The 115,343-nt window shown below is 59.7% G+C and carries 95 protein-coding genes, 3 pseudogenes and 1 other annotated feature (1 of these 99 only partly in view); of the genes and pseudogenes, 65 read left to right on the forward strand and 33 right to left on the reverse strand.

All coding sequences use genetic code 11. The features are described 5' to 3' along the window. Positions 1–59 carry the 3' portion of a carboxymuconolactone decarboxylase family protein gene (locus tag GNZ13_RS08755; protein WP_172162354.1) on the forward strand. 703 nt of this gene lie to the left of the window's left edge, so the window shows 59 of its 762 coding nt (coding positions 704–762); its start codon lies off the left edge, out of view; it ends in the stop codon at positions 57–59. Between the two features lie 98 nt (positions 60–157). Beyond that, positions 158–1,162, forward strand: coding sequence for a pyridoxamine 5'-phosphate oxidase family protein (locus tag GNZ13_RS08760; RefSeq protein WP_172162356.1), 1,005 nt, complete (start codon positions 158–160; stop codon positions 1,160–1,162). An 82-nt stretch (positions 1,163–1,244) separates the two neighbouring features. Here the strand turns inward: GNZ13_RS08760 and GNZ13_RS08765 are convergent, their stop codons facing one another. The 3 genes from GNZ13_RS08765 to GNZ13_RS53785 are packed head-to-tail and all read right to left on the reverse strand — an operon-like array spanning position 1,245 to position 3,281. Next, on the reverse strand, positions 1,245–1,703 hold the full coding sequence (locus GNZ13_RS08765; RefSeq protein WP_172162358.1) for an ExbD/TolR family protein: 459 nt from the start codon (positions 1,701–1,703) through the stop codon (positions 1,245–1,247). Next, positions 1,700–2,434, reverse strand: coding sequence for a MotA/TolQ/ExbB proton channel family protein (locus GNZ13_RS08770; RefSeq protein WP_172162360.1), 735 nt, complete (start codon positions 2,432–2,434; stop codon positions 1,700–1,702). Before GNZ13_RS08770 ends, GNZ13_RS08765 begins: the two co-directional genes overlap by 4 nt. Before the next feature lie 10 nt (positions 2,435–2,444). Next, a complete protein-coding gene (locus GNZ13_RS53785) occupies positions 2,445–3,281 on the reverse strand; it encodes an energy transducer TonB (RefSeq protein WP_328807201.1) in 837 nt (278 codons plus the stop codon). A 585-nt stretch (positions 3,282–3,866) separates the two neighbouring features. Between GNZ13_RS53785 and adh the strand changes: the two genes are divergently transcribed. Continuing rightward, positions 3,867–5,387: an aldehyde dehydrogenase gene (gene adh / locus GNZ13_RS08780; protein WP_172162362.1), complete on the forward strand. Its 1,521-nt coding sequence runs from the start codon at positions 3,867–3,869 to the stop codon at positions 5,385–5,387. A 106-nt stretch (positions 5,388–5,493) separates the two neighbouring features. After that, positions 5,494–5,886 carry a DUF779 domain-containing protein gene (locus GNZ13_RS08785; protein ID WP_172162364.1) on the forward strand — a complete coding sequence of 131 codons (393 nt, stop codon included), beginning with the start codon at positions 5,494–5,496 and terminating at the stop codon, positions 5,884–5,886. 338 nt (positions 5,887–6,224) lie between these two features. Here GNZ13_RS08785 and GNZ13_RS08790 read toward each other — a convergent pair whose 3' ends face one another. Then, on the reverse strand, positions 6,225–6,608 hold the full coding sequence (locus GNZ13_RS08790) for a nuclear transport factor 2 family protein (protein WP_172162366.1): 384 nt from the start codon (positions 6,606–6,608) through the stop codon (positions 6,225–6,227). Positions 6,609–7,946: 1,338 nt separating this feature from the next. Between GNZ13_RS08790 and GNZ13_RS08795 the strand changes: the two genes are divergently transcribed. The 5 genes from GNZ13_RS08795 (at position 7,947) to GNZ13_RS08815 (ending at position 13,924) form a co-directional block, all read left to right on the forward strand. Further along, positions 7,947–9,614 carry a GMC family oxidoreductase gene (locus GNZ13_RS08795; protein ID WP_172162368.1) on the forward strand — a complete coding sequence of 556 codons (1,668 nt, stop codon included), beginning with the start codon at positions 7,947–7,949 and terminating at the stop codon, positions 9,612–9,614. 112 nt (positions 9,615–9,726) lie between these two features. Then, complete coding sequence (locus GNZ13_RS08800; protein WP_172162370.1) at positions 9,727–11,382, forward strand: MFS transporter; 1,656 nt, start codon at positions 9,727–9,729, stop codon at positions 11,380–11,382. Positions 11,383–11,586: 204 nt separating this feature from the next. After that, on the forward strand, positions 11,587–12,297 hold the full coding sequence (locus GNZ13_RS08805) for an SDR family NAD(P)-dependent oxidoreductase (RefSeq protein WP_172162372.1): 711 nt from the start codon (positions 11,587–11,589) through the stop codon (positions 12,295–12,297). Between the two features lie 60 nt (positions 12,298–12,357). After that, entirely contained in the window at positions 12,358–12,597 is a 240-nt protein-coding gene (locus GNZ13_RS08810; protein ID WP_172162374.1) for a tautomerase family protein, read from the forward strand. Between the two features lie 181 nt (positions 12,598–12,778). Further along, positions 12,779–13,924, forward strand: coding sequence for an HPP family protein (locus tag GNZ13_RS08815; protein ID WP_172162376.1), 1,146 nt, complete (start codon positions 12,779–12,781; stop codon positions 13,922–13,924). Positions 13,925–13,948: 24 nt separating this feature from the next. Here GNZ13_RS08815 and GNZ13_RS08820 read toward each other — a convergent pair whose 3' ends face one another. After that, positions 13,949–15,763, reverse strand: a complete 1,815-nt coding sequence (locus tag GNZ13_RS08820; protein ID WP_172162378.1) for a sigma-54-dependent Fis family transcriptional regulator — start codon at positions 15,761–15,763, stop codon at positions 13,949–13,951. Between the two features lie 706 nt (positions 15,764–16,469). On the opposite strand from GNZ13_RS08820, the gene GNZ13_RS08825 reads away from it, so the two are divergent. The 10 genes and pseudogenes from GNZ13_RS08825 to GNZ13_RS54175 all read left to right on the forward strand — a co-directional run bounded on the left by GNZ13_RS08825 (position 16,470) and on the right by GNZ13_RS54175 (position 27,261). Then, the gene (locus tag GNZ13_RS08825; protein ID WP_172162380.1) at positions 16,470–17,369 is read left to right on the forward strand and encodes a transporter; all 900 of its coding nucleotides are present in this window, start codon (positions 16,470–16,472) and stop codon (positions 17,367–17,369) included. A gap of 125 nt (positions 17,370–17,494) precedes the next feature. Next, positions 17,495–19,651, forward strand: coding sequence for a PQQ-dependent dehydrogenase, methanol/ethanol family (locus GNZ13_RS08830; protein ID WP_172162675.1), 2,157 nt, complete (start codon positions 17,495–17,497; stop codon positions 19,649–19,651). A 483-nt stretch (positions 19,652–20,134) separates the two neighbouring features. Further along, entirely contained in the window at positions 20,135–21,112 is a 978-nt protein-coding gene (locus GNZ13_RS08835; RefSeq protein WP_172162382.1) for a LysR family transcriptional regulator, read from the forward strand. 425 nt (positions 21,113–21,537) lie between these two features. Continuing rightward, entirely contained in the window at positions 21,538–22,146 is a 609-nt protein-coding gene (gene wrbA / locus GNZ13_RS08840) for an NAD(P)H:quinone oxidoreductase (protein WP_172162384.1), read from the forward strand. Between the two features lie 178 nt (positions 22,147–22,324). After that, positions 22,325–22,810, forward strand: coding sequence for a DUF3331 domain-containing protein (locus tag GNZ13_RS08845; RefSeq protein WP_236001902.1), 486 nt, complete (start codon positions 22,325–22,327; stop codon positions 22,808–22,810). Further along, positions 22,749–23,042, forward strand: coding sequence for a DUF1330 domain-containing protein (locus GNZ13_RS08850; protein WP_172162388.1), 294 nt, complete (start codon positions 22,749–22,751; stop codon positions 23,040–23,042). The genes GNZ13_RS08845 and GNZ13_RS08850 overlap by 62 nt, the downstream gene beginning before the upstream one ends. Positions 23,043–23,238: 196 nt before the next feature. Continuing rightward, positions 23,239–23,355: a sequence feature (AL1L pseudoknot), on the forward strand. 332 nt (positions 23,356–23,687) lie between these two features. Further along, on the forward strand, positions 23,688–25,397 hold the full coding sequence (locus GNZ13_RS08855) for an FAD-dependent oxidoreductase (protein WP_172162390.1): 1,710 nt from the start codon (positions 23,688–23,690) through the stop codon (positions 25,395–25,397). Between the two features lie 193 nt (positions 25,398–25,590). Next, positions 25,591–25,800 (forward strand): annotated as a pseudogene (locus tag GNZ13_RS08860) (MlrC C-terminal domain-containing protein); the annotation flags it as partial. A 41-nt stretch (positions 25,801–25,841) separates the two neighbouring features. Continuing rightward, positions 25,842–26,855: a D-cysteine desulfhydrase family protein gene (locus tag GNZ13_RS08865; RefSeq protein ID WP_172162392.1), complete on the forward strand. Its 1,014-nt coding sequence runs from the start codon at positions 25,842–25,844 to the stop codon at positions 26,853–26,855. A 199-nt stretch (positions 26,856–27,054) separates the two neighbouring features. Next, positions 27,055–27,261 (forward strand): TOTE conflict system archaeo-eukaryotic primase domain-containing protein, encoded by a 207-nt coding sequence (locus GNZ13_RS54175; RefSeq protein ID WP_407945616.1) that lies wholly within the window; start codon positions 27,055–27,057, stop codon positions 27,259–27,261. On the opposite strand, the gene GNZ13_RS08870 is transcribed toward GNZ13_RS54175, so the two are convergent. Together GNZ13_RS08870 and GNZ13_RS08875 are read right to left on the reverse strand one after the other, a co-directional pair. Beyond that, the gene (locus GNZ13_RS08870) at positions 27,167–28,615 is read right to left on the reverse strand and encodes an MFS transporter (protein ID WP_328807202.1); all 1,449 of its coding nucleotides are present in this window, start codon (positions 28,613–28,615) and stop codon (positions 27,167–27,169) included. The genes GNZ13_RS54175 and GNZ13_RS08870 overlap by 95 nt on opposite strands. 300 nt (positions 28,616–28,915) lie before the next feature. Further along, a complete protein-coding gene (locus GNZ13_RS08875; protein WP_328807203.1) occupies positions 28,916–30,031 on the reverse strand; it encodes an enolase C-terminal domain-like protein in 1,116 nt (371 codons plus the stop codon). A gap of 181 nt (positions 30,032–30,212) precedes the next feature. Here GNZ13_RS08875 and GNZ13_RS08880 point away from each other — a divergent pair, with 181 nt between their 5' ends. From GNZ13_RS08880 to GNZ13_RS08915, 8 genes are all read left to right on the forward strand, one after another. Beyond that, positions 30,213–30,893, forward strand: a complete 681-nt coding sequence (locus GNZ13_RS08880) for a FadR/GntR family transcriptional regulator (protein WP_172162394.1) — start codon at positions 30,213–30,215, stop codon at positions 30,891–30,893. A 137-nt stretch (positions 30,894–31,030) separates the two neighbouring features. Continuing rightward, entirely contained in the window at positions 31,031–31,957 is a 927-nt protein-coding gene (locus tag GNZ13_RS08885; protein ID WP_216674765.1) for a ketopantoate reductase family protein, read from the forward strand. Between the two features lie 111 nt (positions 31,958–32,068). Next, positions 32,069–33,172 (forward strand): mandelate racemase/muconate lactonizing enzyme family protein, encoded by a 1,104-nt coding sequence (locus GNZ13_RS08890; RefSeq protein WP_172162396.1) that lies wholly within the window; start codon positions 32,069–32,071, stop codon positions 33,170–33,172. Positions 33,173–33,691: 519 nt separating this feature from the next. Further along, positions 33,692–34,669 (forward strand): LLM class oxidoreductase, encoded by a 978-nt coding sequence (locus GNZ13_RS08895; RefSeq protein WP_172162398.1) that lies wholly within the window; start codon positions 33,692–33,694, stop codon positions 34,667–34,669. Positions 34,670–34,746: 77 nt separating this feature from the next. Further along, a complete protein-coding gene (locus GNZ13_RS08900) occupies positions 34,747–35,631 on the forward strand; it encodes a LysR substrate-binding domain-containing protein (RefSeq protein ID WP_172162400.1) in 885 nt (294 codons plus the stop codon). Positions 35,632–35,838: 207 nt separating this feature from the next. Next, positions 35,839–37,092 carry an MFS transporter gene (locus GNZ13_RS08905; RefSeq protein ID WP_172162690.1) on the forward strand — a complete coding sequence of 418 codons (1,254 nt, stop codon included), beginning with the start codon at positions 35,839–35,841 and terminating at the stop codon, positions 37,090–37,092. Between the two features lie 426 nt (positions 37,093–37,518). Beyond that, the gene (locus tag GNZ13_RS08910; protein ID WP_172162402.1) at positions 37,519–37,920 is read left to right on the forward strand and encodes a VOC family protein; all 402 of its coding nucleotides are present in this window, start codon (positions 37,519–37,521) and stop codon (positions 37,918–37,920) included. A 158-nt stretch (positions 37,921–38,078) separates the two neighbouring features. Continuing rightward, the gene (locus GNZ13_RS08915) at positions 38,079–38,921 is read left to right on the forward strand and encodes an oxidoreductase (RefSeq protein WP_172162404.1); all 843 of its coding nucleotides are present in this window, start codon (positions 38,079–38,081) and stop codon (positions 38,919–38,921) included. A 20-nt stretch (positions 38,922–38,941) separates the two neighbouring features. On the opposite strand, the gene GNZ13_RS08920 is transcribed toward GNZ13_RS08915, so the two are convergent. Continuing rightward, a complete protein-coding gene (locus tag GNZ13_RS08920; RefSeq protein WP_172162693.1) occupies positions 38,942–39,883 on the reverse strand; it encodes a LysR family transcriptional regulator in 942 nt (313 codons plus the stop codon). Between the two features lie 106 nt (positions 39,884–39,989). Here GNZ13_RS08920 and GNZ13_RS08925 point away from each other — a divergent pair, with 106 nt between their 5' ends. From GNZ13_RS08925 to GNZ13_RS08975, 11 genes are all read left to right on the forward strand, one after another. Further along, positions 39,990–41,501: a CoA-acylating methylmalonate-semialdehyde dehydrogenase gene (locus tag GNZ13_RS08925; RefSeq protein ID WP_172162696.1), complete on the forward strand. Its 1,512-nt coding sequence runs from the start codon at positions 39,990–39,992 to the stop codon at positions 41,499–41,501. Positions 41,502–41,676: 175 nt separating this feature from the next. Then, complete coding sequence (locus GNZ13_RS08930) at positions 41,677–42,309, forward strand: DsbA family protein (RefSeq protein ID WP_172162406.1); 633 nt, start codon at positions 41,677–41,679, stop codon at positions 42,307–42,309. Between the two features lie 186 nt (positions 42,310–42,495). After that, a complete protein-coding gene (locus tag GNZ13_RS08935; protein ID WP_172162408.1) occupies positions 42,496–43,413 on the forward strand; it encodes a LysR family transcriptional regulator in 918 nt (305 codons plus the stop codon). A gap of 170 nt (positions 43,414–43,583) precedes the next feature. Continuing rightward, positions 43,584–44,600 carry an NAD(P)H-dependent flavin oxidoreductase gene (locus GNZ13_RS08940; protein WP_216674766.1) on the forward strand — a complete coding sequence of 339 codons (1,017 nt, stop codon included), beginning with the start codon at positions 43,584–43,586 and terminating at the stop codon, positions 44,598–44,600. Positions 44,601–44,679: 79 nt separating this feature from the next. Continuing rightward, the gene (locus tag GNZ13_RS08945) at positions 44,680–45,339 is read left to right on the forward strand and encodes an MOSC domain-containing protein (protein ID WP_172162410.1); all 660 of its coding nucleotides are present in this window, start codon (positions 44,680–44,682) and stop codon (positions 45,337–45,339) included. A gap of 647 nt (positions 45,340–45,986) precedes the next feature. Continuing rightward, positions 45,987–47,396, forward strand: a complete 1,410-nt coding sequence (locus tag GNZ13_RS08950) for an MmgE/PrpD family protein (protein WP_172162412.1) — start codon at positions 45,987–45,989, stop codon at positions 47,394–47,396. Positions 47,397–47,422: 26 nt separating this feature from the next. Beyond that, the gene (locus GNZ13_RS08955) at positions 47,423–47,653 is read left to right on the forward strand and encodes a tautomerase family protein (RefSeq protein WP_172162414.1); all 231 of its coding nucleotides are present in this window, start codon (positions 47,423–47,425) and stop codon (positions 47,651–47,653) included. An 18-nt stretch (positions 47,654–47,671) separates the two neighbouring features. Then, positions 47,672–47,875 (forward strand): tautomerase family protein, encoded by a 204-nt coding sequence (locus tag GNZ13_RS08960; RefSeq protein WP_172162416.1) that lies wholly within the window; start codon positions 47,672–47,674, stop codon positions 47,873–47,875. A 188-nt stretch (positions 47,876–48,063) separates the two neighbouring features. Next, positions 48,064–48,354, forward strand: a complete 291-nt coding sequence (locus tag GNZ13_RS08965; RefSeq protein WP_172162418.1) for a DUF485 domain-containing protein — start codon at positions 48,064–48,066, stop codon at positions 48,352–48,354. Between the two features lie 24 nt (positions 48,355–48,378). After that, on the forward strand, positions 48,379–50,025 hold the full coding sequence (gene actP / locus GNZ13_RS08970) for a cation/acetate symporter ActP (protein WP_172162420.1): 1,647 nt from the start codon (positions 48,379–48,381) through the stop codon (positions 50,023–50,025). A 631-nt stretch (positions 50,026–50,656) separates the two neighbouring features. Continuing rightward, positions 50,657–51,544, forward strand: coding sequence for a LysR substrate-binding domain-containing protein (locus GNZ13_RS08975; RefSeq protein WP_172162702.1), 888 nt, complete (start codon positions 50,657–50,659; stop codon positions 51,542–51,544). 384 nt (positions 51,545–51,928) lie between these two features. Here the strand turns inward: GNZ13_RS08975 and GNZ13_RS08980 are convergent, their stop codons facing one another. The 5 genes and pseudogenes from GNZ13_RS08980 to GNZ13_RS09000 form a co-directional block, all read right to left on the reverse strand. After that, positions 51,929–52,810, reverse strand: coding sequence for an alpha/beta fold hydrolase (locus tag GNZ13_RS08980; protein ID WP_172162422.1), 882 nt, complete (start codon positions 52,808–52,810; stop codon positions 51,929–51,931). A 787-nt stretch (positions 52,811–53,597) separates the two neighbouring features. Then, positions 53,598–53,919: pseudogene (locus GNZ13_RS54180) on the reverse strand (transposase domain-containing protein); the annotation flags it as partial. A 147-nt stretch (positions 53,920–54,066) separates the two neighbouring features. Further along, positions 54,067–55,092 (reverse strand): IS30 family transposase, encoded by a 1,026-nt coding sequence (locus GNZ13_RS08990; RefSeq protein ID WP_172162424.1) that lies wholly within the window; start codon positions 55,090–55,092, stop codon positions 54,067–54,069. A 105-nt stretch (positions 55,093–55,197) separates the two neighbouring features. Next, positions 55,198–55,989, reverse strand: a complete 792-nt coding sequence (locus GNZ13_RS08995) for a hypothetical protein (protein WP_172162426.1) — start codon at positions 55,987–55,989, stop codon at positions 55,198–55,200. An 18-nt stretch (positions 55,990–56,007) separates the two neighbouring features. Beyond that, on the reverse strand, positions 56,008–57,240 hold the full coding sequence (locus GNZ13_RS09000; protein WP_172162428.1) for a tyrosine-type recombinase/integrase: 1,233 nt from the start codon (positions 57,238–57,240) through the stop codon (positions 56,008–56,010). Between the two features lie 127 nt (positions 57,241–57,367). Between GNZ13_RS09000 and GNZ13_RS09005 the strand changes: the two genes are divergently transcribed. The 10 genes from GNZ13_RS09005 (at position 57,368) to GNZ13_RS09050 (ending at position 65,282) form a co-directional block, all read left to right on the forward strand. Beyond that, positions 57,368–57,892, forward strand: coding sequence for a type II toxin-antitoxin system RelE/ParE family toxin (locus GNZ13_RS09005; protein ID WP_236001889.1), 525 nt, complete (start codon positions 57,368–57,370; stop codon positions 57,890–57,892). Further along, the gene (locus GNZ13_RS09010) at positions 57,889–58,200 is read left to right on the forward strand and encodes a helix-turn-helix domain-containing protein (protein ID WP_172162431.1); all 312 of its coding nucleotides are present in this window, start codon (positions 57,889–57,891) and stop codon (positions 58,198–58,200) included. Before GNZ13_RS09005 ends, GNZ13_RS09010 begins: the two co-directional genes overlap by 4 nt. 593 nt (positions 58,201–58,793) lie before the next feature. Continuing rightward, positions 58,794–59,552, forward strand: a complete 759-nt coding sequence (locus tag GNZ13_RS09015; protein ID WP_172162434.1) for a hypothetical protein — start codon at positions 58,794–58,796, stop codon at positions 59,550–59,552. Positions 59,553–59,594: 42 nt separating this feature from the next. Beyond that, positions 59,595–60,764 carry a transporter substrate-binding and LysM peptidoglycan-binding domain-containing protein gene (locus GNZ13_RS09020; protein ID WP_172162437.1) on the forward strand — a complete coding sequence of 390 codons (1,170 nt, stop codon included), beginning with the start codon at positions 59,595–59,597 and terminating at the stop codon, positions 60,762–60,764. 240 nt (positions 60,765–61,004) lie between these two features. Further along, the gene (gene map, locus GNZ13_RS09025) at positions 61,005–61,790 is read left to right on the forward strand and encodes a type I methionyl aminopeptidase (protein WP_172162440.1); all 786 of its coding nucleotides are present in this window, start codon (positions 61,005–61,007) and stop codon (positions 61,788–61,790) included. A 185-nt stretch (positions 61,791–61,975) separates the two neighbouring features. Continuing rightward, positions 61,976–62,509, forward strand: a complete 534-nt coding sequence (locus GNZ13_RS09030; protein ID WP_172162443.1) for a GNAT family N-acetyltransferase — start codon at positions 61,976–61,978, stop codon at positions 62,507–62,509. Positions 62,510–62,717: 208 nt separating this feature from the next. Then, on the forward strand, positions 62,718–63,569 hold the full coding sequence (minC, locus tag GNZ13_RS09035) for a septum site-determining protein MinC (RefSeq protein ID WP_172162446.1): 852 nt from the start codon (positions 62,718–62,720) through the stop codon (positions 63,567–63,569). Positions 63,570–63,673: 104 nt separating this feature from the next. Beyond that, positions 63,674–64,489, forward strand: a complete 816-nt coding sequence (gene minD, locus GNZ13_RS09040) for a septum site-determining protein MinD (protein ID WP_063495093.1) — start codon at positions 63,674–63,676, stop codon at positions 64,487–64,489. 14 nt (positions 64,490–64,503) lie between these two features. Beyond that, positions 64,504–64,767, forward strand: coding sequence for a cell division topological specificity factor MinE (minE, locus tag GNZ13_RS09045; protein ID WP_028196771.1), 264 nt, complete (start codon positions 64,504–64,506; stop codon positions 64,765–64,767). Between the two features lie 203 nt (positions 64,768–64,970). Continuing rightward, on the forward strand, positions 64,971–65,282 hold the full coding sequence (locus GNZ13_RS09050) for a YXWGXW repeat-containing protein (RefSeq protein ID WP_172162449.1): 312 nt from the start codon (positions 64,971–64,973) through the stop codon (positions 65,280–65,282). A 73-nt stretch (positions 65,283–65,355) separates the two neighbouring features. Here GNZ13_RS09050 and GNZ13_RS09055 read toward each other — a convergent pair whose 3' ends face one another. Then, positions 65,356–66,771 carry a chloride channel protein gene (locus GNZ13_RS09055; RefSeq protein WP_172162452.1) on the reverse strand — a complete coding sequence of 472 codons (1,416 nt, stop codon included), beginning with the start codon at positions 66,769–66,771 and terminating at the stop codon, positions 65,356–65,358. 213 nt (positions 66,772–66,984) lie between these two features. On the opposite strand from GNZ13_RS09055, the gene waaC reads away from it, so the two are divergent. After that, positions 66,985–67,989, forward strand: coding sequence for a lipopolysaccharide heptosyltransferase I (gene waaC, locus GNZ13_RS09060; RefSeq protein ID WP_172162455.1), 1,005 nt, complete (start codon positions 66,985–66,987; stop codon positions 67,987–67,989). Between the two features lie 564 nt (positions 67,990–68,553). Then, positions 68,554–68,688, forward strand: coding sequence for a hypothetical protein (locus GNZ13_RS53440; protein WP_256390474.1), 135 nt, complete (start codon positions 68,554–68,556; stop codon positions 68,686–68,688). Positions 68,689–68,842: 154 nt separating this feature from the next. On the opposite strand, the gene GNZ13_RS09065 is transcribed toward GNZ13_RS53440, so the two are convergent. The 3 genes from GNZ13_RS09065 to GNZ13_RS09075 all read right to left on the reverse strand — a co-directional run bounded on the left by GNZ13_RS09065 (position 68,843) and on the right by GNZ13_RS09075 (position 71,449). Continuing rightward, the gene (locus tag GNZ13_RS09065; protein WP_172162458.1) at positions 68,843–69,022 is read right to left on the reverse strand and encodes a hypothetical protein; all 180 of its coding nucleotides are present in this window, start codon (positions 69,020–69,022) and stop codon (positions 68,843–68,845) included. Between the two features lie 204 nt (positions 69,023–69,226). Continuing rightward, a complete protein-coding gene (locus GNZ13_RS09070) occupies positions 69,227–70,534 on the reverse strand; it encodes an MFS transporter (RefSeq protein ID WP_172162461.1) in 1,308 nt (435 codons plus the stop codon). Between the two features lie 363 nt (positions 70,535–70,897). Continuing rightward, on the reverse strand, positions 70,898–71,449 hold the full coding sequence (locus GNZ13_RS09075) for a cell envelope integrity protein TolA (RefSeq protein ID WP_172162464.1): 552 nt from the start codon (positions 71,447–71,449) through the stop codon (positions 70,898–70,900). 392 nt (positions 71,450–71,841) lie between these two features. On the opposite strand from GNZ13_RS09075, the gene GNZ13_RS09080 reads away from it, so the two are divergent. Together GNZ13_RS09080 and GNZ13_RS09085 are read left to right on the forward strand one after the other, a co-directional pair. Then, positions 71,842–77,784, forward strand: a complete 5,943-nt coding sequence (locus GNZ13_RS09080; RefSeq protein ID WP_172162467.1) for a non-ribosomal peptide synthetase — start codon at positions 71,842–71,844, stop codon at positions 77,782–77,784. Further along, complete coding sequence (locus GNZ13_RS09085; protein ID WP_328807204.1) at positions 77,673–78,959, forward strand: thioester reductase domain-containing protein; 1,287 nt, start codon at positions 77,673–77,675, stop codon at positions 78,957–78,959. The genes GNZ13_RS09080 and GNZ13_RS09085 overlap by 112 nt, the downstream gene beginning before the upstream one ends. 365 nt (positions 78,960–79,324) lie before the next feature. Here GNZ13_RS09085 and argH read toward each other — a convergent pair whose 3' ends face one another. After that, entirely contained in the window at positions 79,325–80,731 is a 1,407-nt protein-coding gene (gene argH / locus GNZ13_RS09090; protein WP_172162473.1) for an argininosuccinate lyase, read from the reverse strand. 146 nt (positions 80,732–80,877) lie between these two features. Then, entirely contained in the window at positions 80,878–81,690 is an 813-nt protein-coding gene (locus GNZ13_RS09095; RefSeq protein WP_172162476.1) for a helix-turn-helix transcriptional regulator, read from the reverse strand. Positions 81,691–81,876: 186 nt separating this feature from the next. Between GNZ13_RS09095 and GNZ13_RS09100 the strand changes: the two genes are divergently transcribed. Next, complete coding sequence (locus GNZ13_RS09100) at positions 81,877–82,629, forward strand: class I SAM-dependent methyltransferase (protein ID WP_172162479.1); 753 nt, start codon at positions 81,877–81,879, stop codon at positions 82,627–82,629. A 46-nt stretch (positions 82,630–82,675) separates the two neighbouring features. Here the strand turns inward: GNZ13_RS09100 and ppc are convergent, their stop codons facing one another. Beyond that, on the reverse strand, positions 82,676–85,900 hold the full coding sequence (gene ppc, locus GNZ13_RS09105; protein ID WP_172162482.1) for a phosphoenolpyruvate carboxylase: 3,225 nt from the start codon (positions 85,898–85,900) through the stop codon (positions 82,676–82,678). A 430-nt stretch (positions 85,901–86,330) separates the two neighbouring features. Here ppc and hemC point away from each other — a divergent pair, with 430 nt between their 5' ends. From hemC to GNZ13_RS09130, 5 genes are all read left to right on the forward strand, one after another. After that, on the forward strand, positions 86,331–87,347 hold the full coding sequence (gene hemC, locus GNZ13_RS09110) for a hydroxymethylbilane synthase (protein WP_172162485.1): 1,017 nt from the start codon (positions 86,331–86,333) through the stop codon (positions 87,345–87,347). Continuing rightward, a complete protein-coding gene (gene hemDX, locus GNZ13_RS09115; protein ID WP_172162490.1) occupies positions 87,347–89,365 on the forward strand; it encodes a fused uroporphyrinogen-III synthase HemD/membrane protein HemX in 2,019 nt (672 codons plus the stop codon). The genes hemC and hemDX overlap by 1 nt, the downstream gene beginning before the upstream one ends. Positions 89,366–89,367: 2 nt before the next feature. Next, positions 89,368–90,558: a heme biosynthesis protein HemY gene (locus GNZ13_RS09120; RefSeq protein WP_172162493.1), complete on the forward strand. Its 1,191-nt coding sequence runs from the start codon at positions 89,368–89,370 to the stop codon at positions 90,556–90,558. A 151-nt stretch (positions 90,559–90,709) separates the two neighbouring features. Then, a complete protein-coding gene (locus GNZ13_RS09125; RefSeq protein ID WP_172162496.1) occupies positions 90,710–91,627 on the forward strand; it encodes an IS1/IS1595 family N-terminal zinc-binding domain-containing protein in 918 nt (305 codons plus the stop codon). A 44-nt stretch (positions 91,628–91,671) separates the two neighbouring features. Next, positions 91,672–92,304, forward strand: a complete 633-nt coding sequence (locus GNZ13_RS09130; protein WP_172162499.1) for a hypothetical protein — start codon at positions 91,672–91,674, stop codon at positions 92,302–92,304. 486 nt (positions 92,305–92,790) lie between these two features. On the opposite strand, the gene GNZ13_RS09135 is transcribed toward GNZ13_RS09130, so the two are convergent. The 3 genes from GNZ13_RS09135 to GNZ13_RS09145 form a co-directional block, all read right to left on the reverse strand. After that, positions 92,791–94,110: an MFS transporter gene (locus tag GNZ13_RS09135; RefSeq protein ID WP_172162502.1), complete on the reverse strand. Its 1,320-nt coding sequence runs from the start codon at positions 94,108–94,110 to the stop codon at positions 92,791–92,793. A gap of 84 nt (positions 94,111–94,194) precedes the next feature. Next, positions 94,195–94,953, reverse strand: a complete 759-nt coding sequence (locus GNZ13_RS09140; protein WP_172162505.1) for an SDR family oxidoreductase — start codon at positions 94,951–94,953, stop codon at positions 94,195–94,197. A 78-nt stretch (positions 94,954–95,031) separates the two neighbouring features. Beyond that, positions 95,032–96,471 (reverse strand): aldehyde dehydrogenase family protein, encoded by a 1,440-nt coding sequence (locus GNZ13_RS09145; RefSeq protein ID WP_172162508.1) that lies wholly within the window; start codon positions 96,469–96,471, stop codon positions 95,032–95,034. Between the two features lie 273 nt (positions 96,472–96,744). Here GNZ13_RS09145 and ppa point away from each other — a divergent pair, with 273 nt between their 5' ends. Continuing rightward, positions 96,745–97,272: an inorganic diphosphatase gene (gene ppa / locus GNZ13_RS09150; RefSeq protein ID WP_172162511.1), complete on the forward strand. Its 528-nt coding sequence runs from the start codon at positions 96,745–96,747 to the stop codon at positions 97,270–97,272. Positions 97,273–97,569: 297 nt separating this feature from the next. Then, the gene (locus GNZ13_RS09155; RefSeq protein WP_172162514.1) at positions 97,570–99,675 is read left to right on the forward strand and encodes an FUSC family protein; all 2,106 of its coding nucleotides are present in this window, start codon (positions 97,570–97,572) and stop codon (positions 99,673–99,675) included. On the opposite strand, the gene GNZ13_RS09160 is transcribed toward GNZ13_RS09155, so the two are convergent. Together GNZ13_RS09160 and GNZ13_RS09165 are read right to left on the reverse strand one after the other, a co-directional pair. Continuing rightward, positions 99,672–99,986 carry a GIY-YIG nuclease family protein gene (locus tag GNZ13_RS09160; RefSeq protein ID WP_172162516.1) on the reverse strand — a complete coding sequence of 105 codons (315 nt, stop codon included), beginning with the start codon at positions 99,984–99,986 and terminating at the stop codon, positions 99,672–99,674. The two genes, GNZ13_RS09155 and GNZ13_RS09160, sit on opposite strands and share 4 nt — an antisense overlap. 9 nt (positions 99,987–99,995) lie before the next feature. Then, positions 99,996–101,165: a GNAT family N-acetyltransferase gene (locus GNZ13_RS09165; RefSeq protein WP_172162518.1), complete on the reverse strand. Its 1,170-nt coding sequence runs from the start codon at positions 101,163–101,165 to the stop codon at positions 99,996–99,998. A gap of 132 nt (positions 101,166–101,297) precedes the next feature. Here GNZ13_RS09165 and GNZ13_RS09170 point away from each other — a divergent pair, with 132 nt between their 5' ends. After that, positions 101,298–102,986, forward strand: a complete 1,689-nt coding sequence (locus GNZ13_RS09170; RefSeq protein WP_172162520.1) for an NAD+ synthase — start codon at positions 101,298–101,300, stop codon at positions 102,984–102,986. A gap of 160 nt (positions 102,987–103,146) precedes the next feature. After that, on the forward strand, positions 103,147–103,485 hold the full coding sequence (gene glnK / locus GNZ13_RS09175; RefSeq protein ID WP_006048444.1) for a P-II family nitrogen regulator: 339 nt from the start codon (positions 103,147–103,149) through the stop codon (positions 103,483–103,485). Positions 103,486–103,724: 239 nt separating this feature from the next. Here glnK and GNZ13_RS09180 read toward each other — a convergent pair whose 3' ends face one another. From GNZ13_RS09180 to GNZ13_RS09200, 5 genes and pseudogenes are all read right to left on the reverse strand, one after another. After that, entirely contained in the window at positions 103,725–104,876 is a 1,152-nt protein-coding gene (locus tag GNZ13_RS09180; RefSeq protein ID WP_172162522.1) for a porin, read from the reverse strand. Between the two features lie 603 nt (positions 104,877–105,479). After that, the gene (locus GNZ13_RS09185) at positions 105,480–106,259 is read right to left on the reverse strand and encodes an ABC transporter ATP-binding protein (RefSeq protein WP_172162524.1); all 780 of its coding nucleotides are present in this window, start codon (positions 106,257–106,259) and stop codon (positions 105,480–105,482) included. Positions 106,260–106,308: 49 nt separating this feature from the next. Next, complete coding sequence (locus GNZ13_RS09190) at positions 106,309–107,022, reverse strand: ABC transporter permease (protein ID WP_172162526.1); 714 nt, start codon at positions 107,020–107,022, stop codon at positions 106,309–106,311. Next, positions 107,019–107,708, reverse strand: a complete 690-nt coding sequence (locus GNZ13_RS09195; protein WP_172162528.1) for an ABC transporter permease — start codon at positions 107,706–107,708, stop codon at positions 107,019–107,021. Before GNZ13_RS09195 ends, GNZ13_RS09190 begins: the two co-directional genes overlap by 4 nt. A gap of 266 nt (positions 107,709–107,974) precedes the next feature. Further along, a pseudogene (locus GNZ13_RS09200) lies at positions 107,975–108,750 on the reverse strand (ABC transporter substrate-binding protein). 582 nt (positions 108,751–109,332) lie between these two features. Between GNZ13_RS09200 and GNZ13_RS09205 the strand changes: the two are divergent. Then, entirely contained in the window at positions 109,333–110,043 is a 711-nt protein-coding gene (locus GNZ13_RS09205; protein ID WP_172162531.1) for a pirin family protein, read from the forward strand. A 241-nt stretch (positions 110,044–110,284) separates the two neighbouring features. Here the strand turns inward: GNZ13_RS09205 and GNZ13_RS09210 are convergent, their stop codons facing one another. After that, complete coding sequence (locus tag GNZ13_RS09210) at positions 110,285–110,812, reverse strand: periplasmic heavy metal sensor (RefSeq protein ID WP_172162533.1); 528 nt, start codon at positions 110,810–110,812, stop codon at positions 110,285–110,287. Between the two features lie 220 nt (positions 110,813–111,032). Here GNZ13_RS09210 and GNZ13_RS09215 point away from each other — a divergent pair, with 220 nt between their 5' ends. Then, a complete protein-coding gene (locus GNZ13_RS09215) occupies positions 111,033–111,758 on the forward strand; it encodes a response regulator (RefSeq protein WP_012432166.1) in 726 nt (241 codons plus the stop codon). Continuing rightward, a complete protein-coding gene (locus tag GNZ13_RS09220; protein ID WP_172162535.1) occupies positions 111,742–113,058 on the forward strand; it encodes an ATP-binding protein in 1,317 nt (438 codons plus the stop codon). The genes GNZ13_RS09215 and GNZ13_RS09220 overlap by 17 nt, the downstream gene beginning before the upstream one ends. 75 nt (positions 113,059–113,133) lie before the next feature. On the opposite strand, the gene GNZ13_RS09225 is transcribed toward GNZ13_RS09220, so the two are convergent. Continuing rightward, entirely contained in the window at positions 113,134–113,400 is a 267-nt protein-coding gene (locus GNZ13_RS09225; RefSeq protein ID WP_172162537.1) for a double-stranded DNA-specific endonuclease, read from the reverse strand. A gap of 156 nt (positions 113,401–113,556) precedes the next feature. Then, positions 113,557–115,248 (reverse strand): sensor domain-containing diguanylate cyclase, encoded by a 1,692-nt coding sequence (locus GNZ13_RS09230; protein WP_172162539.1) that lies wholly within the window; start codon positions 115,246–115,248, stop codon positions 113,557–113,559. Between the last annotated feature and the right edge of the window lie 95 nt (positions 115,249–115,343).

Genomic DNA, 115,343 nt, shown 5'->3' on the forward strand with positions numbered 1-115,343 from the left:
GTGCACTGATTGGTACTCCGATGCTGGAAGACGCAATCGCGGCTGCGCAGGGTGCGTAAATGATGCAGAGCGCGGGAAACGGAGCAACATAAGCCAGTTTTTCCGATCTCCGTCGCGACAGTTGCGGGAAACCTTTTCAGATATCTAGCATAACGATATGAGCGATACGCACATAGATAGGGTTGTAACGCCTGATTCGCCATGGCACGCCGGTGAACTGATGATTCAGGAAGCCGCTGGCGTCGCACAGAAGATGGATGTCGTGGGTCGCAAGGTCATTCGTGATTACCTTGTTGAGCAACACCGTGCGTTCTATCCACTATTACCCTCTATCGTCGTTGGTTCGGTCGATCCGGAAGGCAATGCCTGGGCGACGTTACTCTGTGGTCATCCGGGCTTTCTGCAGTCGCCGGACCAGTACACGTTGCGAGTGAAGTCGTCTCCGAACCCGATCGATCCCGCTATCCTGGGGCTGCGGAACGGCGACGCTGCCGGTCTGCTGGGCATCGCGCTCGACACAAGGCGGCGAAACCGCGTCAACGGCCTAATTAGTCGAATTGACGGGACGACGTTTGATGTGACCGTTGAGCGTAGCTTCGGGAATTGCCCTCGATACATACATCTTCGTGATTTCCAGTTCACGCGGGATCCGACGATTGTGATTGACGAGTCCCCGGCCGTATCCGACAGGCTCGATGCAGGCGCAAAAGAGATGATTCGCCGCGCAGCCACATTTTTCGTCGCCTCCTATATGGATGACGAACATGGCCATCGTGGGGTTGACGTGTCACATCGCGGCGGAAAGCCTGGTTTTGTACGCGTCGATGATGATGGGGTGCTGATCATTCCGGATTTTGCAGGCAATCTTCATTTCGCGACACTCGGGAATATTCTTCTCAACCCGAGGTGCGGACTGGTCTTCTGCAATTTCGAAACCGGTGACCTGCTGCAGCTGTCAGGAGACGCAGAATTGATTGTGGGTTCGTCGGGGAGCCCCGCAATCCAGGGGGCAGAGCGCTTGTGGTGTTTCAGGACAAGGAAGGCTATGTTCCGGCCTGGGGCACTGCCGCTCTGTTTCATCGCCAGAGACGATGGCACATCCCCTACGGTCCTGTCGACGGGAACATGGGAGGAAACTGCTTCCCAGCCGAGGGCGCTGTAACTTTCCACCGAACGTCAACTCTCAAGATAAGTAAAGAGAATCGTGGCTGGCGCCTCTATCTTCCCATCGTCAATACCGGACCTCAACGCTTCACACTGTCCGTTGTTTGAGCAGGGTCCGCGTCGTTGGAGTCGGCGGTGACGACCGCGACATGTCTGATTCCCGAGTGCCCAATCGCGGCGAGAACACGCGCTACGTTGCCGAACGGCTCCTTTTGATCGGAGCGCAGCGTGACGACGAGGCCGGCATCCCGCGCAGCCCGCTGCGCGAGCAGCGTATCGAGTGCCTCGAGCGTCGTCGCATGGCCGTCGACATCGATCCCGCCGTGCGCGTCGACGCTGACCGTCACGGTATTGTCGCGCGGCGCCGGTGAACTGGCCGTTACTCTGGGCAGGTCGATCCTGATTGCATGAGTCAGCAGTGGCGCCATGACGAGAAAGATTACGAATAGCACGAGCATCACATCGACAAGCGGAGTCACGTTAATTTCGGCGAGCGGCGCATAGCCCTGCCTGTCAGCGGAAGTAGACGTGGACGTCATGCTCGTGCCTCCTGGGTGCGCGCGAGCGGTAGAACTTCGCCGCCGACGGAGTGATCGGTCTGCCCGATCGCGAAGCCGGCGCATTCGGCAAGATTGACGAAATCGGCGGCATATTCCTCCAGGTCGGCGAGGCTTACATTGAGCCGCCTTAACAGCAGGTTGTAGGCGAGCACCGCAGGAATGGCGACGGCGATACCGACGCCGGTTGCGACAAGCGCTTGTCCAACGGGAACAGCTACGGACCCGATGCTTCCGTGATCGGAGCCGGTCATCGTATGCAACGCATGGATAATGCCGAACACCGTGCCAAACAGCCCGACGAATGGCGCCACGTTGGCGATCGACGCGAGCAGCGTCAGTCCGCTTTCGAGCGCGCGGCGTTCACGCCGGATCTGCCGGGTAAGGGCGCTTTCCAGCAACCTATGCGGGTCCCTGGCGGGCGAGCGTGACAGACCTCCCACTTCGGTCGCCTCGACGCTTGATAATGCGCTGAAACCAGCGTGCGCGACGCGTGCCTTCGGTCCCGTCGCCAGCGGCTGTTGTGCCGCAATCGCAGTGAGCAGGCCGCGGCCCGCAGCTTGCGGGAAGCTGCCCGTGAAGTGTCGGTCTTGTGCGGCGAGCTGCCAGTTCGCGTACGCCTTATACAGGATCAGCATCCAGGTGAGCGCCGAGAGAGCAGCGAGCAGACAGAGAGCACTGTTGACGATGTAGCGGATGATGAAATCGGACATGGTCGGGGCCTCACGTTCCGAGTTTGAAATCGATGGGTATGCGAACCCAGCCGTCCACCGGTTGCTGCCCGCGTCTTGCCGACACGAAGCGCCAGGCGGAGACCGCTTCGACCGCAGCTACGTCGAGCGAGTCGTGTCCGCTCGTCGCCGCGACGGTGACCTCGTCCGGCTGGCCGCTTGCAAGCACATGGACCTTCAACAAGACACGGCCCTCCCAGCCGCGTTGCCGTGCGATGACGGGATAGGGTGGCGCGGGATTGTGCAGATACGCTGCACCGAAATCTGGCGGGGAGACGGGCTGCCCTTCAGCTTCCGTGGCGGGCGGCAATGTAGGTAGAGGCTTCGATTCGGCAACTGCGGCACCGCGATCGCCGGACGACCGAACCGATCCGAGTGAACCCTGAGGCTCGGGCGCTCGTGAATGCTTCGTATCTTCACGCGTGCTCTGTGGCGATATCGCAGGCATGCGCGCTGGGGGGGCGGGCCTTGAATGCGCGTCGCGAGCCTCATGCAGTTGCGGCATGAGAGGCCGCTCGAGCGCGCGCAGCGCGGGGGCGGTCGGCTGAGAATGGCCAGGAGTTGCCGGCTCCGGCATGCGCGAAGTGGAAGCGCTTGTCGGCATGCTCACATCGAATTCCACGTTGAGCAGCTGGGAGCGAGCGGTGGGCATGTTCTCGTCGAGTACGTGCCGCAGTCCGACCGCGATTAGTCCGTGCACGCCCAGCACGGCGAGCACAATCATATAGAGCGGTGCCCTGCCGACGCCTTCGCCGAATGGGTTGGCTGCCGCGTGGGCGCCGGACGACGGCCGCTCCGCTGGCACGCCGCCGACAACCTCGTGACGCACGATTGATCGATGAGATGTTCGAAGCTCGCTCAGTAATGGATTGAACACTGGGACTCCACGAAAGCGTTCAAACGACAGCCTGACATGCAACATGCATGCCGAAGCGACAGACTCACGTATCGTCGCGCCGACCTCGATTCCGGTCAGGCGGAAATGGGGATTGCGTCTATTACGTGCTCACACTGCAATTGTTATCCCGACAAACCCAATGCGCAGAATTCGCGTAGGTCGCGGGGACAACTTTGGCGACGGCCGCTGGCGCTACGTGATTGCCCCCGATGATGATCACATGTCTGAATCGCGGATAGTCACGCGAGAACACTGTAGCACCCTGGTACAGCATGCACGCTCATGTGTCGCCAAACAATACAGATCCTTCAGTCGCCGCGCATCGGGTTGCGCGCATCGATGCATTGCAGCGTAAGTGCCCGTAGCGCCGCGCCGCTTCCCTTAGACGGGCGCCGTTGCAGTGGCATGGTTCTCGCTAGACCTGTATTCAGCGCAAAGCGCCCAGTGGATCGAGAGCGTCAGTGCTCTCGCACGTTTCTTCTCATTCCGGATGCCAGCTACTGGAGGTAGTTCACTATGAACCATGCAGAGATGCAGTTTCTCGATGTAGAGTTTCCGTTTAAAAAGCAGTACGCGAATTTCATCGGCGGCGAGTGGGTCAAGCCGGTCGGCGGCGAGTACTTCGACAACATTTCGCCGATCACCGGCGAGCCATTCACGTCGGTTCCGCGTTCGCGTGAAGCGGATATCGAACTCGCACTCGACGCCGCACACCGCGCAAAAGCGGCTTGGGCGAGGACGTCGCCGACCGATCGCGCAAATATCCTGAGCCGCATCGCGGATCGGATCGAAGCAAACCTGCGCAAGCTCGCAGTGGCTGAGACGATCGATAAAGGTAAGCCGCTGCGTGAGTCGCTGTCCGGCGACATCCCGCTCGCAATCGACCACTTCCGCTATTTTTCCGGCTGCATCCGTGCGCAGGAAGGCTCGGTCTCCGAAATCGACAGCGACACCGTGGCGTATCACTTTCACGAGCCTCTCGGCGTGGTCGGGCAGATCATTCCGTGGAACTTTCCGCTCCTGTTGGCCGCCTGGAAGATTGCTCCGGCGCTGGCCGCTGGCAACTGCATTGTCCTCAAACCCGCCGAGCAGACCCCAGCGTCGATACTCGTGTTGGTGGAACTGATCCAGGACCTGCTGCCCCCAGGCGTGCTAAACGTCGTGAACGGCTTTGGGCTCGAGGCGGGCAAACCGCTTGCTACCAGCAACCGCATCGCCAAGATCTCTTTCACTGGCGAGACCTCCACTGGCCGTCTGATCATGCAGTACGCCAGCCAGAACATCATCCCCGTCACGCTCGAGCTCGGCGGCAAGTGCCCGAACATTTTTTTCGCCGACGTGATGGACCAGGATGACTCGTACTTCGACAAGGCGATCGAAGGCTTCACGATGTTCGTGCTGAACCAGGGCGAGGTGTGTACCGCCCCGTCGCGCGTGTTGATCGACGAGAAGATCTACGACCGCTTCATGGAGCGCGCGCTCAAGCGTGTCGCCGCGATCCAGCAGGGCCACCCGCTCGATCCACAGACGATGATCGGTGCGCAGGCGTCGCGGGAACAAATGGAAAAGATCCTTTCGTATATCGATATCGGCAAGCAGGAAGGCGCGCAATGTCTGATTGGCGGCGAGCGCGGCGTGCTCGGCGGCGAGCTTAGCAACGGCTATTACGTGAAGCCGACCGTGTTCCGCGGTCACAACAAGATGCGCGTGTTCCAGGAAGAGATCTTCGGGCCGGTTGTTTCCGTGACGACTTTCAAGGACGAAGACGAAGCACTCGAGATCGCCAACGACACGGTGTACGGCCTCGGCGCTGGGGTCTGGACGCGCGACGGCACACGGGCTTACCGCTTCGGCCGCGCAATCCAGGCCGGCCGCGTGTGGACAAACTGCTACCACGCCTATCCGGCGCATGCGGCCTTCGGCGGATACAAGCAGTCGGGCATTGGGCGTGAAACCCATAAGATGATGCTCGACCACTATCAGCAGACGAAGAATCTGCTCGTCAGCTACGGCGAGAAGCCACTCGGCTTCTTCTGAATAAGGCCGTAGTCGCATGGTCTGCGGGCAGTTGCATGCTGTTTGGCACTGCCCGCATTCGTATTTGCACGTCGCCCCCGGCTACGTGCATTGACGGAGAGACACGATGACCCCTGAAGATGTACCGCGCGTAGTCGCTACGCCGGCTGCCGTCGAGTTAGTCGAGCGGCTCATTGCTGAACATGGTGCAGTAGTCCTTCATCAATCGGGCGGCTGCTGCGACGGCAGCGCACCGATGTGTTTTCCGGCAGTCGAGTTCATGGTCGGCTCGTCAGACGTGAAGCTGGGAACGATCGCGAGCGCGCCGTTCTATATGGGCGAAGCGCAGTTCGAATACTGGCAGCATACACAGTTGATTATTGACGCGGTGCCCGGAAAAGGCGGGATGTTCTCGCTAGAGCAGCCAACCGGTCTGCGGTTTCTGACGCGCTCACGCCTTTTCGACGATGCGGAAAACGCCTGGCTCGCTGCGCGTCCGGTGGAAAGGGCAGACGACTAATACGGCTGTGTCGGCAAAGGTTCGCTTCGTCGCCTGTAGCCTGGGCGTCTTTCGAAGCGATCCATCGCCGAGCGGTGGGAGATTGCTCTCCTACGCGCAGGGGCACGACTAACAGCCTCGTCGCGGCACCTCGATCATGCCTTGCGTCACACAAAAAAAAGCGCACGTTCGAGAGCGTGCGCCGCGACAAGAGAAGGGCAGGGGGTAGGAGGAGACTCCCTTCATGCCGCAAAAAGAACAAACGCAAGCACCCGACGTGCTGTCTGCATCCTGCCGATGCCATGCATCATGCAGTCCATCAGCGTGAACAACATAGCGCATCACGCTCTCGAATACAGTTATGCGGGGGCTGTCGATATGTCGTGCCACAGCTTGGCCACAATCATGAAGGAACCGTCGACATACGCCCAGTTCAAGTGATCGATGAAAACCTTGTCGTGGATGCGAAGGCGAACCTTGGTGACCGAAGTATCGGCTGACAGAAAATCTGCGGAGATCAAGGCGTCGTCACGCGGTTGGCCCTTGCTCATTGGCGACACACGTTCAGCGATGACACGGCGGTAATCGGCAATCGGGACGACAGTTAGTTTTCCATCGTCTGTGTCAAACAAGCTGCAACTCGAGTGGAAGACTTGATCAAATTTTTCCAGATCGCACTCGTGCAGCGCTTGAAAATATAGATTGACCGCTTCGACAAGCACGGGCATTTTCTCGATAGACATACCGGCTTCCCTCATGATTTCAGTTACTAAAAGTCCAAAACAAATCGCGATGCATCAGGGTTGCCTTGACGAAGTTGCTCTGGTGGCCAAGTCAACGGTGGCATCTTGCACCTCGGTGTCAGGCCTTTATCTGATCGATCTCCTCAGGCCGGAATTGGCGCTGCATACGAATTTCCTCAATATGTTCACGAGGCGTGTTCCATCGAACCTCTCTTGAAGCTCAGTGGAAGGAGTCAATCTGCGTGGAACCTTTGAATTTCCGATCGCCTGACGGCGCTGGTGAAAATCGATAGTTTTGGAGATCTGACGCCGCCAGATCGGATGCGCTATTGGCCAACGAGGACCGCATTTCAGACGGGAGGCATGGCGGCATCCTTGAAGCGCAAGCGAGCCAGGTCGAATTGCCGATTGCGGTTGCCAATGCGGTGCATCGGCATTCTCAATTTGTTGGGTAAAACGCTGCTGAACGCGTGGTACATAAGTATAGCTAAGTTAATCGGTAAGGCGATCCAGAATCAGCCTGCACGTCAAGCCTTTCCATGCTTCAAAGGCCTGGGTGCGTGGCGCCCGCTTTCGCCTGGCGTCAGTGTGGTACTCGCAGTTATACGAAATCGCAGAAGTGACGGCGGTGAGCCGCGCGTGGACTGTTCGATTCTTGTCCGCCCTTGTTGCAGCACGACCGATAACTCGCCAACAGTGTGACAGTACCGCTTGGAACGCCCGTATTTCGCGAGTAAGCATATGCGACGCGTGCGTCGTAAGCAATTCGTCGCCGGAATATCAGTTTTTCCATGTGGGAACAAAAGAGCCGAAATCGGACGGGTGCGCTTGATGCATCGTGCAATCAAGGCGTTATAAGAATTCCTTATTTCACGCTTAATGATTTCTCATTGGATGCTTGTACAGTCTTCAGACTACGCTCTCTCTCAACGTCGGCCGGCAGACCATTGCACATCAGTCGGTCCCGCACTTCGCAGTAGCGCGAGATCAAAGAGGGATCTGGAGCGCATCAGTCCGTCGGCTTGGAGCAGATAATCTGTGGCGTTTGGGCAGTGTTGGCTACCGGCAGGACGGCGATCGAGGAGATGCAGTTGGACCGCCACAACAACCGCAACAATCAAGTTCCGATCAGTAAAGGCGAAGGCAAATGTGAAGGCAATTACGCGGCCTTTCGTTATCTTGTCCGTAACTTTCTGCAAAGCGGAAAAATAATTTGGATGATATGAGCGCGTACGGTAAAAAAGATGCGCTCTTCTACGCGAAGAAAAAGTTGGTTATGAAGCACGGATTTCCTCTGGTGTCGACAATGGGCACCGATTTATCTAGGCCTGTAGAAATATGAATATGTCGCTATTCGACTACATCGTAATTGGCGCCGGCTCTGCTGGCAGCCTGCTCGCAAATCGTCTCAGTGCTGACAAGACAAAAACTGTGCTCCTGGTTGAGGCCGGCGGCCCCGACGACTACGTCTGGATTCACATACCGGTCGGCTATCTGTACTGCATCGACAATCCCCGTACCGACTGGCGATTTCGTACCGAACCAGATAGGGGACTCAATGGCCGGAAACTCATTTATCCGCGGGGCAAGACACTGGGAGGATGCTCCAGTATCAACGGAATGATTTACATGCGAGGTCAAGCGCGTGACTATGACACCTGGGCAACGTTGGTCGACAATCCGGAGTGGACGTGGGAAAACGCGCTCAAGGATTTCATGGCTCATGAAAGCTATTACAAACTTGATCCCGAGGTTCAAGCATCTCTTAATGGACGCGCCAGCGAGATCGCTAAAGTTCACGCAAGCGGAGGGGAATGGCGCGTAGAGAAGCAGAGGTTGCGGTGGGAGATCCTCGACGCATTCGCCCAGGCAGCGCAGCAGGCTGGTATTCAGGCCATTGACGACTTTAATACGGGTGACAATCACGGTGTCGGCTACTTCGATGTGACTCAGAAGGCTGGGTGGCGTTGGAACACTCCGAAAGCGTTCCTTCGACCCATCAAGGACGTACGCACCAACCTGACGATCTGGACGCATTCGCTGGTCAAGAAACTAATCATAGATCGCAATCCTGATGGTTCTCTGCGTTGTACGGGTGCCGAGATTGTGCGAGATGGGGAGTTGGTTACTGTCAAAGCCGCGCGGGAGGTAATTCTGAGCGCGGGTTCAATCGGTTCGCCGACGATCCTGCAACATTCGGGCATTGGTCCCGCCCGCCATCTGAAGAAGTTCGGTATCGACATCGTGCAGGATACGCCCGGCGTCGGTGCGAATTTGCAAGATCATTTGCAGGTACGGGCTGTTTGGAAGATCCAGCACGCCAAGACGCTGAACGTTCTCGCTTCCGGCATGGTTGGTAAAGCCAGAATCGCTCTGGAATATGCCCTGCACCGTTCTGGACCAATGAGCATGGCCCCTTCACAACTGGGTGCTTTTGCCAAAAGCGATCCATCTCAGAAGTACGCGAACTTGGAATATCACGTTCAACCACTCAGTCTGGAAGCGTTCGGTCAGCCACTCCACACGTTCCCGGCTTTCACTGCAAGTGTCTGTAATGTCAATCCGACTAGCCGAGGTACAGTTCTCATCAAAAGTGCGAACTTTGAAGACGCACCGGCAATATCGCCAAATTATCTCAGCACGGCTGAAGACCAGAAAGTGGCTGTCGATTCGCTCCGCTTGACGAGACGCATTGCGCAACAGCCAGCGCTCGCCAAATATCTGCCTGAAGAGTACAAACCTGGTCGCCAATATGAGTCGGATGCGGATCTGACCAAGCTTGCGGGTGATATCGGAACCACAATTTTCCATCCAGTTGGGACAGTCAGGATGGGACGTCTCGCCGATCCCATGGTCGTGCTCGATAGTCATCTTCGCGTCCGCGGTATCGCCGGGCTCCGGGTTGTTGACGCGAGCGTGATGCCCAGAATCACAAGCGGAAATACCAGTGCCCCGACGATGATGATCGCAGAAAAAGCCGCGCATTGGATTCGTGCGGGAATTTAGCCTCGGTTTCGTTTCAAAGCTGAGTAGCAGTTCTTCCGCCTTGTCGTAAATCATTCCACGGAACGCCTCTGCGGGGCGTGTCGCGTGGATATATCAGCATTGGAGACAGTATATGGATTTGGTTGGCACGCAAACGTCGCACGCGCCGATGACGCAGGAAGAAAAGCGGGTGATCTTCGCCTCCTCGCTCGGTACCGTTTTTGAATGGTACGACTTCTATCTGGCCGGCTCGCTGGCGATTTTCATCAGCAAGAGTTTCTTCTCTGGTGTCAACCCGACAGCAAGTTTCATTGTCACGCTGCTCGGCTTCGCTGCGGGCTTCGCGATAAGGCCGTTCGGCGCGATCGTGTTTGGGCGGCTTGGAGATATGGTCGGGCGCAAGTATACGTTCCTCGCAACGATTGTGATCATGGGTCTATCGACCTTTGTGGTTGGCCTGCTGCCCGGCTATGCGTCGATTGGCATTGCGTCACCTATCATCTTCGTCGGGATGCGGATGCTGCAGGGTCTTGCAATCGGCGGCGAGTACGGCGGCGCGGCAACCTATGTCGCGGAACATGCACCGGCCGGCCGGCGCGGCTTCTACACCGCGTGGATCCAGACCACCGCCACGCTCGGCCTGTTTCTGTCGCTGCTGGTGACCGTCGGCGTGCGCACATTGATGGGGGAAGATGCGTTCGGCGTCTGGGGCTGGCGTGTGCCATTCATCGGGTCGATCATCCTGCTCGGCGTGTCGGTGTGGATCCGACTCCAACTGCATGAGTCGCCGGTGTTTGCGCGTATGAAGGCTGAAGGCAAAACCTCAAAGGCGCCGCTGACCGAAGCGTTCGGTCAATGGAAGAACCTGAGGCTTGTACTTCTTGCGCTAGCCGCGTCTGCCGGCGAGGCTGTGGTCTGGTATACGGGGCAGTTCTACGCGCTGTTCTTCCTTACACAGACGCTGAAGGTGGAGGGTACGATTGCAAACATCCTGGTTGCGATTGCGCTGGTGATCGGCACGCCGTTCTTCCTGCTCTTCGGCTCGCTGTCTGACCGGATCGGCCGCAAACCGATCATCATGGCCGGCTTCCTGATCGCTGCGTTCAGTTACTTCCCGCTCTACAAAGCATTAGCGCACTACGCGAACCCGGCCCTCGAAGCCGCCACACAAAAGTCGCCGATCGTAGTGAACGCGAATCCGAACGAGTGCTCGTTCCAGTTCAACCCGGTTGGCACCTCGAAGTTCACCAGTTCTTGCGATATCGCGAAAAGCGCGCTGTCAAAGGCTGGCCTGAACTACACGAACGTGGCGACGCCGGCAGGCGCGCTGGCGCAGATCAAGGTTGGCGACACAGTGATCGACGCGTATGACGGCAAGGCTTCCGACGCAAAGGCCAAGGCGAAGGCGTTCGAGACCACGCTCGGTACGGCGTTAAAGGAGGCTGGCTATCCAGCCAAGGCTGATACGTCGCAACTGAATTGGCCGATGACCGTGGCGGTACTGGCGGTGCTGGTGATCCTTGTGACGATGGTGTACGGGCCAATTGCGGCGATGCTGGTGGAAATGTTTCCTTCGCGGGTGCGCTACACGTCGATGTCGCTGCCGTTTCACATCGGCAACGGGTGGTTCGGCGGCTTTCTACCGGCGACGGCGTTCGCGATCGTTGCGGCGAAGGGCAATATCTATTCTGGGCTGTGGTACCCCGTCGTGATCGCGCTGGCGGCGTTCGTAATCGGCATGCTGTTCATGAAAGAGACCAAGGATGCGGATATCTACGCAGAAAATTGAGGATGTTTGCCGGAGGGTAGATTTTCGCTCGATGCGGTCCCGACGTGCGTGCGATCTGGGTGTGCTGACTTGTTCTCGCCGGGAAAGAGTGTTTGTCCATGGCGGGTATTCAAACTCGACGGCGACGAGCCTAGGATTCGCCATATATCAGTGTCGCTGGTCCGAACGGTAAGAGAGCCGAATCCACTTATTTCGAGGTTTTCCATGAGTACGTCGCAAAAGGTCGTAGTCGTTACTGGCGCATCGCAAGGCATTGGCGCGGAGACCGTCAAAGCATTCCGCAAGCTTGACTACCGCATCGTGGCAACGGCACGCAGCATCAAGCCGTCCGAAGATCCCAACATCGTCACGGTGGCGGGTGACATCGCTGACCCGGCGACGGCGCGTCGCGTAATTTCCGAGGGCGTGGCACGCTTCGGCCGCATCGACACGCTGATCAACAACGCAGGTGTTTTCATCGCAAAGCCGTTTACTGGTTATACGTCTGAAGACTACGCCGCGGTGACGGGCGTGAATCTGAACGGTTTCTTCTACATTACGCAGTTGGCGATCGCTGAAATGGAGAAGAACAAGAGCGGCCATGTGGTCTGCATCACCACCAGCCTGATCGATCACGCTAATAGCAAGGTACCGTCTGTTCTGGCATCGCTGACGAAGGGCGGTCTGAACGCGGCCACGAAGTCGCTTGCCATCGAATACGCGAAATCCGGCATCCGTGCGAACGCGGTTGCCCCTGGCATCATCAAGTCGCCGATGCATGCCGTTGAAAAGCACGAGGCGCTCGGCGCGTTCCATCCGATGGGCCACATGGGCGAGATGAGCGATATCGTCAACGCGATCCTGTATCTGGATGCGGCGCCGTTCGTGACGGGCGAGATCCTTCACGTCGACGGCGGTCAGAGTGCTGGTCACTAAACCTACCCGGGCGCCGTTGGCCGGCGCTCCATTGCGTCAATCACTGTAAAGCGGAACGACATGCCTATTGTTACGATTCAGATCACCCGCGAGGGCAACAAACCCGGCACTACCTCGGTCACGGCAGAAGAAAAGGCACAGTTGATCGAAGGCGTCAGTCACTTGCTGCTCGACGTGCTAAATAAACCCCTCGACGCGACGTTTGTTGTTATCGAGGAGGTGGACACGGAGAACTGGGGCTGGGGTGGACTGCCGTTAGACGCGTATCGCAGGCAGCGGAGGGCACTCAAGCCGGGCTGAGCGCTCTAGCGTGCCTTGTACATGAGATCGAGTGGACGTCGTTCAAGGCACCATGAAGACGGTTGAGTCTACGTGGGCAAGGCTCGTCGTCTGTCTTTCACGATACGTACGCACAGAAGGTGCGGGGCACGAATTGCAACCTGTGCAATCCACTGCTTTCCAGTAGGCCCGGGAATATCCGATGATCGACTGGCTTAACGGCTTCATTCCGTCACCCATCTCGGTAAGCTGGTCCGAACGCATTCGTTCGTGCATAGGAGCATTGATCGGCATTACGATCACCGGGATAGCTATGCGCAGTTTCAACCAGAGCAGCGTATTGGTTCCATTCCTGGTTGCGCCTATGGGTGCGTCGGCAGTCTTGCTCTTCGCAGTGCCGGCAAGTCCGATCGCTCAGCCGTGGTCGTTCGTTGGCGGGAATTTGATTTCCGCCACGATTGGTGTGACCTGTTCGCAATTTATTTCTGACCCGGTGCTCGCGGCAGCTGCCGCAATCGCGTTTGCGCTATGCGCGATGTTCGCGCTTAGATGCGTGCATCCTCCTTCTGGCGCAGTCGCACTCACGGCCGTGTTGGGAGGACCCGGCATTCACTCTCTCGGATACGGCTTCGTGTTCGCGCCAATCGCAGTGCAATCTTTGATCATGCTAGTGTGCGCGATTACCTATCACGCGCTCACTGGTCACCGTTATCCTCATACTAAGCACGATAGCAACGCCATAAATAACCCCGGCGGGTCGCGCCAGGAGATCTCCCGCGTTGAGCTGGAGTCCGCCTTACGTCGACGCGGAGAGCTCCTCGATATAGGCACCGATGATCTTGCCTCGCTGCTGCAGGAAATACAGATGCTGGCGTACGCTCGTAGCTTCAGCGGGCTGACATGTGGCGACGTCATGTCGCGTCCGGCCATCTGCATATCAACAAAGACCTCACTGAAAGCAGCTCGTGACATTTTGCTTAGACATCGCATTAAAGCTCTTCCGGTAACCGACGAATCGGACCGCGTTATTGGCATTGTCACGTGGACGGATGTTCGCGGATGTGAAGAAGCCGCCAGCATAGCCGAGGCCTGCGATGTGTGTCCCGAGCGCTGGACTGTCCGTAGCCAGGAGACGTTAGTCGATAGTTTGATGACAGCAATGCCGGAAACTGTCGAAGCCAAAACATTACTGATAACGGTTGTGCCGATGTTCGCGAAGCACGGACATCACCACATACCCGTTGTTAACTCCCATGGCCGGCTCGTCGGAATGTTGACCCAAGCCGATGTTGTTTCTGGCCTCTATCAGCACAGTCAGGCGTTCGCTGGCATTCAACGCACGGTATGACACGCGGAGATGTCTCACGCATGCTCACATCTTGTTCAACTTGCGATGCAGTGTCGCTCTGCCAATGCCCAAGCTGCGCGCAGTGGCCGCAATATTGCCATGGTGAAGTTCGAGCGCCTGGCGAATCGCATCGGTTTCCATTGCCGCCAATGTGCCAGGTGCGCATGACGACAACGGCGTGTTCAGGCGGGCCGTCTCGACCTGCTCGACCAGTTCCAATGGCAGGTGTTCGGCGCGGATTTCACCATCGGAGTCGCCGAGCGCGGCCGCCGCGCGAAGCACGCTACGCAACTCCCGCACATTGCCGGGCCACCGATAATTGAGTAACGTGTCCAACGCGTCGTCGTCAAGCCGATAAGGCGCGTGCTCTGCGAAGACATTGAGGGCCTCGCGCGCGAGCAGCCAGTCGATCAGTTGACGAAGGTCCGAGCGCTCGCGCAGCGGAGGCAGTGTGATGCTGACACCGCTCAAGCGATAGAACAAGTCTTCACGGAATTTGCCCTCTGCGACGAGTTCGGGCAACGAGCGATGTGTCGCGCATATGAGCGAGATATTCACGGCTATCTCGCGGCTGCTCCCGAGCCGCGTCACTTTGCGTTCCTGCAACACGCGTAGCAGTCGGCCCTGAACGTCGAACGGCATGTCGCCGATCTCATCGAGAAAGAGCGTGCCATTGTGGGCTTCCTCGAACTTGCCCGGTGCTCCCCCGCGCCTTCCCCCTGTGAAAGCGCCGTGCTCGTAGCCAAACAGTTCCGATTCGATCAGGCTGGCTGGCAGCGCAAAGCAATTGATGGCGACAAGGGAGCCGCCGTGCCGCGGTCCGCCTGTATGCAGCCGCTGAGCGAACACCTCCTTGCCGGTGCCAGTTTCGCCGTAAACGATAACGGGGATGTCGCGGTCAAATGCACGTCGCGCCTTGTCAAACGAAGCCTGCAGTCGCGAATCGGCCATCAGATAGGATTCGTCGCCTGGCTGTGCGAGCGCGGAAGCCGTAGAGCCGTGCGTGGCCGCTCGGGATGCAGCGCGTGCAACGCCTGCCGCGCTTCCCACGCCTGCACCACGATGGGCTGGTTCGGTGGCGTGCTGAAGCTCTTTCCCTTGATGCTCGGAGGCACTGGCGTAGAGACGCACGCCACTATGACGGTGCACCAGCGCTGGGGTGGAGAGACGACTTGCGACAATCAGTTGCGGCAGCGGCAAGTCGAACAACGACGAGAACTCGAGCCGCTTCAACGAGCCGTCGCCGAGGCAGAGTGTCGCGCGCGCACTCTGATTCGCGCCAATCACGTAGCCGTCGTACGATACCGCAAGCAATGCGGCGTACGGCGTGCGGAGCATATCCGGACGATAATGAAAGCGCACGACGGTAACGTTATTCAGACTATCGAGCATTTGATTCTCGATGGCCCTCGCGGCGGTTGCAAGTAGCTGAAGAGGATCTATTTGCGATGGAGTGTACAAGTAGCTGATATCGAGTGCCCCCGCCGGCGCACCGAAAGGGTCCACCAGCGGCACAGCTGCACAAGTAAATTCCGCCGCTTCGTCCAGAAAATGCTCGTGACCTCGAATCAGCATCGGCCGTCGCTCCACGAGCGCGGAGCCCGGACCATTGGTACCAATCGTCCTTTCGCTCACATCCGTGCCGGGGCGCAGCACGGATACAAGCTCTCGCGTCGTGGCGTGTTCGCCGCCAACGGAACGCACGACGACGCCCTCCGCATTGACCAATGCCACCAACCAGTTGCCACCACTAAACGCATGGTGTAATCGCTCCATCTCAGATCGTGAATGGCCGACCAGTTGCGCATTTGCTTCCTCGATGCCAAGGGGGGCGGACAAGCGTGCTGCATCCCGCAAGAGTCGGCTTGAGGCCTGAAGCCCATAACCCCGCGAGCGTTCCCACGACCGCAGCAGCAGCGTGGAAACTTTCTGGTCGCTGACGGAACCGGTTTCGAAAAACTCTTGGCGAGCACGCAGTATCCGATCTTCTGGGGCAATGTGTGGCCGCATGATGTACGCCTCCTTCTGGTGTCTCCATATGAGTCAGGTTGTGTACCACTGACTCACTCTGCGGCACCCCTGACAATTCGTTTCAGGTACCTCTATATCGCTATATATAACCCGCTTCGACGAGTTTTGCTTTTGTTGCGTTTCCCGCTGGATTCTATAGCAGGCGCAACGCGCGGCATAACACTGGCGGGCGTAACGTATGGCACGACAATGCATGTCGTTGGCATTGTTTTTGCGTCTAGTGCCGGACTGGCTCGCGAGACGAGCGAGGCCACCTAAGCGTGATCCGATCGCAGGCGCAACGACCGTGGAAGGCTCAGCCTATTGTTGAGCGTCGCGACAAACCCGAGCGCTTTGGTGGTCTTCTGTGCAATAAGACCGGGCCGTTCGCGCAGACGCTTGCATAAGAGCACGGCAGGCCGCCTGCGCAAACGTATCGGGGTGTAGATCATCGAGTACTTCGTTCGCTATTTGATTCGGTTCGAATTGCCAGTGGAAGAGAAGGCGATTAGTGAAAAACAAACATCGAGACGACATGAAATTGGAGAAAACGCTTCGCCCTTTTGGGACTCGCCAGGCAGCAGGCATCCTTTGCGCGGCTCTTGGCGTGACATCGCTGCCCGCCGCGGCAGTCGATGTCGATGCCGGAGACTACACGGCATTACCCGCCGGAACAAACCTCGGCGTGCTGTACTACCAGCATGCCGAGGACAACAAAGTGTTTGCAAACGGCAATCAGGTCGCTGGCGGCAACCTGAAATCGGACACCAGTATTCTGCGGGGCGTCCACTATATGGATATTGGCGGCTTCATCGTCGATCCGCAGTTTCTGTTGCCGTTCGGAAACGTTCGCGGGAGCGATAACCTTCAGGCGCTCGGTAGTTCCGGCGGTACGGCGGATCTGATCCTGGCTGCGACCGTATGGCTCGTTAATAATCCCGACAAGAAAACATATTTCGGTGTCACACCGTACCTTTTCGTGCCGACGGGGAGCTATGACAGAAACCGTGCCTTGAATCTGGGAGAACACCGCTGGAAGGAAACGATGCAAGCGGGCTTCATCACACCGCTAGTTGGCAATCTGATACTCGATCTGATTGCGGATGTCACCATCTTCGGCGACAACAAGGATTACGGGCCCGGCGGTGCGACGCTCAAGCAGGACCCGCTAGTCGAAGGGCAGGTGTGGCTTCGCTATAACGCAACACAGTCGCTCGATGTACGCGTAGGTTTCGCGGAATCGTACGGCGGCAGGACCACGGTCAACGGCGTCTCGCAACAGAACCGGACCAATACGAACAAGTTCTCGGCTGGCTTTGCATGGTTCCCTGCGCCAACATGGCAGGTTCTCGGCATTTATGGGCAGGACATTTCGGTACAGAACGGACCTAAGGAGGAAAACCACTTCAAAGTGCGGCTGCTGAAAGTGTTCTAAGCGCCAGCGGCACGCGCGCTGGCGGATCAGCTGGCGCACACCTGAACCCGAACAAGCCGACCACCGCGATGGCGACGCGGGCGGCGGCAATGGAGACATACTTGAAACCCATTCATCGTTTCGTCATGAGACACGTGAGCGCGTCTGGACAGGAAGCGCGGTCCCTATTCTTTCGCATCTGCCGTACCGCGCGTCGAGTCGCTGTGCTTGGCGGTGCACTTACGCTGGCAGGTGTCTTCTCTCAGTACGTTGCCGCAGCGGACGCGACGTCCGCCGTTGCGGCGAACGTCGACGAAGCCTCAGTCCGTGCTAATGAAGCGGCCACCCAAGAATGGCCGGTGCATGGTCTTGATTTCGCAGGCACTCGCTTTAGCAAGCTCGACCAGATCAACGCATCGAACGTGAAGAATCTCGGGCTTGCCTGGTCGTATGATCTGAACTCGAGTCGGGGTATTGAAGCGACGCCGCTAGTGGTCGGTGGCGTGATGTATGTAACGGCGTCATGGAGCATCGTCCATGCAATAGATGTGGGCAGCGGCAAAAACCTGTGGACCTACGATCCGAAGGTGCCAGGCCGCTACGGCTCTCACGGCTGCTGCGACGTGGTAAATCGCGGCGTCGCGCTGTATGAGGGCAAGGTATTCGTCGGCTCATTCGACGGCCGGTTGATCGCGCTCGACGCGAAGACGGGCGCGAAGGTCTGGGAACAGGACACGGTCAAGGGCCTACCGGGTTCATACACGATCACCGGAGCTCCGATCGTGGTCAAGGGCAAGGTGATCATCGGAAACGGTGGAGGAGAATTCGACACGCGCGGGTATGTCTCCGCTTACGATGCCGAGTCGGGCAAACAGCTATGGCGTTGGTTCGTTGTACCGGGCGATCCATCGAAACCGTTTGAAGACGCCTCGATGAAGCTGGCGGCGAAGACATGGGATGCGAGCGCCAAGTACTGGAAACACGGCGGCGGAGGCAACGCATGGAACGCGCTCACATACGACCCCGATCTGAACTTGCTCTATATCGGCACCGGCAACGGTACGCCATGGGCCGCCAGGCTGCGCAGTCCGAAGCTGGGCCGGAATCTGTTCCTCGACTCGATCGTGGCGCTTAATCCCGACACGGGTAAATACGTCTGGCACTACCAGGAAGAAGACGCAGAGGGTGCGGACCACGACTCGACTGCAAACTTAATTCTCGCGGACCTGATGATTGATGGCAAGCCGCGAAAAGTGATCATGCAGGCGCCGAAGAACGGTTACTTCTTCGTGATTGATCGCGTGACAGGCAAGTTCATTTCGGCGAATAACTTCGTCGACGTAAACTGGGCGTCGGGATATGACGCTAGCGGGCGTGCGATCAAGACAAAGGTTGGGCAAGGTGGGACGGATCAGGTTGAGCTTACCCCAAGCCCCTTCGGTGCGCATAACTGGCAGGCAATGTCGTATAACCCTCAAACAGGCCTCGTCTACATTCCCGCGCAAAACGTACCGGCAACCATTGCCGACGATCCCGTCTGGTTACAAGGTTCGGAGAAGACCAACGAGCCACAAACGGGTACCGGCTGGAATCTGGGTATGACGATCAACGCGGTCCCACCGAAAGCCAAACCGTTCGGCCGCCTGGTGGCCTGGGACCCGGTTCGCCAGAAAGCGGCATGGACGCAGGAATACGCTGCCCCATGGAACGGAGGCACGCTCACAATGGCGGGTGGCCTCGTATTTCAGGGGACGGCTGACGGACGACTCGTGGCCTATAACGCGAAAACGGGCGGCAAGTTGTGGGAAACGTCGGTCGGCACCGGCGCGATTGCACCGCCTGTCACATACTTTCTCAACGGCAAGCAATATGTGTCGATTGCGGTCGGCTGGGGAGGGGTATATGGCCTGATGCAACGGCACACGAACAGGCAGGCGCCGGGCCGCGTGCTCACGTTTGCACTCGACGGTAAGGCCTCAATGCCGGAGACTGCGGCATATCCTGCGGCGGAACTGCTAACCGGCGTGAAGTACGATCCTGCAAACGTCAACGCAGGTCAAAAGCTCTACGTGAACAACTGCGTGTTCTGTCATGGCGTGCCTGGGGTCGACAAGGGTGGAGCGATTCCCAATCTGGGTTATGTAGGTTCGGGCCTGATCGAGAATCTCGACAAGATCGTGTTCAACGGTCCATTCGTCGATAGAGGCATGCCTGACTTCACCGGCAAGCTCAGCAAGGAGGATGTGGTCAAGATTCAGGCGTTTATCCAGGGAACGGCTGACTCGGTCCGCAAAAGTCAGTAGTTCCGAGCGGCACAACGCGGCCGGCCGCAGCGCCGGCCGCGCATAGTCCACGCTGCGCACGTGCGCTTGTTTTAGACATCCGTCAGGCGCTGATCGATTCTACGACCTGGCAACACAAGCAATGCCTTGTGTATGGCAATCGCGGTTCATCTACTCTCCTTACCGCGACCAAACCAGCCTGCGCTAGTCCGGAACGCGGGGCGTCTTGGGATCAAAGCCAACATGCCACCTCAACACGGTGGCATGTTGGCTATCTATTTTCACGATACCCCTATCGCCACAAACCGCCTATGCGTTCTGGAAACATTGCTAAGCTGTTCTCCTACGTGATACGTCAACAATCCGAACGTACGAACGCCGTTATTTGGTCCGTCGGATTTTCGATGGGTACATCCGCGATGATGGCAGCCGCTGGATTTTTACATCCGCGACAGTTCCAGTCACGGGGGTGTTCGCTTTGTGAATCTATCAGCGAGGTAGGAGATGGACCAGCTATACATGTTGCGGACGTTCGTTGCAGTCGCACAGCATCGAAGCTTTAGCAAGGCTGCCGCGTCATTGGGCGTGACCACCGGTTCGATCTCCAAAGCCATCGCCAAGCTCGAAGAGAGTATTCAGACGCGGGTCCTGTATAGAACAACCCGATCCGTTTCAGTGACAGATGCAGCGCAACCGTACTATCTGAGTTGCTGCCGTCTCCTCGAAGAACTTGACGAAGCGAATCGTCGCATTACGCAAGAGCGAGAAATCGACAGCGGACGGTTGCGACTCGTTGTGCACCCGATGCTGGTGAGCAAAACCTTTTCCCGACTTGTGTCGAACTATCACGCTATCGCCCCCAACGTGAACCTCATGGTTTCCGTTCAGGAAGAAGCGGTGAATCTGTATGACGGCCATTTCGATATGGCGATTCTTCCGCCTCATCTTGTAGAGCAGTCTGCGGTAATTCGTCGTACGTTGTCCAGGTCACCGCACATCTTCGTTGCCGCACCTGGTTATCTTGAGCAATGCGGTACACCTGAAGCCGCTTCGGAGTTGGCTAACCATTTCCTTCTGCTGGATCCCGCGTCGAGGCAGAAGGGCACGAATTTCATCGATCTGCTTGAAGACGGGAAAAGAGTGAGTGTGCTTCCAATGTCGTCCATGGACGGTAACGAAGTGCTGCTTCGGGCGGCAGTGCTTACGGGGACCGGCATCGCGACCTTACCCGAAGCTATGGTTCGCGAAGACATTGCCATGGGACATCTCACGCACATCTTGCCCCAGTGCTCCACGTCAGAAAGTGGCGTCGAGATATGTCTTTTCTACTCGCACCGCGAACTTCTTCCTGTGAGGCTCAGGAATTTCGTCGATTTCTGCACCGAGTTTTTCCGCTCGGTTCCCCGAAATATCCCGAATGAGATGGGGACGATTTCACAACCCATGGACCACAACGTAGATCACATGCTAACAACGGTCTGAAAGCTGGACGAGAGAGCATCGGTTGGTCACAAGAACTTTACGGAGCGTCGGACCAATGTGGTCGATGCCATGCGTTAAAGCGGGCAGCACGCTACAAACATCCAGAAAATTGGTTGTGCTGATTTTATCTACCGTTTTTATTGACCACGTGTAAAAAGTGTTGTTCGTGAGGCGACCTTTATTCAGCGACGTCTCAAACCTTATAGTTCGTACGGGAGGCGGTGCCGGTCACGGCGTCACTAATTTCCCGTGGTGATGAGCCGAGGCGTGGGTCGGGCGTTTCGAATAAAAACTTCATTTCATTTTGCGTCCGTTGGAGCAGGTCATGCTTTTCTGGACGAAGGCTATCTACGATGTTTCAATTTCTATCACGGTGGTTTGGCAAGACTGCTGCCATCCACGAATCCCCTGCTACGGAGAAAAGAATGACGAAGGTTCTCGTGCTGTACTACTCGACTTACGGCCACACTGAAGCGCTCGCCAAAGCTGTTGCCGACGGCGCTGCGTCGACCGGTGCGAAGGTTAGTCTGAAACGTGTTCCTGAGCTACTGAGCGCTGAAGTTGCGAAGGAGGCTGGAGCAAAGCTCGACCAGTCCGCGGATATCGCTACTCCCGACGAGCTTGCCGACTACGATGCCATCATCATCGGAACACCGACTCGCTTTGGTCGCGTGTCTGCACAGATGGCCAATTTTCTGGACCAGACGGGCGGTCTGTGGGCACAGGGGAAGCTGATCGGCAAGGTAGGCGGTGCATTCGTATCGACCGCTAGTCAACACGGCGGTGCCGAAACCACTCTCTTTTCGGTGCTGACGTCGCTGATGCACCATGGACTGATCACCGTAGGTCTGCCATATGCGTACGCAGGTCTGGTCAAGATGGACGAAGTCACTGGTGGGTCTCCTTACGGGGCCTCGACGGTGGCCGCGGCTGACGGGTCACGTCAACCGAGCGAGAACGAGCTTGAAGGCGGACGTTTCCAGGGGCGCCATATTGCTGAGATTGCAGCAGCGCTTACGCGCGGGCGTTCCTGATTGGGCGCACCGGTAGCCAGGTGTGGTTTTGGTGCCGGAGCGTTGTGGTGTTTTCTAGTTGACATGAGTTGCGGTGAGATTGGGCGGCGCGGTTCGTGAGAGCCCGCGCCCCACTTTCGATAGTGAGCTCAAGATGAAACGCGTATTTCAGCTGGATCCGTGGTCGCAGACTCTTGCGATGCTAAGCAGTTGCTCGGGACTAAAGCCGAGCGATTGCGACGACGAATATTTTGATCAGATTCGTCGCCGCACGTCCGTGCTGTCGGGGGCAAGCAGGGGCAAGGTCAAACGGCCAGCGAGAAATGCGGGAGACACATGTGCAACTATTCGAATTCTTGAACGCCTGTCACCCTCGACGGTAACTTTGTCGTGGCACGATCCCACATCGCTCAACTATGCCGAACAGGTGTGGTGGATGGGCGGCGCCCAGAAAAACGGGCGTTGTGCGGTCAGCGGGGAACGCATACTTAGAGGGCAGTCTGTTTACCGCCCACGGCGATTGGGTAAGGACGCGCCGTTAAACGGGAGCGAGATGATTTTGAGTTCTGTGATCGTCAGTGCATGCGCCAGTTCGGCGGATATTCCTCACGAAGGAGATGAAGATGGCAAAAGGGTATTGGGTTGTGTCATATCGCAAGGTGCTGAAGCCGGACCAGCTTGCTGAGTATTCGAAGCTCGCCGCGCTGGCGATCGCCGATGGCGGTGGACGTCTTCTGGTTCGTGATACCGCGAAGCTGGCACATGGCGCAGGTATTGCTGAACGCACCGTCGTTACCGAATTCGATAGCATCGAACAGGCAATCGCGACGTTTGAAGGCGATGCCTACCAAGCTACGCTAAAGGTACTTGGCGACGCTGTTGAGCGGGATTTTCGGATTGTTGAAGGTTCAGAATAGAAATTTCTCTCAAACGGTGCGACGACAACCGATAGCATTGTCGCACCGACATCAACGTCCAGATTCCAGCCGGGTAATAAGCGGATCTCATCATTTCGCAACACTCATTTCAAGTGTTCATCCCGTCGCGCCTCGCCGAGTCAGCGGCTGTCGATCGTGAACTGTGCCAGATCAATGAGATCCTGCGCGAGGCTTCGGCGTATTTGGCACGGACCGAACTCGACCGCCGACCGAAGTGATGATCACATTCGTCGATGATCGCTGGCGGATCTATGCGGTCGAGTCGATTTTCGGGGTACTGCGCGATTGCGCGTCGAGGTACTATCTGCATGTGGCTAGGCGGGGCGATCCAGGACGACATGTGCCCGCCCATCGTCGCGAGAACGTCACGTACGCTCCCAAGGAACTTGCGCACCTGCGTTCGGGTGTCGTTGAGCATCGTACCCGTCAACGCCAAGCGGGTGTATCGGGAATGCGTGTTGACGACCTGCTGCGCGAAACGTTGGTGGGCGGGGCAGAAGTCGCTTCCGATCATTGCGCATCCTGCTTTCAAGTGTGACCGTGACCATGAGCTCTGATTCGAACGATGGCAAAAATGGCCCGCCGCCTCATCGCAAGCCATCAGCTGATGGCAAGGATACTCCCATGACATTGAAAGGCGGTGTATCACCGGGAGGTCGTGTCGCGCCCGAAGACTACAAAACCGTCGAGGCGGCGCAGCGCACCCAGATTGAGCGTCGTCGGTATCAGATGTATCCCCGTTTGACCGAAACGCGGGTAGCCAAGGCGGCTCGCTTCGGGACGATGGAACACTGGAAAGCAGGCGACGTCATGTTTCGCGCCGGAGAGCAGAGCGAAGGCATGAGGGTCTTGACTCGTGGAACCGTACATTTGATCGTACGAAACGGGCTTGGGCAGTCTCACCTTTTTCAGGAGGTCGGTGGGGGGCACTTTCTCGGAGAGACGGCAACCCTGAGTGGCAAACCATACCTCGTTGATGCGATTGCCATGACTGACGTCGACGCGTTCCTCATCGCACCTGAGCGACTCCGGTCGCTTATGATTGCGGAAGCTCAGCTTGGCTCAGAGATCATGCGCGCGTTCATTCTTCGACGCGTCGGATTGATTCAGGATGGTAGTGGTCCGATTCTGATCGGATCTTCGGCCGACCCGAGACTCATCGTCCTTGCAGATATGCTACGGCGCACTAATCATCCGCATCGGATCCTTGATCCGACCACGGACGACGAGGCTCGTGATTTCCTTTCAAAAACACAGTGCGTAGAAGGGCAGATGCCGCTAGCCGTGCTGGTTGATGGCTCTATCCTGCACAATCCCGATGAAACACTCCTCGCGTCGAAGCTTGGTCTACTCTGCGGCTTCGATGAATCCGACACGTACGACGTCGTCATTGTCGGCGCTGGTCCATCCGGACTTGCTGCTGCCGTGTACGCCGCGTCAGAAGGGCTGTCAGTGCTGGTTTTCGATTCAAAGGGGTTCGGCGGACAGGCCGGCGCAAGCGCCAGGATCGAAAATTATTTCGGATTTCCAACCGGCATCTCCGGTCACGTTCTCGTTAGTCGCGCATTTGAGCAGGCAGTTAAATTCGGTGCGGAAATAGTCATACCTACTGAAGTTGCAAAACTACACTGCACCGAATCGCCCTTGAAGGTCGAACTCCGGGATGGTCGGTGTGCCCGCGCGAAGACGGTCGTTATAGCATCTGGCGCTGCCTATCGTCGCCCTCAGATCAGGGGCCTCGATGAGCCTGAGATTCGTGGCGTCTACTATTGGGCGTCGTCGATCGAGGGTCGTCTGTGTCAAGGCTCGGAAATCGTGCTTGTGGGAGGGGGAAATTCTGCCGGACAGGCAATCGTCTTCCTGGCGAGCTATGCAGCGCACGTACATGTACTGATTCGACGCGCGAGCTTGCGCGAAACAATGTCGAGATATCTGATCGATCGCGTGAGCTCGTTCGCCAACGTTACAATTCATAGCAATTCTGTCATCGAGTCTCTCGAGTCTGACGAAGACAGCCTGACGGAGGTTCATTTCTGTTCGGCTGGGAGTCGCACACGAATCCCGACTCGCCATCTTTTCCTTTTTACCGGCGCTGACCCTGCCACTGGCTGGTTGCGTGGATGTGGAGTCGAGGTTGATGATAAAGGTTTCGTTATAACCGGCCGAGCTGGTTCGACGGAGTCGGCGGCTGCCCACTTTGGCTTCCAGACGAGTGTTCCAGGCGTTTTCGCAATCGGCGACGTGCGCTCGGGGTCGATTAAACGCGTCGCGTCCGCCGTCGGGGAGGGTGCTGCCGTAGTGTCCGAAATACATGCGCTATTGACGGCCGAATAGCAATCGCAACCAATAGGTCAAAAATCTATTGCAGACGTTTTGGATCAACTTTCGCCGCGCGATCAGAATCGATTGATCGTCATATTTTCATGCCGATGCGCCTGGCAGCCGTTTTTGCGTGTGTTTCGCCTCCGTGCAGAAGAGCTGCGTGATTGAAATACAGTCATGTCGGACAGGATGCGTCTGAGGATCTCTCGAGGCGACGTTCGAGGTTGAACACCTTTCGGACGGCAAATGTATCTTTGACGGTCCGATGATGCGCGGAATGCACGTTGATGTCGGTCCAATTGCTTACCTCCGGATCGATGACGTGAGGGTCGCGGTGAGTTCCGTTAGGGCACCGATGAACTGCCGCAACCTTTTCAGAATGGCTGGCATCCAGCCTGAGAAAATGAGGATTTTGGAGATCCAGACGAACGATTAGCCAACTTGTGGGGCGATTAAATGACATTACGAGTATCGGACCTTTCCCGGTTTTCCAAAGCGCAATTGCGCGACGGACCTTCACCGATTCTGGCGCTGCCCAGGTTGAGCCGGCACTTGGGCGGTGCCGAAATCTACGTCAAACGGGAAGACGTCGATGGCCTGGGGGGCGGGGGCAACAAGCTGCGCAAACTCGAGTTTCTGATCGGTGAGGCGCAGGCCGCTGGCGCCGACACGATCATCACGGTCGGCGGCCGACAATCAAATCATGCCCGGTTGACGGCAGCAGCGGCTGCGCGCTTTGGAATGAAATGTGAACTGGTGCTCTCAAGGTTGGTTCCGATCGAAGACGGCGATTACGTCGAAAATGGCAATGTGATGCTAAACCGCCTCTTTGGCGCGCTCATTCATGACATTCCAGGGAACGTTAGCGCACTGCAGGTTGCGGAAGAGCGCGCCGCAATATTGCGCAGCGAGGGACGAAAAGTCTATGTGTGTCCTCTGGGTGGATCGAGCCCGGTCGGCTGTTTGGGCTATGTTTCCTGTGCACTTGAGATTCTCGAGCAGTCCAGGGAATTCGGCATTGCCTTCGACCATATTGTTGTTGCAAATGGCAGCGGCGGCATGCAGGCGGGGCTTGTAGCCGGTGCAATCGCTGCTGGTGTGTCGCCAACGAAAGTGGTGGGCTATACGGTTCTTGCGCCGCTCGAAAAAGCCTATGCCACCACCTACGAAAAAGTGCAGCAGACGCTTGACCTGATCGATTCCGGTCTCACGGTTTCCGGCGACGATGTAGTTCTCCACGGTGACCAGCTCGGGAGCGGCTACGGGCTACCTACCAGTTCAATGCGCCGGGCAGTTACGCTTCTGGCCAGCCAGGAAGGTCTTCTACTGGACCCGGTATATAGCGGCAAAGCGTTCGCGGGTCTGATCCAGAACGTTGAGAATGGAAAGTTCGGTGCGGGACAAAAAGTTCTGTTTCTCATGAGTGGCGGCACCCCTTCGTTGTTTGCCTATCGCACTACGTTTCAGTGACTGTGGATCTATCGGTCCCTGGTCATACAGATCGATGTCAGTGGAGCGAAGCTTACGCCGTACCAGGCGCCGATCGGTTGAAACGTCATCGGGATTGAAGCGATCGTCACGGAAGCACGTCCCGCAAAGAAGCGTGCACAGAAAGCGCCGACACGCACGATTGAACTGGTGCTCTTCGGTAACCTGAATCGCCTTGCCCTTGCAGAAGCAACCGCGCGAACGGGGTTGCAGCATGTTTGTCGACGACGATTTTCAATCCTATGCCGACCAGTGGGCGTGCCTGGCATCGATCCAGGCCCCGGCCGCTCCACTTATCGACCGGTCGGAATTTCCGGCGCCACCTCTGACCGCGTGGCGCGCTTCGTCTGTTTATTTCCCTTTGCAGCCCATGCGGTGTTGCGCGTGATTAGAACCAGTATGCAGATTGCGATGGCGCCGAAGCCAGCAACGAGTTGCATTCCACCTGCAAAGGAGCCGGTCGCATCCTTGATTGCGCCGATGGCGTATGAGTCGACGAATCCCGACACGCTACCTACCGAATTTACAACCGCAATACCCGCTGCCACCGCACTGAGGGGAAAGAGGGCCGCCGGTAATGTCCAGAAAATCGGCAGTGCGGAAAACACCCCGAAGGCGGCAACACAGAGCAGCACCAGGCGAAGCACGGGCAAATCCGTGACCGTGGAGCCAGCCAGTCCTGCTACGGCCAGTACCAACGGCATGACCAGGTGAAAGCGACGCTCGCCCAATCGGTCCGATCTGCGCCCCCACCAGGTCATGCCGATGCCGGCTACAAAAAACGGAATCGCGGCCACGAACCCTGTTTGGACGATCGATAAGCCGAACTGGTGGACGATCTGCGGTAAAAAGAAGCTCAACTCGTAGTTGAGGCCGACCACACCGAAATAGACAACGCCTAAGGCCAGCACCAGTGGGTTTCGCATGGTACTCAACACGCCAACATGACCCGAGGAAACGCCTGCGGTATCGGTAACCAGACTGCGACTCAACGCATCGCGCTCCGCATCGGTCAACCACGTGGCTTGCTCAGGACGATCACAAAGTATGCGGAGGACGAAAGGCGTGAGCGCAAGGGCCGGTAGTGTCTCGATGAGAAACATCCATTGCCACCCGTGCAAGCCCCCAAGACCGTCCAGTTGCATCAGCAGTCCGGACAACGGGGCACCGATCACACTGGCGACTGGCATTGCCACCAGGAAGCCGGCAATCATGCGGCCGCGCGCTTCGGCCGGCACCCAAAGAGACAGATAATAAAAGACCCCAGGAGCGAAACCTGCCTCGGCGGCGCCCAGAATCAAACGCGCCAGATAGAGAGATTTCTCTCCTTGCACGAATATCATGGCGCCTGACGCAAGGCCCCATCCTAGCATGAGCAAGGCGAACCAACGCCGCGCGCCGACACGTTCCAGCATGACGTTGGCGGGTACTTCGAGAATCACGTATGTCACGAAGAAAATACCCGCGCCAATCCCAAAGGCCGTTGATGACAGACCAAGGTCCCGGCTCATCGTGAGTGCAGCGAAACCTACATTGACACGATCGAGCCATGCTATGACGAAGCACGCAAAAAGCAATGGAATGTAGCGGCGATTGATCTTTCGCAACGCCGACGCTAAGGGGTTCTCGTCATGCATAGTTATCTCCGGTAATTCATTTTCAATTTCGATGCCGCGCTGGTTGTTTTTCCGGCACGGCATGTCAGGATGCGCAAGTACAGTCAGATCGATGTAGCGAGGCACCGCCCGCGCCACCTCATCGGCGAATCGAGCGGATTGAGGCGTCCATGATCAAATTAGTGATTCAATTTGTTTTTTTAAGGATTACAGACTAATTGTCTGAAAAAAACAGAAAAAATCATTGAATCACGAGCGTCACTCAAGAATCCGCTCAACTACAGCGCGCGCTGCCACAGCTAGCCGTACATTCCGGGGCCGGAATTCTCCGGCCCGGCCGGGCAATTATCAAGCTGCGCTAAAAGACAACGTGTTTCAGGGTTGGGAAAAACCCGACTGCAGGCAGCCGGGAGACCAGCGCATCCTTCAGTCCGCGCGACAGCGCTCGATGCCTTCCTTCGACCACTGAAGTCCCAGACCGGGCTTGTTCGGCGGCGTGAGGTATCCGTTCGAAATCTGCAACGGCTCTTCGAGGATCGAATCGGCCCAGCTCGTGTATTCGAGCCAGTGGACGGTGGGTGTTGCGGCAAGCAAATGCACGCTGATTTCGGGGAATAGATGCGAAGACACAGGCACACCGCGCGCGGCTGCAATGGCGGCGCCACGTAGCCATCCGCTCACTCCACCGATGCGCGCCACGTCCAGCATGAGGTAGTCGGCGGCCTTCGCCGCCACGGCGTCGTATACGGCCTCAGGGCCATCGAGGTTTTCGCCGAGCTGGATCGGGGTAGTCAATTCGCTCGCGATCGCCGCGTAGCCTTGCAGATCGTTGTGGCGAATCTGCTCTTCCAGCCAATAGATGTTCATATCCCGCAGGTCGAGCCCGCGCCGGATCGCGTCGGGTACCGTCAGCGCCTGGTTATAGTCCACCATCAGTTCGACGGACTCGCCAATCGCCGCGCGCACGGCCTTCGTTACATCAAGATCGGTAGCAGGATTGGGGTGGCCAAGCCGCAGCTTCACCGCATCGAAGCCTGGTTCGAGCAACTTGACGGCCTCGTCCGCGGCCTCCTTCGCCGACATCATTCCCAGCCCGTCGCTGTTATAGGCACGAATTGGTTCGAGGCTTCCGCCCAAAAACGTGGCGAGCGGCATGTTGGCCGCCACCGCCAGGGCATCCCACGACGCAATGTCGATAGCGGCGAGCGCCATCCGCACTACGCCCGTCACGCCAAGCAGAGCGTAGCGCCGTCCAAGCAGTTCGCCAAGCCCGGCGGGCGCCACCGGCATGCCGTCGATCAGCCCCGCGGCTTCCTTCATGACTTCCGCGATGGCCCTGGCTCCGCTTTCCCGGTAACAGAAGAGATAGCTACGGCCCACCACCCCTTCCTTGGTCTCAAGGTCCACTAACAACAACGGTGCGGCTGTCATTCTGGCGGCACTGGTGCCCAACGGAAAGCGCATGGGCACCATCACATAGCGGGTGCGGATGGCTGAGATATGCAAAACAGGCTGAACGCCAGACGAGGAACCAGCAGTCACGTCATTTCTCCATGTAGGTCACGGTGGTAGAGTTATAAACCATATTGGACCAAATGGTAACCAAAATTTAACCAATTCGGGCTATCCCTATAATTGGGTACCCAATACAATACCCCCTGTGACTGCCCTGATCGACTCGGAGGCGGCCGTCGATCAATCCACGCTTTGGAGTGCACACAAAGTGAAGAATGATGTAAACGTCGAAATGGTACGCAGTCATCTGCTGGGCACCGGTACCACAGCCGGAGCGAAACTGCCGACCGAGCGCGTCCTGGCGGAGCAGCTGGGGGTGTCGCGCAACGTGATCCGCAAAGCCTTGTCCGTCATGGAGACCGAGGGTCGCGTCATGCGCAAGGTCGGCAGTGGCACTTATCTCGTCAAGCAGACCGCCGGAGGGGCTGCCGAACGGGCAGGCCCGGCGCGCGCGCAAGCGGAAGCGCTCGACGTCAGTCCGAAGCAGATCGTCGAGGCCCGCTTCGCGTTCGAGCCCAATCTCGCGAGCCTCGCGGCCATGAATTGCACGACGCTCGATCTGGAGCGGCTCGCCGAGTGTGCGCGGCGCTACCACAATGCGGACAACTTCGACGCGTACGAGGTGGCCGACGAAGGCTTCCACCGCGCGATTGCCATAGCCACGCACAACCCGCTATTGATCAGCGCGTACGAAGCTTTCATGACGGCCGATGCGCAGGCAGAGTGGGGCAGTATTCGCCAGCGCTTCCTTACCGCCGAGCGCCGTGTTGCCTCGCGCAAGGAGCACGACAAAATACTGGCCGCGATACGCAGCCGTGACGCGGCGGCGGCATTCGGTGCCGCGCGCGAGCATTTGCAATACATCACTTCGGCTTTGCTGCATCCGTGATCGGTCGCGACCCGGCGGCTGCCCGTGCGCCTCGCCCTCTGTTCCGCTCCACGCGTGATTTTTTGTTTGACACTCCAAATTGGTTCGGGGAGAATGAACCAATTGATTAATTGGTTACCCAATTTGGAGAGGACGAGATGAAAATTGCAGTGATTGGCTCAGGTGGCGTGGGTGGGTTTTATGGGCTGAAGCTGGTGCAAGCCGGCCACGACGTGACGTTCGTGGCGCGCGGCGCGCACCTGAGGGCCATGCAGGAAACAGGTCTCCACATTGAAAACGACCTCGGCAATAACGTCTCGGCGAAAGTGAAGGCGACCGATGACATCCTGTCGTTGGATCGCCCCGACCTGATCATCGTCGCCGTCAAAATGTGGGACCTGGAGGATATTGCGCGCGACCTGAGGAAGATCGCCGGCCCGAACACCGCGGTGCTCTCTTTGCAGAACGGCGTGATCAAGGACTACGTCTTGAGGCGCGAGTTTGGCAAGGAAAACGTGATCGGCGGCGTGGGCTATGTGGCGACATCAATTGGTCGCCCTGGCGTGATCAAGCAAGTTGGCGCCCTGCAACGTATCAAGCTCGGTGAATACGACGGCCAGAAGCGTGCGCGCACGGAGGAACTGGTGCGCAGCTTCGCCGACGCCGGCGTCGAGGCGACGCTGTCCGACAATATCGCGCGAGTGCTCTGGGAGAAATACGTCTTCCTGGTCGGACTGTCTTCCATGACCTGCCTCACTCACCTGACAATCGGGCCGATTCGCGAAAGTGAGGGCAGCCGGGGTGTGCTTCGCTCCGTTATCGCGGAGGGTGTGCTGGTGGGGCGCGCACATGGTGTTTCGTTGCCAGAAGACTATGCCGGCCAATGCATGGAACTGGTCGACAACCTTCCCTACACGATGACGTCTTCGATGTTCCACGACATGGAAAAGGGCAACCGCCTTGAACTGCCTTGGCTCGGTGGTGGCGTGGTGTCGCTGGCCCGGGAAGTGGATGTCCCCGTGCCCGTCAACACCTTGATCACCAATGCGCTGTCGCCGTACGTCAATGGTCATGCAAAGGCCTGACCCAGGCGGGACGAGCAAGGCAAGGCCGTAGTAATACACCAGCTTGAGCGGCGCCCCCGCCTCGCCATGGTGCGGGCGGCCGCCGGTCGATAACATGAGGACACGAACATCGTGAAGATCGCCAGCGTTGAGTCGATTCAACTGCGGATTCCCCTTGCCGGCGAGGGCCGGCTGGAAATCGGATCGTGGGGTGGGAAAGGACTGCCGACGGTCGATTCGCTGATTGTCAAAGTCGTAACGGATACGGGGGTAGTGGGCTGGGGCGAAACGTTCGGTTTCGCAGGCATTCCAGCCGCCAGGGCTGCGATCGATTCGATCCTCGCGCCCGCGCTGGTGGGTCGCGACGCAGCACTGCTGGAGAAGCTGACGCTTGACCTACAGAAGCAGTTTCATATCTTCGGGCGTAGCGGGGCCGTTATCTTCGGACTGTCCGCGATCGATATCGCGCTTTGGGATATCGCGGGCAAGGTGGCGAACCAGCCAGTGCACGCACTGCTCGGCGGCGCCGACGCGACGTCCCTGCGGTGCTACGCCAGCCTGGTCCGATATTCCGACCCCGCGCTGGTGAAAGAACATGTTGAGCGTGCGCTGAAGAATGGCTTTCGCCATCTCAAACTGCACGAAGTCAATATCGACTGCATCCGTGCTGCTCGCGAAGCAGCCGGCGATGACATAGAGATCACTGTCGACGTCAACTGTGCCTGGTCCGTGCGCGAAGGACTCGACATGACGAACAAGCTCCGGGAATTCAATCTCCGTTGGCTCGAAGAACCTGTCTGGCCCCCGGAAAACTATTCTGGGCTCGCGCAGGTGCGCCGCGAAGGAGGTATTCCGATTGCCGCCGGCGAGAACGCATCGACGCTAATGGATTTTCAGCACCTGCTTGAGGCGAAGGCGGTTGATTTTATTCAGCCGAGCCCCGCCAAAATGGGGGGCATCACGGAATTGAAGAAGGTATTTGCGATTGCAAATGCCAACAATGTTGAAGTGGCGGTCCATTCCTTTTATGACGGCCCGGGGTTGCTCGCGAGCGTGCATGCGAGCGCGGCGCTGGGCGGCGCAGGCGCCCTGGTTGAATGGCGATGTCTGGACCTCGAGGCACAGCTGTATAGTGACGCCATCGTCCCGCGGGATGGGGCGATCGCGGTCCCTCAACGTCCTGGACTGGGCCTTGAGCCGAATCCGGACGTCATCCGCGAATATCGCGTGGCGTAAAAGGGGAGTGTTTGGCTCGCGCCTATGCCGGGCGCGCCGATTGCGGAACGGGATGTCGCGATTACGCGGCGGCAACGGAGCATGGTCGGACGAAATCATCAGGATATCTTACTCTTTGCTCGCCAAGGAAACGTCCGGCGCTGTCCCCACCAGGCCGACGAATCGGATCGGCATGAGTGTTTCTCCAAACGTCCAGCAAGCGTCCATACGCGGTGCAATGCATGCACGGCACCAATGCATGGTTGACACCCAGGAACAATTGAATTGCCACGCACTGTAATAATTTCGCGCCGAAGGTCGTCCAGAATACGGAGCATTCCGATCACGACCGAAACGTCATGGTGTCTCTCGAGATTATCAGGCTATTCAAATGAACACTAACCCGCAACACGCTTCCGTGGCGACGACTTGTGGCAACAGTGCCGGCCGCTCGGCCGACCACCTGCTGGACATTCCCTGCGCATTCGCCTGGCGTTTGTTCCGCCCGGCCGAGCTCACCCACTCACCAAGGTGCCTGCCATGCTGACACCGTCGCCCCATGCCGCGCCGCAGGCCAATCCCGGCTTTTCGCGTATGTTTGGGCGCGGTCGCCTGACACTTGGCCTGACGTTCGCAATCGAGTCGTATCCCGGCGATGCGCCAACCATGCGCGATCAGATTCTGCTCGCTCGCAAGGCCGAGCAGGTGGGGTTCGCCGCGCTTGGCGTACGCGACGTGCCACTGCGCGATCCGACGTTTGGCGATCTGGGTCAAATCTACGACCCCTGGACGTGGCTTGGATATGTGGCCGGTCAGACCGAGTCCATCGCCCTGTTTCCCGCAGCTATTGTGCTGCCGTTGCGCCATCCGTTGCACACCGCCAAGGCGGCAGCCAGTATCGATCAGTTCACCGGCGGCCGTCTCGTGCTCGGCATCGCCTCGGGCGACCGCCCGGTGGAATTTCCGGCGTTCGGTGTCGACCGCGAAGAACGCGGTGTTCTGTTCCGCGAGCAGGTGGACTATCTGAACACCGTTTGGGGCAACACGTATCCGGAATTCGAGAGCCGATATGGCACGCTATACGGCGCCGACCCCGTACCCAAGCCCATTTCGGCGCGGGTTCCGTTAATCGTCACCGGTAACAGCCAGCAATCGGTCGAATGGATCGCGAGCAGGGCGGACGGGTGGATCACCTATCTACGCCCCCTGGACTTCCAGGTGGAACTGATCCGGCAATGGCACAACACAGTCGATGCCGTCGCGCCCGGTACGTTCAAGCCGTTTGCGTTGCCGTACAAGATCGATCTGGTCGCCGATCCGGACGTATCGCCCACGCCGATCCATAACGGCCACCGTCTGGGACGCAGCTGGTTGATGCGGCATCTGGAGGCGCTGGAGCGAGCAGGCGCGAACCACGTACTGCTCAACTTGAAGTTCGGAAGCCGGCCCGCGGAGGCGGTGCTCGATGAGCTCGCCACCTATGTCGTGCCGCGTTTTCCGGCCTTGGGTGCGCTGTGATCGGACGAACGATCCTGCAACAAGCGTTCGCAATCCGGTTACCGCTGAAACAGGCGCTTTTTTGATAGGACAGTGTTATGGATGTTGCGGATCTCAAGGCATTTGAAGCGGTCGCTCGCCACGGGAGCATGAACAGGGCGGCCGTAGAGTTGCATACTGTTCAGTCCAACGTAACGGCCAGGATCCGTTCACTGGAACGAGAAGTTGGTGTTGCGCTCTTTCAGCGGCATGTCCGAGGTGTGAGCATGACCCCCGCGGGTCAGCGCATGCTTCCGTACGCGGCGCGAATTGCCAAGCTCGTTGCAGACGCCCGCGTGGCGGCCATGGACGACGGTCCGCCGCGTGGTTCCCTGGTGCTGGGAACCATGGAAACCGCAGCGGCGCTGCGGCTCTCGCCGATAGTAAGCAACTTCGCGCGGACGTATCCGCAGGTCAGACTGTCGCTGACAACTGGAACAAGCCGAAGCCTCGCGGTGGATGTCGCGGAATGTCGTCTGGATGGGGCGTTCATAGCAGGTCCGCTTGACCACCCGGAGCTTCACACCGAGACTATTTTCCGTGAAGAGCTGGTGCTGGTGACTCCTCGCACCATACACTCGCTGGAGTCTTTGACGTCAATCCCGCACCTGAAGACGATTGTGTTCCGCGTGGGGTGCTCGTATCGGCAGCAGTTGGAAGCGCTGCTTGTGGAGAGGGGGATTCTCGCGACGACGCTCGAGTTCGGCTCGCTGGACGCAATCATAGCGTGTGTGGCGGCCGGTATCGGGATCACGTTGCTGCCGCGGGGCGTGGTCGCGGCAGCGGAGCAGCAGGACATCATTGCCATCCATGAGATCTCGCCTGAGAAAGCACGTGTCGAGACGCTTTTCGTCCGACGGCATGACGCTTACATTTCGAGCGCGATGCGCGCTTTCGTCGAAGTCTCGCGCGCGGAGTTCGGGCCTTTGATGGCGGCGGCATAGCGGACAACGTCCGATCTCGCCTCCAAGTGGGTAAGTCATTGCCCCATGGGCAATTCGCTTTACCGGCAGGAAACTATCTTTCAAGTTCAATTCCCAAAACCGGAAGGCAAGATACCTTTTCCATAGAGGGAATAAAGCGGCATCCGTTTGGAGCCGCTCGGACTCTATACTCGGTCCAAGTTAATACAGGTCTCACGGTTAGCCGCGATGGACGATTCCGCAAACGCACTTCCTGCATCCTCTCCGTCGGTCGAGAGGGCTACGTACGCCGCACGCAATGCATTGTACTGGCGAAGAAACCTCATCGTCTGTGTATTCGGGTCGTTCACGACACTTGTCAGCCTGAGCATGTTGTTGCCGTTTCTGCCGCTGTACGTTCAGCAATTGGGCGTAACCTCAAGTTCAGCGGTGGTGCAATGGTCCGGAGTAGCGTTTGGCGTAACGTTCCTTGGAACAGCGTTGACCGCTCCAATCTGGGGGCGACTGGCTGACCGGTTTGGACGCAAACCCATGTTGATCCGGGCTGCAGTCGGCATGGCCGTGGTCATGTCTACCATCGGACTGGCGCACAACATCTACGAACTGGTGACACTGCGCTTCGCGGCGGGTCTCGTCGGAGGGTACGCGTCTGCGTCAATCGTGATGATTGGCACTCAGGCCCCGCAGGAGCGCTCCGGCTGGGCGTTAGGGGTTCTGTCGACGGGGGTTCTCGCCGGGAGTCTGGTTGGGCCGCTCATTGGTGGACTGCTGCCAAACCTGATTGGAATCCGAGGTACATTTTTCGCCGCCGGCGCGATGATTTCCGTCGCGGCCATTCTGACCGTTGTACTGGTCAAGGAAGACTTCACCCCACCGCCCAGGCGTCAGGCCAGCAAGGTTCAGACAGGTGCTGTCGCGCACGCCAGAAACTACAGCGCAATCGCCGCACTGCTGGCTACTGCGACCATGGTTTTGCTGGCGAACATGTCGATTGAGCCAATCATCACCGTCTACATATCCCAACTGGGTGTGCCATATCATCAGCTCACGACGGTGGCCGGGATTGTCATGGCGTGTTCGGCGTTTGGCAGCATGCTGACGGCTGCGCGGCTCGGGGCTCTGGCGGACCGGATTGGTGGATGGAACGTGATTATCGGTTGCCTGGTTGCCACAGGGCTGATCATGATTCCGCAAGCTTTTGTGACGAACTGGTGGGCACTTGCCGCGCTGCGGGGTCTGATGGGCATGACGCTCGCCGGCTTGCTTCCTGCAATTACGAAGCTCGTCCGTCATGCAGTTGACGAACGAGAGTCTGGAAAGATGCTTGGTTACCTACAGTCGGCTCAGTACGCAGGGCAGGTTGTCGGTCCGCTGATTGGTGGCCTGATTGGCGTTCACTTAGGCATGCGCTCGGTCTTCTTCGTTACCGGTGCGTTGCTGGTCGGATGTGCGGCGCTGGACCGCTGGGTAAAGAATCGCTGAGCGTGACGTCGTGGCTGATCGATCTTCGGCTCGAAGGGTATCTATTTTCGCGATACCCATATCGTCACAAACCGCTTATGCGTTCTGGAAACATTGTTAAGCTGCTTCCTACGTGATACGTCAATAATCCGACCGTACGAACGTTGTTGTATGGGCCGTCGGATTTTTGAAGGATACATCCGCGATGATGGCAACCGTCGCTAAACCTTCTCCCGACTGGCGTCGAACGATCACGCTATCGCCCCAACGTGAACCTCATGGTTTCCATTCAGGAAGAAGCGGTGAATCTGTATGACGGCCAATTCGATATGACAATTCTTCCGCCTCATCTTGCAGAGCAGTCGTGGTTGTCTCGAGCAATACGGTACACGTGAGGCCGCTTCGGAGTTGGCTAATATTGTCTAAGTTTAAAAGGAGAGCTTGGGAATGACTGATGCACCTCTAACACTTGGCATCGACCACGTTGGTCTGACGGTCCGTAATCTGAGCGTGACCCGGGACTTTTTCATCAATGTCCTGGGCTGGACCCAGGTTGGTGGGAGGCCCAACTATCCGGCGGCTTTTGTGTCCGACGGCCACGTCACGCTGACGCTCTGGGAGGTCAAGGATCCGGAAAATTGTGTGGAGTTCGACCGCAAGACGAATGTAGGGCTACATCACCTCGCGCTGAGGGTCGGTAGTAAAGAGGCTCTCGACGCAATCTTCGCCCGGGTCTCCGGATGGCCGGGGGTAGTGGTTGAATTCGCACCGGAGAACATGGGTGAAGGACCCAAGCGTCACACGATGGTGTACGAGCCGGGCGGCATCAGACTCGAGTTCGATTTTTGATCTGCGAATTCAGCCTGCTTGAGTTGTGCTGAATCATAGATGAAGTGGTTCAGGTAGCACCTGACGCAGACGAACTTATCGTATCTGGCACCCGATTTCTTACCATAGTAGCTGCTGGCGCCGCCAGTTCGAAGATTACCCAAAGCGAGGTTTCGGTCATGAGCAAAGCCGCCCAGCGGATTTTTTTGATTACCGGTGCGAGCTCCGGTTTTGGTCGTGCTTTGGCGAAAGCAGCATTGGCAGCCGGCAACACTGTGATTGGTACTGTAAGAAGCGATCCTGCGAAAACTGAGTTTGAGGGATTGCATGCACACCACGCTCACGGTGTGCTCCTCGATGTGTCTGATTTCGATTCAATCAATGCGACGATCAAGGAAGTCGTCGAGCGCGTTGGTGCGATCGACGTTCTCGTGAATAGTGCAGGATACGGTCATGAAGGAATCCTCGAGGAATCACCGCTCGAGGAACTGCGTCGTCAGTTTGATGTGAACGTATTCGGCGCAGTCGCCATGATCAAAGCCGTGCTCCCGTCGATGCGAATCCGACGCACCGGTCACATCATCAATATCACGTCGATGGCGGGGCTAGTTACATTTCCCGGTATCTCATACTACTGCGGTAGCAAGTTCGCACTTGAAGGGATATCAGAATCCCTGGAACAGGAAGTGCGCAGTTTCGGTATCAAGGTGACGGCTGTTGCACCGGGCGCGTTTCGAACAGATTGGGCGGGCAGATCGATGGTACGCACGGAGCACAACATCGAAGACTACGATCCAGTGTTTGCGCCGATCCGCCGCGCCCGTATGGCGAAAGATGGGAAGCAGCCAGGGGATCCGGTGAAGGCGGCGAAGGTCCTGCTGGACCTGATCGACGAGGTTGACCCGCCGGTTCACCTCGTGCTGGGCGATGATGCGTTAAGCGTGGTCCGGGACAAAATATCTGCACTGAGTCGCGAAATTGACGCTTGGGAATCCGTTTCGAAATCTACTGGGTTCTCGTGAAGACATAGCGGGGCGGGGTGCTATGGAGGAAATCCTTCAGCGAAAGTTGCCCTCAGATAGGTGACAAACAGTTCGACAGCGCGTGGTACGTGCGGGGTGTATGGCCGAACCACATAGAGTTGCTCGGCAAAAGTGCCTATTGGTCGCCAATCGGGCAGGAGAACAACGAGTTTTCCTGATTGAATTGCTGCTTGTGCAGTGAAATCGGGCAGCAGCGCGATGCCCAGATCGTCAAGGGCGGCGTCTCTCAATGCTTCGCTATTGTTAGCGGAAAGAGGGCCGTTTACCGTGATCATCAGAGGAGCCGAGTGCGTCCGTCGCGCTGTTCTGCGTTCGAACGACCAGATTCCAGATCCTAAAGCACGAGGGTAGAACAAGCAATCGTGAGCGGAGAGATCCGTTGGCAATTCAGGCTGGCCTCGACGCTCCAGGTATGCGGATGTCGCGACGATCACGGATTGCGTCTTGCACAGCTTCCATGCGACATGAGTCTCAGGAACCTGGGCGCTATGTCTGATGGCAAGATCGAAGCCCTCGGTGGCGATCGAGGTCAGGCGGTCAGACGCTTCAAGTTGTACTCGTACTTCGGGATTTGCCCGCAGAAACGCAGACATTTTCGGCACCAACTGCTGCCGCGTGAACGCCACCGGTGCGGTTACCCGGATCAACCCACGCGCCACGCCCGCCATCTCCCGTACCGTCGCAAAACTCGTCGCAATGTGCTCGTACTCCAGACGAGTGTTGTCGACAAGCCGTTGCCCGGCTTCGGTGAGTCGTACGCTGCGGGTGGTACGTTGCACCAGTGCGACGCCCGCAGCTCGCTCCAGTTCTGCGATGCGCTGGCTCATTGCGGCTTTGCTCACTCCAAGGCGAGCGGCCGCTGCGGTGTACGTGCCTTGTTCGGCAAGAACCGTCAGCCAGTGCAAATGAGTCCAAAGGCTTTCAACCTTTTGCGTGTCCATATGTTTTTTGTTCACCATTGAAAACAATCATTTCAATCTTAGCGTCTTTGCAAGCTCAATGGAGACTCCTAAACTTCATTCACCACCCATCAACCAAGGAATCGAGATGCAAGCGTTCAATGACACAGCCGACGTCACCCATTTTATTCATGGCGAGCGAGTACGTGGATCAGGAGTGCGTACCCAGGCGATTTTCAATCCTGCCACGGGTGAACGGCCACGCAAACTTCTGCTGGGCGAGATCGCAGATGTAGGCGCCGCTGTGGCAAGCGCCAAGGCTGCATTTCCGAAGTGGAGCAACACGCCGCCGATCCGCCGGGCCCGCGTCATGCTGCGGTTTCTTGAGTTGATGAACAGACATCGCGATGAGCTGGCTGCAATCATCACAGCCGAACACGGAAAGGTCTTCTCAGATGCTCAAGGCGAGGTAGCGCGCGGTATCGATGTCATCGAATTCGCCTGCGGCATTCCGCAACTGCTTAAGGGGGACTACACGGAGCAGGTTTCAACTGGCATGGACAACTGGACAATGCGTCAGGCGCTCGGCGTTGTCGCAGGCATTACGCCGTTCAACTTCCCGTGCATGGTGCCTTGCTGGATGTTCCCTGTTGCGATTGCGGCGGGCAACGCATTCATTCTGAAGCCAAGCGAGCGGGACCCGTCGGCGTCGCTGCTCATGGCAAGGCTGATGAAGGAGGCCAACCTGCCCGATGGCATTTTCAACGTGGTTCAGGGTGACAAGGTCGCTGTCGATGCGTTGCTGGCGCATCCGGATGTGAAAGCGGTGAGCTTTGTTGGATCGACGCCAATCGCCAACTACATTTACGAGACTGGTGCAAAGAACGGCAAGCGCGTGCAGGCGCTGGGTGGGGCAAAAAATCATATGGTAGTGATGCCCGATGCCGACATCGATCAAGCTGTCGAGGCGCTGGTTGGCGCCGGGTACGGCTCCGCTGGCGAGCGTTGCATGGCTATTTCGGTTGCTGTTCTCGTAGGCGATGTTGCTGACAAAATTATTCCAAAGCTTGCCGAGCGTGCGCGCAATCTCGTTGTAAAGAATGGCATGGAACCCGACGCGGAAATGGGGCCTATCGTTACGCAACAGGCGCTCGAACGCATCGAGGGGTACATCGCGATTGGCATCGACGAAGGTGCAAAGCTGGTTGTTGACGGTCGCGGCCTTAAGGTAGACGGCTTTGAGGGCGGTTTCTTCACAGGCGGTACGCTGTTCGACAACGTCACGCCGGAGATGAGAATTTACAAGGAAGAAATCTTTGGGCCCGTGCTTGCCTGCGTCCGTGTGAAGGACTTCTCGGAAGCGGTCGATTTGATCAATGCTCATGAGTTTGGCAATGGTGTGGCGTGCTACACGCGGGACGGGCACATCGCTCGCGAATTCGGACGACGCATCGAAGTAGGTATGGTCGGAATCAACGTCCCTATTCCGGTCCCGATGGCCTGGCATGGTTTCGGTGGTTGGAAGCGCAGCCTGTTCGGTGACACGCATGCATATGGCGAAGAAGGTGTTCGCTTCTATACGAAGCAGAAGTCGATTATGCAACGCTGGCCGGAAAGCACGGAAAAGGGCGCTGAATTTGCAATGCCCACAGCGAAGTAAGCAAGCTGGTTCGACGAGTGATCGAGCGTCGCGCGCAGCACGATGCGGCGCCTGATCTTCGACTGTGTGGAGCCGCGGCCGGGCAATGAACCAGACGTCCGGTCTGCATTTGGCACCTTGATATAGATTCGCGCTGTTATTGCGTGCCGTAAATGTTCGAAGAGGAAATGACAGGATGAAGCTTATATTTGTAGGCGATCCGATGTGCTCGTGGTGCTATGGATTCAGCAAGGAAATGGCTTCAATTGTCGAAAATATGCCTGAGCTCGATGTGCAGATCGTGATGGGCGGCCTGGCTGCTGGTTCAAAACAGGTTCTGGACGAAGCAGGCAAGCAGTTTCGTCTGACGCACTGGTCGCGTGTCGAACAGATGAGTGGTGCAGAGTTTAATCGCGAGGCGCTGCTGGCAAGGAAGAACTTTGTGTACGATACCGAGCCGGTATGTCGTGCGGTGGTGACCGCTCGTATGATGCAACCCTCGGCAAATCTGTTGAAAATCTTTCGTGCGTTTCAGCGGGCGTTTTACGTGGACGGCCTCGATACGACAGATGGGATGGTGTTGGCAGAGATCGGTGCGGCAGCGCTTCGGCAAAGTGGATTCAGTGTCGCTGTGGAGGAGTTTTTTGAGCTTTGGTCTTCGGACGAAGCGATACAGGCAGCCGCGGCGGATTTCGCTCTTACGCAGAAACTGGGTGTTTCGGGATTCCCGACGCTGTTCGTCGAGTGGAACGGCAAGCGTGGACGGCTGGGTTCGGGATACATGCGCGCGGCCGAGGTTCAACAAACGCTTGAGGGTCTCGTCGACTAACTGAGTCCCCGTTGGCGAAGAGGACGTGACTTGGGTTCAGGGCCAGCGCGACGATTCAAGACCGATTCTGAAAATCTTGCCCCTGTGTAAAGAGTGTTTTTCCCGTCCACCGGTTGACGGTATGTTCGCCCAAACTGAACACTCGTGATAGTTGTATTCCCGAGCGAGAATCAAACTGGGGGCGAAATGAATTTCTCATCGTTGGAAATATTTTGTGCCGTCGCCACCGAGCAAAGTGTGACCCGGGCGGCTCGCCATTTGGCCCGTGTTCAGTCAAATGTAACGATGCGAGTACAACAGCTTGAAGAGGAACTGCAGGTCCAGCTTTTTTCAAGAAGTGGAAAGCGGATGAGCTTGACACCAAGTGGCCGAACAATGCTGGACTATGCGCAACGACTCCTGTACCTCGCAGAAGAGGCGAGACTTGCAATGAATCCGGAACAGCAGCCCGGACGATTGAGCATTGGCGCTATGGAAAGCATCGCAGCCGCGCGCCTTCCGGCCCTGCTCTCGAAGTACCATAGCAGGTGGCCGCAGGTGGAGTTGGAGATTTCGATCGGTACGTCGCGTTCACTTGTCGAAGATGTGGAGAGAGGACAACTCGACTGCGGTTTTGTTGCTGATAGTAGTTTTCTGGGCACGCGTGACCCGCGGCCAAAGTTCGCCGCGCGCGGATTACTCGCAACGCGCGCATACCGGGAAGATCTGTTGCTCATACTGCCGCCCAACCATCCAACGGTAAGCAAGCCTACGGACCTCAGGCTCAAGACGCTGGCCGCCTTTTCCAAGGGTTGCGCCTATCGGAACGTACTCGAACAATGGTTGGGCATCACCAGTTTCGAGGCGGGCGGTGACTGGAAGGTCATGGAGCTTGTTTCGTATCATGCCATTCTGGCTAGCGTTGCCGCGGGTTCGTGTTTCGCACTCTGCCCGAGGTCGATTCTAAATTTGCAGCGTGTTCCGATGGATATTTGCGCGCAGAAAATCGCCACGATCGATACGTACCTGATTGCCCAATCGAACTACAAGAGCAGCGCTTACAAAGAACTGCTTCAATTTCTTCAGGCCTCGACGTACTCCCGGCCCGGAGGAATCAACGACTGATCAACACGCTTCGCGTGGATTTCGAGTTTATTTCATCCCAATGGCCAACATTCGTGCCAATTCACTTTACCCTATCTGATTGAGAGATCGCTGGTATCAAAACAAATCGTTTCAGATGCTGCGATCTGAGTAGCAGAATTACACCTTCGAATGCGGGCGATACAGATTCGTTGAGGAACAGCGAGGAGACGAAAGTGTTTGAGCGATACGAGCAACTTAAAGCGATACTTGGCGTCGATCATCCGATACTGCTTGCGCCGATGGACCTGGTGGCCGGCGGCAGGCTTGCTGCAGAGGTCACTGACGCTGGCGGGTTCGGAATAATAGGTGGTGGGTACGGCGACGAGATGTGGCTGCGGGAGCAGTTTGCCGCGGCACATGGGGCTCGGATCGGGGTGGGGTTTATTACATGGAGTCTATCCAGGCAGCCGCGTCTTATTGATGTCTGCATTGAACATTCACCAGCCGCAATCATGTTTTCGTTCGGTGACGCAAGCAAACACATCGAGCGAACGAAGAGGGCAGGAATTCTCGCGATTTGCCAGGTCCAGACTGTTGCGATGGCACGTGAGGCGGTTAGCCAGGGTGCGGACATCATCGTCGCTCAAGGTGCCGAAGGCGGCGGCCATGGAGTTGCCTGCGGCACGATCTCACTGGTACCAGCTGTCGTCGACGCAGTGGGTGAAAAGGTGCCGGTGGTTGCCGCTGGGGGCATTGCCGACGGCAGAGGCTTTGCAGCTTCTCTAGCGCTTGGCGCCTCGGGTATCGTATTGGGAACCCGAATGTACGCAAGCGAGGAAGCGATTGGGCACGACGATGCCAAACGGCGGATTGTTGAGTGTACAGGCGGCGAGCAAACCATCCGTGGGATTCTGTTTGACATAGCGCGCGATAACGTTTGGCCGGCACCGTACACGGGCCGGGTGCTGCGAAACGAGTTCTCCGAAAAGTGGGTTGGGCGTGAGCGCGAACTGTTTCGACATCTGCATGCGGAGCGAACGAAGTATTCAAGCGCGCGTGAAAATCACGACTACGACACCGCTGCCGTGATCGCAGGCGAATCTGCTGCCTTGATCCACGAGGTGTCGCCGGCCAAATTGATAGTCGGAAATATCGTTAGGGAAATGGACGCGATACTTGGCTACTCGCTTTACGCGAAAAATCGTACGGTGACATCTACAGCGTAGTCGCTACTGGAGTGCAGTCGCCACCGTACTCAATGAGACTGATCGGTGGCACGGGACGTAGCGCAATACGGAAATGGCTATGCAACAGCAGCTAGCGCATGCAACCACGGAAACGACGGATTCAATCGCCGCCCGGCTACTCGCGGTTAGCGTGGGTTCGAGTGCCCCATTGGATGTAAGTAATACCTCGCCAGGAATGGTGGTTAACTCCGGAATACGCAAAACCCCTGTCAGCATACTTCGCAACCAGACTGGTATCGAGGTTCGCAGGCTAGGCCTGGTCGGCGATGAGCAAGTAGACCTTAGTGTGCATGGAGGCCTTGAGAAGGCTGTGTATATGTATCCGGTCGAACACTACGAATGGTGGCGCGAGCGCCGGCTCGAAGCAGGCGTTGTGGGTGCGGACGACCCACTGTCGTTTGCCGCGGTGGGAGAGAACTTGACGACGTGTGGCCTGCTTGAAGCCCAGCTCTGGGTTGGGGACAGAATAGTGATGGGTGACGTCGAGTTTCGCGTCGAGTCGCCCCGAAATCCCTGCTACAAGTTTAACGCTGTGATGGGATATGTACGCGCTGCCAAACATATGATGATGAGCGGGTACTCCGGCGTCTATTTAAGCGTATCCAAAACTGGTTTTATTTCAGCAGGTTCGCTGATTCAAGTGATTCCCGGTCGTCGGCAGGAGTCAATAAGTGCGATGCTGGGCCTGCGGCGCAGCCGTGCACGGCGGGAACCATAAGGCGGACGTTGCATCTGCGTCGTCCCGCGTGGCCTCCGCTCATGAGGCTTCGTGGATGAATCGTGTATCTCTGCCGCGTCGAGCCAACGCGAAATACCCGTGCGCAACTGATCAGTCGATTGAATCGGAAGGTTTCGGTGGGCGTTGCGCGCCTAAACCGCCAGAGCGGTGAGAGGTTGTGATTGCGACCGAGGTAGATCTCTCGATCCCGGCGGCGAAATAATCCGGGAAATTGTTGACCGTTGAGAAACAGCGCAGACCACAAAGTACGTAAGCGGTATCTCATGAACGGCTCCGCTGGCGCAGCAGCCGGATTGGCCAGGGTTCTGGAGTGGCGGGGCTATCTCTGAGATAGATAACCGTATGTAATACCTTCGCTTGATATTCAGTTCAAACGGTGCGAGTTTGTATTATTGGATTGATAACTGACCGCCATGTCACATCGGAACTCGACGTCGGTGGGAAATAACAAGTATCGGAGTCGCTGCTGAAGGGACAAAGTCGTTAGGCAGCGAAGGGGAATCAGGGCCCGGCGGCTCTAATGGTGCGGGCGAAAGGCGGAGCGCGTCATTTGAAGAAGCGAACGCGAATCGTCAATTGGATTGCCGTTCGAGGCGATCCAGAATTTTTTGAGGAATAGACTTCAAATGAGTACACCTACGACTGTTCAGCGTATCGGCCGTTTTGCATACGACGCGCGCGCGGAGCATCTTACGCCTGGCGCAAGGGCAATTTTCAAGCGGAATATTCTTGACAGCCTGGGTTGCGCAATAGCAGCGCTGCCAGGTAAGCCGTTCAAGGCGCTTCGAGATCAGTTCGATGAGTACCGTGGCTCGGGGACGTGTTCATTGATCGGAGGTGGTAAGACTTCGCCCGATCAAGCCGCGTTGTACAACTCCGGTTTGGTCCGGTATGTCGACCTGCTGGATAGCTACATGTCCCCCGGCGGACTCTGTCACCCGAGCGATAACTTCGGGGCCATTCTGGCAGCTGCTGAACATGCGTCCGCGAGTGGCGAGGAGTTCATGCTGGCGTTGGCAATATCCTATGAAATTGGCTGCCGCATTACGGCGATCGTTCCAGTTATGGCCAAAGGGTTCAATCACGCTATCCAGTTGGCTGTGTCCGCCGCGGCAGGGTCGGGAAAGCTGTTCGGTCTCGATGCCGATCAGATCGCAAACGCGATTGCAATTGCAACGATCGACAACATTTCGCTGACGTGTGTACATTCCGAACCGGTTTCACAGTGGAAGGGCTTCTCGCCCGGTATCACAGGTATGAGAGCCGTCTATTCAGCATCTCTTGCCAAACGTGGATTTACAGGTCCTCTCCGACTTTTCGAGGGACCTAATGGTCTGGTGAGAATGTTTGATCAACCGCTCGAAGTTGATTGGGCAGACCAGCAGCTCGAGGTCGTTCACCAGACGGTCATGAAGAAATACTGCTCGCTCATTCATGGTCAGCCCGTCCTCGAGGCTACGCTCGCGTTAAAGCGCAAGCATGGTTTGACGAGCGATGACGTGGATGAAGTCCAATGTGACATCTTTCAGACCGGATTCGACATTGCCGGCGGCGGCAGCTTTGGCCCAAAGGATAACCCGCAGACTAAAGAGCAGGCGGACTACAACCTCAAGTATCTGATTGCAGCTGCGTTGCTAGATGATCAGGTTGGCCCGGCCCAGCTCGAACCTGAGCGTGTACAGGCTCCCGATGCACAGGCATTGCTCAAGAAAGTGACTGTGAAGGCCGATGCCGAATTCTCGGCGCAATACCCGCGCGCGCTGAACACGCGCATGACGATCAAATGCAAGGATGGTCGTGTTCTGGCTACTGAGCATGTCGGCTTCGAAGGTGGACTGGATAACCCGTTCACGTGGGAACGTACCGTCGAAAAATTCAACTGGTTGAGCGAACAATACGCGGACCAGGAGCTTCGAGACCAGATCATCGATCTGGTCTCGAAGCTGGATCAACACTCGATTGAAGAGTTGATGAACCTCTTGGTGAAGGTAAGTCCAGAGCCACGATTTCCGGTGACGCATCCGGGGATTCAATAATCCATGGCGATCTTTAGGAGATATATATGGCACTCATTTCTTGTGACATGCGTTTCGGTCGGACCGACGAACAGAAGCGGCTGCTTGCTGCCGGCTTACTCCGGGTGGTCAGTGCCGCGACAGGTGAAACGAAGAACGACATTTTTTTCGTGATTCGCGAAGGACGTGGAATTAATTTCGTCGAGCATGGTGAGCATCTTCCGGAGTATGTCGAGGGTGCGGCGAACGACAAAGAACTTATTGAACGTCTTAAATAGAACTGCCGGAGAAATATCGTGCCCTTCATCGAATGCCATATCAAGAGCGGTCTTACGCAAGAACGACGTGAACAACTCATTAGGGACATCATCCAGGTCACGCACGACTCGATCGGATCGGATCCGAAGATCATTAATGTGATCTTGCACGAACACCCCGCTGAAAATATCAGTATTTCCAGTCGGATCAACGGAGAGGACTTCAAGAAGTCCACGGGGTAGCCGCACGAAACTGAGCGTTAAGGTCTTGTTCGGAGTTCCGCCGGGCGTCGCGTCCGGCGGCCAGCGTTCAGATACATCCAACAACGATGGAAGATTTGGCGAAGCCATAGGCTTGTCTATGTCAGGCCTGATGAGAGGTAAGTTTTTCGATATATATAATACGTAGTACAAAGTAATGTGGAGGAGAGATGAACGGAGCAAAGATGGTGGTCGACGGTGTCGATGCCGGACGTGAGAGGGTAGGGCTGGCAATATTTCTGACGCTCGTCGAAGTATTGATGTTTTTTGGGTTCATTACACTTGCCGTCGTGTCGCCGGCAACGCTCGCTTCGCCAGTGGTAGATGGGTCGGAGATTACGGTTGCGTTCCTGTACGGAATAATGATTCTGATCGCTAGCGTGCTGCTTATCGGGTTGTATGTCCTGGTCGAAAACGCAGCCGATTCGCGAAATTTTCGTATCGATTCAGCTGAACGTTAACCGTTAATTAACTGGTGGCCGATTATGACTATTCTTCGATGTGGCGTTTTGCTCGCGCTGTCAGCGTCCGCGTGCGTTGTGAGTACCGAATCCTTTGCTGCTGGAAGCGGTGTGGGTAGCAGGAACGGCGTAGCAATAGTGTTTTTTCTTTCCTTCGTTCTAGCGACACTGGCTATTACCTACTGGGCCGCGAAGCGAACAAAGTCGACGGACGATTTCTACGCGGCTGGAGGCGAGATAACCGCATTTCAGAATGGTCTTGCAATCGCGGGTGACTTCATGTCGGCCGGTGCATTTCTTGGCCTGACAGCTTTGGTGTTCAGTAGCGGCTTTGATGGTCTTGTCTATGCGGTTGGATATGCGACAGGGATGCCAATTGTTGTATTTCTGCTGGCAACGAGGCTGCGAAAACTCGGTAAATATACAGTCGCAGATGCGGTTTCCGTGCGTCTTGGCGAGAAACCGATTCGTATCTTCTCGGCCTGCGCATCGTTATGTATTGTTTCGCTATATCTCATCGCGCAGATGGTGGGGGCAGGGCAGTTGATCAAGCTGCTGTTTGGCCTTGACTACATCTATGCCGAAATTCTTGTGGGCGCTCTCATGATGTTTTATGTGGCCTTCGGAGGCATGGTCGCCACGACTTGGGTGCAGATCGTGAAGGCGACGTTGCTGCTGCTTGGCACAACTGTGATGAGCTTTCTGGTCTTGCGAAATTTCGACTTCAGCTTCGCCGAATTGTTGCGACGTGCAGTAGAGATTCATCCAAAGGGCAGTGCGATCCTTAGCCCTCAATTTCTGGTCAAGGATCCTGTATCGGGATTTTCGTTGGGTCTCGCGGTGATGTTTGGTACCTCAGGCTTGCCGCATATTCTCATGCGCTTCTTCACGGTTCCTGACGCACGGGCTGCACGCGGTTCGGTATTTTGGGCCAGTGTATTTATGAACATATTCTTTGCACTGGTGTTTGTCATCGGGTTCGGATCTATCGCTCTGGTTGCCTCTAATCCAGACTTCCTGGATGCCGCGGGCAAACCGCTCGGCGGGATAAATATGGTTGCCGTCCATCTTGCAAAGGCGGTAGGGGGAAACGCGTTGCTGGGGTTTATCTCGGCAGTTGCATTTGCTACCATCCTTGCCGTTGTGTCGGGTTTGACACTCGCCGGTTCTTCGGCGGTTTCGCATGACCTTTACGCCTGTGTGTTCCGCAAAGGTACCGCAAGTCAAGCCAATGAAGTGCGAGTATCGAGGATATCGACTTTGGTGCTTGGGGTAATCGCGGTGGTATTGGGCATTGCATTCAGGACACAGAACGTTGCTTACATGCTTGGGCTCACGTTCTCGGTCGCCTGTAGCTCAACTTTCCCAGTGTTACTACTTGCCCTTTATTGGAAGCGATTGACCACGTTTGGAGCCGTTGCGGGAGGAACTGTTGGGTTGGTCTCCGCCGTATTGCTGACCGTCGCAGGCCCGGCCGTCTGGGTGCATGTTATGGGGCATGCGAAGCCACTTTTCTCGATCGATCCACCGACCATAGTCACTATGCCGCTCGCGTTTATGACGTGCTGGCTGGTATCCGTGCTGGACCGTAGCAAACAGGCGGATACTGACCGTGCGCGGAGTGCGACTCTACAAGAGCGTCCGGTATTCGCGGGACCGGTTAGCCACTAGATTCAGGAGCGGCGGCACGCAGAAATCGTGTCGCCGTTAGGTGGTTGAACTTGCGGGCCAGTCAACCCGGTGTTCCGTCGCGAAACAAAGCGGCATAGCGTGTGTTCAGCTCGAGGGCGGATCAACGAGATCCGCTTTGCCAGTTTACGCTGCGCCTTTGCGGTAAATGCAAAACGTCTGACTTTTGGCTTGTTGAGTCTTTCCTGCGTTCTCGCGTCGGGCAGAAGCGGACAATCCATCAGGTTCGGCAACATGCTGAACCTGGCTACAACCCTACTCTATTTCTGCAACAGCGCTTGCGTTTGCGAAAATGGCAAATGGGGTATTGTTTCCGTTGGATGTTCAATTTCGCTTTGGTGTACGATGGAAGACAAGTTCACAGCGCTGCTCAAGCCGTTGCACAGTTGGCGGGGCGGCTGTCCCTCCTGATTTTGTTGCCCCCTTGGGGCTGGATAGTGGTGCAGTTTTGGCTGACTTCGATAGTTGCCGAAAGTCTGCATCCATTTTCAATGAGCTACGCCGTAAAAGCGTAAAAATAGATCTAAATTATCGAATCGCTGGCATTGATAGGTTGCTGGTCGGACAACGAAAGCTTTATCAAGGTTGTGACTATTTCATAGAGGTGCAAAGCATGGACGTTGCCGACCTCAAGGTCTTCGAAGCCGTAGCTCGTCATGGGAGTATGAACCGGGCAGCTACCGAGCTAAATACTGTTCAGTCGAATGTGACAGCGCGAATTCGAGCTCTGGAGCGGGAGGTCGGAGTCGTTCTCTTTCAGCGGCATGTGCGCGGCGTGAGCATGACTCCTGCGGGGCAGCGCCTGCTCCCGTATGCCGCGCGTATCGCGAAGCTAATTACGGATGCCAAGATAGCTGCGCTGGATGACGGCGCGCCGGGCGGCACTCTCACGCTCGGAACGCTCGAGACGACGGCGGCGCTTAGGCTCTCTCCAATATTAAGTAATTTCGCTCGAATGTATCCGCAGGTTCGACTTTCGCTGACGACCGGCACGAGTTGCAGTCTCACTGCCGATGTTGCGGAATGTCGGCTCGATGGGGCATTTATAGCAGGTCCGCTGGACCATCCGGACCTTCATACTGAAACAGTCTTTCATGAGGAGTTGGTTCTAGTTACGCCGCGTACCATGCGCTCGCTCGAGCTGATCAAATCGGTGCAGGACCTCAAAACAATTGTCTTCCGTTTGGGTTGCTCGTACCGTCAGCGGCTCGACGCATTGCTTGCTGAAATGGGGGTGCTCACGGCCGCACCCCTGGAATTTGGCTCAATGGATGCGATCATAGCGTGCGTTGCTGCTGGTATCGGTATCACGCTATTGCCGCGAGGTGTGGTCTCGGCGGCAGCGGAACAGGATCTCGTCAATATCCACACGATATCGCCAGAAAAGGCGCACGTCGAAACGCTGTTTATCCGACGGCATGATGCTTATGTCTCGAGTGCCATGCTGGCTTTCGTTGACGTGGCGCGGTCTCAGCTCGGGCCGATGATGGCCGCCGCATAGGCGGTGTACAAGAGCAACGCTACGTCGGGCCGTAGTGGTTCGCGATTCAAACCGTTTGATGGAAGGCATGACGTATTGATTTCTACCGAATTCCTACCTACGGTTTTCATCTGAATTTGACCTACCCCCGGACAGCGTAGTGCATCTATTCCGATGTGAATAGTGCTTCGCCGTCTGTCGTCTTTGACGCTCTCTTTCCTGTTGCTCTTTCTTTGGCAGCTAACTCACTGTTAGCAGCGAAGGTGCTTTTTCGTCGGATCGCCGTTGGCGTGCTGCTTCCCGCCTGGAGCGGCCAGAAGTCACGGCAAATCCATTGCTAGTCGAGGGGCTGCGGCGCCGGCTGGACCCAGTCGCGCGGCGCCGCACTACGTGACGCTAGCTAACTCACGAACGGCGATGCAGGAAGTCGACGACCAGGTCTGTCGTCGCCTGTGGCTGCTCTTCCGTGATCCAGTGCCCGCAATCCGGGATGATCACATCTTCGACGTTATCGGCGACACACCGCATCACCGCGCCGATCATAGGGCCGAATGTAGATTCGCCACCCAAGGCCAAGACCGGCATCTGAAGCTTGCCCTGCGCAAGGAACGTCCTGTTGTCGACCGCATCCTGGCTGAACGCCAGGAACTGGGCAAAGCCCGCTCGCATTGCGCCGGGTTGCGCATAGAGCGCCGCATAATGCTGGCGATTCGCTTCATCAAACCGCTTCCGGTCCCGGGAAAGTTCGTTCCAGAAGCGGTCGAGATAGATGCGCTCGCGGCCGGCGACTAGGCGCTCCATGTCCTGACCACCGAAGCCAAAGTGCCACATGGCCGGATCCTGTGTGATCTGATCCCAGGGGCCGACGCCGGGTAGCGGCGCATCGATCGCCACCCATCGGCTCACTCGCTCGGGGTGGGTGGCGGCAACTGCGAAGCCGACCATGATGCCGATGTCGTGCGTCACCAATTCGGCCGCACGCACACCCAGGGCGTCCAGGACGCCCACCACGTCCACCGCCTGATTCTTCTTGTCGTAGCCGCCATCAGGCTTCGACGAGAGGCCCAACCCACGCAGGTCGGGCGCGACAACCATGTGGTCTTCGATGAGTGCGCTCGCCAGATGACCCCACATGTCGCCCGTTGTGCCGAAGCCGTGCAGCATGACGACCGCTGGACCATGACCGCCGACCCGCACATGGATGGATGTACCGTTGGTTTCGATCGTCCGCGTCTGCATCACAGCCGGGAAGGGATAAACCCCATCTACATGGACATGCTCGCTCATCTGTATACTCCAGGTTTGCTTCTAGTTGGGGAGGTGGCGGCTCGCTACGCGGCAGCGAACCACCAGGTTAGTCATCCTAACAACGTAAAAATGCAGTTTGACGTCGGCGATTGAGTCACGGCTAGTTTTGTCGCTTTAGTAGTATTGCTGTTTGCGAGCGATAATAACTGCCTTATGAATTAGGCAACGGGACACCGTCAACCTCTCCTGGACAAACAGCGACGGCAACTCGAATGACGGCACATCGATGAGGATCCGCCGGGGCGCGACCATCAGACCCAGTTCGACTCTGATCCAGTTTTACTCCATGGGAACACATATCAATCGCCCGACGAACCTGCGCACAAGTGCAGCTACCACATCAGGATTCTCATTCAATGCAAAATGGCCTGCATTGAGAACATGAGTCTCAGATTTCGACAAATCCCGCTAACAGGCTGCAACCTCAGCGACCGTTGAACAACGGATCGTACTTCCCCTAAAAACGAGCGTGGATCGGTCATGCTCTCCTGGCGATGTCTGCCAGAAAAGGGACCCACGGTACCCTGCCGGCGATGTTGATTAGGGTACCGCTGCGCGATTAACACTTGAACGTATGCTCGACAACGGTTTGAGTTGGGTTAGGGTCGCCAACGAATCTGTCCGCGGTCTAGTAACAATATTTGCAAAGTTCTTGCGGTTATCCTATCCGGGTGACGTGACGACAACAAGTGAACAGGTTAGTTATTCTTTTTCCATCTGCGCAACAATGTTGGTAAGCGTCCGGCGAAGGCGCGGTATTGCCTGTTCAGGCGGGGAGCGGCCGCCAGTGATGCGGCAGTAATTGGGCGATGTGGTCGGCCCGATGAGTTGGCAATCGGGTAAGGACGTCTTTCGGGTAGACGTACGGGTCGTGACCGTTGAGCTGCGCGCTACGAATCAGGCTCATGATCGCGGCGGCGCGTTGTCCCGCAAATACAGGGCTCCGGCATCGATCGTCGGTTGTTCACTCGATACACTTCCAGCGAACCTTCGATAACTGCAAACTGACGATAAGAGCGTTCCAGGGCCTAGGGACGAATCTGCTTTTCCAGCCAATTGTTATCGATGGGTAGGTGCCCATCGACCAGACAAATTTAGATGGACACGATCCTCGCCTGCGTACCCGACGCCGTCAAGATGCCTTCCCCGGGCGCTTACTTTCTGACCAACGCCGGTGCCTATTCGTTTCAGTAGCCTTTAGTCAGGCGGTTTCAAGAGTGAAGCGCAACAGGGGGTTAATGAACGGAAGCTGATGTTATCGAAGCGGTTGCGAGCATACGTTCGAACACCTCGAATGGCGAATGAAATGCATGGGTAGCACGCGGTCGGCTGTTGAGGCTGTCGGCAATGGCATCGAGTTCGTCCTGGCTGTAGATCGAGAGGTCGGTGCCTTTGGGCAAGTACTGACGCAGCAGCCCGTTGGTGTTCTCGCAGGTGCCGCGTTGCCACGGGCTGTGCGGATCGCAGAAGTACACGCGCACGCCGGTGGCGGCGCTGAGCTCCTGATGCCGGGTCATTTCCTTACCCTGGTCGTAGGTGAAGCTCTGGCGCAGTGGGGCGGCGATCGAATTCAGTTTGGCAGTGAAGCCCGCCAGTGCCGAGGCGGCGGTGGCGTCTTCCATCTTCGCCAGCAGCACCAGGCGACTGCTGCGCTCAACCAGCACGCCGACGGAAGACTGGTTGCCGGCGCCCTTGATAAAGTCGCCTTCCCAATGGCCTGGCATCACCCGGTCGTCGACCTCAGGCGGGCGCACATGGATGCTCACCATGTCGGGGATCTGGCCGCGCCGGTCAGTGCCCCGCTTGCGTGACATACGCGTGCTGTGGCCGTGGCGCAGACAGGCGATCAGTTGGCGGCGCAGCTCACCGCGTGGCTGCGCATAGATGGCGGTGTAGATGGTCTCGTGCGAGACGTGCTGGGTCGGATCGTTGGGCCACATGCGCTTGAGGGTACCTGAGATCTGCTGGGGCGACCACTTCCATTCCAGCAGGGTGAGTACGACGCGCCACGACACGCTTTGAGGGTGCAGCTTGGGACATGGGCGCGCAGCCTCGCGTCGGCTCGTGCTGAGCGCCTGCGCTGGCGCAGACGCATAGCCCACGGCAGAACACGTGTTTCTGGTCAGCTCGCGGCTCACAGTTGATGCCGGGCGCCCGAGTGTTCGGGCCATGGCCCGAACACTCGAACCCTGCTGCTTCATGCTTGCAATGGTCATGCGCTCTTCAGGCTGAAGCTGTTGATACGTTCTTCTTTTTTGCATGTGCGCACCTTACACGAGGAAGGTGTTGCACTTCAAATTTGATCGCGCCGTGCGATATTGAATTTCTATATAGTTTTATTCGCGGACAAACAGGCCCGCATTTATTTATGATTTTGTCCGCCGACGTTCGACTAGCTTGCGCAAGCCCTCGACGGTCACTGCATCTTCATCGTCCTCACATTCGCCAGCAATGGCATTGGCGACTATGGCAACAGCCGTATACGGCACACTGTCAAAATACCGAACACAAGATTCCGCCACTAGCGCGCGGTAGTTTTGACGGTTGACATCACCCGCCCCGGGTTGCGCACTGGGCAGTTGATCGCCAGGATCAACTTTCGCAAGCATCTGAATCAAATGCGGGAGGACGATTCGAAGGTCGTCCAAAGCGACGCTGACAGGAATGACATGTTCGCGCGCGTCGTCATTGATCTGTGCGGCAAGCAGCATGCCGCCACATGCACGCTCATCATCGATCAGTTCGCGAAGCGTTTCAGCTGCAGTTCTGTACTGCTGCTGCTTTTTTCGGGCAGCCTTCACGTCGAGAGGCCGCGAGCGGCCGAACGCCCTTTGATGGGGGTCTCGGCTCAGGTCTTCCGGAAGACTTAGGAAGAACTCGACCATCTTGAGTGGCGGGCGCAGGGCGGCCCGTATGTCCGCCCAAGCCCCCGCAACACCGGGGTCAATACTTTGTTCCAGCATCCGAGCCTTATGCATCTGACCATCATAGAACCACAAGGAGTCCTTGATCTTTCGGAAACGGTAATATCGGGGACTCCCAAACTCGATTTTCGTGTTTTTCTGGTACTGCTCCACGCATGTCAGATAGGAGCGATCGCGTTGCCTCGGCTGGGTCGATTCGAGCCATTCGACAATGTCATCGGGAATTTTTGTCATATTAGTCTCGCCCATCAATTACACCGTCGCTTGTCGTTGAAGAGCGATAACAGTGGAGCCTCCATAAGGTTGTGTGATGAATTGCGCCCAGTCATCCATCATGCGCCGGCGTTTCTCCAAGACGTCGCCGCGCCAGTAAGCAGCTTCGGTGGCGTCGCCCTTCACGTGCGCCAGAGCAACCTCAGCCAACTCGCGCGGATAGTTCGTTCGTTCGCCCGCCCAGTCACGGAATGTGCTGCGAAAGCCATGTGGTACGGCGTCGACGCCCAGGCGTCGGACCATCATCAGCAAAGTCATGTCGCTGAGAACTTTGCCTCGTGGGCTGGGGAAGACGACATCGGGCGTGCGAGGCATCGCCTGGAGCAACCTAAAAGCAGCATCCGAAAGCGGCACACGGTGTTCCTTCTTCGCCTTCATCCGCTCAGCGGGGACGCGCCACACTCTACTATCCCAATCGATCTCAGCCCAGCGGGCTCCTCTGGCCTCGCCGGAGCGTGCTGCTGTCAGAATGGCAAATTCCATGCACCGCGCGGTGTTCGATTCGATCGCGCGAAGCTGCGGCATGAAATTACCCATCTCGGAAAACGGCAGGGCGGGGTGATTCCGCACCTTTTGAACCTTGGATGGTTTCGATAACAGGTTCTCGAGATTGCCGCGCCAGGACGCTGGGTTTTCGCCAGAGCGGTAGCCCTTCACCTTGCACCAGTTGAGAATCGCCTCGATGCGGCCACGCAGGCGGGAGGCGGTTTCGTTCTTAGTCAGCCAGATCGGCTCGAGTACCTCTGTCACATGCTCGCGCCCAATGTGGCGCACGTAGAGTCGTCCGATGAACGGATAGGCATACGTCTCTAACGTGCTGCGCCACTGATCGCCGTGCTTCGGGTTCGCCCATTCAGACGATTTTGCTGCCATGAACTTCTGGGCGGCATCGGCGAACGTCATTTCAAGAGTTTGGCTGGCTCGCAGACGGCTATCGGCTTCGCGCCGCTCAAGTATTGGGTCAACACCAGAGCGGATCTTGTCACGCTCAGCTTGGGCCTTGGTATGGGCGTCTTTCAGAGAGACCGCGGGGTAGGGGCCGAGTCCGATCTCGCGGCGGCGATCACCAACCTTGACCCGCAAGATCCAGGACCGCGAAGTGGGGCTTACAACCTGAAGGTATAGGCCCGCGACTTTGCCGACTGGATGCATTCCGGGATCTTTCAGTTTCGACACGGCGAGCGCGCCCAGCTCTTTCGCTACCTTCGGCATTTTTGCTGCTCCGGTAAACCCATCATCGTACCCGCCATAAATTGTGTAATTTGATGATATTGGTTGAATCGGATTAGCGCAAGAAAAACCGTGAACGTCTTGTCTGGTGCGTGTTCAATGAGACTTTGTGATCTCTATTGATACTGAAAAATGGCGGACACCCTTTCCGCCAAATTTAGAAAACAGGCCCTTCGGGGCCTGTTTTCGTTTCTACCCACGAAAAGAACCGTTCCTTTGGGCGGAGCTGATACGTGCTGCGCCCTCCGCGCATCTTGCGCACTATACGCAACTAGCGTACATTTCAAAAATGCGAGCAACATTTGTCGAGCTGTCCTCATTCCAGAAATATCGTGCTGACTACCTGACGGATGACGAGTATCGACTTCTTCAAGAAGACATGCTTGCCAACCCGGAAATGGGTGATGTGATCAAAGGGGCGGGTGGTTTGAGGAAGTTGCGCTTCGCCGATAAGCGTCGGAATAAGGGGAAGCGTGGCGGTCTGCGGGTGATCTACTACTACTGGGTCGGAGGCACCCAGTTTTGGACGTTCACGCTCTACGACAAGGATGAAATGTCGGATCTGTCGAGCGCTGAGCGCAAGACATTTGCCGAAATGCTCCAAGGGGAAATAGCGCAAAGGAGTGTGAGATGAAAAGGAATCTGTTTGCCGAGTTGAAGGAAGGCATGGCTGAGCTTGCTGCTGAACGCGAAGGCAAGGTAACTCTGCGCAAAGTCGATGTCGAAATACCTGACGTCGTACAGGTCTCCGCTGAAGAGATAAAGACGGTGCGGGAGGCCGTGCACGCATCGCAAGCGGTGATGGCGCGCCGGCTTCGAGTCAATCAACGTACCTACCAGAACTGGGAACAAGGGAAGGCAAAACCTAACGCTCAGGCTGCTGTCTTGATCAAACTGGTTGAGAAATATCCAGATACGTTGACAATGCTCGAAACACTTTGAGAAGCCGCCTTCGGGCGGTTTTTTTATAGTCGGTGAACCTGACGAGTCCGGGCGTCTTCATCTGCTCTCCAGTGTTGTCGAACCCGCGGGTGACTTCGGACTTCATATTACGTCACCTGGCGCACCGCTGAGGGCATGTGCGCCTTCCGTACCCAGGCGTGATCGGTCAGTTTGACGAATGCGCCGGCCATGACCGCAACGGCTGACTACCAGGTCAATCTGGCGTAGCGGATACCTGAATTTATGTCATTTACATAATCGGCGTGTATTTTCTCGTTCGCTTGGACGAATTCACTTGCAGTAGATGCACGCATTGAAAGCAATTAGAAAATAAGTTGATGATTATTTGTCAGGAAAATTTCTGCCTGAATTCGACGCACGCCGCCACTGACCATTAGCCCGGTTCGAGTTCGTGATCCGCTGAATGATGGTGAAAAATAAGTGGCACTTCCCGAGTCGCCTGAGTGCCTGTAAAGTCATACGGCGTTTTCGCGTCAGGCCCAAAAATACAGACGCCGAACGCACAGCCACAACGATGTCCCGAGCAGTTTGCAAAAGTAGTTTTGTAAAACAGGCTTCAAAAGGGGATTCACATGTCAGTCGGCAATTCGGTCGTTGACACGACCAAAAGCACCACCAAATACAAAGTCATCAAGTGGTCGATCATCGGGCTGTGCATCGCCATCGGTGCGCCACTCGCCATCCTGCTGGTCAAAGGCCTCGTCGGCCTGATCCTCGCGGCGGTGATCGGGCTCGCGGCGATCAACTTCGGTCCCGTTCTCGCCATGAAGTTTGCGAACCAGAAGGTCAAGATGTTCGTGAACGAAGCGAAGTCGAACCCGATCGAGACGCTCTACAACGAACTGGCCGAAAAGCAGGAAGGCGCCGAGCGGTTCAAGAAGAGCATCACCGACTTCCGCACCGAAGTAAAAAACTTCGAAGACAAAACCGCGCAGTTCAAAAAGCAGTATCCCGAAGACGCGGATCGTTTCGAGACCCAACTCGCGACGATGAAAAAACTGCTCGCGTTTCGCGAGGGGCGCTATAAGCAGGTGCAGGACGAACTCAAACGATTCTCCGACGCGATCGATCGGGCCAAAGCACTGTGGGATATGTCGCAATCCGCGCAACGCATGAACAAGATCGCCGGCATGCAAACCAGCGACACTTTCGCGCAGATCAAAACGGACGCGGCGCTCGACTCCGTGATGAACTCGGTCAACAAAGCATTTTCCGAAATGGAAACGTCACTGATGGAAAGCGCGGAAGTGCAGCAAGCCAAGGCCGCTAACGAGATGGGCGTTATCAATCCGCCCGCTCAGCAACTCGGCTCGCCCACGGCGCCCAAATAATCAGGCGCGCGCCGCTCGACCACTCAACTCGATCAAAAAATAATGAAGAAAATCCTGGGTTCGATTCTTTTCCTGATCTTGCTGGCTGCCGGTTGGTATATCCACGAAGGCGGCCTGAAAAATCCTCTTAACAGCGGCCAGAGTGCCGACAAAGACACCGTTGCGGTGAACGGCGCGGTGAACGGTGTAGACACCGGCAACAACAGCAGCGCCGACGTCAAAACGCCAGCCCCGAGCAACCCGGACGGTTTCGTGCCCTACAAGGACGCGCTGAAGTCGATATTGAGCAACGGTGTCGTACGCGTCAGCGTCGAAAATCCATCGCGGCCGTTTTACTCGGAAGACAACGGCAAGCCGCAAGGTTTCAACGTCGACTTCGCCAATCTGCTCTTCGCTCAGAAAGAGTTCACCTCGGGCGACCATTCGACCGTCACGGTCGACACGCGTCACGGCGTGGACACGTATCCCGCGGTCCCCGATCAACTAACGAAAACCGACAAGCAGGGCAACGCGGTCGTCGATGTCGCCATGGACGGCCTGACGTTCCCCGACAACACACCAAGCGGCGTGGTCTATTCGATTCCCTACGTCGAGGACTTCGGCTATTCGTTGATCGTCGCCAAGGGTTCGCCGGTCCGGTCCGCAGCCGATCTGGCGGGCAAAACGGTCGGCGTGCTGCAGGGCGATCCGGATGTGAAAGCGTTTGTCCAGAAAGCGTTCCCGAATAGCAAAATCGTCGAACTATCGGATGCGAGCATCGAGGGGCAGCGATCCTGGATGTCGCACTTCCTGGACGAGCATCAGGTCGACGCCATCGTCTACGACTATCCGTTTGGTGTGTCGGAGATCAAGGGCACCGACCTGACGTTCGCGGTTACAAAACTGGACGGGTCCAATCTCGCGTACAAAATCGGCGTACGCAAGGAAGACAGCGCGCTCCTGATCTACCTGAACTCCGCGATCGCGAAGGTGAAGCAGTCGACGGCGTATCTGGACCTGTTGCGTAAATATTTCATCAGCGACCAGGTGCTCACCACCGCTGCGACCGGCGGCGAGAAGACCTACGTGGTCCGCTCCGGTGACACGCTGAATGCCATTGCCGCGAGTCAGTTGGGAAGCGGTGCGCGATTTGTGGACGTGCAAAAGCGCAATAACCTGCCGAACCCCAACCTTATCCTGATCGGTCAACACCTGATCATTCCGGTGCGCTGACGCGGTGGAGTTTTCAGCCGGGCCCTCGCGGCCCGGCGTGAACAACAGTCCCTGAACGGCAAAGCCTTCGACTATGACGAACGCTTAGCGCTACATATTATTTACGCGCGCGGCATCAAGCGCGGGCGGGGCGTCGATGCCGATCCCCGGCGAGCAGGCTCGACCCGGTTCGCGGAGGCCGTCCGGCGATCCTCTGTACAATTGGCCGATCGTCAACATCGACCCACCTCGACCGAATTCATGGCCATTACCTACAAGACTCCCGACGACATCGCCAAGCTGCGCATCTCCGGCCGCCTCGCGGCCGACGTATTGGCGATGATTGGCGAGCACGTCAAGGCCGGCGTCTCCACCGACGAGCTCGACGCGCTGTGCAACGACTACATTGTCAATACGCAAAAGTCGATTCCGGCAAATGTTGGTTATTTGGGTTTTCCGAAGACCGTGTGCACGTCCGTCAACCAGGTGGTGTGCCACGGCATTCCCAACCGCAGCGAAATCCTGAAAGATGGCGACATCATCAATATCGACGTCGCGATTATCAAAGATGGCTATTTCGGCGACACCAGTCGCATGTATTGCGTCGGCCAGCCGAGCACGGTCGCGCGCCAGCTGATCGACACGACCTATGAAGCGATGCTTGCCGGCATCCGCGAGGTCAAGCCTGGCGCTACGCTGGGTGACGTCGGCTACGCGATCCAGAAGGTCGCGCAGCGCGACGGCTTCTCGATCGTGCGCGACTACTGCGGCCACGGCATCGGCCGTGTCTACCACGAAGACCCGCAAGTGTTGCACTACGGTCAGCCAGGGCAGGGCGTGCGTCTGAAACCGGGTATGGTCTTCACGATCGAACCGATGATCAACGCGGGCCGCGCCGGTACCGCGGTGCAGCGTGACGGCTGGACGGTCGTCACTAAAGACCGTTCGCTGTCGGCGCAATGGGAGCACATGATCGCCGTGACCGAAGAGGGCTACGAGCTGTTGACGCCGTGGCCGGACGGCACCGGCGATTACGACGCGCCTTGAACGCAGTGGCAAGCGTGCCTGACGAACCGGCTATCAAGGCGGTGGGCGCGTGAATCGCCGCGCAGTTGGCGCGCGGCGCCTGCACCAGGGACCGCCGCTGCGGTCCGATCCAGTAAATAAGGATTTGACTCGCGCGCCGGTTCGGTTAAAGCTATGCCTTAGTGTTTCAAGGGGTTTTCGTCTGCATGAGTACGTCATTGACCGTTCGCCGTATCGCTGCTGATCAGGGCGCCGTTTTGCGCGAACTCCGTACTGCGTCGCTGCGGGAGGCACCCTATGCCTTCTGCGAAACGCTTGAGGACGCGTTGTCGGCGGATGCCGCCACGTTCGACGCCACCGCCGCCGAACACGCTGTTTCGTTTATCGTCACCAGTTTCATCCTCTCTACCGAGGGTCATCCGGCAGGACTGATCGAAGCACATTTCGACGATACCGCGGCGCGCCGCGCGTTCGTCTGCGAGTTGTGGGTGGCGCCGGCCGTGCGTCATCTGCGAGGCGGCGAGCTGCTGGTCGACACCGCCAGCACCTGGCTCGCCGGCGAAGGCGCCATGGAAATCTACGCGTGGGTCGCCGACGCCAACCGCAATGCGATGCGCTTTTACGAGGCGCTCGGCTTCGGTCCGACCGGCGAGCATAGACGCGTCGTGCGTGCGCCCGAGCAGGCCGAAAGCCTGCTGGTGCGCCACGTGCCGACCACGTCGCAGGTGTTTCAGCAGTGATCCCGCGAGCGGCGCGTCTGCCTGCCGCTCAAATCCCTTCCGCGTCGCTACAGCGTTCATGGCCGAATAAGCGGCCTAAGCGCGGCCTGAATGGCCGAGGCGTGGCCACGTCATGGGTATTCAGGTCGCAGGAGGGCGTTCTGTCGGCAAAAAAACTCGCTCCCTGCCTGGACGCCTGTAAAATACGCAAAATTTTTTGCCGAACGCTATGTCGCCCAAGAAATCGCCCTTTTTCGAACTCCGCAGCGGCTCTGTCGACACGCTCCTGTTTGTGGTCAAGACAACCGACCTCGACGCGATGCGTGCCGAACTGACCCGGCGCTTCGAGGCGACCCCCGAATTTTTCGCTAACGACGTCGTCGCGATCGACGTGCGCCGTCTCGCCGAGAACGAACGCATGCCGCTTGCCGACATCGCGCAACTGCTCGAGAGCGTGCGCATGCGTCCGGTCGGCGTCGTCGCCAACGCGCAGCAGGCGTGGGCGGCCGAATCCGCGCTGCCGCTGCTCGAAGCACGTGACCGCCGCGGCGCTGCCGCGAAGTTCGCCGACGAAGAGGGCGCCAGTGCCGCCGCTACGGCACCGGTTGCCACGGCCGCGACCGCTACGCCCCCGGCGGATCTGTTCGCAACTGCAGCCGGCGAACCCCCGGAAAACGGTACCCCGGCCACGGCCGCCGCGGTCGAGCCGGTGCCCGCCGTCGAGCCGGTACGTCTTGCCACCTCATCGCAAACCATGGTGGTCGACAAGCCGCTGCGCTCGGGCCAGCGCATCTACGCAAAGGGCGATCTGGTCGTGCTCGGTCTGGTGAGCTACGGCGCGGAAGTGATCGCGGAAGGCAACATCCATATTTACGCGCCGCTGCGCGGCCGGGCTTTGGCCGGCGTGCAGGGCAATCACGACGCGCGCATTTTCTGCACGTGTCTCGAGCCGGAACTGATCTCGATCGCGGGCATCTATCGTACGACCGAGAACCCGCTGCCGGCCGACGTGCTCGGCAAGCCGGTGCAGATCTGGCTCGATGAAGAGAAACTGATGATCGAACCGTTGCGGCTCACCTGATTTGCGGGGAGCGCGCGCTGCCCTGAACGTACCTGGCATGCGCCGTTTCACAGCAAATATGGCCGCACATAATTGATGAATTTGACGAACACAAGGTAAGGGTAATGGCAAAAATCATTGTGGTGACTTCGGGCAAGGGTGGCGTGGGCAAGACGACCACGAGCGCGAGTTTTGCATCGGCCCTCGCATTGCGCGGCAGCAAAACCGCCGTGATCGACTTCGACGTCGGCCTGCGTAACCTCGACCTCATCATGGGCTGCGAGCGCCGTGTGGTGTACGACCTGATCAACGTGATCCAGGGCGAAGCCAACCTCAACCAGGCGCTGATCAAGGACAAGAAGTGCGAGAACCTGTTCATCCTGCCGGCCTCGCAAACGCGTGACAAAGACGCGTTGACCATGGAAGGCGTCGAGAAGGTCATCAACGACCTGATCGCGATGGACTTCGAATTCATCGTTTGCGATTCGCCGGCGGGTATCGAATCGGGCGCGCTGCTCGCCATGCACTTCGCCGACGAAGCGCTGATCGTGACGAATCCGGAAGTCTCCTCGGTGCGTGACTCCGACCGTATCCTCGGCATTCTGTCGTCGAAGACCAAGCGTGCGATCGAAAGCAAGGAACCGATCAAGGAACACCTGCTGATCACCCGCTACAACCCGAAGCGTGTGAGCGAAGGCGAAATGCTGTCGCTGACCGACATTCAGGAAATTCTGCGCATCGATCTGATCGGCGTGATTCCGGAATCGGAAGCGGTGCTGCATGCGTCGAACCAGGGGCTGCCGGCTGTGCACCTGGACGGCACGGATGTCGCCGAAGCCTACAAAGATGTAGTGTCGCGTTTCCTCGGCGAGCAGAAGTCGCTTCGCTTTACCGATTACCAGAAGCCAGGGCTGCTGCAGCGCCTCTTCGGCACCAAGTAAGGGGAGCGCACGTAATGTCGATTCTTTCGTTTTTGCTGGGCGAGAAGAAGAAGTCCGCGTCGGTAGCGAAGGAACGCCTGCAGTTGATCATCGCGCACGAGCGCGCCGGCGGCCATGCGCCTGCCGATTACCTGCCTGCGTTGCAACGCGAACTGGTGGCCGTGATTTCAAAGTACGTGAAAATCTCTAATGACGATATTCGCGTGAGCCTGGAGCGCCAGGACGACCTCGAAGTGCTCGAGGTCAAGATCGAAATACCGCAAGCTGGTTCCGCATAACGTGCTGCGCGCTCCGCTTCGTTTCGTCGATGTGACGTGGCGAGGTGGAGCGCGCAAGCGCTGTCCCTCGCGTTGCTACGCCTCGCGGCGAAATAATCGTTGCACTTCAGCATGTGCCGTTACACGCGAGCAGTCGGCATGTTCGTCCTCTCGTGCATTAAACGAATAGCGCCGTAGTCGATGTCCAACTACAGAGGGAAAACATGAACAAGACTTTTCGCTTGCTGATCGCTAACGCTGTTCTGATCGCCGCTGGCGCATCCGCTGTGGCATCCGCGTCCGCCGGGGAAGTCGTCGTAATCGCACCGTCCGCACCACCGGCCGTGCGTTATGAAGCCGTGCCGGCGCCGCGCGTGGGCTACGTATGGGATCAAGGCCACTGGCGCTGGGACCACGGCCGCTATGTGTGGGTCGCGGGTCATTGGCAGGCTGAGCGTGTTGGCTACCACTGGGTGCCGGGCCACTGGGTCGAACACGGCCCGAACTATCGCTGGATCGAAGGCCACTGGGCTTAAGATCATACTGGCCGGTTGCGTGGTGGTGCCGACGCGGCCGGTTTATATGCGCGCGCCGGCCGGCGGTTGTCGTTTACTGACGCGGGGCGCTGTCTTCAGTGCGAGCATCGCCGTTGATCTCATCGACGACCGCAGGTTCGAGTGCTTCGACTTCGGGGACTTCCGGCACCGGTGCGGGTGCCGGTTGCGGCAGCGGCGCCATATAACGCTCTGCCAGCGACTCATACAACGGCGGCGCGAAGAAACGCGCCACACGGCTCGCGATCAACGCGGTGGCCATCAGCGAAATCACCAGTGCATGACCGTCGATCATCTCCATCACGATCACAAACGAGGTAATCGGCGACTGCGTGACGGCCGCCAGATAGCCCACCATGGCGAGGGCGATCAGCATCGGCAATTGCATCGAGCCGAACACCATGTGCAGCAGATTGCCGAAGCCAGCGCCGATCGACAGCGACGGTGCGAAGATGCCGCCTGGAATGCCCGGCAGATACGAGCCGACCATCGAAATCATCTTCAGAAACGGATAGAACCCGGACAGGTGCTCGTGTCCATCGAGCAGTCCGCGCGCTTCCGCATAGCCGCTGCCGAAGGTCGTGCCGCCGGAGATGAGACCGACCACCGCGATCACGAAACCGCACAGCGCGCCGAACGCGACCGGCCGCTCGCCATGCATCTGACGCAGCGGTGCTGGAATCCAGCGCGCGGTATTCAGCAGCAGCCAGCCGAACACGCCGCCCGCAATACCGGTGACGATTGCCGTGAGCACGACGGCCACCGCCAGCAGATCGGGGAAATGCGTGCCGATCTGGATGGTGCCGAAATAGGTGTAGTTGCCGTTCAGCCCGAGTGCGATCACACCGGCGATGATGATCGCCGTAATCAGCACGCCGCTCGCGCGGGCCTCGAAGCTGCGCGTGAGTTCCTCGATCGCGAACACGATTCCTGCCAGCGGCGTATTGAACGCCGCGGACAAGCCCGCTGCCGCGCCCGCGAGCACCAGTTGCCGTTCGATCAGCGCGTTCGAGCGCGGATAAAGCCGCCGCAGATTGAACATCAGTGCCGCGCCGACCTGCACGGTCGGTCCTTCACGGCCGATCGTGAAGCCCCCGAGAATCGCCAGAAACGACACCGCGATCTTGCCGAACAGAATCGGGAACGACAGCAAGCGTGCGCCGTATTCGGCCGGCCTGGAATGCAGGGTGGCGATGACTTGCGGAATGCCGCTACCTTCAGCGCCGCGGAAAAACTTGCGCGTGAGCCAGACGGCGAGCGCGGCGACCGCGGGTGTGACGATCAACGGCGCCCACACGTGCTGTTGCTGCATTGCGCGGAATTCGCCGTAGCCCCAATCGATCAGCCTCGCATACAACACCGCCACCAGGCCGACGGCGATTGCGCCGAGCCAGAAGACGCCATATTGCCGCCACAGGCGTCTCGCGCGACGCACGATGCTGGAAGATAGCGGAGGGAATGCCCGGGACATGAGGAATGTGCTGGCGCAAAGGGTGAATTATAAAGCGTGCCGCATCGACAGAACCGTATGAAAGTATTTCGAAATATAGTAAAAAGGCAATTTGTAAACCGTGCGATGTAACGCGTTGTATTAATGACCAGATGGCGCACCGCCGCGTTCAGCAAAGATTATTCCAATCGTCGGCTAAAATAGTTTGACGTTCGAACAACTAATAGGTCCTCAATGAAGCGAGTCCTTATCGTCAAGGTCACTTCACTCGGCGATATCGTGCAGGCGTTGCCAGTCGTCGCCGACATCAAACGCGCGTTTCCCGGCGTTGAAGTGGACTGGGCGGCCGACGAAGCATTTGCCGAAGTGGTGCATTGGAGCGAGAGCGTGGACCGCGTGCTTTGCGCACCGCTGCGCCGCTTCAAGAAGGCGCGCCGCTGGGGCGATTTCAAGGCGATTGCGGCGTCGATCGCCGAATTGCGCGCCTACCGCTACGACTTCATCATCGACATTCACGGCGTGTATAAGAGCGCGATCATCGCGTTTCTGGCGCGTTCGTCGAAGCGTATTGGCTATCAGTCCCAGGATCTGGGCGAGCGGGGCGCCGCATTTGCCTACACCGGGCGTTTCGGTCCGCGTCCGCAGTGCAATGCATGGCATGGCATGCGCATCAGCGCGGGTGAGGCGTTGGGTTATAAGGTCGAAGGTCCGGCTGTCTACAATCTGCGCCTGCCCGAGCCGGCGGCCGCACCGTTCGCGGCTAACAGCGCGCCGGTCGCGGCGCTGTTTCACGCCACCTCCAAAGACGAGAAGAAGTGGCCGCTGCCGCATTGGGTCGCGGTCGGCCGCGAGTTGGCGGAGCGCGGTTTTCATGTGGTGTTGCCATGGGGCTCGGAAGGCGAGCGAGCCGAGGCGGAGCAAATCGCGTCACAGGTGCCGGGCTCGACCGTCCTGCCGAAGCTGAGCGTGACCGAAATCGCGCAGATGATCGATGCGTGCGCACTGGTGGTCGGCACCGATACGGGTTTCGTTCATCTGGCGCATGCATTGCAGAAGCGCACGGTCATGATTTTTGTGGCGACCTCGCCGTCGCATTGCGGCATCGAGGCGCCGTTCCGCTCGATTTCGATCGGCGACGGCCACTCAGTGCCGTCGATCGCTGAGGCACTGGAGGCGATCGACTACGTGCACAGCGAGCCGCGCGCCGTCGCCATGCAGCACGGATCGGCAGCCGCCTGAGCGCAGCTACGCCGCGCTTTCGCGCAATCGTTTGGCTAAAAGAAAAGAGGCGCGACGTACAGTCGCCCAATCAAACGAGCGCTGCCACGGAACGCCTCCGAAAAACGCCCGCGTCGGGGAACAACGGGCGGAGAGGAATCGCTGCAATGAAAAAAACTGACTTATTCGCTGAGTCATTTAGGTGTCGCGCATTACACACCTGTTAAATCTGTCGCTTTTCGTTGAGTGCCTAATTGGCTACACGTGAGCTCTTTCGCGAGGCCGTCGGCTCGGTCATGGCGCATGGAAGCGCGCACTTAATACCCATCCTCACCGCCGGGATCCGCGCACCCGCCACGGACAGGGCTTGCACGGAACGCGCACGTCCAAAGCAGTATAGGCGGTGTTTTCGTCCGATGTGAGTCTGTCGTCGCCATGCTTCGGCGCGGCCGGTTTCGGGGCTCAAACGTGTAACACCTCAGTGATCTTCCCTTACAAATGGCAACGTTCGCGCGAGGCAGGGTCGTGTTCAATCGAGTCATTCGGGGTTTCGGCTCGAATGAATCTGACTCGAAGGAGAATAATATGAAACGCTTAATCCTGACCCTGATCGCAGGCACGCTGCTGGCAACGGCGCTCGGAGGCTGCATCGTTGCACCGGCGCCTGGCTATTACTACGGCGGTGGTTACTACCATCACGGTGGCTACTACTACCGGTAACGGCTTGTGGTGTGCGTTCGGCTAGACGCCGCGCCAAATCCTGACGGCTGCCGCTTGCCTGCATAGGCACGGGCAGCCGCTCAACCGCTTCTTTGGATGACGTCAGACATCTTTCGGCTGTCGCGCCTGACCGGCTGTCGCGGCGTTCGCCCGCTCAGGCGAGCAGCATTTCGAAAGCGATCACCGCAGTGATTGCAGCCGCGTTCGCGGCCAGCGCTTCCACGACGATGCCTTTCCATGTCGCGGGACGAAAACGCAAGGCCAGCAGTAGCGAACACAGTAACGCCAGCGCGATGATCATCACGATGTCGGCGTTGTGAAGATGAACATTCATCGGGGCCTCCCTGCTTGCCTTAGGGTTATTGGAGTCGAGTATAGGCAAGTCAAAAAGACGCGCAAGGCAGGGGATTTACCAGCAAAGTGCGCAAAAGTGGGGAGAAATGCGGAGTGCCAGCCGGTGCTGCCGCAGCGCTCGTCAATGCGCGCCCGGCGGCACCAGCGTAAAGAAGCAATCAGACCATCAACGCAGCGCGCCCGCTTACATCAAGTGTGCGTCGCGCGTCTCGCGCATGCACAGCACACCGATCATGCTGACGGCCGCCGCAATCGATACATAAGCGCCCACCCACGGCAGCCCGCCGTGCGCGGCTAGCACCTGCGCGATATATGGCGCGACGGACGCGCCGAGAATCCCGCCGAGGTTGTACGACACGCCCGCACCGGTATAGCGGACGTTGGTCGGAAACAGTTCCGGCAGCAGCGCGCCCATTGGGGCGAAGGTCACGCCCATCAGGAACAGTTCGATCACGAGGAACAGCAGCACCAGCGGCGTCTGCCCGCTGCCGAGCAACGGCGCCATCGTGAAGCCCGACAGGATCGCCGCGATGATACCGACGATCAGCACCGGCTTGCGGCCATAACGATCGCTCGCCCAGGCCGACAGCGGCGTGGCGAGCGCCATGAACACGACCGCGATGCACAGCATGCCGAGGAAAGTCGGCCGAGGAATATGCAAGACCGATACACCGTACGACAGCGAAAACGTCGTGGCGTTGTAGAACAGCGTGTAGCAGACCACCATTGCCAGCGCGCCGAGCAGGGTCGGCAACCAGTGTTGCGAGAGCAGCGTGGCGATCGGCACCTTCACGCGTTCCTTGCGTTCGATGGCCGCCTGGAAGGCCGGCGTCTCGGCGATCTTCAAGCGCACATACAAACCGAGCGCGACCAGCACCGCGCTGACGAGGAACGGCACGCGCCAGCCCCAGCTGCGGAATTGCTCGTCGCTCAAAGACAACGCCAAAGCGAAGAACAGACCGTTGGACGCCAGAAAACCGATCGACGGCCCAAGTTGCGGGAACATTCCGAACCAGCCGCGTTTGCCGGCTGGCGCGTTCTCAGTGGCGAGCAGCGCCGCGCCGCCCCATTCGCCGCCAAGGCCGATACCCTGGCCGAAGCGCAGCACGCACAGCAGGATCGGCGCGAGGCTGCCGATCGAGTCGTAGCCCGGCACGAAACCGATCAGCGTGGTCGACACCCCCATCACCAGCAGCGAAGCGACGAGCGTCGACTTACGGCCGATCCGGTCGCCGAAGTGACCGAACAGGAACGAGCCGATCGGTCGCGCGACGAACGCGATGCCGAACGTGACGAAGGCTGACAAAGCCTGGGCGGTCGCCGAGCCATGCGGGAAAAACACCGGTCCGATGACGAGCGCCGCGGCGGTCGCATAGACGTAGAAATCGTAGAACTCGATCGCGGTGCCGATGAAGCTCGCGAAGATGATCCGCGCGCTGCTGTTCTGCCCGGCCGCGTTGGGCTGGGCCGCGGAAATCGGCGAAGTGGACATGCAGGGTCTCCGTGTGTCGTGATGCCGTTGGGCGCCGTACTTCTATGTGCGGGCGGCGCGTGGTCAGGCTGCATCTTTGTTTAAGTTCGTGCGCTTCGGCGCGTCTCGCTGGCGATTGAAGCCATGCCCGGCGCGGGCGACGATGCGACAGCTTACAACGGCAGCCGGTCCTGTGCGGGTGGCGCAGCGGCGCTGCAATCGGGCTCGCGCCGCGCCAACGGGTGAGCGGGCGGCGTGAGCCGTGCCGGAAGGCTCCGGCGGCTTAGGGAGTCGGAAAATTATAACGAGCGCGGCGGCGGCGCAGCAAGGCGGGACAAGACTTGCCTCGCGTCTTGCCTTTGGGGCGCTGTTTTGGCGCTGCGTTCAGTTGATGGTCTGCGCTTGCGGCGAGGCGAACTCGCGCAACTGAAATTTGCCGTCGTCGTTGAAAAGCCAGTCTTCGAACAGTTCGAGCTGGCCGTTGCCGTTCAGCAATTTGCCGGGAGGTTCCGGTAGCGGCGAGGCGCGCCGCAAGGTGGCGAGCGCGGTGCTTTCGGCTTCGTCGTCGCCATTGGTGCGATACACCGACGACGCCACCACCCGACCATCGCGATCCACCGTGAACGACACCACGACTAGCGAGCGCAGCATCGCTTGCGGCGTGCCGCGCAACACGTAGGACGGACTGCGTTCGACAATGCGTTTGGCGACCGCGCTGCGGTATTGGTCGAGCGTCGCACTGTTGACGGCGGCCACCGGCGTGATGATGAGCGGACGTTGCGGTGGCGTGATGGTGCAGCCTGCCATGACTGCGAGCGCCAAAGCCGACGCTACCGTCAACGCCGATGCCGCGCTATGCGCATGCGATAAAGATGCGCTAACGCGCGAAGCGAAGCGTCCAGTCAAGCGGCAAAGGTGACGCGTGCGAGTGAGCATCGTCGGGGGAAGCACTGAGACAGGATCTAACTTGATGGTAGTCAAAAAGCACCAGGATTCAACTGTCGTTCACCCTGTATACCGATCCAGAGCCCTGTCATTCGGCTTGCTTGCACGCCGCTCCTGGAGTTCTTTCCAATACCTTTCTGTTGCATGCATGAGCGCATTCAGTCTGATGCGATCCGCCTGACATATACCGTTTTTAAACAAAGTTCGTCAACGCCGATCCGCACACAACAGGACTTCTAAGAGTTTTCCTATGGTGTTAACAGCCTCACGCCAATAGCGTGGGCCGGACCATCGGGCGAAGCGCCGCAACGCGGTCATGAGTCGCGTGCGAGCGGCGCTACGCGAGCCGATCGGTCCTGTCCATCCCGACAACGAGGTATCGTTTGGAACACACTTCCTTTGCGTTGACGCGCACGCAATCCCGCACATTGGCGCATGCCGCCGGTCCCAATCTCTGCGCCGTCTACCGGATCGACGGCCTTCCCGATGTCGAGCGTCTGTCCTCCGCCGTGGCGCAACTGGTGGCGCATTGCCGGCCGCTCGCCTACCGGCTCGTCGAAGCCGAACAGGGCACGCGCTGGGTCATCCGCGGCGATGTGCGCGCAGAATTGAACGTCATCGACCTCGACAGGCGTGACGCGCGCGACGAGGCAGCCGTGCTGTCGTTGATCGACGGCCTGTGCGCGCGTGCCTTCCGCATGGACGCCGGACTGCCGTGGGCGTTCACGCTGCTACGCGCCGGCGCGCACAGTTATCTGGTGTTCGCGTGCCATCCCGCCTTGCTCGACCGTTTTTCGCTGACGTCGTTGTTCGACGCGCTTTCGCGGGCCTATCGCGGCGAGGCGCCGGGCACGACGCTCGGCATCGATCAGCAAGGCCTGCTCGACGCCGAGCGTGCACTGCTTGAGAGCGACCGTTTGCAGACCGACCTCGATTTCTGGATCGGCCAGGTGGGGGACGCCTCGTTCGAATGGCATGCGCCGCGCCGGCAGAACGCGCTCGCCGACAGCAGCTTTACGGTGCGCCTCGACGCTCAAACAGGCGCTGCATTGCGCAATGAAGCAAAAGCGCTCGGCGTCGCGCCCGATCTGCTGATCAAACTGTGTGTTCACGTGCTGCTGCGCCGCATGACCGGCAGCCGCGCGGTGCTCACTGTGCATCATCAGCGCGGCCGCTGCCAGCGTGACGAGACGATCGGTTTCGACGAACGGAGGCGTCTCCTGAAAACCGACTTCGACGACACGATGACGCTGCGGCAGTTTCTACGGCACGCCGCGGCGCGCGCCGAGATGGCCGATTTTCACGCCGAACTTCCAGCCTTTGAAGTGCAGCACGACATCGAGCGGCGCGAGCCGGGTTTCGTGCGCGCGACCAATGTGGTGTGCGAGACCGACAGTTTGCCCTATGACGCGCTCACGCTCGGCACGCTGCCGGTGGCGTTGCTGGCACCGTACTCGCGCCGCTTCTCGCACGAGGACACGGGCGTCTATCTCGATGTGCGCGAGGAGATCGCGCTGCACGTGCATAGCCGCCATCCCCAGGAACTCGACGGCTTGCGTCTCGCGTTCGAGCATTTGACGGCGCTGCTCGGGCGCGTCGGCGAGAGTCTCGAGCAGAAACTCGATGCGATCGATCTTTATACGCCGGCGTTGCGGCAGCGTTGCGCAGCGTGGTCCGAGGGCGGCCCGCTCGCGGCACCCGCGCGCGACGTGCTCGATCTGTTCGCGCAGACAGCACTCGAGCACGCCGCGCATCCGGCGGTCAGCGGCCCGGACGCCACTTTCACTTACGCGCAACTGGCGCTCGCCGCGCAACGTGTGGGTGCAGCCCTCGCCGCGCTCGAGCCGGACGTACCGGATGGGCAGGACGCGTTGATCGGTATTTGCGTTTCGCGCGGTGCGCGCATCGTTCCGGCAATGCTCGGCGTGCTCTCCCGTGGCGCGGGCTATTTGCCGCTCGATCCGCAGATGCCCGATGAGCGCTTGCGCTACATCGTCAAGGATGCGCAACTGCGAGCGGTCATTGTCGATGCGGCGACGCACGAGCGCTTGAGCGCGCTGGCCGATTGCGCGCTGTACCGGATCGAGGATCTACTGATGGGCCCGGCGGCTGGGGCGACCACTGCGCAATGTGCGCCGGCCGATCCGCAGCGCACTGCCTACGTGATCTACACCTCTGGCCCCACGGGCAAACCCAAGGGTGTCGTCATCGAGCGCGGCATGCTGGCGCACCTGATCGCTTCGCTGACGGGCCGCTACCGGCGTGATGCAAGTACACGCTGGCTACAGTTCGCGTCCGTTAATTTCGACGCCAGCGTGCTGGAGATCTTCAACCCTCTGACGCACGGCGGCCACCTGATCGTCGCGCCCGACGCGGTGCGTACCGACGCCGATGCGCTGTCCGCCTTCCTCAACGCCGAACGCGTCACGCATGCGTTCCTCCCGCCGGCGATTCTCAAGCTGTTGCCGCGTCGCGCGCTGCCGCATCTGGACACGGTTTTATGCGGCGGCGAAGCGAGCGACGACGAGACGATCCGCTTCTGGTCTGGTGTGCTGCGCCTGTCGAACATCTACGGGCCGACCGAGACCACCGTGATGGCGACCGAAAACACTTTCGACGGCGACAAGCCGGCCAATCAACTGGGGCATCCGCTCCCCGGCTACCAGATCCATGTGCTCGATGAGGAAGGCAAAGCGGTGCCGCTCGGGGGGATCGGCGAGATCTGCATCGGCGGCTCGGCTGTTTCACGCGGCTATCTGCTGCGCCCCGAACTGACCGGGCAGAAGTTCCAGGCGAATCCATTCGGCCCGGGCCGTCTCTACCGCTCCGGCGACCTCGGCCGTTTTCAGCCGGATGGCGCGATCGAGTTCCTCGGCCGCAGCGATTTTCAGGTGAAGATCCGCGGCTACCGGATCGAGTTGGGCGAAATCGAGGCCAGCATCGTCGAGCAGCCGGAGGTGCGCAGCGCCTATGTCGGCACGTGCGAGCGGCAGGGCGGCACGGCGCTGGTCGCCTGGTATGTGGGCGCCGCGCTGGAGCCTGCGGTGCTGAGAAGTCGTCTAGCGCAACGTCTAGCGCATTACATGGTGCCGGCGTTCCTCCTGCAGATCGAGGCGCTGCCCTTGACGCTGAACGGCAAGATCGACCGCAGCAAATTGCCGGCGCCGCAAACCGGTCCGGCTGACCCTGCGAGCCGCGCTTTCGACGCCTTCGAGCTGGCGGTGCAAGCGATCTGGTCGGAGGTGCTGGGCGTGCCGCTCGAGAGCGTTGGCGAGCACAGCCACTTCTTCCAGTTGGGCGGGCACTCGCTACTCGCCACGCTCGTGTGCAACCGTATCAGCGCGAGCTTGTCCGCGCCGGTCAAGCTGAAGACGCTGTTCGAGCATCCGCAGTTCGATGCCTTCTGCGCAAGGGCGCGGCAGAGCGTCGAGCAAGGCGCCGCGTTGCCGCCGCTCGTCGCGCAACCCGGCGCGCCCACGCCCGCGCCAGTGGCAAGCCGGCTCGTGCAGATGATGCACACCCGCGCGCTCGGCAAGCGTGACGATAACGCGTACAACATCGTGATGCGGGTGGACTTCGGCGGGGCCGCGAATCCGTTGCGATTGCACCAGGCGCTCGTTGCCGTGCTCGCGCACAACCCGATCTTCAACGCGAACTTCGCAGAACGCGGCGGGCAATTGCTGGTGCTGCCGGGCACTGTCGCCATACCGACCGATTTGCACATTCCGCTGGAAAGCTGCGATGCCGGTGCTATCGACGCGCATGCCGATGCCATGCGCGCGCTGCGTTTGCCGCTCGACTGTGCGCCGTTGTGGCGCGCGCAACTGTTGATGTCCCCGCAAGAGAACCGCACCACCTTGCTGTTCTGCATTCATCACGCGATTTTCGACGGCTGGTCGTTCAAGCTGTTGCTGGATGAACTGACGTCGCACTATGAAGGTAAGCCGGTTTCAGGCGAGCGCCTCTCGTGGTTCGACTACGGTCATTGGGCGCCGCAACTGGCATCTTCGCCGCGCTTTGCCGCCGCGCGCGACTACTGGATGCGCAAGCTCGACGCCGTTGCCTTGCGCACCGAACTACCGTTCGACGCACTGCAGCGCGGGCCCAACGCGAACTGCTCTTTGGCGCTGCATGTGCGGCCGGCCCAGATGCGACGCCTGAAGCAGATTGCCGGCGCGCACGACATGATTTTGCCGCCCGTGCTGTTTGCGCTGTATCTGGTATGGATGTGGCGCGTGAGCGGCCAGCAGCATCTGGCATGCGCCTATCCGTATGCGGGCCGCGATGTCCCTGGCAGTGAGGGGATCTATGGCATGTTCGTCTCGATGGCGGTGCTGGTGCAGCGCATCGACACGCGGCAAGGCTTCGGCGAGCTGGCGCGCGCGGTGCAACGCCAGATGCTCGACGACCGCGATCATCTGCTCGCTACGCCTTACGAAACCGATAACGCCCAGCTCGGTGCGCTGAACACGATTTTCAGTTTGCAAAACGGCATCGACCTGAATGGCCATATCGGCGAGGCGGCTTATCACGCCGAGGAACGTCCTCCGCTGACGTCGAAAGCGGACGTGTCGGCGATTTTCTATGTGCGGCCCGATGGCGGTCTGGACGGGCGCTTTGAATACGACAACAGCTCGGTGCTGCGCGCAGCCTCGGTCGAGCGGATGGCCGAGGTGTTCATGACGCTGTGCGACGCCGCGGCTCACCAGCCTGATGCGCCGGTCGGCGAACTCGCCTGGATGAGCGACGCACAACATGCTCAGTGTCTGAGCTTCGCTTGCGGCGAGCCGCTGCCGGATGCACCGCAGTCGATCCCTGCGCGTTTCGCCGAGGTGGTAGCGGCGCACGCGTCGCGCGTTGCCGTGCGCTGCGGCGAGCAGCAGCTCAGCTATCGCGAACCCGATGTGCTCAGCGATGCCATCGCCCGCGGCTTGTCAGCCTGTGTGCCGCCCGGTGCGCGCATCGGCTTGAGCATGCAGAAGAGCGTCTTGCTCGTGGCGACCGTGTTGGGCGTGCTCAAAGCGGGCTGCGCGTACGTGCCGCTCGACCCGGCCTATCCCGCCGAGCGCTTGCGCTATTTCGTCGAAAACTGTTCGGTCGATACGGTGCTCGCCTATGAACCGAGCGGCCGCGCGCTGGAGGCCGCCGGGCTTGGCGAATTGCGCAAGCTCGACCCGGCGGTGCTGGCGAAGGGGCCGCCGCACCGGCCCCACGCTGTCGGCCCCGAGGCGCTCGCTTATGTGATCCACACGTCGGGCTCGACCGGCAAGCCGAAGGGGGTGCTGGTCGAACAGCATAGCGTCGTTCGGATGGTGGCCGGCGCGAGCCGCGCGCTCGGCTATGCGCCGGGCAGCGTCAGCACCTTGGCGGCGTCCACCAATTTCGACGCGAGCGTGCTCGATCTGTTCCTCGCGCTGCTGCACGGCGGCACGCTTATCGTGCTGCCGGAGGAGGCGCGCCGCGATCCGCTGCTGCTGCACAGCTTGTTGAAGGCGCAGCGCGTCACGCATGCATCGCTGGCACCGGTGGTGGTGCAGAGCTTGCCGCGCGAGCCGCTGCCCGATCTGCAACTGCTCGGCTTCGGCGGTGACACGCTGGACCAACCGAGCGCCGCCTGGTGGAGCGAACACACCCAACTGTTCAGCCTGTACGGTCCCACCGAAATCACGGTGATGGCCTCATGCGGGCAAGCGCTGCCGGGTGGGCCGAGCCGCATCATCGGCAAGCCGCTGCCGGGCTACCGGCTCTATCTGCTGAATGCCCAGCGGCAACTGGCGCCGCTTGGCACAGTCGGGGAAATTTACATCGGCGGCGAGAATCTGGCGCGTGGGTATATCAATCAATCGGCCATGACGATGGAGCGCTTCGTGGTCGATCCGTTTCGCGATGCACCGTACGCGTTGATGTATCGCACCGGCGACCTCGGCCGTTTTCTCGCCGACGGCACGATCGAATACTTCGGCCGCAACGACGCGCAGATCAAGCTGCGCGGCTTTCGCATCGAACTCGGCGAGATCGAGAATTGCATCGCGGCCGCTCCGGGCATCGCGCATGCTGCATGCCGGGTGTGGGGCGAGGGCGAGGCGCGCTATCTGGCCGCGTATTACGTTACCGGGACGGGCGCGAGCGGTGCCGCGCTTGATGAGGACACGCTGCCTCCGGCATCGGCCGCGACGACAGTTTTTTCCGGCTCGGCGGCAACTCGATTCTGGCCGTGCGAATGCAGGCGCAATTGCGCGATTCGCTCGGCATCGATTTCCCGATGGCTGCGTTCTATCGTTCGCCCACCATCGCGACACTCGCGGATGGCCGTCATGAAGACATGATCGAGCGCGCGCTCGCGGATGCGGCAGAGCCGTTCACCATCGAACATGCCGCACCGGCGTTGGCTGACAGCGCCGAAGCTGCGCCGATCCGCACCATGCTGTTGACCGGTGCGAGCGGCTTCCTTGGCATTTACCTCCTGCATGCGTTATGTGGCCGGCTCGACGAGGTGGTGTGCCTGCAACGCTGTGCGAGCGCGGCGGCAGGGCTAGCCGTGTTGCAGGACAAGGCACGCGAGGCGGGCCTTGCGATCGACTTCAGCCGCGTCGAGGTGATCCCCGCCGATCTTGCCGCGCCGCAGCTTGGCTTCGACACGCCGCGCTGGCGGCAACTCGCCGCGGAGGTCGACGCGATCCTGCATTGCGGCGCGTTCGTGCATCACCTGCATAGCTATGAGGAGATGAAGCGCGCGAATGTCGGCGGCACCGAGGCCTTGCTGCGGCTCGCGTTGACGCAGCGGCAAAAACCGTTCTGTTTCATCTCGACGCTGTCGGTTGGCGAGATGCTGGCGGGCGCCGTGCGCATCGACGAGCACGTGAGCAACGCGCGTCCGCTGCTGGACAACGGCTATCTGCTGACGAAGTGGGTGGGCGAACAGCGCGTCGCGGAGTGCGCGCGCCGCTTCGGCTTGCCGGCGGTTGTCGCGCGGCCGGGCAATATCACCGGCGACAGCCGTACCGGCTTCAGCAACTTCGCGCACAACCATTTCTGGCTGTTCAACAAGGGCTGCTTGCAGCTGGGCGCTTATCCGGAAACGGCGCGGGAAGTCGAGATGATGCCGGTCGATCTGTTGGCGGGCGCATTGACCGCGGTGGCGCTGCAGCCGCGTACTGGAATACGGACGGTGAATCTGAACAACCCGCTCGCGCTCACTCAGCGGCAGTGGTTCGCGGCGCTCGCCGCTTGCGGTTTGCGCGCCGATCCGCAAGCGGTGGCCAGCTGGCAACGGCGGTTGGCGGATCTCGAGCCATCGAACGGTCTGGCGCTGATTCGCGACTTTTATACCGGTGACCTTTCCGTCGCGCCATTGCCGGTCGACCAGATCGGCACGTTGACAGAGCTGGCGCGGCACGGCATGGATCTGAGCGTTGACTACGGCGCGCTGATCCAGCTCTACGTCGGCTATTTGCGTGACGCGGGTTTTCTTGACCCGGTATCGGAGACGGTGGCGTCGTAAAGCGCGGTGCAGGTGCGCGAGCGACTGGCGTTGCGTCGCCCGTTCAGCTTGCGCACCGAACGATTGTGCGCTTTGTAATAGGCTGAAATATGACCGGATTGGTCCGCGGCTAAAATACGCCTACACTTCGATGGCCTCTTTCGAGAGGCATCGGTGGAAGTCTTTCATTTAGCCCGCTTCGCGCGGGCTTTCTTTTTTGCGCGGCGTTTTGCGCAATCAATCCAGCCGCGAAAACGAAAAAGGCGAACCCGTCGATGAGTTCGCCTTTGTTTTCGTGCGCCGCTTGGTGCTCGCGGTAACGCATACGGTAATGCACGCGTTGCCGGACGCACTGCCGGACACGGTAACGCGCGCCGGGCCTTACCTTACTTCAACGCTTCCCGTGCAGCCTTGACCGCGGCGAGCACCTGCTCGGGCGCCGTGCCGCCTGGATGGTTGCGGCTCGCCACCGAACCTTCGAGCGTCAGATACGAGAACACGTCCTCGCCGATCAGATGCGCGACGTTCGGCAGTTCCTTACGCATTTCTTCCAGCGTCAGGTCGGCCAGATCGCAGCCGCGATCGGCACACACGCGAACCGCCAGCGCCACCGCTTCGTGCGCGTCGCGGAACGGCAGGCCGCGCTTGACCAGGTAGTCGGCGAGATCGGTTGCAGTCGAGAAACCTTGCAGCGCAGCGTCGCGCATGGCTTGCGGCTTAACCGAGATGCCGGCGACCATTTCAGCGAAGATGCGCAGCGTGTCCGCGACCGTATCGACGGTATCGAACAGCGGCTCTTTGTCTTCCTGGTTGTCTTTGTTGTAAGCGAGCGGCTGGCCTTTCATCAAGGTCAGCAAGGCGATCAGATGGCCGTTCACGCGGCCCGTCTTGCCACGCGCGAGTTCGGGCACGTCCGGGTTCTTCTTCTGCGGCATGATCGACGAGCCCGTGCAGAAACGGTCGGCCAGATCGATGAAGCCGACGCGCGGGCTCATCCACAGTACGAGTTCTTCCGAGAAGCGCGACACGTGCGTCATCACCAGAGCGGACGCTGCCGTGAATTCGATTGCGAAGTCACGATCGGACACCGCGTCCAGCGAGTTCGCGCAGATGCCGTCGAAGCCCAGCGTCTTCGCCACCGCATGACGGTCGATCGGGTAGCTGGTGCCGGCCAGAGCGGCTGCGCCCAGCGGCAGACGGTTCACGCGCTTGCGGCAATCGATCATGCGTTCGGCGTCGCGCGAAAACATTTCGACGTAAGCCATCAGGTGATGGCCGAACGTGACCGGCTGCGCCACTTGCAGGTGCGTGAAGCCCGGCATGATGGTCGATGCATTCTTCTCCGCCATGTCGAGCAAGGCCGTGCGCAGCTCCGTCAACAGGCCACCGATGCGGTCGATTTCGCCGCGCAGCCACAGGCGGATGTCGGTCGCGACCTGGTCGTTACGCGAGCGGCCCGTGTGCAGGCGCTTGCCGGCGTCGCCGATCAGCGCGGTCAGACGCGCTTCGATGTTCAGGTGGACGTCTTCCAGATCGAGTTGCCACTCGAACTCGCCTCGCTCGATTTCACCCTTGATCTGCGCCATGCCGCGTTGGATCGCGGCGAGGTCGTCGGCGGCGATGATCTTCTGCGCGGCCAGCATCGAGGCGTGCGCGAGCGACCCTTCGATATCGACGAGCGCCAGACGCTTGTCGAAGAAAACCGACGACGTGTAGCGTTTGACGAGTTCCGACATCGGCTCCGAGAAGCGAGCCGACCAGGCTTCGCCTTTTTTGTGCAGTTGGGACGTCATGGTGTTGGGCAGTTGAACGAGGTGAGGACGCTGACGGCGTTTGCGTACGGTGCAGGCGCCATCGAAACGAGCGAAAGACGGGGATTTTAACACTGGCGGGCGGCATCAAAGATGCCGCCCGCCAGCGGCCGTACAGGAAAGCGCAGCTACTCCCGCACCAGCACCACCAGCTTCAGATCCTCGCGATGCGCGGGCTTGAAGGTGATCTGGTCGTAGACGATGCGGCCGTCGCGCGGATGGTTGAATTCACGCCGGCCGCCTTCGCGGCCGCCGACGTCCTGTGACGCCCAGAAGCGTGCGAATGCATCGCTGGCGGCAGTGAGCGAGTCGATCAGCCCACGGGTGGGCGCATCGTTCAGATGGCGGATCGAATCCGCGCGGAATTCGGCGGCGAGACGCCGTGCGCGTGTTTCCCAGTCGACGATCAGCTCGCGTGCGGCTGGTTCGGTGAAGGTGTAGCGCAGCAGGTTGCGGTCGTGCGTGCTGTCCAGCCAGCCGACGAACAGGTCGGCGGCGCGTGCGTTCCAAGCGAGCGCGTTCCACTGCCGGTCGAGCACGTAAGCCGGTGCGTTCACGAGCTGCACGGTTTCGAGCAGGGTGGCGGGCGCGTCGGCGGCAGCCGGATCGGGTTCGGCCGGGTCGCGCTGCGCGGCCAGCTCGAACAGATACGCCCGCTCGGCGCGCGACAGTTGCAGCGCGACGGCGATCCGAGCCAGCGCCTCGGCGGAGGCGGAGACCGGGCGGCCCTGTTCGATCCACGTGTACCAGGTCGGACTCACGCCGCACAGCTGCGCCACTTCTTCGCGCCGCAAGCCGGGGGTACGGCGGCGCGGGCCGGGCGGCAGGCCGAGCGCTTGCGGCGAGAGCCGTTCGCGATGAGCGCGGATGAAATCGCCGAGTGCGCGGGCAGGCGTGGCGTCGAGCGGCGGCGGGTTGTCGGCGGAGGACGGCGTAGTCATTCTTATCGGGCCGCGCTTGGAGCGCGTGTCGGGTGGTGTCGGGGTGGTGTTATTGATACCAGAATAATTGCTTAACTTGTACTGGTACACGGCGGGTTCTATTGTAACGGCTGGAACGGCGCAACGCCGTCCAGACCAACCAGGCCCAAGCTCGGCCCAACGTCACATAGATAACCGGAGCCTTCCATGAAGCACCACGATCAAGTCGCCGACGCCTTCGGCTCGACCGCCGCCGCGTATTTGACGAGTCAGACGCATGCCACCGGCGCCGATCTGCAGACGCTGGCCGAATCGATCGCCGCGACGCCGGATGCGAAGGTGCTCGATATGGGCTGCGGCGCAGGCCACGCGAGTTTCGCGGTGGCGCCGCATGCAAAAGAAGTGGTCGCGTACGACATCGCGCCGCAAATGCTGGCGACGGTCGACGGCGCGGCCAAAGATCGCGGCCTGACTAACATCCGCACGCAACAGGGTGCCGCCGAAACGTTGCCGTTCGACGATCATTCCTTCGACTGGATCATCAGCCGGATGAGCGCGCATCACTGGCACGACGTGCCGCTCGCGCTGGCCGAAGTGCGGCGTGTGTTGAAGCCGGGCGGCAAGGTGCTGTTCATCGACATCGCCGGCGTCGATCACCCGCTGCTCGACACGCATATTCAGGCGGTCGAATTGTTGCGCGACGGCTCGCATATCCGCGACTACCGCGCTGACGAATGGATTGCTTTGTTCGAAGCGGCCGGTTTCAAGGCATGGATTCGCGAGCGTTGGCGCATCGCGATCGAGTTCAGCTCGTGGGTGGCGCGCATGCGCACGCCGGAGCCGCGTGTGGTGGCGATTCGCTCGCTGTGGAGCAACTCGCCCGATGAGGTACGCCAGTATTTCGACGTGCAGGAAGACGGCTCGTTCAAGCTCGACGCGCTGATGGTCGAGGCGCAGTAAGGCTAATCAACCGGGCGGATCACCCACCCGGTTGATGTGGCTCCGATCAGCCGGTATTACGCAATCCCGCCGCAATCCCGTTGATGCTCAAATGAATCCCGCGCCGCACGCGCGCGTTGGTATCGCCCGCACGGTGACGCTTGAGCAACTCGACCTGCAAGTGATTCAACGGATCAAGATACGGGAAGCGGTTCTTGATCGAACGCGCGAGCAGCGGGTTCTCCGCGAGCCGTTCGCTCTTGCCCGTAATCTCCGACAACACCTTCGACGTCCGCTCCCATTCCGCGACGATGCGCTCGAACACATGCTTGCGCAGCTTCTTGTCCGACACGAGCTGCGCATAGCGCGAGGCCACTGCGAGGTCGGTCTTCGCCAGCACCATGTCCATGTTGGAGAGCAGGGTCGAGAAGAACGGCCAGGTCTTATGCATTTTCTTCAGCAGCGCAAGACGGCGAGTGCGCTCGGCGTCGCTCGGCGCGCTGTCCAGATGCGCGGCCACCGCGCTGCCGAAACCGTACCAGCCGGTCAGCAGCAAACGGCATTGACCCCACGAGAAGCCCCACGGAATCGCGCGCAGATCTTCGATCTTGCGTTGCTTCGGGTCCTGCAATTTGCGCGAAGCCGGACGGCTGCCGATGTTCAACTCGGCGATCTCCGAGATCGGCGTCGACTCGAAGAAATACTCCTTGAAGCCCGGCGTCTCGTAGACCAGCGCGCGATACGACGCCATCGCCGCGTCGGACAATTGCTGCATCGTCTCTTCGAAGGCGGGCAGTTGCGCGGGCGCATTGCCATGCGGCAACAACGAGGCTTCGAGCGTCGCGGCCACCACGGTTTCCAAATTACGCCGGCCGATTTCCGGATTGCCGAACTTGCTTGCGATCACTTCGCCTTGCTCGGTCAAACGGATCTGGCCGTCGACGGTGCCCGGCGGCTGCGACAGAATCGCCTGATAGGTCGGACCACCGCCACGGCCTACCGTGCCCCCCCGTCCATGGAACAGGCGCAGGGTCACGCCGCGTTCATTGAACAGCGACACGAGGGCAAGCTCGGCGCGATACAGCTCCCAGTTCGATGTCAGGAAGCCGCCGTCCTTGTTGCTGTCCGAATAGCCGAGCATCACTTCCTGCTCGTTGCCCTGATGTTCGATCAGTGCATCCACGCCCGGCAACGCGATCAGATCGCGCATGATGTGCGGCGCGTTGCGCAAATCGGGGATCGTTTCGAACAATGGGATCACCATCAAACCCGCTTGCGCGGGATCGTGCGCGTCGCCCAGACGGCCGTGCAGCAGGCCGGTTTCCTTTTGCAGCAACATCACTTCGACCAGATCGCTGACGGTCTCCGTGTGCGAAATGATGTAGTTGCGCACCGCGCGCGTGCCGAACTTCTCGCGCGTGACGCGGGCCTCTTCGAGCACGCCGAGTTCGCTCTTCACGAGATCGGAGTACTCGGCGTAGGGCAGACGCAACGCACGCGGCTGTGAAAGTTCGGCGAGCAGCACCTTGAGCTTGTCTTCTTCGGAGAGCGACGCATAGTCGTCTTCGACGCCCGCGCGTTTCAGCAACTCGGCGATCACTGCTTCATGGATGTCCGAGCTTTGGCGCAAGTCGATGCTCGCCAGATGGAAGCCGAACACTTCGGCGGCGCGCGCGAGCGGCGACAGGCGCGGTGCCGCGAGCGGCGCGCCATGATGCTCGGCGAGCGAATCGATCAGCACGTGCAAATCGCGCACGAATTCGGCGGAATCGTCGTACGGCTTGGCGCGTATCGGCGCCGCGCCGCGGCCTGCGCTGCGAACCGGCACGCTGCCTTCACCGAGACGTACGCGCGCGCTCGCCGCGAGTCGCGTGTACATGCCGATCAAGGCACGGCGATACGGTTCGTCGGTACGGTGCGGCGACTGGTCGGGCGAGATGGCCGCGAGTTCTTTCAACGCGTCGCTTGCACCCGCGAGCAGGTTCGACACCGACAACTCGGCGCCCAGCTTGTGCACCTGCTCCATATAGTGTTCGAAGATCACCGCGGCCTGGCGGGTGATTGCGTGCTCGAGCGTTTCGGCCGTGACGTTTGGATTGCCGTCACGATCGCCGCCAATCCAGCTGCCCATCTGGAAGAACGGCGGCAGGCGCGCAGCGAGGCCGTGCTCGGCGAGCGCTTCTTCGATGTCGGCGTAGAGCGCCGGAATTTCTTCGAGGAAAGTCGCGCGGTAATACGACAGCGCGTTTTCGATTTCATCGGCAACCGTCAGGCGCGAGTCGCGCAGCATCCGCGTTTGCCACAGCGACGTGACGCTCGCACGCAGCATGGCTTCGTTATGCGCGCGTTCGCGGTTGGTCAACTGCTGATCGCGTTCGGCCAAAAGGCGCGCGACGTCGTGCTGCGCGTCGAGAATACTCTTGCGCTGCACTTCTGTAGGGTGCGCGGTCAGGACCGGCACGATCAACGCTTCGTTGAAGAACTGCTGCAGGACCGGCGTTGCGGCGGCGCCCGCCTCGACGAGCCGATCGAGCGCATGCGCGATGGTGCCCGGTTGCGAGGTCGAGCCGGCCAGCGCGTGAATCCGGTGACGGCGATTGCGGTGGCGGTCTTCAGCGATATTCGCAAGATGCGAGAAGTAGCTGAACGCGCGCACCACGCTGACCGTTTGCTCCGGGCTCAGCGAACGCAGTTTCTTGTCGAGCGTCTGCGCGGCGGCGTTGTCGTCCTCACGGCGAAAACGCACGGCGGTCTGACGGATCGTTTCCACGATGTCGAACACCGCATCGCCTTCCTGTTCGCGCAGCACGTCGCCGAGCAGGCGCCCCAGATATCGGATGTCCTGAAACAGCGGATGATCCTTGTCCTCACGCGTGCGGCCGCTGCTTTTCGACGCGGGCGCGATCGTGTCGTGCGAAACGGCTTGCAGCGCGGGCGCTTTAGCGGCTTGCGGCGCGGCTTCGCTCACGGCGACCTTGATCTTCGGGGACTTGGCTTTGGCCGGTTTCAGCGCCTGGGCGGCGTTCGCGGCCTGCGCCGCCTTATCTGTCTTGACGGCCTTCACCGTTTTGTCTGCCTTCGCCGACGCGGAGGTTTTCGCGGACTTAGGGGCTTTGGCGACGTTAGCGGCCTGGCTTGCCTTGGCCGCTTTGCGGGCGCGTTTGGCCGGTGTGAACTGGGCAGCCGTTGCGGCGGAAGCAGAAGCGGCGGGCGCCGCGGCGGCGTCGGCCGCTTGAGCGTTGGGCGATGCAGTGTTGCGGCGGGCAGGGCGCGCCGATCCGGAAGACGTCACGATGGGTTTCCTCAGGGAAGCCAGGGTCTGTTGAGTGATGAACTGCTACTGCGGAACTGCACGATGAGTTGCAACGTGAACTGCGCGAAACCAGCACGGAATCAGGACAAAGCCAGGACAAAACGGTATGCGCCGATGACAATGCGCCGGAGAGGGTGGCCGCGCGCGCATTTGCACAAAGCGCACGAGATGCATTGCATGCACGATAAGCACGCGAGGCACGTTGCGCCGCATTGCATCATCCCGCATGCCGCGCTCCGGTGCGCGAACGACCGTGCTTGAACAGGCTGGGATGAGGCAGGCGCGCGCTGCGCGAGGCCCGTCTCCATCATCGATACCGTGTCGGCACGGCGCTCCGCTGTGCCTTGTGACACGGGGGCGCGTGCTAACATTGATTGTTATTACCTCCCGTCATTCGATCAGCAAGCTAATGAACACCGAGACGTTTTTTGCGCCACCCCACACGCTTGTGATTGCGTCGCGAGAAAGCCGCCTTGCCATGTGGCAGGCGGAGCATGTGCGATGTGCGCTGCACAAATTATATCCATCTTGTGACGTAAAAATCCTCGGAATGACGACACGTGGCGATCAAATTCTCGATCGCACTTTGTCGAAGGTTGGTGGTAAGGGCCTCTTCGTCAAAGAACTGGAAGCGGCGCTGGCCGACGGCCGCGCCGATCTGGCCGTGCACTCGCTCAAAGACGTGCCGATGGAATTGCCCGCGGGCTTTGCGCTGTCCACCATCATGGAGCGCGAAGATCCGCGCGACGCGCTGGTCTCCAACGACTATGACTCGCTTGCCGCGCTGCCGGCCGGCGCCGTGGTCGGCACTTCCAGCCTGCGCCGCGAGGCCATGCTGCGCATGCGTTACCCCCATCTCGTGGTGCGGCCGTTGCGCGGCAATCTGGACACGCGCCTGTCGAAACTCGATCGCGGCGACTATGCGGCGATCATCCTGGCAGCTGCCGGTTTGAAGCGTTTGGGCCTCGGCGAGCGCATCCGCGCGCTGCTCGATCCTGAAGACAGCTTGCCCGCAGCCGGTCAGGGCGCGCTCGGCATTGAGATTCGCGCTGATCGCGCGGACCTCGCGGCATGGCTCGCGCCGCTGCATCACGAACATACGGCAGCGGCCGTCGAAGCGGAGCGGATGGTCTCGCGCGCCCTCGGCGGCAGTTGCGAAGTACCGCTCGCGGCCTATGCGACCTGGCGCGACGGCGCGCTGCATCTGCGCGGCATCGTCGCTACGCCCGACGGCCAGCGCGTCTTGAGCGCGCAGGCATCGGCGCCGGCGCCCACCGTCGAACGCGCCATTGCGCTCGGCCAGGAAGTGGCGAGCGCGCTCGAACAGCAAGGTGCGATGGAAATCGTCCGTGCGCTGAGCACGGCCAACGGTCCCGCGGCAGCGTCGGCGGACGGCGCGTCGGATAGCGCGGCGACCGGCGAGTGATGGCGGCCGATATCCCGGGCAACGCATCCTCATCCGTCGGCAAGGCGGCGTTCACGGTTGTGATTACGCGACCGGCCGGTCAGTCGAACGAATTGATCGCGCAACTCGCGGCGGCAGGTATCGCCGTGCTCGACTTTCCGCTGATCGACATCGCGCCTGTCACCGACGACGCGCCGTTGCGCGTAGCGCTGGCTTCTCTGGAACGCTATGCACTGGTGGTGTTCGTCTCGCCCAATGCGGTCGACCACGCGTTTGCCCGCAGCGATGCGATCTGGCCGCACGCGCTGCCGATCGGCGTAGTCGGCCCGGGCAGTGTGCAGGCGCTGGCGCGCCACGGCGTCACCGCACTGGCGTACAACGTCATCAGCCCGCCGTCCGAACCCGACGACGAAACGGCACGCTTCGATTCCGAAGGCCTGTTCGCGGCGATCGATACCGCGCTCGGCGGGGCGAGCCTCGAAGGCAAGCGCGTACTGATCGTGCGCGGCGACGGCGGCCGCGAATGGCTTGCCGACCGCTTGCGCGAGGCGGGCGCCGAAGTCGAAACCGTTGCGGCCTATCGCCGCCTCGTGCCGGAACCGTCGATCGGCGGCTGGGAGCGCGTGCATGCGCTTCTGGCCGGCGCACCGCACGCCTGGCTGCTCACCAGTTCTGAAGGTGTGCGCAATTTGCATGAACTCGCGCAAGAGCATCTGACCGCCGGCGAAATCGCGCAACTGAAGCACGCCAACCTGATCACGCCGCATCCCCGTATCGCGCAGACCGCGCGGGCATTGGGTTTTGATAGCATTACGGTGTCCGGCGCGGGCGATGATCGCATTGCCCGCGCCTTGCTTGCCGCCGTCCCGACCGTTGTTCAACCGGTACCGTCCAACCCGGCTCATTCACCGGCTAAATCACGCATGACTGAAACGAACGCATCCACGAACGCTTCACCCCAGCCGGCCGCAACTACTGCGTTGCCGCCGAATCCACCCTTCACGCCCTACGAAGCGCAAAAGCGCCGCAGCGCGAGCGGACCGCTGCTGTGGTTTGTCGTCGTGATCATCGCTTGTGCGGCGGGCGTGGGCGGCTATGCGCTCAATCGCAAGGTGGAGCGCACCCAGCAGCAGCTCGCGCAACGCCAGCAGGCGAACGACGCGCAGACCAACGAGCTGCGCACCAAGACCGATCAGGCGCTGGCCACGGTGCATCAATCGGACGCGCAGGTCGCACAACTCGAAGGCAAGCTCGCTGACGCGCAAACCGCGCAGCAGGCGCTGCAACAGCAATACACCGATCTCGCCCGCAATCGCGACGACTGGACGATGGCTGAAGTCGGCCAGATGCTGTCGGCCGCGAGCCAGCAATTGCAACTCACCGGCAATACGCAACTCGCGCTGTTCGCGCTACAAAGCGCGGACACGCGTCTCGCCGCATCGGATAGCCCGCAGGCCGTGACTGTGCGCAAGGCGATCGCGCAAGACATCGACAAGCTGAAGGCCGCGCCGTCCACGGATCTGACGGGTATGGCGATCAAGCTCGACAACGCGATCGACCAGGTCGACAACCTGCCGCTCTCCGGCGAAGCACCGATTGCCCACGCCACGCCGAAGGCCGCCACCTGGGCCGATACGGCGAAGGTGGCCGCGGCCACCGGCGAGCCGCGCTGGAAAGTGTGGTGGCGGGAAGTCACGACCGGCATCGGCCAGCAGTTGACGAGCCTCGTGCAGGTGCGCCGCATCGACAACGCCGACGCCATGCTCGTCACGCCCGATCAAGGCTACTTCGTGCGCGAGAATCTGAAGCTGCGTTTGCTGTCGGCGCGCCTTGCACTGCTCTCGCGCAACCAGACCACGCTGAAGTCCGACCTGCAGGCGGCGCAGGCTGCGCTCACGCGCTACTTCGACAACACGTCGAAGAAAACGCAGACCGTGATCGATCTGGTCAAGCAGGTGGATGCGGGTTCGGCCGCGGTTGAACTGCCGAATCTGAACACCAGCCTGCAGGCCGTCAATCAATACCGGAGCCGAGGTTAATCATGGCAATCCGGGGACTTCTATGGCTCGCGTTGCTGTTCGCCATCGCGGTGGTGCTGGCGGTGGTCGGACGCTTCGACATGGGGCAGGTGCTGCTGATCTATCCGCCGTACCGCGTCGACATCTCGTTGAATCTGTTCGTGGTCGGACTGGTGGTGCTGTTCATCCTGCTGTACGCGCTGCTGCGCATTGTGCGCAATATCTGGCGCATGCCGCAGCGCGTGGCTGCCTATCGCGCTCGCTCGCGTGTCGCGAAGGCGCACGCCGCACTGCGTGACGCGATCGGCAATCTGTACGCCGGGCGTTTCTCGCGCGCTGAAAAAGCCGCGAAAGATTCGCTCACGAATGGCGACAACAAGGGTGCGGCCGGTTTGATCGCGGCCACCGCGGCGCACCGTATGCATGAATATGCGCGGCGCGACGAATGGCTCGCCCAGATCGACGAGGCCGACTGGCAGGACGCACGCCTGATGGCCACCGCCGACATGCGTGCCGATGGCCGCGACGCGGACGGCGCGCTGACCGCGCTCACCGAAATGCAATCGCAGGGCGCACGGCGCATTCACGCGCAGCAGATCATGTTGCGCGCGCAACAGCAACTGAAGAACTGGGGTGAAGTGCTCAAGCTCGTCAAGACGCTGGAAAAGCGCGAAGCGATCCATCCGGCGGTGGCGGTGCGCTTGCGCCAGCTCGCGGCGGAAAACCTGCTGCGCGACCGGCGTCATAACGCTGATGCACTGCTGGAGTTGTGGAATTCGCTGTCGGCCACTGAGCGTCATTCGCCGCGTCTCGCCGATCTCGCCGCGGAATTGCTGGTGTCGCTGAATCGTCCGCAGGAAGCACGCAAGATCGTCGAAGAAGCGCTGGCGCAGAACTGGGACGCGCGTCTGCTACGCCGTTATCCGGACACGACAGGCGGCGACGCGCTGCCGCTGATCCAGAAGGCCGAAGGGTGGCAGAAGGATCGCCCGGAAGACGCGGACTTGATGTTCGCCTTGGGCCGCTTATGCCTGCATCAGCAGTTGTGGGGCAAGGCGCAATCGTTCCTCGAGCGTGCGCTGAAACTGGCCGACAACGAGACGCTGAAAATTCGTTCGCATCGCGCGTTGGCGCGTTTGCATGAACAGATCGGCGATTCTGCTAAGGCGAGCGAGCATTATCGCGAGAGTGCGTTGGCGATGAATATCGTTTGATGCTTTGATCGCTGCTGCGTTTGATTGCGCGCTGCAGTAGGTGGAGAAAAGCCCCAGGCGTTGTAAGACCCAGCCCCTCACTTAGCGTGTTGTTTTGAGGCGGTTGATTCTTTATGATGCCCCGTAGGTCAAGGACTTACGGGGCATCATCATGTCTGACAGAGATTTTGGGGAAGACGAAGCTGAAGCGTCGCCCTTGAAGGGGCCCCGAATCCCGCCAGAAGTGGACGGCATTCAAGTCAACCATTGCAAGTCGCCTCAGTGCGTTAATTTCAGTTACCCGGCAAGCCCTAACCGCCCTTATCGCCGAAACGGAACTCCGTCCGTTTTCGGCGACTATATCGTCGGCACCAGCAATCGTGACACGCCGTCTATCAAATGCGCGTTTTGCAACGAAAAATCGCCAATTCGCAGTAATCAGGCGATAGCTGAAGAATATACCCGGTTGGGTAATCATCTTTACCGACAGGTCTTCGAGCCCTCGTGTAAAACGGAAGATTGCTCGATGCGCGAGGTTCCGCTCTCTCAAGCGGGCAGTCAATATATTGCGTTCGGCAAAACATCTTCTGGGACGCAGCGTTACCGTTGTTTAGAATGTAAAAAGACATTTACTGGCGCACAAAAACCAACTTCCGGACAACGACGTCCGGAGAAAAACCGCGACGTCTTCATTCTGATGGTCAATCGCGTCCCGTTATCACGGATAGTCGAGACAACAACCTTGTCGCCCCAGGCGGTGTACGACAAAATGGAGTTTATTTACAAGCAATGTCGTCTGTATTCGGGTGCTCGTGAGGCGAAACTATTAGAATCGGACTTTATTCTCCCGAAAATGTATGTGGCGGTTGACCGGCAATATTATCTCATTAACTGGCTGAAACGAGATGACCGAAGGGCGGTGCAGCTGAATGCGATTGCCACGGCCGATTTGAAAAGTGGCTACGTTTTCGGAATGCATCTTAATTTCGACGAGTCGGCCATTGCGAGTGAAATCGAAGCCGCCGCCGCAGCAGCCGGGGATGCCCATTTAACGCCCGGCCTTTCCGGCAGTACGCACGGCTTTGGTTAGCCCAAGACTACACAGAGGGCCTGACTGACGCCCAGCACCGGGTCGTGGCCTCTATCACGAGCCCTCCGCCGGGATTTAATGACGCACTGCTCAACGAGATTGTTGAAGAATATGCGGATGCGGACGCGCGGGCTGATATCGAAGAGTCCGATTTTAAGAATAAGGAGCTCCAACTCCCCAAGAGCGGTATGCAGGTCCGAGAAACATATACGATGTATGCTCACTTTCAGCTGGTAGCTCGGTTTTTAAAGAATGCACCGAAGGTTCGCGTATTCATGGACCAGGATTCTGGCTTTCGAGCGGCATTTATGTCTGCGTATCGAGACAGGATAAAGGCGCGCACAGCGGATGGATTTTTTGTGAAGGTCGCCAAGGACGCTACGGCGTACCAGAAACAACGTGCGGTTATTGATGCAAAGAAGAAGTTGATTCAGTTTATGGCGGAAAACGGTATCACCGATGAGTATTCCGCCCAGGTCGAGATGATGAAGTTAAATGTAAAAGCGGCAACCCCTATTGGGCGCTGGGGCGACAAATGGGTGAGCCATCCCATGCCGATTGCCTCAGAGCCACGCAAGCAAATAAGCTGGCAAACTAACCTCGGAGATTATGACGAAAATCATGAGGCTCGATTGCTTTTGAAGCCTCATTGCATGCTGTTGACCGGTTTTTTATGATTACCCGTCGTCGCCTCACGAAGGCCGAGCGGCCAGTCGTAAGTGTTCGTAGAAACCGGGCCATGTGGCATGGCTATGCCGCATATAACCCATAATATCTCGCACGAGAGCTTGAGGTTTGCCGGGTTTATTTTAATTTCTGTGTCGTGGGAAAGGACAAGAAAACCCCTGCCATGCGTCTCGGACAGGCATCGAATCCGGTCGACCCGCAGGAAATTCTGGACTTTTTTTAAACAAACACGCTGTTTTGTATAAAAAAGGACAGGGATTTGAGTCCCTGTCCTCGAATCAGCCCCGCCCAGCAAGGCCCCTAACAACACGCCAAGTGAGGGGCTGGGTTGTAAGACGCCGGGGGCTTTTTCGTTGGTGGTGCGATGCTTCAGTGTGATGCGCGTTGCGAGTCACGGAACCGTGAACGGTGACCCGTGAACCGTGACGTACGGCGTTTGACGGCGCTTCCTGCCTTACGTCACGAATCCAACATCGTCACTTATTGACCATCTTCGCCGGCACACTGATCGCCAGCAAACCGCCAAGAATCATGAACGCCGCCAGCATATACATGCCGGAGTCGTTCGCGGCAGTGGCCTGCTTCAACCAGCCGACCGCGTAGGGGCTGAGAAAACCCGCGAGATTGCCGATCGAATTGATCATCGCGATGCCGGCTGCCGCGCCCGTGCCGGCAAGGATCGCCGTCGGCAAACTCCAGAACAGCGGCAGGGTGGTCAGGATGCCCATGGTCGCGAGCGTAAGCGAGGCCATTGCCAGCACGGTGTTGTGCGTCCACACCACGGAGAGCACGAGGCCAATCGCTCCGGCGAATGCCGGCAACGCGATATGCCAGCGCCGCTCGCGCGTGCGGTCTGCGCTGCGCGAGACGAACACCATCGCGACCACCGCCGCCGCGAACGGAATCGCAGACAGCAGGCCGATCATGAACGCGTCCGTCACGCCGGTCGCCTTGATGATGGTCGGCAACCAGAAGCTCACGCCGTACAGGCCCATCACGAACGAGAAGTAGGTGAGGCTCAGCATCAGCACGCGGCCGCTCGTGAGCACCTGACGAATCGGCATGTCGTGCTTGGTGGCTTCTTCGGCCGACACCTGACGTTCGAGCAATTCCTTCTCTTCCTTGGTGAGCCACTTGGCCTTCGAAATGCGGTCGTCCAGCATCAGAAACACCATGATCCCGACGATCACCGAAGGAATCCCTTCGAGCAGAAACAGCCACTGCCAGCCATGCCAGCCGTTCATGCCGTTGAAGCTCTTCAGGATATAACCCGAGACCGGGCCGCCGATCACGCCGGACAACGCGATTGCCGTCATGAACCAGGTGGTCATGCGGCCACGACGGTGCGACGGATACCAGTAGGTGAGATACAGGATGATGCCGGGAAAGAAGCCCGCTTCGGCGAGACCGAGCAGGAAGCGCATCACGTAGAACATGGTCGGCGTGGTGACGAACATGGTCAGCATCGAGATCACGCCCCACGACACCATGATCCGTGCGATCCACACACGTGCGCCCACCTTGTGCAGGATCACGTTGCTCGGAATTTCGAAGATGAAATAGCCGAGGAAGAAAATCCCCGCACCGAAGCCGTAGACCGCGTCGCTTAAGCCCAGATCGGTGGTCATTTGCAGCTTGGCGAAGCCGACGTTGACGCGGTCGAGATACGCGACCACGTAGCAGAGCATCAGGAACGGCGCGAGCCGCCAGCTAACCTTGCGGTAGGTCGCCTCTTCGAAACTGGAAGGTGGCGCACCCGCGCCGGGATGGTGGAGCGGATCTGCGGGACTAGCCATGGTGTCTCCTCTTTTCTTGTGGAAATGAAGTACCGACGTCGATCGCGATTCTAGCCGTGCTGGATGGTTTGGTTTGCATGGCGTTTACACGCAGCGCCCGCCGTCCACTTCGAGACACACGCCGGTGATGAACTCAGCCTCGTCCGAGGCGAGATACAGCGCCGCATTGGCGACATCCTGCGGCGTCGAGAAACGCCCGAGTGGAATGCCGGCGAGAAAGCGCTTGCGGTTCTCCGGCGTATCTTCGACACCCATGAATTCCGACAGCAGCGCCGTCTCGCCCATCACCGGGTTCACACAGTTCACCCGAATGCGGTCCGGACCCAGTTCGACGGCGAGCGACTTGCTGGCGATGATCACCGCGCCCTTGCTTCCGTTGTACCAGACGAGGCCCGGCCGCGGCCGCACTCCGGCCGTCGACGCTATATTGATGAAAGCGCCGCCGCCTTGCTGGCGGAAGTACGGCACGAATTCCTGCACGCTCCAGTAGAGGCTTTTGACATTCACCGCATAGACACGGTCGAACTCGGCTTCCGTCACGTCGAGTACCGGCTTGTTGCGATGTGTAGTGCCCGCATTGTTGACGACGATCTGCACACTGCCGAAGTCTTCGAGCGCGGCCTCGCGAAGCGTCTGCCAGTCCTCGCGTCGCGTGACGTTGCCGGCCACCGCGATCGCCTTGCCGCCGGCGAGAGCGATTTCGCTCGCCACGCGTTCAGCCGCCGCGCCGTTTAGATCGTTGATCACCACATTCGCGCCTTCGCGCGCGTAGGTCTTCGCGATGCCTTCGCCGAAACCCGAGCCGCCACCCGTGACGATGGCCGTTTTACCTGTCAACCGCATGATGTCTCCGCTGTTTGTTGTGGATGGTGATGCGCCTGCTTCTGTGTGCTTCCGTTCGCTGCAAACGCGAGTGCCTCACTATCCGTGACGAATCGCGATGGTTTTCAATACCGTGAAGCCATACAGCGCCTCGAAACCCTTTTCGCGTCCGTGGCCTGAATGCTTCACGCCGCCGAACGGCAACTCGACGCCGCCACCCGCGCCATAGTTGTTGATGAACACCTGGCCGGAGCGCAGGCGACGCGCGAGGCGCATCTGCCGGGCACCGTCGCGCGTCCAGATCCCTGCGACGAGGCCATACTGCGTGCCGTTGGCGAGCGAGAGCGCTTCGTCTTCGTCCGTGAACGACATGGCGGCGAGGACAGGGCCGAACACTTCGTCGCGCGCCAGACGGTGGCTCGCGGGTACGTCACGCAGCAGCGTGGGTGCCTGATAGAAGCCGCTTTCCGGCGCTTCGGGAATCACTTCGCCGTGTGCCGCCATCGGAATGCCATCGTGTTGCGCGTCGGAGAGAAAGTCCCACACGCGCTGTTGCTGCTTTGCGTTGATCAGCGGACCGCAGTCGAGATCGGCATGCGACGGTCCGACCCGAAGCGCGTGGAACGCGCTGCTCAGCCGGTCGAGCAGCGGCTCATAAATTGCGCGGTCGATCAGCACGCGGCTGCCCGCCGAGCAGGTTTGCCCGGCGTTCTGCACGATCGCCGACACCAGCACGGGCAAGGCCGCGTCGAGATCCGCGTCGGCGAAAACGATTTGCGGCGATTTGCCGCCCAGTTCGAGCGTGACCGGCACGTGGTTTTCGGCGGCCATCTGCGTCACGAGCTTGCCGGTTTCGGGCGAGCCGGTGAAGGAGACGTGATCGATGCCGGGATGACGCGCGAGTGCCGCGCCCGCTTCATGCCCGAAACCGGTGACGATATTCAGCGCGCCCGCCGGCAGACCCGCCTCGGCCGCCAGTTCGGCGACGCGCAACACGGACAGGCACGCGTCTTCCGCTGGTTTGACGACGCACGCATTGCCGGTGGCGAGCGCCGCGCCGACGCTGCGGCCGAAGATCTGCATCGGGTAGTTCCACGGCACGATATGGCCGGTCACACCGTGCGGCTCGCGGATCGTCAGCACCGTGTAGCCGGCCTGATAGGGGAGCGTTTCGCCGTGCAACTTGTCCGCCGCGCCGGCGTAAAACTCGAAGTAGCGCGTAAGCGCTGCCGAATCGGCGCGCGCCTGTTTGAGCGGCTTGCCGGTGTCGCGGGCTTCGAGTTGGGCGAGTTCTTCCTGATGGGCGGCCACCAGCATCGACAGCCGGTACAGTACGCGGCCGCGTTCGGCGGCGCTCGCCTCGCCCCATGCGCCTTCGAAGGTGCGGCGGGCGGCGTGGACGGCGGCGTCGATATCCGCCGCGGTGCCGCGAGCGAGCCGGGTGAACGGCTGGCCGTCCGAGGGATCGAGCACGGCGATCGTCTCGCCGCCTGATGCAGCGGACCATTCGCCGCCGATGAAATGCCTGGCTTCTTCCATGCATGCTCCTTGAGGTGTCACGCGGCCGATGTTCGGACCGAGATTCAGGCAGAGGTACGGACGCGCGGTGTTCACAAACGAGAGGCACAATCGAGAGACGCCAGACGATTATCGCGCCGATCCAACCAGAGGTGCCATCGGCCGATTGGCTATAATGGCGTATCCCGCACTGTCCGGCCGTAGCGCCTCGTCCCGGCGAGCTTCACGATTCACGCCGCTCGAGCCCGCGCGCCGCACGCCGTGTTCCGAATTCCATCTGATCAGAGAGCGCTCATGAGCTTCAATCACGTCCCCGCAGGCAAAGACCTTCCGCAAGATTTCAACGTCATCATCGAAATCCCGGCGCAAAGCGATCCGGTGAAGTACGAAGCTGACAAGGAAACGGGCCTGCTCCACGTCGACCGTTTCATCGGCACGGGCATGCGCTATCCGGCGAATTACGGCTACATTCCGCAAACGCTGTCGGGCGACGGCGATCCGGTCGACGTGCTGGTGATCACGCCGTTCCCGCTGCTGGCTGGCTCGGTGGTCCGCGCACGCGCACTCGGCATGCTGCAAATGACCGACGAATCGGGCGTCGACGCCAAGCTGATCGCTGTCGCGCACGACAAGATCTGCCCGATGACCGCTGATCTCAAGTCGATCGACGACGTCCCGGCATACCTGAAAGACCAGATCAAGCACTTCTTCGAGCAATACAAGGCGCTGGAAAAGGGCAAGTGGGTGAAGGTCGAAGGCTGGGCAGGCATCGAAGCCGCTCACAAGGAAATCAGCGAAGGCGTGGCGAACTACAAGAAGTAAGCTGCGTTACGCCGGTGGTTGATGAAAAACCGCGCGAGCCCGCAAGGGCCGCGCGGTTTTTTCATGGGCGGCGTTTTCAGAGAGTCCGCTCCCTGTTCAATGCGTAGCGCCGGCGGCACGCCTGCCTGGTGGCCCGTTCCACCGCATAGACACAACGCATCGACTGGATGAACCGAAGCCATTTTTATATCTCAGTGTTAACCCTTATCATTCGGCGGTCGTAGCAGGTTTCCTGCCGTCGGCGTATTAATGCGCTGACGCAGCGCCAACGTGCGTTTTTGGGAGCCCACCGTCCGGATGCTGAATCGCAAGTCCAACCCTTCGCCGCCGCGCTGGTCGAGCCGCCTCTACGCGAGCTCGTACGCGCTCGTCACCGCGATTTACCGCAAACGGCCGGTATGGATGGTGTCGTTTTCGACAAGCGAGGCCAATCTGTCGGAAGGGCTGAGAGCCGCCTGTGCGTCCACCACCATGCTGGTGCTTGGCAATCTGCTGCACGACCCGACCTTCGCATGGGCCGCGATCGGCGCTTTCTGGACCTGTCTCGCCGACGCCGCCGGCTCGAATCGCGCGCGCTTCGCCTCGATGATGGGCTTTGCGCTTCTGTCGACCGTGTGCGGTGGCGTGACCGCTTTCGCGTCAGGCGAGGGCACGGTGTTCGCCGCGCTCGCCATTCTGGTATTCACGACGCTCGGCGCGTTCGGCAGGATCTGGGGCGCCGCGACATCGCAGGTGACGATTCTCGCCGCGACCGCCTGCGTCGTGATGGTCGACCGGCCCATGCATGACCTTCGAGAAGGCATTGCGTTTCTCGGCGTCTACCTGGCCGGATGCCTGTTTGCCGTTGTGCTGAGCTTGACCGTGTGGCGCATTCATCCGTTCGGCACGAGTCGCGCATCGCTGCGTGCGGTGTATGTGCGTCTGGCGGACATCGCATTCGACAGCGCGCGCCTGCTCGAGCGGCGCGCAGCCCCTGGGCAGTGGGCCACGCATGCCGCGAAATTTCGCGCCGATGCGCGGGCTTCGCTGGAACGCTCGCGCAAGGCATTGGCGAACGTGCCTGGCTCAAGAACGGCTGGCCGGGAAACCTACGACAATCTCCTCGCCCTGCTGACCGAAAGTGAAGCGCTCTTTGCGTATCTGATTGCGGTCACCGGCGCGTGCGAAAAAAACCCGGAAGACGCACGTCGCGCCAGACGCGCGCTTCGACTGCTGACCGGAATGGGCGAGGTTTTGCGAAGAATCGGCGCTGCCACCGGCGAAGCGCAATGGAACCGCCTCGCTGACCTGCAACTCCGTTTGCAGCGCCTCGCAAGGCGACTCGAATCCGCGTTGATGGAACCCGTGGCACTCAAGTCCGATTTCGAACTGGTCGATTTCGCGCCGGCGTATGCCCAGCCGCTCGGGTGGTCGAACAGTGTCGTCGGACTCCTGACGCGGACCTGGTCGACTCTCAAGGCGAACCTCTCGGCTCAGTCGGTCGGCTTGCGCCACGCCGCCCGCGTGGGCGTCACGACCACGGCGGGCTTTCTGGTCATACGGACGCTCGGGCTTCCTTTCGGCTACTGGGCAACCATGGCGACCCTGCTGATCTTGCAACCGTCCATTGCCGCGACCTGGCCAAGAAGCATCGAGCGCGCTGCCGGGAGCATCGTCGGGGGCGTGCTGGCGGCTGCAATCGGCTATGCAATTCATTCGCCGCTCGGTATTTCATTGGCGGTGTTTCCGCTGGTGGTGGCCACGATGGCGCTGCGTCCCGTCAGCTACAGCCTCTTCGTTCTGTTCCTGACACCGACCTTTGTGCTCGTGGCCGACTTCGCGACGCCCGGCGCCAGCGAATTCGCTTACGCGCTCATGCGACTCGGCAACAACGTGCTCGGCTGCGTATTGGCGCTGCTGGCTACGTTCTATCTGTGGCCGACGCGGGAAAAAGTCGACTATCGCGCTTATCTGAGCGAGGCGGTGCGGGCCAATCTCGCGTATCTGAGTGCGGCACTGGAGTCGCCGGACCGAAGCGAGAAGGACATGGAACGCTTGCGCCGAGCCGCTGGCTTGGGCAGCAATAACGCTGAGGAGGCAATCGGCCGTATTCGACTCGAAAAGCTCGAGGACTCGATGGTCGACACGGTGACGCTGACGGTGCTGAGCGTGTTGCGGAAAATGGCGGGAACCGCGACCCAACTGCGCTTGAGTACGAACCGGCGCAGCATGCACGATGAACTCGGCGCGTGGATTGCGGCCACGAGCACTGATATCGACGCGGCATTGAATCGAACCCTGCGGCCGATACGGCGCGATCTGCCCGCGCGAGACCGACTCTCGGCACTGGAGGCGGATGCGGTGGGCGAAATCGCGCTCATGCATCGACTACTGACTGAGCGCATGCGGGAGGCGAGGGGTTAGGCGGAGGGTAGCTCGTCTGCGGCAACCGGCTCTGGCTCGGGCAGTGGCAGCACCGATTCGAGCGTACGCAGCCCCGCGGCCAGCGCGCGCTTATCAGAAGGCGACAACCGCTTGACCCAATACTCCGCACGCGACGCACTCGAACGGTTCGTCAACTCAAACGACGCCAGCACCTGCACCGGCTTGCGCGAACGCGTATAGCGCGCGCCCACACCACTCACGTGCTTGTCAAAGCGCGCCTGCACGTCGGTGGCAATGCCGGTGTAGACGCTGCCGTCCGAGCATTCGAGCAGATACAGAAACCACGCCATGGGTACGCTTCAACCTTTGAACGGATTGTGTTCGCGCAGCTCGTCCACATACGCGTGGATGCTGTTCTTTTCGTTGTCGAGAAAGTGGCCGACCGCATCGGCGAAGCCCGGATGCGCGAGCCAATGCGCCGAGCGCGTCACAGTCGGCAGAAAACCGCGCGCCATCTTGTGCTCGCCCTGGGCGCCGCCTTCGAACGCACCGAGCTTTTCTTCAATGCAGAATTCGAGCGGCTGGTAGTACGCAGTTTCGAAGTGCAGGCATGGCACATGTTCGAGCGCGCCCCAGTAGCGGCCATATAAGGTGCCGCCGGTTTTTTCATCGCGCTGATACACCACGAGCGAGCTCGCGATCGGCTTGCCTTCGAATTCGGCGATCACCAGCAGCAGATTTTCCGGCATCGACGCACCGATCATCCGGAAGAAATCGAGGTTCAGATACGGACTCGAAAAGTGCTCGCGGTAGGTTTGCCGATAACACTTGCTGAAGAATCGCCAGTCGGCGTCCCGGATATCCTCGCCGCGAATCCGGCGCATCGTCACGCCGGCTTCCTGAACCTTGCGACGCTCCGCACGAATGTTCTTGCGCTTCTTCTGTTCGAGCGTGGAGAGGAAATCGTCGAAGTCGCGATAGCCGTCGTTCAGCCAGTGGAATTGCACGCCTTCGCGTTGCATCATGCCCATGTCGGTCAGCGCGTCGGCTTCCGTTTCGGTCGGAAACAGCACGTGCAGCGACGACACGTCGGCTTGCTCGGCGAACGCCATCAGCGTGGCCGCCAGATGCCTGAGGGCATGCGTATCCGCCGACAACAGCCGGTTGCCTTGCACCGGTGTGAACGGCACCGCGCACAGCAGCTTCGGGTAATACGGCAGACCGTTGCGTTTGTACGCATCGGCCCAGGCCCAATCGAAGACATATTCGCCGTACGAGTGCCCCTTCAGATACACGGGCGCCGCCGCCACGAGCTTGTCGGTGCGCGGGTCGGTGAGCGTGACGAATTGCGGCGCCCAGCCGGTATCGGCGACCGCGCATCGGGTCGCGGAGAGCGCGCTCAAAAACTCGTGCCGCAGAAACGGCGTGGGCTGTGTCTGCTGCGCAAGGAGGGCATTCCATTCCGCGGCGTCCACCTCGGAGGGCGACGCCAGAATGCCCGTGCGATAATCAAAGCGTTCCTGGTTCAATCTGTGTGACTGTTCCCAATGAGCGGCGCAGGCTTGTAGCGATGCGTCGTTCGTTTATCCGATTTGTCCGTTGCCGTCGAGCTAACCAGCCGCGGTACTCGCAAGCCGTCTGGCTTGCCTGTCGATCCTGCCATGAAGACCCGAATCGCTCTTGCTCAAATCAATGTCACCGTCGGCGACTTCGCCGGCAATGTCGCGAAGATTGTCGCTGCCGCCCGCGCCGCGCACAACGATGGTGCGAAACTGCTGATTGCGCCTGAACTCGCGCTATCCGGCTATCCGCCCGAAGATCTGTTGCTGCGTCCCGCGTTCTACACGGCGAGTGCAGCGGCGCTCGCCGATCTGGCCACGCAACTGAAGCCCTTCGCCGGCTTGCACGTGATCGTCGGCCATCCGCAGCGCGATGCGGCAAACGGCCATGGTAATGCAAACGCGCCGATCGAGCGCGGCGTGCCGCCGGTCGACACCTTCAACGCGGCCTCGCTGATGGTGGACGGGGAGGTGGTCGGCACCTATCGCAAGCAGGATTTGCCGAATACCGAGGTGTTCGACGAGAAGCGCTACTTCGCTTCCGACCCGCAGCCGTTCGTGTTCGAACTGGACGGCGTGAAGTACGGCGTGGTGATTTGCGAGGACGCGTGGCATGCGTCGGCTGCGCAAATGGCGAAGGCGGCAGGCGCGCAAGTGCTGCTGATTCCGAACGGCTCGCCATATCACCTGAACAAGGAAGCGGTGCGCTTCGACATTCTGCGCGCGCGGATTCGCGAGACCGGTTTGCCGATGGTCTACGTGAACATGGTCGGCGCGCAGGACGAACTGGTGTTCGACGGCGGTTCGTTCGTGCTCGATGAAAAGGGCGAGTTGGTCGCGAAGATGGCGCAGTTCGAGGAAGGCAACACGATTGTCGAGTTCGACGGCGGCAAGCCAGTGCCCACGGCGATCGCGCCGCAGCTCTCGCTCGAAGCGCAGGTGTACGCCGCGCTCGTGATGGGCGTGCGTGACTACATCAATAAGAACGGTTTCCCGGGCGCGCTGATCGGCCTGTCGGGCGGCGTGGATTCGGCGCTGGTGCTGGCCGTCGCGTGCGACGCGCTGGGTGCCGACCGCGTGCGTGCTGTGATGATGCCGTCGCGCTACACCGCAGACATTTCAACTACCGACGCCGCCGAAATGGCGCGCCGCGTCGGCGTACGTTACGACGAAATCGCGATTGCGCCGATGTTCGACGCCTTCCGCAACTCGCTAGCCGATGAATTCGCCGGCCGCGCCGAAGACGCTACCGAAGAAAACATTCAGGCTCGCATTCGCGGCACCTTGCTGATGGCGCTGTCGAACAAGTTCGGCTCGATCGTGCTGACCACCGGCAACAAGAGCGAGATGGCGGTGGGCTACTGCACGCTATACGGCGACATGGCCGGCGGCTTCGCGGTGATCAAGGACATCGCCAAAACGCTAGTCTACAAGCTGTGCCATTACCGTAACCAGGCTACCACCTTCGGCAAGCAGGACGTGATTCCCGAGCGGATTCTGACGCGCGCGCCGTCGGCGGAACTGCGCGAGAACCAGACCGATCAGGACAGCTTGCCGCCGTACGAAGTACTCGACGCGATCATGCGCATGTACATGGAAGAGGACCGCTCGCTTGCCGAAATCATCGCGGCGGGCTACGCGGTCGACGACGTGAAACGCGTCACGCGCCTCATCAAGATCAACGAGTACAAACGCCGTCAGGCGCCGATCGGCATTCGCGTCACGCATCGCGCGTTCGGCCGCGACTGGCGTTATCCGATTACGTCGCGCTACACCGAGCCGGTTCAGTGAGAAGCGAAAGGCTGCTGCGGACTTACCCGAAGCAGACCAGAAGCACGCGCCGGATCGCCGGATCGCCGGACCGCCGGATCGCCGCAACGCATCCGGCGCGGCGTAGAATAAAAATGATCCATTTCCCTTTCAACCTTCCAATCACGAGACGAGGTCCGCCATGAAGCGCATCACTGCAGTCATCAAACCGTTCAAACTCGACGAAGTGCGCGAGGCGCTTGCTGAAGTCGGTCTCACGGGGTTGACCGTGACCGAAGTCAAAGGCTTCGGCCGGCAAAAAGGCCACACCGAGCTCTATCGTGGTGCAGAGTACGTGGTCGACTTTCTGCCGAAAGTGAAGATCGAAGTGGTAGTCGCGGACAACCAGTGCGATCAGGTGATCGACGCGATCATCGGCGCGGCGCGTACCGGCAAGATCGGCGACGGCAAGATTTTCGTCGCGGACGTGGAGCGTGTGATCCGGATTCGCACGGGCGAGGAGAACGAAGCGGCAGTTTGAGAGGTTTGACTCGCACTGCTAAAACACAGACTTAAAGCGCCGGTATTGGCACCCGTGCAACGCGCGCACCGATCAGGTGCACCGGTGCAGTGGCGAAACCGCGCGCACAAATAAAAAACGGTGCGATACCCTTTCGGACATCGCACCGATACGCGCCTCTCGCAGCAGCGTGAAAAAGATTCTCTTGAAGAACTCGTTACTACGCCCCGAAGGAAGTTCCCTCGGGGCACACCGTTCGATTAGAACGAGTGTTGAATACCTGCGTACACGCCGGTCTGGCTATGACCCGGCAGCGGGTTGTCCGTGCTGACAGCCGTGCCCGAATTATTCGCATTCAGGCCGTAGTTAGCCGTCTTGCTGTTTTGCGTTGTTGCGACTTGAAGATCCAGCAGCGTGCGCTTGGACAGGTTGTACGAGCCGCCGACCGTGTAGATCGTCGCATTGCCTGCGCCATTGTTGCCGTTGACGTGATAGACCGCTGCGATCAGTGCTGCAGCCGGCGTTGCTTGCCACGTCACACCGCCCCATTCGTGATTGAGCGTGGTCGGCGTGCCCGGCAGAACGCCCGTCGCACCCGACGAACGGATAGCTTGGTAAGCGGCCTGAATCTTGAACTGGCCGAGGAACACGTTCAAGAGAGCCGAGTATTCACGCGACGCCGAGAACACGCCAGTTCCGATGTTGGCCGTGTTGACGCCAGTGGCGGTCGGGCCGTACAGGGTGCCGTTAGCCGGGTTGCGGATTTCGTCGTACAGACCGCGAATCTGGAACAGCGAGCTCGTGTAGGTGATCTGTGCGCCATCTTCGCGACCTTGAGCGGTCGTGCCGTTACCGTTCCAGCTCGTTGCGTTCGACAGGGCGTACTGGCCGTAGAAGTCAAAGCCTGCGATCTTCGGCGACTGGTATGCGAAGTTGTTGCTCGATTGCGGCCAGTTGCGGCCACGCACCAGCGATGCCGACGACCAGTTCGATTGACCGAACGGGTCGAAGTCCCACACGCCGTTCGAGATGTACAGCATGCGGCCCATCGTGAACGTACCGTACTGGTCGTTCGCCAAGCCGACCGTTGCCCAGCGATTGAAGAGACCACCACCGCCCGGGCCTGCACCCGTCATGGTGTTGAAGGAGCCTTCCAACTGGAACAGGACCTTGTTGCCGCCACCGATGTCCTCAACGCCCTTCATGCCCCACAGGCTCGTACCCCAGTCGCCGCTTTCTGCGCGCCAACGGTTCGTGCTGCCAGTTGCCTGGCCGTTTGCGCCGACGCCTTGCGGAACGCCCGTCATGTATTCCAGGCCAGCGTCAAGGCGGCCGTACAGCGTCACGCTGCTTTGGGCGTGAGCAACTACACCGGCTGTCATCAGCGCAGCGGCGAGCAAAGCTTTCTTCATCTTCTCCTCCATACCCTGTCAAAAAGTGAAACCCAGTACTGCGAATGGTGTTCGGACACAAGCGCGCCGAACAGAAATCGGTACCAGGGAGATTAGCGGGTGGATTGGGTCTCCTGCCGTGACGGATAGCCTCAGCGGGCTATTCTTCGCGCCATGCCGATCCCTCGCCGACCGGTTCTCCTCTGTTGCTTTGAAGTGAAACTACTTTTAATGAACTTTGTTTTGCTACTTTGGTTACTAATTTATCAAAAATACCCTGGAGTGGGAGAAGAAATTAGGTCCGGCCTGGGCCGGTGTCTCCAAATTGCAATACGAATGTGAACAAGGAATCGTCGCAGCATCCACAAAAAGGCGGGAAACCCTTATGCCGTAAGGGAATCACGGATTGGGACGAACAACGTTAAGGATTGCCACTATTGACGCTTCAAATGCGGCAGAGTAGGGCGAAGAGAGGGTGCCTCGGGCCGGATTTGGGTCACTTGCGGGCCCATTTTCGAGGCCAGAACGGCCGGAATGTGCAGGTGAGCGAAGTAAAAAAGGCGCTCGTAAGCGCCTTGTAATGCTGCTTTGACTACAGCCCAAATAGCGGGCTGCACGACAGTCTCATTTGAGGCTGCCGGAGAGGAATTGCTTGAGCCGGTCGCTCTTCGGGTTCTTGAAGACTTCGTCCGGATGGCCTTCTTCTTCGACGCGGCCTTGATGCAGGAACATCACGTGGTTCGACACGTTGCGCGCGAACGCCATTTCATGGGTGACGACGATCATCGTGCGGCCTTCTTCGGCGAGCGTCTGCATGACCTTGAGCACTTCGCCGACCAGCTCGGGATCGAGTGCGGAAGTCGGTTCGTCGAACAGCATCACGTTCGGATGCATGGCCAGCGCGCGCGCGATCGCCACGCGTTGCTGCTGACCGCCCGACAGATGCGACGGGTACTGCTTCTCAAGACGAGGCGCGAGGCCCACTTTCTCCAGATACTCGCGCGCGCGCTCTTCGGCCTCCTTGCGCTTCAGACCCAGCACGTTGACCGGCGCCTCGATGATGTTCTCGAGCACGTTCATGTGCGACCACAGGTTGAAGTGCTGGAACACCATCGACAGCTTGGTGCGCACGCGCTGCAACTGCTTCGGATCGGACACGCGCAGCGCGCCGGCATTGCCGATCTGCGTGCGGACTTCTTCACCGTCGACAAAGATGCGCCCGGAGTTCGGCTGTTCGAGGAAGTTGATGCAGCGAAGCATCGTGCTCTTGCCCGAACCGGACGAGCCGATCACGCTGATTACGTCACCGGCGTTGGCCTTCAGCGACACGCCCTTGAGGACTTCGTTGTCGCCGTACTGTTTGTGAAGCTCGTCGACGAAGAGCTTTTGCTTCTTGGTGTTCATCGGAATCCTTGGCGGGCTTACTTGCTTGCGGGCACGGTGCCCTTCTTGATTACTTGCCTTGCGGCCGCAGGTAAGCGAGCCAGCGGTGCTCGGCGCGGCGGAACAGCCACACGAGCGCAAAAGAAATGCACAGATAGAGCAGGGCGGCGAGGCCGAACGCATTGAATGACTGATACGTGGCCGAGTTCACGTCGCGCGCGATCTTGAGGATGTCCGGCACGGTTGCGGTGAACGCGACGGTGGTGGCGTGCAGCATCAGGATCACTTCGTTGCTGTAGTACGGCAACGCGCGGCGCAGCGCTGACGGCAGAATCACCCGCCGGTACAGCGTGAACGACGACATGCCATACGCGCGCGCCGCTTCGATCTCGCCATACGGCGTAGCCTTGATCGCGCCCGCGAAAATCTCGGTGGTGTACGCGCAGGTGTTCAGCGTGAACGCGAGCAGCGTGCAATGCATGCCGTCGCGGAAGAACGCGTTGGTCAGCTCGTGGTTGCGGATGATTTCGAGGCTGTACAGGCCGGTGTAGCAGAGCAGCAACTGCACGTACAGCGGCGTGCCGCGAAAGATATACGTATACAGCCACACCAGACCAGCGAGCCATTTCTTCTTCGACACGCGCGCAACCGCGAGCGGGATCGACAGGCAGAAGCCGAGCCCGATCGACACCACCAGCAGCCACAGTGTGATGACGACGCCGGTGAGGCGGTAGCCGTCGGAATAGAGATAGTTGCGCCAGTATTCCTGAATGATCTCGATCATAGATCCGCCTTTCGCACGCCAGTCGAGTAACGCTTTTCGAGGTACATCAGCACGAAGTTGGACACTGTGGTGATGACGAGATAAATCGCCCCTGCGAACAGGGTGAAGAAGAAGAACCGCAACGTGCCCTTGCCCGCATCCTGCGAGGCTTTGACCACATCCGCGAGACCGATGATCGACACTAGCGCCGTGGCTTTCACCATCACCTGCCAGTTGTTGCCGATGCCAGGCAGCGCGAAGCGCATCATCTGCGGGAACATGATCCGCGAGAACACCTGCCAGCCGGTCATGCCGTAGGCCGCGCCCGCTTCGAGCTGGCCGCGCGGCACCGCGAGAAACGCGCCGCGGAAGGTCTCGGTGAAGTACGCGCCGTAGATGAAGCCCAGCACCGCGACGCCGGCCACGAATGGGTTGATGTCGATCTGGTCCCAGCCGAGTAGGTCGGTCAGGTTATTCAGCCAGATCTGGATGCTGTAGAACAGCAGCAGCATCAGCACCAGGTCGGGCACGCCGCGCACGAGCGTCGTGTAGACGGTGCCGACACTATAGGAGACGCGGTTCTTCGACAATTTCGCCGCCGCGCCGAGCAGACCCAGCACGAAAGCGAACGCCAGCGACAACACCGCCAGTTTGACGGTTTGCCAGGTGCCGCTAAGAAGCAGCGGGCCGTAGCCTTGAAGGAACATATGGGGTCCTTGACGATGCGTTTGCGATGCACCGCGAAAGACGCGGCCAGCTCTGCACCGCGTTTGCCGCGAACCTGGGCTCGCCGTTTCCTGCGGCGCACAGCGCACCGCTGTGCAAATCATGACTGCATGACCGTTACCGGTCTTGCAGCGCGCTTTTCGACTCTCGTTTTGAATCGGGGTTGAAACTGCTTTGAAGCTATTGCCGACTGTATTACTAAGCCTAGGGAAAGCCCATGCGGGCGAGCCCCGAGTCAGTGACCAACTCAGTGACCAAGATAGATATCGACATCGAAGTACTGCTTTTCGAGCTTCTTGAACGTACCGTCCTGATGCACTTGCGCCAACGCCTGGTTGAACATCGCTTTCAGCTCGACGTCATCCTTGCGCAGGCCGATGGCCGTGCCTTCACCGATTGTCTTTGGGTCTTTTACTTCCGGGCCGGCCCAGGCGAAGCCTTTACCGCGCGGCGTCTTCAGGAACCCGGCGTCGGCTTGCAATTCGTCCTGCAACGCGGCGTCGAGACGCCCGAAGCGACGTCGGCGTACACCTGATCCTGATTCTGGTAGGACACCACGGTCACGCCTTTGGGCTCCCAGTAAGCCTTGGCGTAGGCCTCCTGAGTCGAGCCCTGCTCGACGCCGACGTGCTTGCCCTTCAGCGATTCAGCCGTGGGCAGCAGCGGCGAGCCGGCTTTGGCGATCATGCGGGCCGGGGCGTCGAACAGCTTGTCGGAGAAATCGATCTGCTCGCGGCGCTTGTCCGTAACGGTCAGCGACGACACGATCGCGTCGAACTTCTTGCCCTTCAACGCCGGGATGATCCCGTCCAGGTCCTGCTCGACCCACACGCACTTGACGTTCATTTTCGCGCACAGCGCTTTCGTCAAATCGACGTCGAAGCCGACGACCTGGCCGCTGGCCGCCTTCGATTCGAACGGCGGGTAGCTGGCGTCCACTCCGATGCGCACGGTTTTCCATTCTTTCGCCATGGCGCCGGTGGCCATGACGGCGAGCGCCACGCACAGTGCGGCCTTCTTCATGTTTCTCCTGGATCAAACTGATCGTCGTGGTGTGCCGATCTCGACGACCGTCGGCTCGTGGCCGGCCGTCGCTATTCTAGGCGGTCAAAATTGTCGCGCCGCGCATGGGTTCCACTTCGCTCCCACTTCGCTCCCGCCGATGTCTGGTCGACGTATCAAGCGAAATTGGCAAGGGGCTGAAACCCGCGGCTGTCCCATCGCGGGCCCGGCTGCCGGGGCCGCCGGCGCGCCTTGAGCGCCCATGCGTCTCGAAAAGGGCGGTATTTTACCCGAACAGGGGCGGGGCGCCAGTGCGGGACGCCGCCGGCTGCCAGTGGACGGGCGCATGCGTTGTGCATGCGCGACGGTGTCGGGCCGCGGTCTGGCCGTGCTGGCGCGCGCTCATTCGCGTTCATGATCGGCAAGCCAGGGACCGGTATGGCGAGGAAGGCCGCCAGTAACCGGCCTGGCAATGCCGCGCACCCCACCGGCGCACGATTGCGCTGATTTATGAAACGATACGGTGCGCCGTTGCCGATTGTTTAGCGCGCTTCGCGCCCATACATTCTGAGCATCGCTATTTACTGACCGGGAGACCCCCCCATGTTCGAGATTCGCCGTTCCGACGAACGCGGCCACGCCAATCACGGCTGGCTCGACTCGTATCACAGCTTCTCGTTTGCCGACTACCGCGACCCGCAACACGTGCATTTCGGACCGCTGCGGGTGATCAACGAAGACCGCATCGCCGGCGGCCAGGGCTTCGGCACGCACGGCCATCGCGACATGGAAATCGTCACATATGTGCTCGAAGGCGCGCTCGCGCACCGCGACAGCATGGGCAACGGCTCGACCATCCGTCCCGGCGACGTGCAGCGTATGAGCGCCGGCACGGGCGTGCAGCACAGCGAGTTCAATGCATCGCAGGACGAACCGGCGCACCTGTTGCAGATCTGGGTGATCCCGCAACGCGCGGGTGACCAGCCCGGCTACGAGGAAAAACGCTTCGACGATGCCGACAAGCGCGGGCGTCTGCGCGTGGTCGCCTCGCCCGACGGCCGGGACGGTTCCGTAACGATTCATGCGGATGCCTCGATCTACGCGGCGTTAATCGACGGCGCGGAACAGGCTACGTTCGCGTTGCCGAAAGGCCGGCTGGCGTATGTGCACGTAGCGCGCGGCGCGCTGACTGTGAATGGCGAAGCGCTCCAGGCCGGCGACGCCGCCAAGTTGAGCGAGACCGATACGGTGACGCTCGAAAAGGGCGAGGACGCCGAAGTGCTGCTGTTCGATCTGGGGCCGCTCAACGGGTAAGCGCCGATCACCGGCCGGACAATCATCGGCCGATGATGATTGCCAGTTGCCAGTTGCCAGTTGCCAGTTGCCAGTTGCCAGTTGCCAGATGCAAGTTGCAAGTTGCCAGATGCAAGAGCAACGAGCACCTCGGTTTGAAGTTCAAGCTGCACGCAAACAAAAACGCCACGGAAGATTTCCCGTGGCGTTTTTGCATTCGGACGACGGCCGCGCAAGCCGCCTTCCGCCTACGTCGACCTGCTTACTGATTCGCAGCCGGCGCCGACGCTGCGCCCTTATTATGTTCCCAGCGCTCGTGCATCTTCTCGTGACGCGCTTCCATCTTCGCAAAACGCTGCTTCAGCGCCGTGCTGACGGTGGTCTTCTGCTGGTCGTTCAAGCCGTTATAGAACTTGAGCCACGCGTCCGTGGTTTGCTGACGCAGCTGCGCGTCTTTCTGCTCGACTTGCTGGTGCGCGGCAGCCATGGCGTTCAGATCCAGGATCGGCTGCTGCTGCGCGGCCTTCATCTGGTTCTTGATCTGTTCATGGTTGGCGCGCATGGCTTCGTGGTTCTGCTTCATCGTGTCGAGCGCGGCTTGCCATTGCTTTTCCTGATCCGCGTTCAGCTTCAACTGGTCATGCAGTTGCGTCAGTTCCTTCATGAAGTGACCATGCCAGCCGCCGTGACCTTCTTGACCGGCGGGTTGCGCGGCATAGGCAGCGCCCACGCCGATGGCGAGGGCAGTGGCGGCAACGGCGAGAACGCGCGACATTTTTTTGGTAGACATGTGAGACTCCCTGTAATGGAATAGCCGACGATGCAACCGGTGACAGAGGACGGCCTGCATTCGGTAAGACACAGCGTAGAGAACTGCGTCCGGCGCTGTGTTACGTGGATTGATGCGGCTATTACGGGACATTACGTGCGCCTTTCACGGTAACACCCGGTAACCCTTGCGGGTCGTTTGAAATCGAAAACCCTTCCTGCTGCGCGTTAAACTTCATCCCATGGCTACTCAAATACTTGTTGTCGACGACGACGTCGAATTACGCGATCTGCTGCGCGACTATCTGGCCCGTCAGGGCATCGAAGTCTCGGTGCTGCACGACGCAGGCTCGCTCGAGCGCAGGCTCGAACGCGAGCGTCCGGATCTGATCGTGCTCGATCTGATGATGCCGGGCGTAGACGGGCTGACCGCGCTGCGTAAGCTGCGCGCGTCGGGCGACGACATCCCCGTGATCATGCTCACCGCACGCGCTGACGACGTCGACCGGATCGTCGGGCTGGAGCTCGGCGCGGACGACTATCTCGGCAAGCCGTTCAACCCACGCGAGCTGTTGGCGCGCGTGCAGGCGGTGCTGCGGCGGCGCCGCACGCTGCCGTCGGCGGCGGCGCCGGAACAGCGCGAGCCGTTCAACTTCGGCCGCTTCACGCTGGATTTCCAGTCGCGCACGCTGCATCTCGAAGACAAGCCGCTCACGCTGTCGGGCAGCGAATTCGCGCTTCTGAAGATTTTCGTCAATCACCCCATGCGCACGCTCACACGTGAGCGCCTGCTCGAACTGCTGCATGGCCCGGAATACGACGGCACGGACCGCGGCATCGACGTACAGGTGTGGCGTTTGCGTCGCATTCTCGAAACCGATCCGTCCACGCCGCGCTTCATTCAAACGGTGCGCGGGCGCGGCTACGTGTTCGTGCCGGATGGCGAACAGCATGCGCCGGCCCATTGATTCGCTTTTCGGGCGCCTGGCGCTGCTAGTCATTGCGGTGCTGCTGCTTTCGCATTTCGCGTGGTACGCGCTCATGCGGCTCGAGCGCAGCCAGCTGCAAACGCGCTACGCAGTCGAGGAAGCCACCTTCCTCGTCGACGCAGTGCGCCAGCACGTCGCCCGCACGCCAGACCAGCCCTTGCCGTCGCGCGTCAGGCTGGTCGATCCGGCGAGCCCCGACGTGCCGCCGGATAGCACCGCTCTGCCGGCGCCGCTCGAACGTTTCATCGAGGACGTGCGCGATCGCATGCCCGCCGGCACGCTGGTGCGGATCGGCCAGCCAGGCCGTCCGCCTACGCTGTGGGTGCGCACCACCACGGATCGGAACTGGATCGTGGTGCCGGTGCAGACATTGCGCACGCCCCGTTCGCTCGATCGCACGGTGCTGTGGCTTGCGATCATTTTCTCGTTCGGGGTAATGGCGGCGCTCTTTGCCGCGTGGGCGCTGCAGCAGCCGTTGCGCTCGCTTGCCCAGGCGGTGGCGCGCTTCGGCCGTGGTTTGCCGGTGCCGCCGGTGCCCGAGCGCGGTCCGCGCGAGTTGCGGCAGTTGACGCACGGCTTCAACCAGATGGTTCAGGAAGTGGCGCGTACTGAAAACGACCGGGCCGTGATGCTGGCCGGCGTCGCACACGATCTGAAAACGCCGCTGGCACGCTTGCGGCTGCGCGCCGAAATGATGGAAGAAGTGAAAATGCGTGACGGCGTCGTGCGCGATGTCGATTCAATGACGCATATCGTCGAACAGTTTCTGGTGTTCGCTCACGACGGCGCCGATCGCAGTGAAGCGGTCGAAGTGGACGCGCAGTGCGAGCGCGTGGTCCGCAGTTATCGTGCGGTCGCTGCCGGGGCGCCCACCGTGCAGACCGAACTCAACGCGGGGCCGGGTTTCCTGCTGCCCGCGGCGACGCTCGACCGGATCCTGTCGAACCTGCTGGACAACGCACATGCCTATGGCGCGCCGCCAATCGTCGTCGCCACGGCGCGCACGGCGCAAGGTTTCACGCTTTCGGTGAGCGACAACGGCAGCGGTATCGCCGCGCAGGACCTGATCAACGCCAGCCGGCCGTTCGTGCGGCTCGACCCGGCACGCGGCGGCAACGGTCATAGCGGGCTGGGGCTCGCGATCGTCGAGCGTCTGGTGCGGCGTGCGGGCGGGGAGTGGGAGATCGGCAACCACGGCGGCCGTGGCTTGCGAGTCTTGATGAGCTTTCCGTTCGAAGTGGTGCCGCGTGTCATGGCGGCCTCGGAAAGCGCCTGGTAGGTTGAGCGGGGCAAGGGCGGCCAAGCGCTTACCCCGATGTGTTTATGCTGGAATGCGCGTCCGGCAACCGTGACGTTAGTCTGAAAACAGTGTGTTCAAGGCATTCGCCGCCTCGCTATCTACCGTATTCCACGTTACCGTTTCGGCTTCGAAGATGTAGTGCGTGGTGTACTTGCCAAGACGCGTGAGTATTTCTTCCTGAATCAGTTCCGGCGCGACATCCAGTTTCAGATACCACGCGGTCGACGACAAGCGCGTCTGGAACGCGCCATATTCGGCCAGCAAATGGTCGAATGCGTCAGCATCCTGATCGCGACAGACGATGACCAAATTTCCCTTCATGCGAATCTCCCGTTAGAGCGGTAGCGGCAACCTCAATGTCAGGGTTGATGATACCTGCTTCGTTGCGGGACGCCCGAGGCGGGGGCTTGCTTTGCGCCAGCTACCGCGCTCATCGGGGGCGACGGCGCACTGGATGGGATGAATTTTCGGGTGCCGTCACCAGGCGTTGGCCATCGTCCGCGCGGGCGGCGCGGTGTCGTCGGGCGGAAGCGCTTCGGTGCGGTCGCGGCCGCCCGTCTTCGCCGCGTAAAGCGCCGTATCGGCGCGGCTCATAATGCGCTCGGGCAGATCGTCGGCGGAGAGTTCGGTGATGCCGATGCTTACGCTCAGGCCCACCGAAGCCGGCAGTTTCGGCGAAGGAATCGCCTTTAGACGCAGGCGCAAGCGTTCGACGACTTCGCGGCCGCCGGCCAGATCCGTGGCAGGCAGCAGCAAGCCGAACTCTTCGCCGCCCAGCCGGCCGATCGCATCGGTGCCGCGCAACTCAGCCCGGCAGGTGTCGACGAAATGTTCGAGCGCGCGGTCGCCGGCGGCATGGCCGAAGCGGTCGTTGATCTGCTTGAAGTGGTCGAGGTCGGCGATCGCCATGCACAGCGGCTCACTGCCGGCATGCGCACGTTCGATCTCGTGGCGCAGCAGGTCGAGGAAGTAGCGCCGCGACAGCGCGCCGGTCAGCGCATCGTGGCGCGCCTCGGCCGAGAGCAGGGTGTTGGCCGATTGCAATTGCTCTGCAAGATCGCGCGTGGCGCGGTGGTGGCGCCGCTCGCGCACGTACGACACCGTGATCACCCACGCGAGCGCGACCGTGCCGGCCAGCGTCAGAAACACCAGCAGTTGATCGCGCTTGTGATTGCGCAGCAGTTCGGGCCAGGCCGCGAGCGGATCGACCAGATGCGCCGACAGCCCCGAGTTCAGGCCGCCGCGTGCCTGATACAGCGACGGCGCCGGATGCTCGCTCATGCCGAACAGCTGGTTGGCGATGGTTGCGGGCACCCAGGGCGCCTGTTCGCGCACCTGCGCGTCGACCTGAATCCGGATGTCGGGGAGGATTTCGCGGCGATAGATGGCCATGCGCTCGGCGGCGTTCATCTGCGTGACGCGCGAGTTCGGCAGCGCGTGGCCTTCAAGTTCGCTGTTGTGCGCCATGATGATGACACCGTTCTCATCGGCGACGAAGGTGCCGGCATGCGCGACCCAGTGGCGCAGCCGCGCGATCCCTACCTTGGCCACCACCACACCGACCAGCAGGCCGTCGGCGTACACTGGCGCCGCGATGAAGATGCCCGGCTCGCCGCTCATGCGGCCCACGCCATAGGCTTCCGAAAACGCACCGAGCAGGGCATTCGTCAGGTAGCTGCGCGTGCGCATGTCGGAGCCGACGAAGGAGCGTTCCGCGGCGAGTGGGTTATTGACGGAGTTGCTCGATGCGACGCAGGTGCCGTTGGCGTTGACGAGCCAGATCTGGTCGAGCCCGGAGAAGCCTTGTGCGTCGTGCAGGAAACTGCTCACCGCGAGCATTTGCGGATCTTTTAACAACGCGGCGCGCAAGGCGGGTTCCGCCGTTTCGCTGTTCGCGGCATAATTCTGGGATTGCGCCAGCGCGTGCTGGACCACGTCCATTTCGGCCATGGTTGCGGGGATGGCCCGAGACATCGCGAGGTCGCTGGCGATCACCTCCGCCATGTTGTCGACGATCGACGTGGACATTTGCCGCTGCGTGCGCAAGGCCGCGTCCAGCTCTTGCTGTACCATCCGGTCCGCGACCATGCCGGCCACGAACCAGCAAACGAGCACGATCAGCACGAAGCTGATCGGTCCGGTTGCCTGGCGCAAGGTTGTCCTGTTCATCGACCCTCTGATCCGTCTGGCTGTGACATGCAACTAGCTCATTCGTGGCAGCGCGCTGGCGCTGTTTCGCCCCGTGTTTCGCCTTTGTGGAAGCG

The sequence above is a fragment of the Paraburkholderia elongata genome (assembly GCF_013177735.1).
GTDB classification, from domain to species: domain Bacteria; phylum Pseudomonadota; class Gammaproteobacteria; order Burkholderiales; family Burkholderiaceae; genus Paraburkholderia; species Paraburkholderia elongata.

What these genes read in the sequence shown, in the direction of transcription:
- GNZ13_RS08760 (WP_172162356.1), top strand. Translation starts at nt 158, where the DNA reads ATGAGCGATACGCACATAGATAGGGTTGTAACGCCTGATTCGCCATGG.
- GNZ13_RS08765 (WP_172162358.1), bottom strand. Translation starts at nt 1,703, where the DNA reads ATGACGTCCACGTCTACTTCCGCTGACAGGCAGGGCTATGCGCCGCTC.
- GNZ13_RS08770 (WP_172162360.1), bottom strand. Translation starts at nt 2,434, where the DNA reads ATGTCCGATTTCATCATCCGCTACATCGTCAACAGTGCTCTCTGTCTG.
- adh (WP_172162362.1), top strand. Translation starts at nt 3,867, where the DNA reads ATGAACCATGCAGAGATGCAGTTTCTCGATGTAGAGTTTCCGTTTAAA.
- GNZ13_RS08785 (WP_172162364.1), top strand. Translation starts at nt 5,494, where the DNA reads ATGACCCCTGAAGATGTACCGCGCGTAGTCGCTACGCCGGCTGCCGTC.
- GNZ13_RS08790 (WP_172162366.1), bottom strand. Translation starts at nt 6,608, where the DNA reads ATGTCTATCGAGAAAATGCCCGTGCTTGTCGAAGCGGTCAATCTATAT.
- GNZ13_RS08795 (WP_172162368.1), top strand. Translation starts at nt 7,947, where the DNA reads ATGAATATGTCGCTATTCGACTACATCGTAATTGGCGCCGGCTCTGCT.
- GNZ13_RS08800 (WP_172162370.1), top strand. Translation starts at nt 9,727, where the DNA reads ATGGATTTGGTTGGCACGCAAACGTCGCACGCGCCGATGACGCAGGAA.
- GNZ13_RS08805 (WP_172162372.1), top strand. Translation starts at nt 11,587, where the DNA reads ATGAGTACGTCGCAAAAGGTCGTAGTCGTTACTGGCGCATCGCAAGGC.
- GNZ13_RS08810 (WP_172162374.1), top strand. Translation starts at nt 12,358, where the DNA reads ATGCCTATTGTTACGATTCAGATCACCCGCGAGGGCAACAAACCCGGC.
- GNZ13_RS08815 (WP_172162376.1), top strand. Translation starts at nt 12,779, where the DNA reads ATGATCGACTGGCTTAACGGCTTCATTCCGTCACCCATCTCGGTAAGC.
- GNZ13_RS08825 (WP_172162380.1), top strand. Translation starts at nt 16,470, where the DNA reads ATGAAATTGGAGAAAACGCTTCGCCCTTTTGGGACTCGCCAGGCAGCA.
- GNZ13_RS08830 (WP_172162675.1), top strand. Translation starts at nt 17,495, where the DNA reads ATGAGACACGTGAGCGCGTCTGGACAGGAAGCGCGGTCCCTATTCTTT.
- GNZ13_RS08835 (WP_172162382.1), top strand. Translation starts at nt 20,135, where the DNA reads ATGGACCAGCTATACATGTTGCGGACGTTCGTTGCAGTCGCACAGCAT.
- wrbA (WP_172162384.1), top strand. Translation starts at nt 21,538, where the DNA reads ATGACGAAGGTTCTCGTGCTGTACTACTCGACTTACGGCCACACTGAA.
- GNZ13_RS08845 (WP_236001902.1), top strand. Translation starts at nt 22,325, where the DNA reads ATGCTAAGCAGTTGCTCGGGACTAAAGCCGAGCGATTGCGACGACGAA.
- GNZ13_RS08850 (WP_172162388.1), top strand. Translation starts at nt 22,749, where the DNA reads ATGGCAAAAGGGTATTGGGTTGTGTCATATCGCAAGGTGCTGAAGCCG.
- GNZ13_RS08855 (WP_172162390.1), top strand. Translation starts at nt 23,688, where the DNA reads ATGACATTGAAAGGCGGTGTATCACCGGGAGGTCGTGTCGCGCCCGAA.
- GNZ13_RS08865 (WP_172162392.1), top strand. Translation starts at nt 25,842, where the DNA reads ATGACATTACGAGTATCGGACCTTTCCCGGTTTTCCAAAGCGCAATTG.
- GNZ13_RS08885 (WP_216674765.1), top strand. Translation starts at nt 31,031, where the DNA reads ATGAAAATTGCAGTGATTGGCTCAGGTGGCGTGGGTGGGTTTTATGGG.
- GNZ13_RS08895 (WP_172162398.1), top strand. Translation starts at nt 33,692, where the DNA reads ATGCTGACACCGTCGCCCCATGCCGCGCCGCAGGCCAATCCCGGCTTT.
- GNZ13_RS08900 (WP_172162400.1), top strand. Translation starts at nt 34,747, where the DNA reads ATGGATGTTGCGGATCTCAAGGCATTTGAAGCGGTCGCTCGCCACGGG.
- GNZ13_RS08905 (WP_172162690.1), top strand. Translation starts at nt 35,839, where the DNA reads ATGGACGATTCCGCAAACGCACTTCCTGCATCCTCTCCGTCGGTCGAG.
- GNZ13_RS08910 (WP_172162402.1), top strand. Translation starts at nt 37,519, where the DNA reads ATGACTGATGCACCTCTAACACTTGGCATCGACCACGTTGGTCTGACG.
- GNZ13_RS08915 (WP_172162404.1), top strand. Translation starts at nt 38,079, where the DNA reads ATGAGCAAAGCCGCCCAGCGGATTTTTTTGATTACCGGTGCGAGCTCC.
- GNZ13_RS08920 (WP_172162693.1), bottom strand. Translation starts at nt 39,883, where the DNA reads ATGGACACGCAAAAGGTTGAAAGCCTTTGGACTCATTTGCACTGGCTG.
- GNZ13_RS08925 (WP_172162696.1), top strand. Translation starts at nt 39,990, where the DNA reads ATGCAAGCGTTCAATGACACAGCCGACGTCACCCATTTTATTCATGGC.
- GNZ13_RS08930 (WP_172162406.1), top strand. Translation starts at nt 41,677, where the DNA reads ATGAAGCTTATATTTGTAGGCGATCCGATGTGCTCGTGGTGCTATGGA.
- GNZ13_RS08935 (WP_172162408.1), top strand. Translation starts at nt 42,496, where the DNA reads ATGAATTTCTCATCGTTGGAAATATTTTGTGCCGTCGCCACCGAGCAA.
- GNZ13_RS08945 (WP_172162410.1), top strand. Translation starts at nt 44,680, where the DNA reads ATGCAACAGCAGCTAGCGCATGCAACCACGGAAACGACGGATTCAATC.
- GNZ13_RS08950 (WP_172162412.1), top strand. Translation starts at nt 45,987, where the DNA reads ATGAGTACACCTACGACTGTTCAGCGTATCGGCCGTTTTGCATACGAC.
- GNZ13_RS08955 (WP_172162414.1), top strand. Translation starts at nt 47,423, where the DNA reads ATGGCACTCATTTCTTGTGACATGCGTTTCGGTCGGACCGACGAACAG.
- GNZ13_RS08965 (WP_172162418.1), top strand. Translation starts at nt 48,064, where the DNA reads ATGAACGGAGCAAAGATGGTGGTCGACGGTGTCGATGCCGGACGTGAG.
- actP (WP_172162420.1), top strand. Translation starts at nt 48,379, where the DNA reads ATGACTATTCTTCGATGTGGCGTTTTGCTCGCGCTGTCAGCGTCCGCG.
- GNZ13_RS08975 (WP_172162702.1), top strand. Translation starts at nt 50,657, where the DNA reads ATGGACGTTGCCGACCTCAAGGTCTTCGAAGCCGTAGCTCGTCATGGG.
- GNZ13_RS08980 (WP_172162422.1), bottom strand. Translation starts at nt 52,810, where the DNA reads ATGAGCGAGCATGTCCATGTAGATGGGGTTTATCCCTTCCCGGCTGTG.
- GNZ13_RS08990 (WP_172162424.1), bottom strand. Translation starts at nt 55,092, where the DNA reads ATGCAAAAAAGAAGAACGTATCAACAGCTTCAGCCTGAAGAGCGCATG.
- GNZ13_RS08995 (WP_172162426.1), bottom strand. Translation starts at nt 55,989, where the DNA reads ATGACAAAAATTCCCGATGACATTGTCGAATGGCTCGAATCGACCCAG.
- GNZ13_RS09000 (WP_172162428.1), bottom strand. Translation starts at nt 57,240, where the DNA reads ATGCCGAAGGTAGCGAAAGAGCTGGGCGCGCTCGCCGTGTCGAAACTG.
- GNZ13_RS09010 (WP_172162431.1), top strand. Translation starts at nt 57,889, where the DNA reads ATGAAAAGGAATCTGTTTGCCGAGTTGAAGGAAGGCATGGCTGAGCTT.
- GNZ13_RS09015 (WP_172162434.1), top strand. Translation starts at nt 58,794, where the DNA reads ATGTCAGTCGGCAATTCGGTCGTTGACACGACCAAAAGCACCACCAAA.
- GNZ13_RS09020 (WP_172162437.1), top strand. Translation starts at nt 59,595, where the DNA reads ATGAAGAAAATCCTGGGTTCGATTCTTTTCCTGATCTTGCTGGCTGCC.
- map (WP_172162440.1), top strand. Translation starts at nt 61,005, where the DNA reads ATGGCCATTACCTACAAGACTCCCGACGACATCGCCAAGCTGCGCATC.
- GNZ13_RS09030 (WP_172162443.1), top strand. Translation starts at nt 61,976, where the DNA reads ATGAGTACGTCATTGACCGTTCGCCGTATCGCTGCTGATCAGGGCGCC.
- minC (WP_172162446.1), top strand. Translation starts at nt 62,718, where the DNA reads ATGTCGCCCAAGAAATCGCCCTTTTTCGAACTCCGCAGCGGCTCTGTC.
- minD (WP_063495093.1), top strand. Translation starts at nt 63,674, where the DNA reads ATGGCAAAAATCATTGTGGTGACTTCGGGCAAGGGTGGCGTGGGCAAG.
- minE (WP_028196771.1), top strand. Translation starts at nt 64,504, where the DNA reads ATGTCGATTCTTTCGTTTTTGCTGGGCGAGAAGAAGAAGTCCGCGTCG.
- GNZ13_RS09050 (WP_172162449.1), top strand. Translation starts at nt 64,971, where the DNA reads ATGAACAAGACTTTTCGCTTGCTGATCGCTAACGCTGTTCTGATCGCC.
- GNZ13_RS09055 (WP_172162452.1), bottom strand. Translation starts at nt 66,771, where the DNA reads ATGTCCCGGGCATTCCCTCCGCTATCTTCCAGCATCGTGCGTCGCGCG.
- waaC (WP_172162455.1), top strand. Translation starts at nt 66,985, where the DNA reads ATGAAGCGAGTCCTTATCGTCAAGGTCACTTCACTCGGCGATATCGTG.
- GNZ13_RS53440 (WP_256390474.1), top strand. Translation starts at nt 68,554, where the DNA reads ATGAAACGCTTAATCCTGACCCTGATCGCAGGCACGCTGCTGGCAACG.
- GNZ13_RS09065 (WP_172162458.1), bottom strand. Translation starts at nt 69,022, where the DNA reads ATGAATGTTCATCTTCACAACGCCGACATCGTGATGATCATCGCGCTG.
- GNZ13_RS09070 (WP_172162461.1), bottom strand. Translation starts at nt 70,534, where the DNA reads ATGTCCACTTCGCCGATTTCCGCGGCCCAGCCCAACGCGGCCGGGCAG.
- GNZ13_RS09075 (WP_172162464.1), bottom strand. Translation starts at nt 71,449, where the DNA reads ATGCTCACTCGCACGCGTCACCTTTGCCGCTTGACTGGACGCTTCGCT.
- argH (WP_172162473.1), bottom strand. Translation starts at nt 80,731, where the DNA reads ATGACGTCCCAACTGCACAAAAAAGGCGAAGCCTGGTCGGCTCGCTTC.
- GNZ13_RS09095 (WP_172162476.1), bottom strand. Translation starts at nt 81,690, where the DNA reads ATGACTACGCCGTCCTCCGCCGACAACCCGCCGCCGCTCGACGCCACG.
- GNZ13_RS09100 (WP_172162479.1), top strand. Translation starts at nt 81,877, where the DNA reads ATGAAGCACCACGATCAAGTCGCCGACGCCTTCGGCTCGACCGCCGCC.
- hemC (WP_172162485.1), top strand. Translation starts at nt 86,331, where the DNA reads ATGAACACCGAGACGTTTTTTGCGCCACCCCACACGCTTGTGATTGCG.
- hemDX (WP_172162490.1), top strand. Translation starts at nt 87,347, where the DNA reads ATGGCGGCCGATATCCCGGGCAACGCATCCTCATCCGTCGGCAAGGCG.
- GNZ13_RS09120 (WP_172162493.1), top strand. Translation starts at nt 89,368, where the DNA reads ATGGCAATCCGGGGACTTCTATGGCTCGCGTTGCTGTTCGCCATCGCG.
- GNZ13_RS09125 (WP_172162496.1), top strand. Translation starts at nt 90,710, where the DNA reads ATGTCTGACAGAGATTTTGGGGAAGACGAAGCTGAAGCGTCGCCCTTG.
- GNZ13_RS09135 (WP_172162502.1), bottom strand. Translation starts at nt 94,110, where the DNA reads ATGGCTAGTCCCGCAGATCCGCTCCACCATCCCGGCGCGGGTGCGCCA.
- GNZ13_RS09140 (WP_172162505.1), bottom strand. Translation starts at nt 94,953, where the DNA reads ATGCGGTTGACAGGTAAAACGGCCATCGTCACGGGTGGCGGCTCGGGT.
- GNZ13_RS09145 (WP_172162508.1), bottom strand. Translation starts at nt 96,471, where the DNA reads ATGGAAGAAGCCAGGCATTTCATCGGCGGCGAATGGTCCGCTGCATCA.
- ppa (WP_172162511.1), top strand. Translation starts at nt 96,745, where the DNA reads ATGAGCTTCAATCACGTCCCCGCAGGCAAAGACCTTCCGCAAGATTTC.
- GNZ13_RS09155 (WP_172162514.1), top strand. Translation starts at nt 97,570, where the DNA reads ATGCTGAATCGCAAGTCCAACCCTTCGCCGCCGCGCTGGTCGAGCCGC.
- GNZ13_RS09160 (WP_172162516.1), bottom strand. Translation starts at nt 99,986, where the DNA reads ATGGCGTGGTTTCTGTATCTGCTCGAATGCTCGGACGGCAGCGTCTAC.
- GNZ13_RS09170 (WP_172162520.1), top strand. Translation starts at nt 101,298, where the DNA reads ATGAAGACCCGAATCGCTCTTGCTCAAATCAATGTCACCGTCGGCGAC.
- glnK (WP_006048444.1), top strand. Translation starts at nt 103,147, where the DNA reads ATGAAGCGCATCACTGCAGTCATCAAACCGTTCAAACTCGACGAAGTG.
- GNZ13_RS09180 (WP_172162522.1), bottom strand. Translation starts at nt 104,876, where the DNA reads ATGAAGAAAGCTTTGCTCGCCGCTGCGCTGATGACAGCCGGTGTAGTT.
- GNZ13_RS09185 (WP_172162524.1), bottom strand. Translation starts at nt 106,259, where the DNA reads ATGAACACCAAGAAGCAAAAGCTCTTCGTCGACGAGCTTCACAAACAG.
- GNZ13_RS09190 (WP_172162526.1), bottom strand. Translation starts at nt 107,022, where the DNA reads ATGATCGAGATCATTCAGGAATACTGGCGCAACTATCTCTATTCCGAC.
- GNZ13_RS09195 (WP_172162528.1), bottom strand. Translation starts at nt 107,708, where the DNA reads ATGTTCCTTCAAGGCTACGGCCCGCTGCTTCTTAGCGGCACCTGGCAA.
- GNZ13_RS09205 (WP_172162531.1), top strand. Translation starts at nt 109,333, where the DNA reads ATGTTCGAGATTCGCCGTTCCGACGAACGCGGCCACGCCAATCACGGC.
- GNZ13_RS09210 (WP_172162533.1), bottom strand. Translation starts at nt 110,812, where the DNA reads ATGTCTACCAAAAAAATGTCGCGCGTTCTCGCCGTTGCCGCCACTGCC.
- GNZ13_RS09215 (WP_012432166.1), top strand. Translation starts at nt 111,033, where the DNA reads ATGGCTACTCAAATACTTGTTGTCGACGACGACGTCGAATTACGCGAT.
- GNZ13_RS09220 (WP_172162535.1), top strand. Translation starts at nt 111,742, where the DNA reads ATGCGCCGGCCCATTGATTCGCTTTTCGGGCGCCTGGCGCTGCTAGTC.
- GNZ13_RS09225 (WP_172162537.1), bottom strand. Translation starts at nt 113,400, where the DNA reads ATGAAGGGAAATTTGGTCATCGTCTGTCGCGATCAGGATGCTGACGCA.
- GNZ13_RS09230 (WP_172162539.1), bottom strand. Translation starts at nt 115,248, where the DNA reads ATGAACAGGACAACCTTGCGCCAGGCAACCGGACCGATCAGCTTCGTG.